The following is an 83,237-nucleotide window of genomic DNA, read 5'->3' as shown; positions in this document are numbered from 1 at the left end:
CGGTTCTTCGCCGACCGGCGACCGTACAGGCAAGCACAGAACGAGGTCAGCACCTCCACCATGTCGCGCACACGGTCGTCTTCGGCCTCGCCGTCATCAAGGACCACGAGGCGGCACCCATGTGCGGACAGGGCGGCTTCGACAAGTTCGGTGTTCATCCGGCCCAGCCGGTCCTTGTGCTCGACCACCACCGCGGTCACAACCGGATCGGCCAGCAGCCGCTTGGCTTTGGGGCGGGCACCGTTCATACCGGATGCGCTCTCCACCTCCACGCGCACCACCCGGTGGCCGGCCTGCGCCGCCCACCGGGACAACCGGGCGACCTGCCGCTCCAGATCGGCCTTCTGGTCATGGCAGGAGACCCGGGCATACAGGCCCAGCCCGCCGATCGCCCCGGGCACGGCGTTGACCCCAACGTTCACGAGGATCGTGCGCGGACCGACCCGCTGAGCCGGTACCGGCAGCGTCCCCTCACGGAACCAGCGATACGCGGTCTGCGGATGCACACCCTGCGTCTTCGCCCATTCCGTGAGATTCATACTCCGACAACGACACTCACTCACACATAGTTACCCTCACTCACTCGACTTTGAAGAGCAACAATTAAAGACCCCGGCCTGTCATCGGCTCTGGCAGTGGGGCCTTAACCCTGAATCCTGGACACGGGTTATTGATGCTCCGCATCACCCGCGCGATCCGCTTGTGATTGACGCGCTCGCCTGTCTCGCGGAGCTCGGCGGTGATCCTGGGGACACCGTAGGTGCCGTCCGATTCACGGTGCACGGCCCGTATCCGGGCGGTAAGCCGGGCGTCGGCCGCCTGCCGATCGGCTCGGTCCGCGGCCGTTTGGCGCCAGTAGTAGAAGCTGGAGCGGGCGATGCCGAGGACGTTGCACAGCCGCTTCACGCCGAACCGGCGCTGGTGGTCGGCGACGAACTGGAAGCGGTTCACCAGCGCGTCTCCCCGGCGAAATACTTCGCGGCCTTCCGCAGGATCTCGCGTTCCTCCTCCAACTCGAGGACCTTCTTACGCAGAGCGGCGTTCTCCGCCTCCAGCGGCGTGGGCGGCTCCGTCGGCACCTCCGCCCGACGTCCCCGGGGCCGACTCGCTCCGGCCGCCCGAACCCAGTTGCGCAGCGTCTCCGGGTTCACTCCCAGATCAGCGGCGACCGACCTGATCGTCGCTCCCGGCCGCGACTCATACAATGCGACCGCGTTCGCCTTGAACTCCGGCGGGTAGTGCTTCATGACCACAAGATGTCCGTTCTCAGATCCTCAAGATCCACGTCTCAAGTGTCCAAGATCCGGGGTCAAGGCCCGTGCGCGGCCGCCGCGATCCAACGGCAATCGGGCCCGGATCGCCCGTACTGCCTCCGTGGTCGGCAACAGAGGAAATGAGCCCAAAGCCGTCGGCGGCTACCGGACGTCAGGGGCCGGTGTGATGTCCTCCGCGCTGCTGGAAGCACCGTCCGTGCTGTGGTGGGCGCGGCGGCGGCGTAGATGCCAGACCGCCAGGGCGGCGATGACGACGGCGGCCACAACGATCGCCAGGGCCCGGCCAACAGCATGCTCAACCTGCGCGTAGGCGGTTCCGGCGAAGTACCCGAGCAAGGTGAACCCGACGCCCCACAGAAGGCCGCCCAGCGCGTTGAACAGCAAAAACGTTCGGTAGTGCATACGCGATACGCCGGCCAGCGCGGGCATCATGGCCCGGAAGAAAGCGATGAACCGGCCGAGGAACACAGCCACCGGTCCGCGGCGGCGGATCAGATCCTGGGCGCGGGAGATGCTGTCCTGGTGCCGTCGCAGCGGACGGACGCGAAGAATCGCGGGCCCGAAGTGGCGGCCGACCTCGTAGCCGACGGAGTCTCCGACGATCGCGGCTGCCACGGCAGCGAGGGCCAGCCAGTACACCGAAACCTGACCTTGACTGGCCAGCACCCCGCCCAGAACAACAGCCGTCTCCCCCGGCAGGACAAAGCCGATGAACAGCGCATCCTCACAGAAGACCAGGGCCGCGACGACGGCATAGATGACGGGTCCGGACAGCCCGACGAGCCAATCGGTAATCGCCTGCATGCCCCGTTCCTCTCTCTACCGCGTCCGCGCGGTAACGGTCTGCATCCCGGCGGGAACTGAACCGCATCGGGACTCTACGACGTGTAGTACATGGGTCTGGGGGCGCTGAGTGTTCACTGGTGCACCATCAGCCCGCACTTGCGTCAGTTGATGTCACACCTGGCGCGGCGGCCGCTTCGGGCTCCCGCTGCCCCCACGTAAGAATGCACCGTGCCCCAGGTGCGCCGCCGGCTCCGCAACTTCATCGCCGTCTTCGCTGTGGCGGTCACTCTTAGGGCTGGTCGCGGCACACACGGCCCTGATCCAGCCTTACGATCTACATCCGGATCGTACCGTGCCGCCCGATTTGCACACCGGCTGGCTCAAGCCGGTGATGCTGTGGATCGGCTGCATCGCCTTCCTTCTGCACCGTGTGCGCCTGTGTAGATCACCGTTTGTTCACTCGAAGCCAGCCATCGCCGGCTCTGCGGAACTCCTACGTCGTGGAGAACTTCTACACGCACGTGGAAGTTCCCGACGTCTGCGAGGGTGCCATTCCCGGCTGCCCGGCTACGGGACGGGGTCCGCGTCGCGCGACGACAGCGCACACAGCACCCTTGACTCCTCTGATTCCGGAGCCATCGTGCCCTTGTTCTCGCCGCCGGGACTCCGTCCCGCGCAGGAGCGGGTGCGGTGCGAGCGGCGCGGATCACATTCTGCAGAACGAGGCTGGCGACCTGAGGCGACGCCCGCGGCGGCTTCCCATCGTGCCGGCGATCCACCAGCGGGCGGGCCAGGCGAAGTCAGCGCTGTAGGTGGTCTGATCCGCCGCCGGGGTTCGGCGGCCGGGCTGGGGCACGGTGAGCTGGCGTCCGTGGCGGGACAGGGCCCGGTCGGCGATGTAGTCGTCCAGGCCGGGCAGGAAGGCGCGGCCACACAGAGTCTGCGCGAGGTGCCGGCGCGCTTCGGCCAGGACGTGGCGGCGGGCGAAGACATGCCGCACGGCGTAACCGACCGCAGCGACGTCGGCGGCGAGCACGGTGTCCACCGGAGGGCTCACCCGGGCCCGGATCGCTGCCCCGGCCGCCCGGCAGCACTCCAGGAGCCCGTCGACCGACTACTGCCCCGAAGCGCCAGATCACGGACGCGCGCCACCACACACGCAGTTGCTCCAGAGGGCGCAGGGTCTCCTTCTCCGGGCGGGTGTCCGGGAACGGAGTCCTTCAGCGGGACTCAACCGTGCGGTCGAGGAACCGCCGCAGCCCGGTTCGCACGCCGTCGGTGGGCACGGTGGCGGCGAAGCAGCTCGCCTCGACCGCGAGTCCTTCATCGACGGGCAGGTTGATGCCGCGGGTGACCGCGCGCAGGCAGGCCGCTACGGCCGTCGGTGCGTGCCGGATGATCCGGTGGGCCAGGTGATGTGCGGCGTCCAGGAGTTCGTCGGCCGGTACGACGGTGTTGACGAGGCCGATCTCTGCGGCCCGCGCGGCCGGAACCGGGTCGCCGGTCAGGATCATCTCAAGGCCGCGCTTGCGGCCGACGTGCCGCGGCAGCCGCTGGGAGCCGCCGAAGGGCGGCGGGAAACCGAGGGAGATCTCGGGCTTGGCGAACGTGGCGTGCTCGGCGGCGATCGCCAGCGGAGCGGCCTCCGTGATCTCGCAACCACCGCCGTACGCAAGCCCGTTGACGGCGACGATCACAGGCTTGGGAAATTCCTCGATCCGCCGGGTCAGCGTGTGTCCCCGTCGGACGACCTCGCGGAGGGCACGTTCGGGCCCACCGGCGATGCTCTGCGCCAGGGACGGAATGTCCGCGCCCGCACTGAACGCCCTGCGCCCCGCGCCGGTCAGGATGATCGCCCGGACGGAGTCGTCGGAGTCGATGCGATCGAGGCTCGCGAGCAACGCATCGATCGTCGGGTAGTCGAGGGCGTTGAGCTTCCGTTCCCTGTCGATGGTGACCGTGACGACGTGCTCATCCCGGTCGATGTGTACGGTCATGCTGTCTGCTCCGTTTCGCCTGGGCTTGGACGCACCGAGGCTAGGAGCCGTAACCTGTGACGATCCATTTATTGTCCTAGATACAGACGGATACAGGTGCCACATGCGGCCACCGTCCTACAAGGCCGTCGTCGAGGAGTTCGCCGCGTCGATCAGGGCTGGCACACTCCCGGCGGGCACCCGGCTCCCGACGCACCGCGATCTCGCCCGCGAACGGCGGATCGCACTGGCCACTGCCACCCGGGTCTACGCCGAACTCGCCGCCATGGGCCTGGTGGTGGGGGAACGGGGGCGCGGGATGTTCGTGCGGGTACAGTCCGGCTACGACGGCCTCGAGCCGTCGCGCGCCCTGCCGGTGCCGCGGGTCGCAGACCTGTCGTTCAATCAACCGCTGGGCGAGGGCCAGGCCGACCGGCTGCGGCAGGCACTGCATGCGCTCTCCGTCTCGGGTGAGATCGAGGCGCTGCTCCGTCAGGACCCGCCGGGCGGGCGCCTGCACGAGCGGGCGGCCGTGGCCACCTACCTGCTGGAACGAGGCATCGACACAGCGCCGGCGAACGTCCTGCTCACGAGCGGCGCCCAGCAGGCGCTCGACTCCGTGCTGCGCTCCCTCACCAGGCCCGGTGACGTCCTCGCGGTCGACGCACTCAGCTACCCCGGCATCAAGCTGCTCGCCTCGGCCCACGGGCTCGACCTGGCCCCGATCCCGGTCATGGCGACGGGGCCCGACCTCGCCGCGCTCGACCGCCTGTGCTGCACACGCCCCGTCCGCGCCATCTATGCGATCCCCACCCTGCACAACCCGCTCGGCTGGGTCCTCGATCAGGAACGGCGCGACCGCCTTGTCAGCATCGCCCGTTCACACGACTGCCTGATCGTCGAGGACGGCACCTACGCGTTCCTCGAGTCGTCACCGCCTCCTCCCCTGCGGACCCTCGCCCCCGAACGCACCTGCTACATCGCCGGACTGTCCAAGAACGTGGCTCCCGGCCTGCGGTTCGGCTTCGCCGTACTGCCCGGCCACCATGTGGAGACCGTCACCCGGAGCCTCCGCATGGCGGCCTGGGGTGCTCCGGGACTCATCACCGCGCTCGCCACCGGCTGGCTGGCCGATGGCACGGTCGCCCGCTGGGAGGAGGACCGCCGAGGCGACGCGGCCGCCCGGCAGGACATCGCCCGCGCTGCACTCGCCGGGATGCACCTCACGGCGCATCCGATCTCGTACATGGTCTGGCTCAGCCTGGAACCGCACCAACGCCCTGACCACGTCGCGGCTCTACTCGCCGAGGCAGGCATCCTCGTGTCCACCGCAGACGCCTTCGCCACCGGCACTCACCGCCCCCGAGCACTCCGACTGGCGCTCGCCACGCCACCCCGGGACGAACTCGGGACTGTGCTGCAGCGCCTGAGAGACGTGATCGATGCGATCCCGCCGTGATGGCCTGCCGGCTACCTACCTGTAGGGCATCCGCTCAGACGCGAGTTGTCCTCTCGCATCCGACCTGGGCGCCTACGCTGCCCACAACCGAGCCGGGATCGTGGAGGACCTCGCGCACCTGGATGGCATACCAGCTGGAAAGCACCAGGGGCGTGCTCATCGCTGCGGCGCATCGGCCGGCCGCACCACCCGGCCGTGGTGGAGCGCGAGGTCGACGCCCTCGCCTGGTTCGCGCCGGCTCAGCGCGCCTGGCGGTAGGTCGCGATGATCACCCCACTGCTGGTCGGCTGGGCACTCACCAGCTGCAGCTTCTTCAGCGCGGCGTCATCGGCGAACAGCTTCTTGCGACCCTCGCCGGCCACCACCGGGTGGATCAGCAGCACCAGCTCGTCCAGCAGGTCCAGCTCCAGCAGCGAGCGCACCAGCGTCGGGCTGCCCGCGATGGTGATGTCCTTGCCCTCGTCCGCCTTGAGCTCGTTGACCGCAGCCACCAGATCGCCCTTGATCAGCGTGCTGTTCTCCCAGTCCTCAACGCTGTCCAGCGTCGAGGAGACGACGTACTTGGGCGATTTATTGATCCACTTCGCGAAACCGGCGTCCTCACCGCTGGTCACCGTCGGCCAGTATCCGGCCCACTCGGTGAACGTCACCCCACCCAGCAGGATCGTGTCGGCCGTCTCCAGCGCGTGGGTCAGCGCCGCACCCATCTCCTCGTCGAACTCGAACTGCCACTCGTTGGGCGACTGGGCGACACCGTCGAGCGAGACGAACAGACTCGAAACAACCTTGCGCATGATTCCTCCATGATGAGTGCGGAGTCTTGCCCTCGCCCCGGCCCGGACGGTACTCCGGCCCGGACAAGCCGACCCCGGCGGCTACGTCATGAACACTAGACAGGCGCAAAGGGTCAGGTCTTGTACAGAAGCGACAGCGGCTCCGCCGCGTCCGGCGCGCTCAGCTGAGTGGCGGTCCGCCCCACGTACCGCCTCAAGGACCGCGCCAGGTGCGGCTGGTCGAAGTACCCCAGCCGGTGCACGACCTCCTGGGCCGGCACCCCCTCCTGGACCAACACCGCCGCCTGGCGGGCGCGCTGGATCTGCCGGATGGCGCCTTGGGTCAGGCCGGTCGCCGCGACAAAGCGCCGCTGCAGAGTGCGATCGGAGGCATCCGGGCAGGCGCCGTCGAGCACAGCGGGTACGACCGGGTCCAAGTCCACGATGCCCTCGCGCACCATCCGTAGCACGAACGCCTCGGCGTTGTCGTAGTCGGGAACGTGCCAGGCCGACCCCTTCAGCCACAGCGAACGCCGCGTCACGTCGGGGATCGCCGCATTGCCGCCCACCAGCCGGCTGACCGGGATATGCGGCATCGACGTACCCAGCGCGAAACTGATCCCGAAGAAGTCAGCGTCCCCGGGGACCGGGGCGCGGGACGCCTTCGCCTCCGGACCCAGCACAGCCGCCTGCACCTGACCGCGGTGTTCCCAGAACACCAGCTCCCAGCGCGACGTCGCGACCGACATCATCCGGCTGACGTCGTAGCTACGGCTGCGCCACACCCGCTCGATGTACGGCAGCTCCGACGGTCGGCTCTCGATCACCAAGCCCAACCCGGTTCTCCTTCCCTGGCCACACACCCTGCCCCGGACCGCCAGTCTGACACCCCACCGGACGACAGACCTGCCCGGGCCCAGGCACCCTCAGCACAGAACTGCGAAGCCCTGAACCCACCGGCGGGCCCCGCCGCGTGGTCGCCCCACGGCGAGCCCTTCCCGTCGAAGGCGGCGGCCTTCTCGGCGGAGAGACACCACCAGGAAGGCCGCAAGCCCGCTCGTCGGAGGAGCCGCGCGGACGCCTTGTTGCGGGCGTCGCAGGTGGCCGTGATCCGTTTCACGCCCGTGGTGAAGAGGCGGTCCGCCACAGCGGTCAGTCGCGGGGCCAGCCGTGCTTCGCCCCGAGCGATCGGCGGATGGCTCCGCGTGGCCGGAGGCTTCACCGGGGGAAACCGGCGTCACGCGCGAGTAGGGCGGCCTGGACGCGGTTGCTGGCCTCGAGGGCGGTGAGGATGCGGCTGACATGGGCCTTGACGGTACTTTCGCGCATACCGAGGGCGGTGGCGATCTCGGCGTTGGTGTCGCCCTCCGCGAGGCGGGCCAGGACCTGGGTCTCGCGTGGGGTGAGCCGTGCCAGTCGTTTGCGGGCGGCACGGGCATCGGGGCGCGCCGTGCGGTGGTAGCGGTCGATCAAGCGGCGGGCGGCCGAGGGGTGCAGCATGCCGTGTCCGACCGCGACGACATGCACGGCGCGCAGGATGTCCCTGGGCTCGGTGTCCTTCAGCAGGAAGCCGTCGGCGCCGGCGGCGAGAGCGTCGTAGACGTACTCGTCGAGGTCGAACGTCGTCAGCATGACGATTCGCGGGGGACTGGGCTGGGCACGCAGCAGGCGAACCGCGGCGATGCCGTCGACCCGGGGCATCCGCACGTCGACCAGGGCCACGTCGACCTGGTGACGAGTGGCCTGCTCGACCGCTTCCAGACCGTCGGCCGCCTCGGCGACGAGCAGCAGGCCCGGGTCGGTGCCGATCAGATCGGCGAGGCCCCACCGGACCAGGGCGTCGTCGTCCACGACCAGCACATTGATCACGATGCCTCCGTCGCGGCGCCCGGCCGCTGTCGCGGGGTGCACACCTGATCCGCCGGCAGGGGAAGACGGGCCGTGAGCCGCCAGCCGCCGTCAGGTGACGGCCCGTGGTCGAGCCGGCCGCTCAGACCGCCGACCCGTTCGGACAGACCGACCAGTCCATAGCCACCGGTCGTGGACGACACGGCGGACGAACGGCCGGGTCCGTTGACGAGGTCGACGGATGTGGCCTGGTCGCCGTAGTGCACACGCAGCCGCACCGGCGCGCCGACGGCGTGCTTGCGAGCGTTGGTGAGCCCTTCCTGCACCAGCCGGTGCACAGCGAGCCGGTGGCTGGCCGGGGCGGATCCGGCTTCGCCGACTATCTCTGCCTCGATCCGCTGCCCGGCGGCACCCGCCTCGGCCAGCAGCACGGAGAGTTCCGGCACCGCCGGGGCACGGTTGTCGCGGGAATCGTCGGGAAAGTCCATGCGCAGTGCCCCCAGCAGATCGCGCAGGTCTGCCAGCGCCTGCGTGGCGGTGGCGCGCAGCAGCGCGATCCGCTCGGCGGCGGGCGGAGGCAGAGCGTCGGCGTGCATCGCCACGACGCCGGAGTGCAGGGCGAGCAGACTCAGCCGGTGGGCCAGCACGTCGTGCATCTCGGCGGAGATACGGGCCCGCTCCGCCAACCGGGCCCGCTCGGCGTACAGTTCGGCCTGGGCTGCCCGGCTGTCGGCGAGTCGGCGTCGGCTGGCCGTCCACAGTCCGGCCACGATGGCGAGCGCGAAGACCAGCCCGGGAGAATACCTGGGCTCGACGGGGCCGTGCAGCGGCGGGCGCCATATCCAGGGCGCCAGCGCGGCCAGCGTCCAGCAGACCGCGGCTGTCCGGGTAAGGCCCCGCGCGGCCAGATGGAACAGCAGCACCGCCATCGGCACCAACGCACCCTGCACCGTCATCGCCGCCAGCGCAGACACGCCCACCCAGAGCGGGTACCGCTGACGGACCGCCAGCGCCAGTGCCGCCCCGACGGCCACCGATGCCCTGAGCGGCAGCGCGGCACCACCCCGGGTCGCGTACACCTGCTGCACCACGAGGGCGAGGCTTACGGACACCAGCAGCCACTCGGCCCACAACCGCCCATGGCGGTGCGGGAAGCCGCGATCCGATCCGGCGTCTGCGTCCACCGACCGATCGTAGGCGTCGGCCGACCGCACCCACCAGGGCCCGACGGTTGTACTCGACCCCGACTTTCGTAGGGGTTGCGGCTCGTACAACAGCCGATCCCCGCGCTCCACCGGGTTGCGAGCCTGACCGCATGAAGCGTCCGAACTCTTCTCCGTCGTCAAGGACTTGGCCGCGTCGCGCGGCCGACGCCGCACTGTTCCTTACCGAGACGGCGCGCACGTTCCACACCACCGGAGCCGTCGCCCCGAGCAGCGGCCGTCTCTCCCTCGCCCTGGCGGCTCCGCTCCTGACCCGGCGCTCCGACGGGCGACCTGTGGCGGTGCTGGAGGTGGGAGCCGGGACCGGCGCGGTCTCGCGGGTGCTCGCCGACCGGCTCCGCCCGGGAGACACCCTGGACCTGGTCGAGTCGAACCCCCGCTTCGCCGACAGGCTCCGCACCGACCGGCGGCTGGCCGTCGACGGGAAACGGATCCGGCTGATCGAGCGGCCGGTCGCCGAGTTGGAGAACGGCAGGACCGGCGTCGGCCGCTACGACGTGATCGTGTCCGGTCTGCCCTTCGCCAACTTCCTGCCCGGTGAAGTCGCCGATGTGCTCGCGTTCTACCGCGCGGCGCTCAATCCCGGCGGGCACCTCACCTACTTCGCCTACCGGGGCACCAGCCGCGCCCGTACCCTGCTGCACACCCGGCGAGCGACCGCCCGGCACCGCGCGGTCCTCGACATGCTCGACCACTGGCGGCAGTCCCACGACAGCGCCGACTGCCGAACGGTCTGGGCCAATCTGCCACCCGCCCGTGTCTGGCATCTGCGCACCGCGGGTGCGGACGAGCGGTCCGCTGGAACGAGGGCGACCGCAGCTTCCCGGGCTGGTACTACGCGGTCACGACCGGTGGGGGTTATGAGTCGTGGCTGGAGCAAGACCGACTGACTCTGCTGGACTTCGGCCCCGAGGTGGTGGCTTCGGCACCGTGTTTTTGCAGCTCTCCGAAACTTTCACCACTCCGAAGACCACCGGGTAGTGGGTGATCTGTTGGTTCGGGCCCGGCTGAGAGTTGCAGATCTTCCACTCGGCCGGGTCGTCTACCGGACGGCCCTGTCCGCTCGCGTCCTTGAAGACCATCTCGAGTTCGGAGCCCATCTGCTCGTCCGCACGCCTGGCGTTGCCACCTATAGCGTCGGGCATGACGGCGGTGACCGGCTGGGGGTTCGCCGAGCGGCGCGTCTCAGCCGGTCCCGAGCCGGTCGAGGTGCCCGCCGGGACGTCCGCCACGGACGAGGCGCCGCAGGCGGTGACCGAGGCCAGGAGCGTGGCGGCGAGGGCGGGTATCAGTAGCTTGGTGACGGTCATGTTGCCTCATCGTGAGGGAAGTTCGGAACATTGAGTATTCACGGTGAGGCAAGAGAAAGCAGCGCTTTCATGATCACGGTCCGGTGCGGGGACCGCCGCCGCGTCATACCAAGCCCCTTGTTTTCGCGTTCCTCCGTCCAGGGCCTGGTTGTGTGGGTTTCGGTGCGCCTGCCGGGCGACCGCGACCCGAAACCCGTCTGGCGGCGGGCCTCGGCCGCCGGTGCCGCGCCGGCAGACATGGACCGCTGGTGGCATCAGGCTTACAGGCCGAACAGGTTCGCCGCGTTGTCGTGGCACACAGCCTTCAGCCACTCCTGTCCGAGCCCCATCCGTTCCAGGGCGTGGAGTTGGTGCACGTAGGGGTAGGGGATGTTGGGAAAGTCGGAGCCGAGCAGGATACGGTCGCCGAGTGCGGCGAGCCGGGGCAGAGCCCGGCGGGGGAACGGCATGAATTCCTCGATGAAGTCGGTAAACGCCATCGTCGTGTCCAGCCGCACCTGGTCGTATCGCTCGGCGAGGTCGAAGAACTCCTCGTACTCGGGCATGCCCATGTGCGCGACGATCAGCCGCAGCTTCGGGTGCCGCGCGAGCACCCGTGCGATGGGCTCGGGGCCGGTGTGCTTGCCGGGCGCGGGCCCGGAGCCGCAGTGCATCACCACGGGGATCCGGGCCTCGGCCAGCATCCCCCATGTCTGCTGGAGAAGTTCGTCGGCCGGATCGTACGCTCCTACCTGTACATGGGCCTTGAACACGCGCGCCCCTGCTTCGACGGCCTCGCGGACGTATGTCTCGACGTCCGGCTCGGGGTAGAAGGTGGCGGTGTGCAGGCAGTCGGGGGTGCGGCGGGCGAAGTCGGCCGCCCATCCGTTCAGCCACTGAGCCATGCCGGGTTTATGTGGGTAGAGCATCGCGGTGAAGGCCTGGACGCCGAACTCCCGGAGAAGCTCCGCCCGCTCCGCCTCCATCTTCCGGTAGGTGATCGGCCACTCGAGCCCACCGATCAGCGGCCCGTGGGCATCGAAGTAGTCCCAGACCTTGTGCAGGACGCGCTCGGGCATGAAGTGGGTGTGGACGTCGACCAACCCGGGAAGACCGAGCCGGCCCCAGAAACGGCGGACCTCACGAGCCTCCTCCCCCAAAGCCACGTCACTCGTGGACTCTGTGGCTGCGCTCGACCTCAGCGACCCGACTTCGTCCGATGGGCCGTGAGCGGGGGTGGCGAGGCTGGCAGAGTTGACCGGTGCCATGCGGTGATCGTTCATGCCGCCCACGATCGGCCTTGGTGAGAGGGTGGATCTACCTTTTCCGTAAGGGGCGCGGTGAGGGATCCATCACACAGGCCGCACTGAACGCTGGCGGTGCCGCGTTCGAGCAGGGAGAACCTGATCGTCGCCGCCGGACGGGCGGAGACGCTGAACGCTTCGCCGAGCGCAGGACGGGGCTTGCGCGCAAGATCTTGGTCACAACCATCCGTTGCGCTGGGCCTGCAGGGCCAGCTGGAAGCGGTTCGTGGCGCCCAGCCGGGCCATCATGACCTGCAGGCGGCGGAAGAGCGTGCGGCGGCTGATTCCCAGTTCGCGGGCGATGACGTCGTCGCTCGTGCCGCCGGCCAGGAGCCACAGGAGGCGGCGGTCGGCGGGGGGCAGACCGCCTGGGCGGGTCGTGCCGCCGTGGAAGGGCAGAGCGTGCTGCCACGACTGCTCGAACAGCGCGATGAGGGCGGAGAGCAGACCGCACGGCTGTACGACCAGCATGGTGTTGTGCACGTCGGCCTCTTTGATCGACAGTGACACCAGGGCGTATGCCTCGTCGATGATCAGGAGTTTGACAGGGACGGACGGCAGCACTCTGGCCTGTTCACCGGCGTTGATGCACGGTTCGATGAATTGTTCGAGGTGGTCCGGGCGTTCCAGCGACTCGCGGGAGTACACGACGCGTTGCGTGACCCCGCGGGCCAGCGTGGCCAGTGCGTCGTCGGTGGCACTGGCCACAGGGAAGTAGGGGGGCGACTCGAGCTGCCGGATCTGGTGGCGGGCGCTGGCCCAGGCTTGGCGCATCCTGGGGCCGATGGCGTCGCCGGTGACGATCTCGACGAGGTGGTCGTTGTGGGCCGCGAGCCGCTGGCGCCGGAACGAATCGAAGGCGCCCGCGACCGCGATGCGGGATTTCTCGACCCCGGTCACACGACGCCGGGCGAGGACCTCGAGACCGGCCGCTGGCGCCACCGGCGCCACCACGTCCTCGTCCCTCTCGGCGGCAGCGGCCAGGCCGGCGTCGACGAGCTCGCCGTACGCCGTGACCAGGCCGGGGCCGTCCAGACCGGCCGCGGCGGCGATCTCGCTCAGCGGCGCAGGAGCCAGCTCCAGCAGGGTGAGATAGACCCGGGCCGCCGCCTGACCGATGCCCAGGAGCCGCAGTGCCTCGTCGAGATTCACGTTCGTCATGAGCCGCATTATCGACGGCCGTGGCCGGCCAGGCGTGGCCGATCTGTGCCAGTGGCACCACTGGGCACCATGCGTGGGCGTCGCGGGATAACGTCGCCGAGCCGTCGGTACGTGGCGGCGCTCGACTCCAAGGAAGGCGGACACAGTGGCGGAAGGCCGCAAGAACGGTTTGTACTCAGGTATCTCCGAGGAACTGTCCGCGCTGATGCGGACGGGGTGGGCGGACACCGAGAGGCGTGAGCTGACGCTCGAGGAGCAGGCCCCGTACGCGGCCGCGCGCCGGGCCGCGCTCTCCGCGCGCTTCCCGGGTGAACGGCTCGTGATCCCTTCGGGGAACCTCAAGGTCCGTTCGAACGACGACACCTACCCGTTCCGGCCGTACTCGGGCTATGTGCACATGACCGGCGACCAGGCCCGGGACGGTGCCCTTGTCCTCGAACCCCGTGCGGACGGTGGCCACGACGCCTACTGCTACCAGCTCCCGCGGGACAGCAGGGAGAACAACGAGTTCTGGACCGGTGCCACAGCAGAGCTGTGGATGGGCCGGCGCCGCTCCCTCGCCGAGGCGGAGCGCGTGCTCGGCCTGCCGTGCCGGGACGTCCGCACGGCGGCCGGCGAGCTGGCAGCCGCCTCCGGCACACCGACCCGCATCGTCCGCGGTATCGACCCGTCCCTGGAGGCCGCCGTCGTAACCGAGGCGGAGCGCGACGCGGGGCTGGAAGAGGCCCTCAGCGATCTGCGCAGCGTGAAGGACGAGTGGGAGATCAAGGAGATCCGCTCGGCGGTGGACTCCACGGTGCGCGGATTCACGGACGTCGTCGGTGAGCTGTCGCGGGCGATCGCGTCGTCCGAGCGGTGGATCGAGGGCACCTTCTTCCGTCGCGCCCGCCTTGAGGGCAACGCCGTGGGCTATGGCACGATCTGCGCCGCGGGCGAGCACGCCACGATCATGCACTGGACCGATAACGACGGACCGGTGCGCCCCGGGGAACTGCTCCTGCTCGACGCGGGCGTGGAGTCGCGCACCCTGTACACCGCCGACGTCACGCGCACTCTGCCGATCAGCGGCACCTTCACCCCCGTCCAGCGCAGGGTCTACGACGCGGTGTACGAGGCCCAGGAGGCGGGCATGGCGGCCGTCAAGCCGGGCGCCGCGTATCGGGACTTTCATGAGGCGGCCCAGCGTTCCCTGGCGGCGCGGCTGGTCGAGTGGGGTTTCATCGAAGGGCCTGCCGACCGCGCGTACGAGCTGGGCCTCCAGCGCCGTTTCACGATGGCCGGTACCGGTCACATGCTCGGCCTGGACGTCCACGACTGCGCGCAGGCCCGGGCTGAGGAGTACGTCGACGGCGTACTGAAGCCGGGCATGGTGCTCACCGTCGAGCCCGGCCTGTACTTCCAGCCGGACGATCTGACCGTGCCGCAGGAGTGGCGCGGCATCGGCGTACGCATCGAGGACGACTTGCTCGTCACCGCCGGTGGTCACGAGAATCTGTCGGCGGGCCTGCCACGGTCTGCGGATGAGGTCGAGGCGTGGATGGCCCGGTTCGCGGGCTGAGCACATCGAGAACCGGGCCAACGGCAGGGCCGCCGTCCGGCGAGCCTGCCCTCGCGTGAACCGCGAGCTCGCAACCTCACGCAAGAGCCGGCGACGAGCCGGCCGGTGGGAAGCGCAGCTGCACCCCGGAGGGGGCGGCGCCGGCCGGCGCCGCCCCGTGAGCATCCTGGCCGGCTCCGCTGTTCCTGTGGGACCGAGGACAGCCGGCCGCGTGGTGGTTCCGACGGCACACGGGCAACCCGTGAGCAGCGCTGGCGAAGGAGGCGGTGATGGACCGGCAGGCGGACGAGGCGAATGATCGGTCCACGCGACGCCCGAGCCACGGTCATTCGCCGACTCGGGCAGGTCGACGGCGCGTCCTCAGTACTCCTTCAGCGCGATAGCGTTGGCGGCCTTGTGGATCGGCTCGATCGCCTTGGCCATCATGCGTTCCTTGCCCGGCATCCGGTTGAGCAGCGCCAGCATCATCATCGAGATCCGGACCTGGCCCTTGGTGCGCATCACCATCCGCTTGATGTTGGCCGGGCCGAGGTCCTGGTTGGCATTGACGAACGGCCGCATCTCGCGCTCGTAGGCGGCGAAGCCGGCGGCGTGGTCGCCGGCCGCGGAGGCCAGTTCGCCGGCCAGTACGTACGCGCCGACCAGGGCCAGGCTGGTGCCCTGCCCGGAGGCGGGCGAAGCGCAGTACGCGGCGTCGCCGATGAGCACCGTCCGGCCGGTCGACCAGCGCTCCATGTGCACCTTCGACAGCGAGTCGAAGTACAGGTCCGGGGCGGCCTGGGCACCTTCGATCAGGCGCGGCACCTCCCAGCCCTCACCGGTGTACGCATCCGCGAGCAGCCGCTGCTGGGCGGCGCGGTCATGGCGGTCGTAGGACAGCGGCTCCGAGGAGAAAAGGAACATCGCCTTGGCGGTGGTTTCGCCGGCCGTGCTGTACGTCAGGGCGGTGCGGCCCGGCCCGACGTACGTCAACTCCTCGCGGTCCAGCCCCAGGTGGTTGGGCACGGTGGAGATCGATACGTAGTACCCGAGGTCGCGCACGTACTGCTGCGCCGGGCCGAAGGCCAGCGCGCGGGTGTTGGAGTGCAGTCCGTCCGCGCCGACGATCAGGTCGTAGGTGCCGGTGCGCCCGGAGGCGAACACCACGTCCACGCCGTCGGCGTGCTCGGACAGCTTGGCCATCGAGTCGTCGAAGAGGTACGTCACACCGTCGCGGGTCGCCTCGTACAGCAGCCCGGTCAGATCGCCTCGCAGCAGCTCGGCGTCGTCGTGCCGACGCCCGCCGAAGGTGTCGCCGTCCATGCTGGCCACGCGCTTGCCGCTCGCGTCGACGACCGAACCGCTGCGCACGTCGGTCCGCGCCGCGCGGACCGCGTCGAGGAGGGCCATGCGCTCGATGACCTTCAGCGCTGCACCCCGGATGTCGACCTTGTAGCCGCCGGGGCGGACCGCCGGGGCGCGCTCGACGACGGTCACGCTGTAGCCGTGGCGGCGCAGCCAGTGGGCGAGCGTGATGCCGGCGACGCTGGCTCCGGAGATCAGGACGTTCATCGTGCACTCCTTCGATCGGTTCGACACGGAGAACATACACACGTCTTATACGCTTGTACAAGACGTGTGTTTAATCAGTTTTCAGCGCCAGCTCGACCCGGACCGTATTGTCTGGCACGGCCGGACGTTGGGCCGCAGACCACCTGGTAGCCGACCGGGCAGGCACGCCCTGGGAGCGGTTCTACGCGCGATCAGCGGCGGCAGATGGGGCCGACAGCCCACCGGTTGGACCGTGATCCGGCTGGATGCGCCCTGGCAGGACACTCCGTCCTCTGAACGGCCCGCCTGGAGGGAGCGGGCAGCGAACCTCGCCAGGCGGGATCGCGGTTGCCCCGGCTGCCCTCGAACGTCGAAGTCGGCCGGCTGGGCGGCCCCGCGGAGATCAGCACCGCGAACGGCGACATCCGGATCACCGAGCTGCCGGGAGGGCGTCCGGTTCCGTGGAGGCGCCGTCGTGCGCCCAGGCTGACCGGAGGGCTGCGCCCGTGGCGCAAGGGCGTGCCTTGCACCACGGGCGCGGTCAGGGAGGGAAGGGTCTGCCGTAGGAGTCAGCGCACGGCGTAGGCCTTGATCAGGGTCTGCTCGATCTTGCTGCCGTTGGTGTCCTGTGCCTTGACGCGCAGGGACACGTACCCCTTTGCCGGATTGCGGACGGACACCTTGTGGTGGCCGTCGCTCTTGCTCTTCACCTTCGCGGGGCTCCAGGTGGCACCGTCGTCGGTGGACATCTCCACCTCGACCCCGTCGATGTCCGGGGTGGTGCCGGTCTGGAGTGCGAACGACAGGTCGAAGTCGTAGGTGTTTCCACCCTTGGCGGTGTTCTCCGCGTCCAGGTCGAAGCCGTACTTCGGCCAGAGCAGCGCCAGGTTCTCCTCCCCGCTCGCCGGCCGGGCGGACTTGAACGTCCACGCGGTGCTGGTCTCGGTGGACAGCGGGAACCACGCCGGGTGCGATGTGTCCATGGTGATCCGGTAGGTCGCCGGGTCGGGGCTGACCGACAGCATCATCAGCGCGCGCGTCGTCTCGGCGAGGAGCTTCCCGTCCTGGTACACCCGCACCTTCGCCTTGTCGGCGTCCGCGCCGAACCAACCGAAGTGCCCCGGTTCGCTGTCGCCCATCTCCGGGACGATGAGGGTCATGTCGTCGCCCTCGCGGACCGCGAGGGTGTTCGCCGGTCCGGCCGGGCCGTTCGCCGCGCCCAGCCAGGTCTCCTCATGCCGCTCGCCCGGGCTGTAGGTGCGGAGTACGCCATCCAGGCGACGGAGGATGTTGGGGGCGTTCGGGAAGACCGCGCGGGACCAGCGCATGTCCTTCAGAGTCGGCCACTTGCTGCCGGTGGAGGACCACTCCTCGCGGTCCAGCGGCCCGTCGACGAACTCCACGATCTGGACGATGAGGCGCTCCCCCGGGCGGACCACCGAGTCGGCCTCGCCGAGTCTGGCGCCCTTGGTGCCGCGGTAGTGGGACTTCACCACGGCCGAGTTCTCCGCGGTGACCGCGTCGACGGGGTCGGCCGGAATTCCACCGGGAACCATCAGTGCGATGTTGTACACATACGGGCTGCTGGCGATGCCGTGCAGGTTGACCTGCGTGGGACCGCCGGCCATCCGGTCGAAGAGGACCGCGCCTTCGTCCTGGTTGAGGGTCCAGGCCGGGATGGCCGTGCGGGCGGCGAACGGCACATTGGCGTTGAAGGTACCCGGCTGGTCGCCGACAATGATCGCTGCCTTCGCGCCGGCCTCGGCCACGGCGGCGATCTGGTCGGCAGCCGTCCGCGTGGCATCGCGGGTGACGACCGCGAGCGTGCCACTGACGTCCGTGCCGGCCAGGTCCTCGGGCCGTCCCTTGCCGGCGTCGACCGCCCGGAGCGTGCTGGGGCCGTCCAGCCGGACCGCATTGAACACCGGCTCGAGCGGGAGCGCGCCGCCCTGCCCGGCAATGGACGCCCGGATCGCCGGGGCGTACCTGCGCTGCTGGAAGTCGAACTCGAACGTGCCGAGCTTCACCGGCTCGGTGGGCACCACGTAGGCGTGGTCCCAGATCGGGCTGACCATGAACTTCATGAAGTCGAACCCGTAATTGCCGGGGAGCTTCTGACGGTACCCGAGCTTGTAGCCGTTCGGCTCCGACTCCTTGGGCGTCGCGACCTTGACCTCCTTGCCCAGCCGGGCATCCAGCGTGATCGTCTTGTCCGCCTTCAGCTCCACCATGGGATCACCGGCGAGGGTACCGTTCAGGATCTCGACTCCGGCCTTGTCCCGCGTGTAGACGACACCCATGACCGAGTAGCGTCCCAGCGGCACTGCGACAGTCGTCGTTCCGTCCCGCAGGTAGGGCTGGATGACCTCGTCCTCGTCCAGGTCGAACACGGCCACGTCGGTACCCTCCGCCGGGTTTCCGTTCCGGTCGATCGCGTTGACGGTGAGGTCGACGGTCGGCACCCCCTTCGTCGCGCCGACGGTGGTGTGGATCGCGGTGCCGCCGGGCGCGGTGGCGGTGACGACACCCGTGTAGTCACCCAGGGCGCAGAGTTCGGGGTGGTAGGTCACCGTCACGCTCGCGGTGGAGTTCGCCGGGACTGTCACACTGTTGGCGCTGAGCGTGAACGTGCCGTCCGGTGCGGGCCCGGTCTCCCCGGAGCCGGCCAGGCGGAGCGACAGCGTGGTGTCCGCTGCGGAGGTGTTGACGTAACTGATCGTCCTGGTGACCGGCGCGCTCTCGGCTGTCGACTTGCCCATGCTCACGACGGCGGGGCTGGAGTAGACCGTGGCGTCGATCGCCTTGGGTACGTCGACCCGGCCGCCGCCCTGCTGGTAGGCGGTGTACGAAGCGGGCTTGGCGGTGCTGACCAGCGTCTGCTTGAGCCGGTCCGCGGTCCAGTCCGGGTGGCGTTGGGCGAGGATCGCCGCGGCGCCGGCCATGTGCGGGGTGGCCATGGAGGTGCCGCTGGCCGAGGTGTAGTTGGCGTCGACCGGGCTACCCATCGAGGTGCCGGCGGCGCGTGCGGCGACGATTCCCACCCCCGGTGCGGTGATCTCCGGCTTGACCGCGAAGTCGCCCTTGCGCGGGCCGCGGCTGGAGAAGCCCGCGAGCACCTCCGACTTGGACACCGCGCCCACCGTCAGCGCGGCGTCGGCGGCACCCGGTGAACCCACGGTCGACTTGGCCGAGCCCTCGTTTCCGGCCGCGATGACAAACAGCGTGCCGGAGGACGCGGTGAGCTGGTTGACGGCCTGGCTCAACGGGTCGGCGCCGTCGCTGGGCACGTCCGAACCCAGGCTCATGTTGACAACGTCCGCACCCTCGGCGACCGCCCATTCCATGCTGGCGATGACCCCCGACTCGAGGCCGACACCGGCCTTGTTGAGGACCTTGCCGATGTACAGGTCGGCGCCCGGCGCCACACCCTTGTACTTGCCGCCCGACGCGGCACCCGAGCCGGCGATGGTCGAGGCGACATGCGTGCCGTGACCGTGATGGTCGACCGCGTCGGGATCGTCGGTGAAGTTCCGCGCCTTCTTCACTCGACCCGCCACATCGGGGTGGTTGGGGTCGATACCGGTGTCGAGAACGGCCACCTTGGTGCCCGTGCCGTCGTAGCCGGCCGCCCACGCGGTCGGCGCGCCGATCTGCGGCACACTTCGGTCCAGCGTCACGTTCACCGGCCGGTCGAGCCAGAGCTTCTTGATGCCACCGGCAAGCTTCGGACTGGTCGTCGCGGCGGCAGTGTCGTCGTCGACGGCCTCCCAGAACGTCGCCGCCTTCTTCTTGCTGGCATGCAACGCCACCGCGTTGGCGCTGGGCAGCACGTGCTCCTTCACCGAACCGGCCGGCGCGTCCTGCTTGAGCGCCTTGCCCGCCTTGCCCGGCGCGCCGGCGTAGGTCGCGATCAGCGGCACGGCGGGGCGGTGCGCGTCGTCGTAGCCGTACTCAACCAGTTTGGTGACGTTGAACAGCTCGCGGTCGAGCTTGTTCGCGGCGAGGTACGGCTGTGCCTCATCCGGGATGACATAGACCTCATCGCGCACCCGCAAGGTGGAGAACGCCGCTGGGGTACCGGCAGACGTGGGCGCGACCGTTGCTGCCTGGAAGCCGCCTGCGTGGCGCTCCAGCGTCACCACCTCGCCTGTGACGAGGGTGACCTTGTGCGTGGCGACAACCGGGCCGTCCTGCCGTGGCTGGGCGGCCTGGGCGACTGACGCGGCCGGTGTTGCTGCGGCGGCGGCTGGCAGGGTGACGAGTGTGCCGGCCACACAGGCCGCGGTCAGCACCCCCAGGGCCGTCCGCACTGGACGGCGTGTCAGCCGGTAGGCTATGGGGGTGGTCGGGCTGGCTGAGGATCTGGTCGACTCAGCCGGTCGTGACTGTCTCATTAAGGCAATGACCTTCTCTACGGGGCACAAGGGCGCGCGAAAGCCACGCGGTCGCAATCATTCGGCGCCGCGGCGGAACAACGCGTCGGTTGTGGTGTGTGGTTGTGCTGCTTTGAAGTGCGAGCGATGCAGCAGCACAAGGTCGGCGGACCGCGTGCCGTGTTGATGCGGCGGCCGGGCGCCGCCGATATGTCAGGCACGTGAATCTCGCTGCGCTGCGGGATCCGGAAAGTCGGGCCGGTCGGGCGGGTTGGACGGGTCCGCCGGATTCGGTCGTGCGGTCGGCGACGTGGGGCCTGGCTGCGGCTCGGGGATCAGGCCACGGGCCAGTGCCGCCGTCACGGCGCCGGTGCGGCTGTCCACCCCGAGCTTGCCGAAGACGTGGACCAGGTGGGTCTTCACCGTTGCCTCGCTGATGAACAGGGCTCGTGACACCTGCCGGTTCGACAGTCCCCTTGCGAGGTGGGTGAGGATCTCTATCTCGCGTGGTGTCAGCCTGTGCTGCGGTGCTCGCGTGCGGCCGAGCAGCCGGGTGGCAACGGGCGGAGCCAGCACGGTCTCGCCGATCGCGGTGGCCCGTATCGCGGAGATCAACTCCTTTACCGGTGCGTCCTTGAGGAGGTAACCGGTCGCACCCGCCTCGACGGCGGCGAAGATCTCGGCATCGGTCCTGTAGGTGGTGAGGATCAGCACCCGGGGCGGTTTGGGCAGGGCCCTGATCCGGCGGGTGGCCTCGACACCGTCCATGCGCTCGCCGCCGTCTCCCCCGCTGCCGGCCGCATCGGTGGCGGCGCCTGACATCCCGTCGATACCGCCGCCCATGCGCAGGTCCATGAGGACCACATCGACCGCCACAGACCCGGCGACCATGCGCAGCGCCTCGGCGCCGTCCCCCGCCTCACCCGCCACCACGACCTCGGGCACGTCCTCGAGCAGCGCGCGCAGGCCACGGCGCACCACCGGGTGGTCGTCGACGATCAGCACGCGCACCCGCGCCGCGGGGGGCGGTCCGGCCGAGTTCTGCCGCTCGGGGTCGGTGTGCGGCCCGGTCACGACGTCCCCCCTTGCGGCATCGGCAGACTGGCGGCGACCGCCGTCCCCTCACCCATCGCGGACTCGACGGTGAGCGCGCCGCCCAGCTCCTCTATCCGCTGGCGCATCCCGTGCAGTCCGAAGCCGCCGCGGGCATCCTGCCTGGGCAGTTGAGGATCGAACCCCTTGCCGTCGTCGAAGACGTCGAGGGTGACCCGGTCGTCCAGGTAGGACAGGCTCACCACACAATGGGCAGCGTGCGCGTGCCCGCGCACATTGGCCAGCGCCTCCTGGGTCAGCCGCAGCAGCGCCACATCGCACTCGGCACCCAGCGGGTACAGATCCCCGTGCAGATGGAACGCGGTGCTGAGACGGTCGTCGGCACTTCGGTCGACCAGCCGGCGCAACGCCTCGGGCAGGGGCGTCTCGACCAGGGGCGGCGGGCTCAGCTCGCACACGAAGTGCCGGCACTCGGCGAGGTTCGCCGTGGCGACCTCGGTGGCCGCCGCGGTCCGCTCCCGCGCCACGGATGCGTCCGGCGGCAGCGCGGCGGCGGCGGCACGCAACAACATGATCACACTCGACAGGCCCTGCGCGACCGTGTCGTGGATCTCCCGGGCCAGCCGCTGGCGTTCGGCAAGTCGGCCGGCCTCCCGCTGCGACTCCGCCAGCGCGTACCGGGCGACAACCAGCTCACCGATGAGCGCATGGCGGGCCTGGCGCTCCCGGTGCACCGACCGATACCCGAACACCATCAAGGTGGAGGCCAGCGCGCCCATCACCGGCCCGGCCACATGCGGGATATCCAGCGTGCCGGTCTGAACTCCCTTGGCGGCAACCACGATGGCGGTAGCCACGGTGACGGCCGGTATTGCCAGCCGCAGTGGCAGCAGTTGGACATACAGCACAATCAACGGGAACGCCAGCCAGCTGAACCCCGCATGGAATGCCATGAGGCAGACCCACACCACAGTCATCGCGCCGAGCCAGCGCACCGCACGGCCGAGATTCTGCCCGCCCATGTCGACGGACTCGGCGCGATCCTCACGACGGCGAGCGCCGGCAGGCCTGGCAGGACCGGCGAAACCGGCCGCGTACGTGGCGGCGAAGAGCACGCACAAGGCGACGACGATGGACGCGTCCTGCCTCGCCACAGTCGTCCCCGGACCGACCACGACCGCAAGGGCCAGAACGAGCGAGGACACGAGCAAGCCGTTCAACGCTAGCCGCAGCGCCGGCGGCATGGCGTACGCCACCCCTCCGAGTTGCCCAATCCTCATCCGCGCCTCACTCCCGGTTCACCTCAGGCGGTCAGCGCAGAGACTAAGCCGTGCACCAACTGGGGGGCATGTCCATCCTTTGGTTGATCCAAAACGGCGCTTTATCCTCAACTTTCCTGAACTGCGGGATATTCGAGATCCGGAGAGACAGCGTCAAAGCTGACCTCCGGCGTCAGAGGCCGGCGAGTTCGATGCGCCGGTTGAGGGCGCCGCGGCCGAGGATGAGCGCGGCCCGGATGCGGATGCCGATGGGGTGCTGCTGGTCACAGGTGGCGGCCGTACCCCCACTCGACCGTCCGAGCGCGCAGAAGCCAGGCGCCCGGGCCGCTGAGCGGCACACGGCGGGCGCCGCCGGCGGTGCTACCCGGTGCCAAGGGGATACCCGTCGCCACACCGCGTGGTCTGCCGCCGGAAGGCATCAAGGTTGCCGGCGAGGAAAATGCCAGGCGGTGTGGCGCGCATGCCGACCGCCGGAGTTCCCGCCCAGCGTGTTCAGTCAGCCGGCGCTGATAGAGCAGAACCTGACGGTCGTTCAGGTAGCGGACAGCCGTACGAGAACAGGACCGAATGGCGCTCTGCGGCCGGAGCGAGCGGAGTCAGCGTCCGTTCATGCGCAGCACAGTGACGGCGCCGACCGTCATGTAGCCATGCCATTCGAGAGATGCGACGGCTGAGTAGCTGGTGGAGTCGACTGACCAACCCCCGACCACCGTTCCCCGCGATGTCCGGGCTTTCGTGTGGCCCGTGAGCCGTCCTCAACCCCTTGCGGCAGGTGTGGAATGCCAGATGCAGGTACTTTGGGTCTTCTTACTCAGCAGAAGCGGACGTAGCTTCGTGGGATCATGCCGCCATGAGCAGCGAAGTGACCGTTGACGTAAGTGCCCTGGCCATCAACGTCTCGATCCCGGAGGCTCTCCGTTGGACGGACACCCGGCGCGGTGAGGAGTTCACTCTCACCACGATCAACGTCCGACTTCTCGCGGACGGGCATCTTGCGGCGAAGGCATATGGCAGGCCGACTGCCGGCGGTCGCGGCGCGTACGTCTCTTTCCCTGTGCCCGACAGGCCCGAGCTGGCGGCCCTCATAGCCGAAGCTGCCAGCCGAGCTGGCTTGCTGTGGAGCGCCCACCTCGGTCTCAGGTCAACTACCCGGGAATGAATTCCCGGGCTTGCTGCTCGGGTTCACCGATGGCTTCGGTGAACCCGGCCGCGTCCAGCTCTCACATCTCGAGGTGTCGCCGTCAGGCGATGAGGGTGAGGGCAGGGGCCTGTGACTCGGCCCCGCGGACCCACGCGTACCAGCCGCGGTGGCTGATGTTGTGGGACGAGTTGCGGTCGGCGTGCTCAGCAAAGCCGCACGACCGGCACACGAACACGGCCTGAGAGGGCCGATTGGCTTTCTCGATGTGGTGACAGCAGGAGCATTCCCGGCTGGTGTACGCCGGATTGACATACACTACGGGGACCCCGGCGCGTTTCGCCTTGTAGGCGATGAACGCGCCGAGCTGGTGAAACGACCAGGAGTGCAGCGTGACGCGCTGGGGCTTTCTCAGCCGTGCCCGCTCACGAATACCGACCAGATCCTCCAGGGCGATCCCGCGACCGATGCGTTGAGCCTCCGTCACGATGCGCTTGCTGATCTTGTGGTTGATGTCGCGGGCCCGCCGTTTCTCCTTGCCCGCATGCTTCTTCGCCCGCCGCTTGGCGGACTTGGTGTTCTTCTTCTGCAGCTTGGTGCGCAGCTTCCGGTCCGCTTCACGGCGCCGGTTCAGGCGGCGCCCGCAGTGCCGCTTGCCGGTGGAGGTGGTGGCGATGTTGACGATGCCCAGGTCCACCCCGACGAACCCCACCGGGCGTGCGTTCCCATCGGCCTCGGCGATGTCGCAGGTCACCAGCAGATACCACTGCCCGCCCCGGCACAGCAGATCGGACTCACCTTTGCGGTGCGCGGCCACCACCGCAAGCTGCCCCGGCTCGCCGGTGAACGCGACGTTCTTCATCCGCCCGACCGTGGTCCAGATCGACACCGTACGCTGCTCGTGCTGCCAGGACAGCATCCGGTCGTCATAGGGCTGCGCAGCGTCCGCTCGGAAGGTGACCGGCTTGCCGGCCGCCTTCTCGTACCGCTGGGAGCCGGGCTTGCCGTAGTTTCCGTTACGGAGGTTGGCGCGCAGCGTGATGTAGGCGTCGCAGGTCTTCTTGATCGCATGCTGGGCGGCCTGCGCACCCAGATTCCACCGGGTCTTGATCTGCTGGTAGGTGTGCTTGCGCAGAGCCAGGGGCTTGGCCGTCTTCTCATCGAAGGCGACATGGGCGGCCCAGGTGGCGGCCTCGTTGCAGGCATACAGGGTCGCCTCAAGTGCCGCCGCCTGCACGGGCGTCGGCAGGAGTTTGATGCGCACCACCAACTTCATGACCATGAACGTACACACCCGTACGGACAGCCACCACGCGTTGCCCTCCCCTCACCCGAACGAGCGACCAGCCCCCGTCCCACGGCCACAGCGCCAGCGCGGCCCGGCTCCGCCGGGCCGTCACCTGGCCGCTTCGCGGCCCTGTCTCGCCTCCGGCCCGAATCCGCGGTGCTCCGCACCGCCACCACCAGATGCGATTCCTCCCGGGCGTGAACGCCCGGGGTTGCTCGCAAGAACAGGCTGAATCCTTGACCGCTGTACGAGCCCTGCCGGTAGACGCGGTCGACAAGGCGGAGGAGTCTCGAGCGGCTGCGGAGCGGTCGACGCGGCAGGCCCCGGCGGACGGTCCGCGCAGTTCACCGGAGTCCCGCAGGCCCGGCACGTCGACAGCGAAAAGCCCTTCGCGGGGTTGGACGATCAAGGCCATGATGACGAGCGGTCGGCCTCCCCATCGGATGCCTGCCTTGCCCGCTACGGGCCTTGGCGCGTTCGTATCGCCAGCCGGCAGTAGGGTGAAACGGTGACCCCCTTACCGGAAGACTCGCCGCCACTGATCGGCGAAGACGACCGCGATACGGCCGTGCAGCGCCTGCAGGAGGCGTACGCCGAACGGCTCATCTCGCACGAGGAGTTGGACGAACGTCTCCACCAGGTGCTCACTGCCAAGGCACATGGCGAGCTCGTGTCGGCTCTGGCCTCACTCCCAGAGGAGCGCCCGGACACCACGTCGACCATTGCCGCCGCCAGCGGACGGATCCAGCGGCGCGGCGTATGGCGGGTACCTCGAGTCCTCAAGGCCGAGTCCGCCTTTGGAAGGGTGCGCCTGGATCTGTCCCGGGCGATCATCGAGCATCCGGTCATCGACATAGAGCTGCAACTCGGAACCGGCGGGGCCGGAATCACGGTGCCCCGCGACGCGGTCGTTGACGTCGAGGGTTTGCGCACTGGGTGGAAGGACCTGCACTACAAGACCCCGCGGCATTCCCGCGCCGGCGGGCCGAAGATCCGAATCTCTGGGACCATGGGATTCGGACGATTGAAGATCCGCCATGCCCGGCGTTGAGGGGCACGCCGCTCTCGGCGGGCAACTGGCAGGTCCTCGCGGTGACCTGAGCCCGCTGCAGCGGCGTGATGGCGCTCGGGCGTCCCGAGCGGCGGCGATCTGCCAACCCGGCCGGCCGGTGCTCGGCGAACCGGCCTCGCCCCATCCGCACGGTGTCCAGGTGCACCCCGACCTGCCGGGCGGTGCGCGCGTTGGCCCAGCCGCGTGCGGCCAGCCGCACGATCTGCGCGCGCACCCGCGCCCGGTACTCACTTCGGTGGCCCCAGGCCGCCTTCTTCGACTTGCGTTGGGCAGCGGTCACAGAGATCGAGCGGGCGGCGGCAACGGGCATGGCAGACAGGCCGATCGCAAGAAGTGGATCAGGACAGCGGCAGGCTTCCGTATCCACGACGGCCACCGCGAACAGCCCATCCACCGGACACGTCATCCAGATCGGGCAGGATGCCTGCCATGCCCACACCTGCCGAGTCCACCTAGACCTCACTGCCCCAGAGGCTGACCGGCCGTGCCCGCACCGCCTGGCCGCAGCCGGGCCCGACCGGAGAGTCTCAGCCGGTGGCGGCCTTCGCGACCAGCTCGCTGATCTGATCGACCGCGGCGGAAGGACCAGGGAAGAAACGGTTCTTGGTCAGCGCGAAGGAAATGCCGGTCGCAGTGTCGGCATACGCCGCGCTGCCTCCCATGCCGGGCATGCCGAAAACGCTCAGCGTCTCCTGCGGGTTGGCTCCGGGCCGGCCGAGGTTGTAGCCCAGCGCGCGCGGCATCGGGAAGCCGACCATTTGGTCGACATCGGCCGTGGCCAGGGCTGTGACCTCACGCAACCGCTCGTCCGAGACCAGCCGGACACCATCCACCTCACCAAGCAGCGCGGCGTACATCCTGGCCACCGCGCGGGCGGACATCGTGCCGCCCGAGGGAATGTCCGAAGTCAGCACCACGGGGTTGTTGCCGTATTTGGCGCTGGGGGTCACGGCGGGCGGCGTGGCCTTGAGCATCGGCATGTCGGCGGGCACCGCTGCCATCATCGCGGCGGTACCGGGCGCCTCCTCGAGTCGGGCGAGCCGGCCGAGCTCGGACTCCGGGACGCCGAAGAACAGCTCGTCGACGATGCCCAGCGGAGCCGCCACCTCCTGCCTGAGTACTTGCGAGATCGGCTTGTCGGTGGCCCGGCGGACGATTTCGCCCATCACGAAGCCCCAGGTCATCGCGTGGTAGCCGGTCTTGGTCCCGGGCTCCCACCAGGGCTCGGAGCCGGCGATCAGGGCACACATCCTGTCCCAATCAGCCAGGTCCTGCACCGTGAGGTCGGACGGCACTGCCGGGACGCCGATGGAGTGGGTCAGCGCGTGGCGGATGGTCGCCTTGTTCTTGCCGTGGGCGCCGAACTCGGGCCAGAGCTCCACGATCGGCGTGTCATAGTCAAGGGCGCCGCGGTCTGCGAGGGCGTGCACCACCGTCGCAGTCACACCCTTGCCGGTGGAGGCGCTGTAGAACGGGATGTCCGGGGTGACCGGACGGCCGCTGTCCGGATCGGCGACGCCCGCCACCGCGTCCACCACCAGCTCACCGTGCTGGTACACCGCGACCTGGACACCCAGCTCGGCGCCCGACTCCACCAGCTGGTCAATGGCCTGTTGTACAAGCTTCTGCATGATGTTCATGCCCTCTCGATCTTTGGCTGCGGCGCTTGTGGGCACCGTTCACCCGAGAGTCGGAACCAACGGTGAGATCTCGACATCTCCACAGCACCACTCGGCACTGCCCGACCACCACGCACTAGGCGACGAGGCCTGAAAGTACAACGGTCCTACCTCTTGAGTATCCGTCGTACCTCCCGCAGGGTGGCAACCGTTTGCAGCGAACCCATCCAGCGACGGAGGTCCGATGCACGACGAGAACGCGACACCGGTCCCTGATGACTCCGCCGACGGCTACTCCCGGCGCGCGATGCTGCGTGGTGTCGGCGTCGCCGGAGCGGGCCTCGGCCTCGGCGCGTTGACCGGTGGTACGGCACACGCCGACGCCGCCGACCGCGCCGGGGGTGCGGCCTCTCCCGCCGCCGGCCAGGCCACCGACGCGGCACCCGCTCGCAAGGGCGAGACGATGATCGGGGTGCCGTTCGAACGACGCGGAACCGTGCGGGTCGGCATGATCGGGCTCGGCAACCGCGGCGACGGCATGGTCGACCTGTTTCTGGCGATGCCCGGCGTCCAGGTCGTCGCTCTGTGCGATCCGGTCAAGGAGAAGACCGCGAGAGCCGCGAAGAAGGTGTCGGACGCGGGCCAGCCTGCGCCCGCGACGTACACGAAGGGCGAAGACGACTTCGAGAATCTGTGCAAGCGCGGCGACATCGACTTCGTGTACGTGGCGACGCCGTGGGACTGGCACTTCGAGATGGCGAAGACGGCGATGCTGAACGGAAAGCACGTCGGTGTGGAGTGCCCAATCGCCCTCCGGCTCGATCAGCTGTGGGAGCTGGTCGACCTGTCCGAGCGCACGCGACGGCACTGCATGCAGTTGGAGAACTGCTGCTACGGCCGCAATGAGATGCGGGTGCTGCGCATGGCGCACGCCGGGAAGTTCGGGCGGCTGCTGCACGGCGCCGGCGCGTACATCCACGATCTGCGCGGTCTGATGTTCGATCCGCACTACTACGAGGGTCCGTGGCGGCGGCTGTGGCACACACGGCTGCGCGGCGACCTCTACCCGAATCACGGGTTCGGCCCGGTCGCCAACTACATGGACATCAACCGTGGTGACCGCGTCACGCACATCTCCAGCTTCGGGACGCCCTCGTTGGGGCTCGCCGAGTACCGCGAGGCCAAGATGCCGCACGGCGACCCGAGCTGGAAGGAGACGTACATCGAGAGCGACCGCACGATCAGCCTCGTCCAGACGGCGAAGGGGCGCGTGATCCGGCTGGAGCACGATGTCTCCACACCACACCCCTACTCGCGGATCAACAGCCTCGGCGGCACGAAGGGTGTCTTCGAGGACTACCCCGAGCGCATCTATATAGAGCCAGACCACACCAACGACAACTGGGGCGACTTCTCGAAGTACGCTGACTGGGATCACTGGCTGTGGAAGGAGCACTCCAACCCGCCCGGCGGGCACGGTGGTATGGACTACATCATGGTGTTCCGCCTGATGCAGTGCATGCGGCTCGGCCTGGTGCCCGACTTCGATGTGTACGACGCGGCGACCTGGACATCGCCGGTGCCGCTCAGCCATGCATCGATCAAGGCGAACGGCACGCCCCAGCCGATCCCCGATTTCACCCGGGGCCTGTGGGAGAAGGCACGCTCGGGCGTGGACTCGCAGAAGCCGGAGGGGTGACGGTCTCAACGAGGTGAGACCGAGCCGCAGGTCCGGTGCGAAGTGGCGCACCGGGCCTGCGGCAACCACCTCAGGTCCTCTGAGCTCGGCCACACGAAGTCGAGGCACGCCGAACTCACCCCCGACAAACTCGCCGCGCGCGTTCTCTTGAACCCGCCACCCCCCGAGCATCGGAACAGGCAATACACCCTCTCGCCATTCCACATCGGACATCCAGTGCCCGAATGGCCATCGGGCCCTTGACTCCGCAATGGTCCGGCCGCCCCTGCGGATTCCTGCGTGGCGGCGCCCCGGTCAATGTCCGGTCTGGGGCGTCAGCCGGAGGGTCAGGATCTGGAACGGGCGCAGCGTCAGGCGCACGTGCCGGGCTCCCGACTGCACCGCATCCGTGTTCTCGTGCCCTTCCGACGCGCGTTCCAGCAGGTCGGTGACCACCACCGACTCCACCGGGAAACCGGTGGTCAGCAGTGCCTGTGCGCGTCCACCGTGGGCTTCGTAGAGGCGTACGACGACATCTCCCGACCGGTTGTCGGCGAGCTTGACCGCCTCGATGACGACCGCCTCGCTGTCCGTGGCGACCAGTGGTGCGACCTCCGCCGAACCGGGGACAGCTCGTTCCGGCAGGTTGAAATGGTAGCCCTCGCGCACGGCGTCGGCGATGTCGGCTCCGACCACGAAGCCGTACCGCAGCCGGTGGTGGCCCTGATCGGCCTCCGGGTCGGGGAAGCGGGGGGCTCGGAGCAGGGAGAGCCGGACGGTGGTGGTGGTGCCGCCGTCTGCGCGTACGTCGCGGGTGACCTCGTGTCCGTACGTCGAGTCATTGACCACCGCCGCGCCCCATCCCCGTTCACCGAGGTGCAGGAAGCGGTGTGCGCAGATCTCGAACTTGGCGGCGTCCCAGCTGGTGTTGGTGTGGGTGGGCCGCTGAACGTGTCCGAAGGGGATCTCGGCGCTGGAGTGATCGGCCCGTACGTCCAGGGGGAAGGCGGCTTTGAGGAGTTTCTCCTTCTCGTGCCAGTCGATCTCGGCGTCGATGTCCAGGCGCCGGGAGCCTTCGCGCAGCGAAATCAGCTGCTCGATCCTTGAGTTGCCGAAGGTCCGTACGATCCTCACGCCGGTGGCCGTGGCGTTCACGGACTCGGCGTCGAGGAGGTTGTGGACCGTGTTGCGGTAGAAGGCGTCGATGTCCCAGGCGTCGTACTCGTTGGGGAAGTCCTGGTGGAGCTGGAGCAGGTTGGCGCAGGCGTCGGGGGCGAGGGCTTCGCGGCCGGCCCCGATGTCGTACGCGGAGGTGATGAGGCCGCGGCTGTCGATCTCGACCCGGACCAGGCCGTTGTCCAGGACGAAGCCGCCCTCCGAGGACACCGGGGCGACCGGCCCGGCCACGCGGACGAAGAGTGGACGATCATCGTGGTGACCGACCACGGCCACCGCGACGAAGGGGGCCACGGCGGCCGGAGCGAACTGGAACGTACCGCCTGGGTGGCCGCCAGCGGGCCCGGCATCACCTCCGACTCGGCGCCGACGGCAGTCCGCCACGCCGACATTGCCGCCCACGCCTACGCCGCGCTGGGGATCACCCCCGATCCGCACTGGACCCTGGACGGCAAGGCGTTCACCGCGTGAGCGGCGCACGTCCCGAACGGCCCGACGAGCCTCCTGAGAACGGCGCCTGATCCGGCGAGCCACCCGCACACCGCCGCCCCCGGGGGCCGGCTCGCCCTCGCGGCTCGTCACCGTCCACCCGCGGGCCCAGTTCCGGTACGCGGTGACGACGTCGCCGTCGCGTACCGGAACCGATCCCGCTTCGCACCGCACGAGGTGCGGCATCCGGGCTGCCGCCTCCTGGACCCGCGCCCCCGCGAGGTGCGCGAACACGTGGTGGACACCGCCGCGCCCTGGTCGAGGAGTACGACCTGGACGGGCTCAAGGTCGGCTTCCTGGACGAGGCCATGGCCTACGCCGTCGCCCCAAGAGGCACGCGCAAGGGCGGGGTGCGCCTGTACACAGCCTCTGCCCCCGTCCCCGGACCGGGCTCAGCGGGCCGCGCTCAGCTTTCTCTTGGGTGTGCGCCCGGCCGGCTCCGGCTCCTGCTCGCCCATGGCCCATAGCGAACGCACGTGCCCAAGGTGGCGGGCGACGCACTTCTCGGCGCCCTTCGCGTCACCTGCGACCATCAGGTCAAGGAGCTCGATGTGCTCTTCGGCGGACGGGATCAGCTGGTCGCGCTCGTCCAGAGCGGTCAGTCCGTACAGGCGTGAGCGTTTACGCAGGTCGCCGACGGTTTCGACGAGCCGGTCGTTTCCGGCGAGCGCGAGCAGGGAGAGATGGAACTGACGGTCGGCCTCCAAATAGCCGATGAGGTCGTGCTCGCGCGCGGCGCGCACGATGTCCTCGGCCACCGGACGCAGCGCCTCCAGGTCCTCGCGGGCGGCGCTGCGGGTGATCCGGCCGATCATGGGGACCTCGATCAGGGTGCGGATCTCGGTGTACTGGTCGAGGTCGCGTTCGTTGACCTCGGTGACGCGGAAGCCCTTGTTGCGTACCGGCTCGACGAGGCCCTCGCGTGCCAGGTCGAGCATCGCCTCGCGTACCGGCGTCGCGGAGATGCCGAAGTCCTCGGCCAGGCCGGGCGCCGAGTAGACCTCGCCGGGGCGCAGTTCGCCGGAGATCAGCGCGGCGCGCAGGGCGTGGGCGACCTGGTCGCGCAGCCGCTCCCTGGTGGTGATGAGGTTGCGCTGCTTGAGGTGGCCCATGACGGTGGTGTTCCCTTCGTGCCCCGTGCCCTCGCGGCCGAGCGAATCACCAGAGTACAATGTCATGTTGTTCTCGCGGGGGCCTACGGATGTGCGGGTGCCAGTGTGTAGGTGCGGCCACTGGTGTAGAACGCCAGGGCGTCATGTCCTTGTTCGCGTGGGCCGTGGCTGGAGGCCTTGGCCCCACCGAAGGGCAGATGGAAGTCGACGCCCGTGGATGGGGCGTTGACGCGGATCATGCCAGTGTCGAGGTGGTCGAGCCCGTGCAGCGCCGCATCGAGCGAGGCGGTGTGCACAGAGGTGACCAGGCCGTACGGGACGGAGTTCGTGATCCGTACCGCGTGACCCAGATCGTCGGCGGGCAGCAGTGCTGCCAGTGGCCCGAAGACCTCCTCGCTCAGCAGTCGGTGGCCCGGTGGTACCTTCTCGACCAGGGCCGGGGCCGCGTACCAGCCGTTCGTCTCCTCGAGGACGGCGGCGCCCGCGAGTTCGGGCAGGCCTTGTCTCGCCTGGATCACGCGATCGCGGGCCTGCTGGCTGATGACCGGTCCGCACACCGTTGCGGGATGAGCGGGGTCGCCCGCTGGACGCGCTCGCAGCGCCTCGGTGAGAGCCTCGCGCAGCGGGTCGAAGGCGGCGCCGACGGCGATGACGCGGCTGGTGGCGGTGCACTTCTGCCCCGCGTATCCGGCGATCGCGTCGGCGATGTGCGCGGCGGCCCGGGCGATATCCGCGTCGGGTAGGACGATCGCCGCGTTCAGCCCGCCCATCTCGGCCTGGACCGGGATGCCTCGCGCGGTGGCGGTGCGGACGACCTTCCGGCCAACCGCCGTGGAGCCGGTGAAGGAGACCACGTCGGCAGCGGAAACGACGGCGTTCCCCTCGATGGGGCCACCGGGCAGCACGGTGAACACCCGGGAAGGTACGGCGTGGTGGACGATCTCGGCCAGGCGCTGGGCGCACGCGGTCGCTTCCGGCGCGGGCTTCAGGACGATGGTGTTGCCGGTCGCGAGCGCCGGGGCCGCCTTCCAACTGGGGATGGCGAAGGGGAAGTTCCACGGGGTGATCAGACCCGCGACTCCATGCGGGCGACGGCGGGTGAGCAGCAACCCCCCACCGGCGGCCGGTTCGTGGACCGCACCGTTGGGCTCGAAGGAAGCCTGGGCGTAGTACCGCCAGATCGCGGCGGTGCGGGCCACTTCGGCGCGTGCTTCGGTGAGCGGCTTGCCCACCTCGCGTACGGCGAGGGCTGCCAGTTCGTCCGCGGCGGCCTCCACGGCAGCGGCGACCGCGCCCAGCGCCGCCGAGCGGGCAGCCGCGCCGGCCGCGAACCAGCCGGGCTGGGCGACACGAGCCCGTTCCACGGCGTGGACCGCGGTGAAGGCCCCCGGAGCGGGGGCGCGGACCAGGACGTCGGAAGGATCGGCCGGGTTGCGCGAGACAATCGGGGCCAGGGCGGTGGTCACAGGAGGAAGCCTCCGGGGAAGGGGTCGTCCGGGTCGAGGAAGTACTGGGCGGTGCCCGTGATCCAGGCGCGCCCGGTGATGCGGGGAACGACGGCGGGCATCCCGCCGACCTCGGTCTCCGCTACGAGACGGCCGGTGAACTCGGTACCGATGAAGGACTCATTGACGAAGTCGCGGTGCAGCGGCAGCGCGCCGCGGGCGTGCAGCTGCGCCATCCGTGCCGAGGTGCCGGTGCCGCACGGCGAGCGGTCGAACCAGCCCGGGTTGATGGCCATGGCGTGGCGTGAACGGTGTGCGTCGGAGCCGGGGGCGGCGAGGTAGACATGCTTGACCCCGGCGATCTCGGGCTGCTCCGGGTGGACGGGGCGGTCCGGCGATGCGTTGATCGCGTCCATGATGGCCAGCCCGGCCGTGAGCAGGTCGTCCTTGCGGGACCGGTCGAACGGCAGCCCCAACGCGTCCAGTTCGACGAAGGCGTAGAAGTTACCGCCGAAGGCGAGGTCGTAGGTCACCGTCCCGTACCCCGGCACGTCCGCCTTGCGGTCCAGGCCGACACAGTAGGCGGGGACGTTGGTGAGCGTGGCCGACTTCGCCGCGCCGTCCTCGACGTGTACGTCGACGGTGACGAGTCCGGCCGGGGTGTCGAGGCGGACGGTCGTGGTTTCGGCGACGGGAACCATGCCGGTCTCGACGAGGACGGTGGCCACGCCGATGGTGCCGTGTCCGCACATCGGCAGCACGCCGGAGACCTCGATGTACAGCACTCCGTAATCGGCGTCGGGGCGCGTGGGTGGCTGGAGGATCGCGCCGCTCATGGAGGCGTGACCGCGTGGCTCGTACATCAGGAGCGTGCGCAGGTGGTCCATGTGCTCGATGAAGTGGAGCCTGCGCTCCGCCATCGTGGCGCCGGGGATCACCCCGACACCTCCGGTGATCACGCGGGTGGGCATGCCTTCGGTGTGCGAGTCGACGGCGTGAAAGACGTGACGGGTACGCAATGAACGTCCCTTCCTTTAAGGCCGATCGGGGTCAGCGGAGGCCGTGGGCAACGGCCTTCTCGGTCGCCGTGCGGACCAAGGTCTCCGTCGCGGCGGGCAGCGGCATGCGCGGCGGGCGAGTGGGGCCACCGCGGCGGCCGACCAGGTCCATGGACAGCTTGATGGCCTGCACGAACTCGGTCCTGGAGTCCCAGCGCAGCAGCGAGTGCAGGGACTTGTACAGCGGGAGCGCGGTGTCGAGGCAGCCGGCGGCGGCGGCGTGGTACAGCTCGGCGCAGGTGGCGGGGAAGGCGTTCGGGTAGCCGGCGATCCAGCCGACCGCGCCCGCCAGGGCAAGTTCGAGCAGGACGTCGTCCGCGCCGATCAACAAGTCGAGTTCTGGGACGAGTTCGGCGATCTCGTAGGCCCTGCGGACATCGCCGCTGAACTCCTTCACGGCCACGATGCTGCCATCGCCGTGGAGTTGGGTGAGGAGTGCGGGGGTGAGATCGACCTTGGTGTCGATGGGATTGTTGTAGCCCACGACGGGCAGCCCGGCCCGCGCGACGTCCGCGTAGTGGGCGCGTACCGCCTCCTCGTCGGCGCGGTAGGCGTTCGGCGGGAGCAGCAGGACGCTCCCGCAGCCCTGCTCAGCGGCCTGCTCGGCCCAGCGGCGGGACTCCGCGCTGCCGTAGGCGGAGACGCCCGGCATCACGCGCGCGCCGTCCCCCGCGGCCTCGACGGCGGTGCGGACCACACGGGCACGCTCGTCGTCGGTGAGTGTCTGGTACTCGCCGAGGGAGCCGTTGGGCACCACCCCGTCGCAGCCGTTGTCGATGAGCCAGCGGACGTGCTCGGCGTAGGCGTCGTAGTCGACGGCAAGGTTGTCGCGCAGGGGTAGTGCGGTGGCGACCATGATGCCGCGCCACGGGCGGTCGGCGTTCCAGATGGCGTCGGAGGCGGTGGACGTGGTGGTGTCGGTCATGAAAGAGCCTCTTCTGTGACATTTCACTGAGTTGTGAGCGGCACCCGCAGGTGGTGCCCGGTCCATCAGTCGGCGGGCTTGCAGGGTCCGGCAGTCGATGGCCGAGTTCGTCCGTCGACGGGCCGGCCGGGCTCGTCCGGACCGGCCGCGTCGGGCTGCCCGGACGGGCCGGTGGGCGTGGCGGTCGGTTCGCTCGGCTCGAGTGAGCCGAGCACTCCCAGTGGTACGGGCACCGCGAGGGGCCGACGCTCGGGAGACGCCGGTGCGGATTCGGCGCCCGCTCCCGCCGCGAGGCAGGCCACGGCCGCCCCGCACATCCTGCCCTGGCACCAGCCCATGCCCGCGCGGGTGAGGAGTTTGACGGTGCGCGCGTCACGGGCGCCGTAGTCGGCGAGGGCCTCGCGGATGGCGCCGGCGCTCACCTCCTCACAGCGGCATACGTCCGTCGCGTCGTCGAGCCAGTGCACCCAGCCCGAGCCCGGCGCGTGCACGGCGGCCATCGCGTCGGCGAAGTCCCGCATGCCGTCGCGGCGGCGTTGAAGCTCTCGCACGCGCCCACCGCGGGCGAGCTCGGGACGGCCGCGCGTTCGGGCGGCCACTGCGATGCCCGCGAGCTCGCCCTCGGTGCGGGCGAGGTCCGCACCGCCGATGCCGCCGGTCTCGCCCGCCGCCCACAGGCCTCGCACGGAGGTCTCCTGCAGCGCGTCCAATGCGAGGGCGTACGTGCCATCCTCGGTCCGCCGCGTCGCGCACCCGAGGCTCGTGGCGAGTTCCACTTGCGGGACGAGACCGTGCCCCACCGCGAGCGCGTCGCAGGCAATCCGGCGGCCCGTCCCAGGCAGGGGCCGCCAGTCGCGGTCGATGCGGGAGACGGTGACCGCCTCCACCCGGTCGGTGCCGTGGACTTGGGTCACCGCGCTGCGGGTGCGCAGGCGCACGCCGCGCCGTACAAGCCCCGTAGCATGGATCACGGCCTCCATCAGCTTGTGCGGGTTCGCGGCGAGCACGCCGGGGCGGCGGGCGTACCCCGTATAGCCGGACGCCTCGACCACCGCGGGAACGCGCGCCCCGGCGGCGGAGAGTGACGCAGCGACGGCGAGCAGCAGCGGGCCGCTGCCCGCCACGACGACGCGCCTGCCGGGCAGCACGAGCCCGGACTTCAGCATCGCCTGCGCTCCGCCGGCAGCCACGACGCCCGGCAGCGTCCAGCCGGGGAAGGGGAGGTGGCGTTCGTACGCCCCGGTTGCGAGGAGGACCGTGCGGGCCCGCACGCGGGCGGGGCGTTCGCCTGTGCCGTCCGCAGCCGTGACCGCGTGCACCGCCCACTCCCCTTCGCCCTCTCGCACCACGGTCCAGACATGGTGCCCGGCGAGGTGGACGATGTCGCTCGCCTCGAGGCGGCGGCGCAAGCCGGCGAAGAGGGACCAGTCATGGTGCAGGGCCTGAGGGCGCACCGCACCGAGGGGCGGGGCGGGGTGGCGGTAGAACTGGCCGCCGATCTGTCCGGCCGCGTCCAACAGGGCTACGGACAGCCCCCGTTCGGATGCCGCGACGGCACCCGCGAGGCCCGCGCAGCCCGCGCCGATCACCGCGAGGTCGTACAGCGCGCTGTATCTGTCATCGGTCGCCTCGTCAGACGGAGAGTTCGGCATGGCCGTGCCCTTCCTGGGTGGTGATCACGTCGCCGGGGCGAGCGGGGACCAGACAGGCCCGTCTATTGGGCAGATCATTGATCGTGGCGAGACAGTCGTAGCACTGACCGATGCCGCAGAAGACTCCGCTCGGACGGCCGTCGCGGCGTGTGGTGCGCCAGGCGAGGACGCCTGCCGACCAGAGAGCGGCGGCGATGGTCTGTCCAGGCAGCGCGGTGAGCGTGCGCCTGTCGAAGGTGATCTCGAAGGGGGCTTCGGGTGCCGCACCGACAAGCCCGGCGGGGGTTCGGTCTCGCGCCATGGAGCGGCTCCTTTTCAGGTAAGGGCATGCAGGACAGGTGTCCGGTCGACGCACCGTCGGAGACAGACCCGACCGGTGTCCTGGGCGTCATCCCGCTGCATCGAACCGGTGCGGTCTGAACGGCTCGATGTCCAGCGGGAGTTGGCCACCGGACAGAACTCGGGCGACGATCAGCCCGGTTGCGGGGGCGAGTCCGATCCCCGCACCCTCGTGGCCGCAGGCGTGCAGCAGTCCGGGAACGCGGGGGTCCGGGCCGATCGCGGGCAGATGGTCGGGCAGGTACGGGCGGAATCCGGCGTACGTCCGCATCGCGCGCACCCCGGCGAGCACCGGGAACAGCCGTGTGGCCTGGGCCGCGAGGCGGCGCAGCGCCTCCACCGACAGCGTGCGGTCGAAGCCGACCCGTTCCCTGCTCGCACCGATCAGGACCGGTCCCGACGGGGTGCCCTCGACGACGGCGGAAGTCTGCAGCGCCGCCGATCCGCTGGCGACATCGGCGACATAGTCGGCCGCGTACACCTTGCGCCGCACTACGCGCGGCAGCGGCTCGGTGACCAGGACGAAGCCGCGCCGGGGCAGCACGGGCAGGCCCACGCCGGCAAGCCGGGCGAGTTCACCGCCCCAGCTCCCGGCGGCGTTCACGATGTACGGAGCGCGCACGTCACCGCTCGCCGTGCGTACGCCCCGTACCTCCCCGTTCGCACCCGTCAGGACGCCAATCACCTCCTCACCGAGCCGCAGGCGCACCCCGCCGGAGCCCTGCCCGCCCGCGGCGCGCAGCAGATGCGCTGCGGCGAGTGCGGGCTGCACCTGGGCGTCCTGCGGGTAGTGGAAGCCGCCCGCCAGGTCCGGGGCGAGGTGTGGTTCCAGGTCACGGAGCTGGTCGACCGTGGCCTGCTCCGCCTTCACGCCCGCGCGTTCCTGCCGGGCGGCGAAGCCCCGCAGGGCTGCCATGGACGCCTCGTCGGAAGCGACAACCAGCCCGCCCTTGGCCTCGTACTCGATCCGGGGTGGCAGAAGGTCGGACAGCTCACGCCACAACCGTACGGACAGCAGGGCCAGTTCGAGCTCGGGGCCGGGTTCCTTGTCGGAGACCAGCAGATTGCCCTCACCGGCTCCCGTGGTCCCACCCGCGACGGCACCACGGTCAATCACGGTGACGGAGATGCCGGAGCGGGCCGCGTAGTAGGCGCAGGCCGCGCCGACCACACCCGCCCCGATGACGATGAGATCCGCAGAGCTTCTCGTGGGCACGCGAAGTAATATTTCACATTGCACTACCCTTGCCAAGAGGCTCAGCGACTCTCGATCAGCTCCCCCAACCACGCCTCGATCACGTCCGGAGTGCGCGCCAGGGCACCTGACGTCAACCGAGCTCCTTCGGGGGTGTTGACCAGGTCGTCCTCGATGCGCACGCCGATGCCCAGCAGTTGGTCGGGCAGCGTGTCGTCGTCGGGCTGGAGGTAGAGGCCGGGCTCGACCGTCAGCACCCGCCCCTCCTCCGACACCCCGTCCAGACAGATCTCCGCCTCGCCGCGCGGGTGGGCGAGGACGCGCGGCAGATCACGCACCACGTCTTCGAAACCGGCGACGGTGTGATCCGCGGCGAACTGCAGTTGACCCACTTCCCAGGCACCCTCGATCAGCCTCAACTCGTTCAGGACCACGGAGAGTTCCGCATCGACCGTGGCGTCGCGGCCCGGCGGCAGCATTCCCTGGTCACCGAGGCCGGGCGCAGCGGATGCCGGTCATGCGCTCGGTCTCGTCGAGGCCGGGGCGCCGGCCGACCCAGAACTCGCCGTAGCGCCGGTCCCGGTAGACGCCGCCGTCGGTGCGCGGCAAGTGGTGCCGCACGTACAGGACCGCCTCGTGCCGATGGGGTCCGTCCGGTTCCAGGACCAGGACGTGCCCGGCCTGCTCTTCGCCGGTCAGACCGAGATTTCTTCTGGTCGTTCGACGAGCACTGTTGTCCAACCTCGCCAGCGGGCATCGGCCTCCGCTGACACGTCGACGCCGCTCAACCGGATTGCGCTTCTACGGGTTGCCGCAGGATCGTCCTGAGCTTGGCGGGGTCAGTCCTGCGTGGGTCGCTGAGGTAGATCTCGTGGTGCAGCCCCGCCTCCCGCAGGTTGTTGGCGGGGAGGTACTCGTGGTGGAGCCTGGTCAGGATCGGTGTCTCGTCGTCGTAAGGGCCGATGTGGAGGACCTGGGCGCTGGTGCCCTCGTGTAGCGTCTCTGACCGAACGTCCGCAATGACCGGAAGGTTCTTCTTGATTAGGGCGGTGTGCCTGGCGTCTTCGATCATGTCGCCAGTGATCCAGTCAGGGACGTTGATGAGCAGTCTCCAACGCCAGTTGTCCTTGAGCCTGGCCAGGAAGTCGTCCATGTCGTCCGCCCACCACAGTCCCTCAAGTGGGCCCACGACAAAGTCCTTGTCGAGCTCGCCTTTACTCGCGAACTTAACGGTATAGGCAACCGCGTAGAGCGCCTCGACCGCGCGGCCGTACGCGGCGCTGGTGTTCGGGTCGCCGTGCCCGTCGATGGCGAGGAAATGGAGCTCGGGGATGTCGACAAGCTCCCAGTCAGTGTTCTTGGGTGAGTAGCACTTCTTGAGCTCGCGCTTGACGTCGTATTTGGTGGTCATGCCGAGGTGCCTTCCTGGTGAGTGATTGTCGTTACCGATCAGCGCGGTTGTTCGGACTGCGGTGACCGCGGGGCGTTCGACGAGGTGACCGTTCTTGAAGCGGGTGCCGTTGCGGGACGAGGGCGACGCGATGGGGGCCGTGATCGCGCGCCAGCGGGCCTGGCTGGACTCGGCCGGCTTGAACACCTTACCCAGGGCCGCAGCCGCGCTGTCGGCCCCGCGAGTGACCTTCGTTCTGAGTTTCACGGTGCTGGGCGACTGCCAGGTCGGCCCCCTGCCCGGTCCGGTGGCACTCCACGCCCACCAGCGATCGCGTTGTCCGGGAGGACTCCCGCATGATGCGTTGGATCGCCGGTGGGGCACACTTCACCACTACCCGGCACCGTGGCCGGGGCGTTTCCTCCCCCGGCTGAAGCCGGGGTTTCCACGCAAGGAGTTGCCGATGAAACTCTTCGGGTCGCGCGGCCGAAACGACGCCGGGCGAAAGACGAGATCGCCGTTGACGCAGGCCACAGCCTTGTACCAAGCCGGGGATTATGCCGAGGCGGAGGCCGAGGCCCGCGCCGTGGCCGCGGCCCGGTCCCGGCCGCGCGACGACCCGTACGCACCGTTGGCGCTGAGCATCGCCGCGCTCGCGACGGACGCCCAGGGCCGCCATGCTGAGGCCGCTTCCACATATGACGCACTGCTGCCGGTCTTCGGCAGGATCTTCGGCGTCGAACACCCGCAGACCCTGCAACTGCGCTCGAACCGCGCCCAGACACTGAGCGCGCTCGCCCGGCACGTCGAATGCGAGGAAGAGTGCGCCGCTGTCGCCCGTGCCGCGGCCCGCGGCACGGGGCCGGAGATGCCATTCATAGCGGCGGCCGCCCGCAACGGACTGGTGTACGCGCTCAACGCGCAGGGCCGCCACCCGGAGGCCGAGGCGCTCGCCCGTGAAGCCATCGCCACCCATCGCGTACCGGACCGGTTCACCCTGGTTCTGCAGCTCGGCCTGGCCCGCAGTCTCAACGCCCAAGCCCGCCACGGTGAGGCTCTTGTCGAGGCGGAACGCGCCGACGAGCTGCACCGGAGCCTGCCCAAGGAGCAGCACCGCCCGGATTCCGGTGCGGTCGAACTGGCAATGGCCACCGCCCTCCTGGGGCTGGGCCACGGTACCGAGGCCCGCACCCGGGCCGCGGCTGCCCACGACACCTGTCTTGCCGCCTTCGGCCCGGACCACCGCCGCACCGCCGAGGCCCGGGCGCTGCTCGACCGCATCGACGGCGCTTGATCGGGCGGGCAACGCCACCGTCTACGGGCACGTCCTGGACGGCTCATCCCGCTAAAAGCCGTGTCGCGAAAGTGCGTGCGGCGACGGACGGACCGTAGTACCCCTGGACAGTGTTGGATCCGTGTGTGTTCTCTTCAGGAGTCGTCAATGGCCGTTCGCCGTGTCATGCCCATCATTCAGTCAGAGGCTGCGAAGGAGAGCCGGGAGTTCTATGGCCTGCTGGGCTTTGAAGAAGTCATGAATCTCGGCTGGATTATGACGCTTGCCTCGCCATCCAACCCGGCGGCCCAGGTCAGCGTTGTGACCGGCGACAAAACCGCCCCGGTCACCCCTGATGTGAGCGTCGAAGTCGACGACGTCGAGGCGGCTTACACCATCATGCGGGACAGCGGCGCGGAGATCATTCACCCCCTGCAGGACGAGGAGTGGGGCGTACGGCGGTTCTTCGTCCGCGACCCCAACGGCCGCGTGGTCAACGTTCTGAGCCACCGCTGAACTTCCCGCGCCACGAGGACGGTGCCGGCTCACAGCCACTCGTTGAGGACCGCGACCAGCACGCTCGCCTCATAACGGACCGCAAGCTGTCGTACCTCGTAGCTACGGCCCGGTCGCTTGTGGCGGTTGATCCCGCATTCGACGGCGTGGCGCTCGCGGCAGTCGGTTTTGTCGAACTTCGGTGGCCGGGCTCCTGGCCTCGCCCGCCCGGTGCTGTGAATGAGTACCTACTTGACCGGTCTGGCCAAGTAGGTACTCGGAGGTGGGTGGTGGCGGCAGCGGTGTGACGCGGTGGAATCGGGCACCGGCGTGGCGCCGGAGACCGGGCGTTCTCAGCGCTGCCCGGCTTCTGTCATAGCGCCTTTCACGAGCGTGCGGAACCCGATTGTCAGACCCCTACGCAAGGATCACCGCATGACGACTGCCGCACCTGCCCTTTCGCTGACCGACCGCGCCTCCTACGACCACGCGGTCGAGCAGGCCCTCGCCGCGAGCGCGGCGTACTACGGGGACGGGGACACCACCCTCGACGACGCCTCCTATGACGTCCTCGCCCGCGGCATCGCCGCCTACGAACTGGCGCACCCCGACCACGTCCGGGCGGACTCCCCCACCGGGAAGGTCAGCGGCGGCGTGGGCGATGTGGCGCACACCGTGGCCATGCTCTCCCTCGACAACGTCTTCGACGCCGAGGGCCTGGTGAAATGGGACGCGTCCCTGGCCCGCCGGATCGACCACCCGGTGGAGGGTGGCTACGCGGTGGAGCCGAAGCTGGACGGGGCTGCGATGGCGGCGCGCTACCGCGACGGGCGCCTGGTGCAGCTCGTCGGACGGGGGAACGGCACGCATGGTGAGGACCTCAGCCACGCGATCGGCTCGATCATCGGCCTTCCCGCCCAGGTGCCCGGCGGCGCCACCGTGGAGATCCGCGGTGAGGTCCTGCTGACCCGGGACCAGTTCGAGAAGGCGAACGAGATCCGCGCCGCGCACCACGCGAAGGTCTTCTCCAACCCGCGCAACGGCACGGCCGGAACTCTGCGAGCCAAGGACCGGCCGTACACCATCAAGACCACCTTCTTCGCCTACGGGGCGTTGGAGCTGGACGGCGCCGGCTTCCTCACCGGCACCAGCCACGAGGCCGTCATGAGTCAGGTCGCCGCCCTGGGTGTGCAGACCACCTCCGCCACCGACATCGGGCTGCGCGTGTACGCCACGCTGGCCCAGGCGCAGGCCCGCGTCGAGGAGATACAGCAGCTGCGCCCCGAGTTGCCGTTCGGGATCGACGGAGTGGTGATCAAGGCCAACGACTACGCCGAGCAGCAGGCTGCCGGTTTCGGCACGCGTCACCCGCACTGGGCCATCGCCTACAAGCTGCCGCCCGTGGAGGCGCAGACCAAGCTCCTCGCGGTCGAGTGGAACATAGGCCGCACCGGACACATCGCCCCGCGCGCCGTGCTGGAGCCGGTGGAGGTCGACGGCAGCACCGTCACCTACGCGACACTGCACAACCCCGCCTTCATCCGCAACAGCGACCTGAAGGTGGGCGACACCGTCCTGCTCTACAAAGCGGGCGACATCATCCCGCGCGTCGAAGCGCCCGTGGTGACTCTGCGTACGGGCGAGGAGACCGACATCGTCCTGCCCGAGGCGTGCCCGGGATGCGGCGGGGACATCGACAAGTCCGGTGAACGGTGGGAATGCGCGGGCGGGGCGAGCGGCGGGTGCGGAAAGATCCCGTCCTTGAGGTACGCCGTGGGCCGCGACCAGCTCGATATCGACGGTCTGGGCGTGACCTATCTGGAGGCTCTCGTCGAGGCCGGTCTGGTCGACGACGTCGCCGATCTGTTCTTCCTCACCCGGGAGCAGCTCGCCGAGGCGACCGGAAGCGACAAGCGCGCCGACTCGCTGCTGGTCCAGCTCGCCAAGGCCAAGAAGCAGCCGCTGAGCAGGGTGTTCTGCGCGCTGGGTGTGGTGCGGACCGGCCGAACGCTCTCGCGGGAGATCGCCCGTCACTTCGGCACGATGGACGCCATCCGGGCTGCCACGGCGGATGAGCTGGCCGAGGTCAACAAGCTTCCGGGGGCCAACGCCCCGAAGATCGCGGCTCACGTCGCCACACTGGGACCGGTCATCGACAAGCTGGCCAAGGCCGGAGTGAACATGGTCGAGCCCGCCGCCGACGATGCGGACACGGTAAGCAAGCCGCTGGCGGGCGAGACGGTCGTCGTCACGGGTGGCATGCACGGGCCTCTGGCCGGACGCAACCGCAACGAAATGAACGAACTCATCGAGCGCGCGGCCGGGACGGCCTCCAGCAGCGTGTCGAAGAAGACGACCATCCTTGTCGCCGGCGAGGGTGCCGGGTCCAAGCTGGCCAAGGCCGAGCAACTCGGCACGAGGGTACTCACCGAGGACGAGTTCGCCGCGCTGGTCGCCGATTACCTCGCCTGACCCCCCTTCACCGCAGGCGGGGCGGCAAGCGAGCCGCCCCGCCTGCGATCGTGCGCGACACCCACGAGAGCCGCAGGACCGGTCGGCATCAGGCCCTGGGGTCGCGCCGACCGGAATCCCTACGTGCGCGAGCAGGGGGGACCCCCAGAGCACGCTCCCCCACTCTCGGCTTCTCCCCCACTCTCGGCTCCGCTCGAGCGGGGGGACCCCCAGAGCGGGAGGTGCCCCCACGACGCCGCTCCTCAACGGGCAAACGCTGCCTGCCACGGCACTTGCGGACAGGTACGACAAGACCGCCACCTCATACGAAGCAGCGGTCTGCCTGGCGTCGTTCCTGCCCTGGGCAAGATCACTTTGAAGACGGACCCTAGACGAGTGCGTTTTGTAAAACAGGTTCGAGCGGCGGTCGCCGACGTTGCCTGAGGCGAAGCCGAGGAACAGCCGGACCTCGCCGGCCGCCGTCTGATAGATGCCTAGGCCTTCCGGCTCACGGAAGACGAGGGTCGAGCCCGCCTTGGTGAGGACCGGGCCCTGCGCGATCTTGGCTGTGTTCATGTCGACACAGGTGACCTCGGAGTTCACCACACCGCCGCTGGCGTCGTAGGACGTCCCGGTGAGCAGGTACAGATACTGGCCGTAGGCTGCGTAGCCCTGGAGCGTCATCGACAGCGCCGGCAGGCTCGGCTGCTTGAAGTCGGCGAGCGGCGAGGAGAAGTCGCCGTTCGTCGCGGCGGCGAGGTCGTAGACCGCGACGTGCTTGCCGTCGCTGAGGTGGTAGCGGACGATCAGCCGGTTGTTGACCGGGTCGATCGAGCAGGTGTGCTCGGTCGCGGCGGCCACCGGCGTGTACTTCGCAGTCCGTCGGGCTGACCCCGCGTGCCCGCTTGAACGCCACGCTGAACGCGAATGCGTCCTCGTATCCCACCTCGCGCGCCACCGCGGCGACGGTGTCCTCCGTGTCGCGCAGCAGGTCCGCGGCCAGGGCCATCCGCCAGCCAGTGAGATATGTGAGCGGCGGCTCGCCGACCGCGCTGGTGAAGCGGGCGGCGATGACGGCAGCGCGTCACCGACAGCCGGAGTGTTCAGCGCCACGTACCAGGACGGGAGTTCGGCCTGCGGCAGTGGGGGACATCAACTGTGGGGAGCCACCGGATCGGCAGATTTGACGGTGTGACAAGACGTTTCTTTCAGCGTGCACACACCTTGACCGGACGGATTTTCGCTCACTAGTTTTTGATCATTGAGCGTTCGGCAGCCACCCCCCGGTCATGCTCAGCCCCCTGGGAGTCACTCATGTGCAACGCTTGCTGCCCGATCCCGCCCGGCCCCCGTATCGACCGGGCCCAGTTCCTCAAGCTGCTCGGCGCCGGTGCCGCAGCGGCTGCCGCGCCGGCGGCGCTTGCGGGAACTGCAGCCGCCGCGACCCGCAGCGCGGCCACGGAGGGCGGTGCCCTGGTCGTGGACAACATACGCGGATACACGATCGCCAACGGCCGCCTGCGCCGGTTCTCCAGCATGCTGGTCACCCCCAGCGGCCAGGTCGCCGCCCTCGACCCGGGCGCGGCGCGCGGCGCCCGCCGTCTCGACGGCCGGGGACGCGTACTCCTGCCCGGTCTGCATGACGCCCACGGGCACCTCTGGGGTCTCGGAGAGCTCGCCGTCCAACTCGACCTCACGGGGACGAAGTCCCTCCAGGAGGCCATGGACCGGCTCGCCGCCTACGCCACGGCCCACCCGGAGATGACCTGGATCCAGGGCCGGGGCTGGAACGAGGTGATCTGGGGTCTGGGGCGGTTGCCCACCGCCCAGGACCTGGATGCCGTGGTCTCCGACCGCCCCGTATGGCTGGTGCGGATCGACGGCCACGCGGGCGTGGCCAACACCAAGGCGCTGCAGATTGCGGGCGTCACCGCCGACACCCCCGATCCGTCGGGCGGCCACGTCGAGCGCGACGCATCCGGCAACCCGACGGGCGTACTGGTCGACGCGGCACAGGAGTTCATCACCTCCAAGCTGCCCGTGCCCACCTTGGACGACGTCCGGATGCGCGCCCTGGCCGCACAGACACGGCTGGGCGCCGTCGGTCTCACCTCCGTCTCGGACGCCGGCACAAGCGCGGACGGCATCGTGGTTCTGCGGCAGCTCGCCGACGAAGGGATGCTCACCCTCCGGGTGAACGCTTTCCTCGACTTCGACGCCTTCACCGAGGTCGGTGCGGACGCACGCACCGACTCGTACGCACGCGACATGTTGCGCGTGCGCACGGTCAAGCTGTACATCGACGGCGCTCTGGGCAGCCACGGTGCGGCCCTGATCACCCCGTACAGCGACATGCCGTCGACCAAGGGGCTGCTCCAGATGGAGCCCGCCGAACTGAACCGGCGGGTGGAGCGGGTCCTGCGCGGCGGCTACCAGGTCGCGGTGCACGCCATCGGAGACCTGGGCAACCGCGTCGTGCTGGATGCCTATGAGAACGGGTTCCGTACCGTGGGAGACAAGAAGCTGCGGCACCGCATCGAACACGCCCAGGTCGTCGCGCTGGACGACATTCCTCGTTTCAAGCGGCTGGGGATCATCGCCTCCATGCAGCCGGTGCACGCCACAGACGACATGAACATGGCCGAGACCCGTGTCGGCTCCGAGCGCATCAAGGGCGCATACGCCTGGCGCACGATGCTCGACCAGGGGACGGTCGTCGCGTCGGGCTCGGACTTCCCGGTCTCGTCCTCGAACCCGTTCGACGGCCTGCATGCCGCGGTCACCCGCACCGACCGCGACGGCAGTCCGGCGGGCGGGTGGTACCCGCAGCAGGCGATGACCCCGGTCGAGGCGCTGCGGTCCTTCACGCTCGACGCGGCGTACGCGGCCCACCAGGAGAAGGTCCTCGGCAGCCTCGAGCCCGGCAAGTGGGCGGACTTCATCCTTGTCGACACGGACCCGTTCGACCTGCCGCGCGGACGTGCGCTGTGGCAGACGAACGTCCTCCAGACGTGGGTCGCGGGCCGCCGGGTCGGGGAGTACGGCGCGCTGTGACGGACGGATGAGATCCTGCCCCTGTCCTCTGTCCGGTCTGCTGCTCCATTGACCGTTGCCGACAGGGACAGCCCCGAGGCCGACCGCACGCTGAGTGCGGTCGGCTTTGGATGCTTCTGGCGGCACCCGTGAGTCCCTGCCGGACAGTTCGGCAGGGGTTTATGGCAGCGCTGAGGCTATGAGGTGAAGTCGTACTCGAGGATGTATCGCGACGCGTTCGTGGTCATCTCGCTGATCTCGACCACGCGGCCAGTGGCGTCAACGGCGGTGCGCACCATCAGGATTACAGACGTGGTGGCCCCGAGCAGTGGTTCGGCGTGTGCGCGGTTGGCGCGCTCACACGACCCCTCCGGCGTCATGTTCACCGTGCTCGCGGCCATGTCCGGAATGGAGCGCGAGTACATCGGCGACCTCACCGCCAGGACTCCGGGGCCTGGACGAGCAAGTGGCTGGGCAGATGCTCCCCACCGTGCTGTCGGCCCACTGCATGGGCCCCCGGCGTGAAGGTGCACGAACGCCGTGCGCAGGTGCCGTCAGTGTCAATGCACGGGCCCCACCCCGCCTGGGGTGGGATGGGGCTCGGATCAGAGCGCCGGGCAGGTCTTGCACCTGCATCTCCCCGCAGGAAGCGGGGCGCCTTTCCTTGGACCACCGACGCAGCACCAGCCGACCCGAGTTGCGGGTGACCAGCTCAAGATCAAGTTTAGCGTACGCCGCCAGCGATCCCATCAGCAGGCCGACGGCCTGCCGATACCGGGCGGAATCAGGGAACCGGCAGGCCCGCGAACGTTCGGCACGGTCCCATGCGCGTCTCAGCGGTGTCGGGACCGTGCCTGCTGTGCGGCACGGTCTGATTCCACGACTCGCTTGCGTGCGTCGGCGAGATCGTTTCGGACTCGGCGGCGCAGTTCCACCGTGGCGTGAAGTTGCCGGGCCAGTTCGGTTACTCGTTCTTCGAGTTCCCTCAACGCCGCTGTGGCCCGCTCGACGGCCGCTTGAGCCTGATCGTGTTCCTCCTTCAACCGAGGGGCCCGCTGCCCGGTTCCGGCCGACCTCGGCGGTGTCGTACGTCCGCTCGCCTTGTGCGGTGCAGCGGCTGGGCCGGCGGGTGCATCGGCTGCAGCAGCGGTGAACCCGACGGGAGGGACGAGGGCTTTGACGAGCCGACCGGAGGCCCATACGCGTGCCGCTTCCGGATCCGCGAGAGCCGCGTGCAAGGTCTCTTCGGCCTTTCGCTGCGCGGCCTCACCGATGGGATGTCCGGCCGCTGCAGCCAGATCGCGAGCCTGCCGTGACAGCGCGTCGACCAGGGCGTGCTGCTGCCGATTCAGTCTCTTCAGCTTCGCGCGGTCAAGGGTGTGGCGGGCCTGGCGCAGGCCTTCACCCAGGCGGAGCAGCCGGGTGACCTGATCGGGCTTCCACTGGACCAGCAGGTTGCTGGCCCACCCCGACAACGTGGGGCGGCGCAGCGCGCCGATCTGGGCAGCCAGCACGGCCCTCCCGGCTGTGAGTGCCTCGTTCGTGCGCACCGTTCGCGCCTTGACGAACTGGGTCGGATGCAGCGCGTACAGCTCGCCGGCGATGCTCTCCAGGTCCATGCCCACCGCCGCCCTCCCCCCCTTCCGTCGCATACAAATATGCCCCCTTTGTCCGCATAAGCGGCATGCGCTTCTCTCGCCCCGTCATGGCACGACGCCACGAAGGCCAGGTAATGCGAGCCACGGCGCAGGTGTGGACGTGGACATGGAGCCTCTCCCCTACCACCCCCGCCCACCCGGGGCGGGAGCTCGTTCACTGCCTGCGCCAGCTCTCGGCGAGAGGACCGGGGCACGCGCCGGGGAGCGCTGCTTGACGGGAAGCCGCGGCTACACCAACGAGAGTGGTTTGGGCGTTTCTGGCGAGTGACGTCTTCCCTGCACCCTTGGCCCGCTGCAGGAAGCCTTGGTGCACTCACACCGAACTCGTCCGTCTGCCCAGCACGCCAGGCAGCCGGACGAGTTCAGCCACCTCGGCGACCACCACAACTGGAGGACTGAATGAAGACACGGAGAGGCTGGACGGCGGCAGGCCGATGGGCAGCAGCCACCGCAGCAGCGGTGGCGCTGGCCGGAACGGCATGGGCGACCGCGACAGCTGCTCAGGCGCAGGAGAACGAGCCCACGTACCGGTGCGTGCTGCTGCACGCCGAAGGGCCCCGGGCTCTGGGACGAGACTGCAGGGCCTTCCACGGAGCACCCGAAGAAGGCCCCCTCTTCGGTACGTTCCGCATCGAGGGCCTCATCGAGCACCGAGCCGTGCGCTGTGAGGCCCCCTTCCCGGAGATCCCCGCTGGCTTCGCAGACCTCCCGCATCTGGTCGAGGGACGGTTCTGCCGCCCCGTAGAGTAACCGGCCGCTTCCGAGCAGCGAGCGGAGCGCCACGACAGCGGCACGCGCGTCGTCCGCTCGCCGCTCCTTCTGCGGACCACGGCTGCGCCGGGTGTTCAGCAACTGGATTACTCAGGCGGCGAAACCGATGTTGGTGACGTACTCGTACTGGCCCCACTGCGAGCCCAGGTCGACCACGGCGTCGCTGACCCAGGCATCGTCGAGAGCCTGGTCGTCGTCGGCAGCCCAGGCCTCGACGATCCGGTCCCAGTGCCGGACGTTCAGAGAGCGGTAATCCACAACACGCTGGCGGGGCCGGTCGACCTGGGACTGGTTGAGCGGGTGGAACTCCACCCTCGTACCGCGGCCTTCGCGGTTGAGACGCGCGAGCAGGTAGCGGGCGACGTTGTGCCGACGCACCGTACGGTAGACCGTCTCGACCTGCTGCAAACTCTTCCTCGACGGATTGCGCTTACCCTCCAACCACGCCTTCAATGTCCGATCGGTGACCGCCAGACCGACCTCGCGGGCCGCCTGGCGAGCGTGGTCGGTACGGGTGAGGTAGTGCAGGCGAGCAAGCAGCCCGCGCCGTGTCGTGACCGGGGTAGCGATGAAGCCGGCGAGCGCGTCGAGTTGGCGTGCCACGGCCTCGTGGCCCCTGACGCCCCGGGCACCGTACTTCCCGAACTCGATGTTGTGTTCCGGCACCTCACGCTCCTTCCTCGCACACCCAATCTACCGGGCCGCATACGGCGACCGCCTCCACCATCGAGCCCAGCACCGCATGCGGGAACCGCTCCCTGGGCGGAGTCCGGCTGGAGTATCAACAGACTTTCTGATAAGGGATATCCACCAGGTGCATGCGCCACTCGGTCGGTGAGAGGGCGCCGCCACGAGGTTGACACACTGTGCCGGACACGTGTGCCGGTTCCAGATCGAGGTGTTGCACGCGCACATGTGTGCCCGCTGCGTACAGGCTGCCCCCGTCGCGGTTGAAGGCGAGAGACATGATCTGGTCGTCGGCGGTGGGCAGGTTGGTGCCCAGTTGCTGGCGGGAGGCGACATCCCACAGCCGCAGCGTGCCGTATTCTCCCGACGCGGCCAGCGTGGTGCCGTCGGGGGAAAAAGCCGCCGGACAGTACGCCCAGCGAGGTACCGGGACTGGCGTCCCACAAGGTGATGCCTCCCTCGATGTCCGCGAAGGCGGCGCGGCTGCCGTCCGGGCTCAAGGCGCTGATGCACGAGCAGTTCCCCATCGGCCGTTGCCGGCTGTGCCCGGTGGTGGGTATCAAGGTTCCCTCGCCAGTCAGCAGAGCGCGGCCATCGTTGGATACGGCATTGATGTTGTCGCCCCCGCCTTCCGAGTCGTGCTGGGCAATGGTCCTTAGCTTGTTGCCGTTGTCCGCATTCCAGACCGTCACGGAACTGTCCGTGTCCCTGCTGCCTGCCTGATGCGAACGCCACCAGGACCGGGGCCCTGGCCCCGGTCCTGGTGGCGTTCGCGCTGGTTCGTACCCGCCGACGGCCGCGTCGGCCTTCGGTAAGCGCGGCCAGCCGGTTCAGGCAGCCAACTCACTCGGCCACCCGAAGGACGCCCGCACCCCGGACCACTGACTCCCACCAGCCGAAGCCGGGTCAGCCGGTGACGAGCTGGTCGAGAGGCGTGTCCGGGTCGGCGAGCGCGCCGCGGTCGACCTGGCCGCCTGAGCGGACCAACTGCTGGATGACATCGTTGACATCCCAGACGTTGACGTTCATCCCAGCCAGCACGCGGCCCTCGGCCAGCCAGAACGCGATGAACTCGCGGCGCCCCAAGTCACCTCGTACGACCACGTGGTCGTACCCGCCGGGCTGGATGTAGCCCGCGTACTCCATGCCGAGGTCGTACTGGTCGGTGAAGAAGTACGGCACCCGGTCGTAGAACGCGCGCTCGCCCAGCATCGACCGCGCGGCCACCGTGGGCTGGTGGAGGGCGTTAGCCCAGTGCTCCACGCGGATGTGTTTACCCAGCATCGGGTGGAAGGCATTGGCCACATCCCCGGCCGCGCAGATGTCCGGGTCCGAGGTGCGCAGTGCCGCGTCGACGACGACGCCCTTGTTCACCTGGAGCCCGGCATCAGCGGCCAAGGCGGTGTTGGGGATGGCGCCGATGCCGACCACGACCGCGTCGGCGTCGATCAGGGAGCCGTCCGCGAGCCGCACCCCGGCGGCCTTTCCGCCGCCACTGTTCACAATCTCGGTGACCTGTGCGGTAAGCCGCAGGTCCACGCCGTGCTCTCGGTGCAGGTCGGCGAAGACGGGTGCGACCTGCGGGCCCAGCAACCGCAGCAACGGTAGCTCGCCCGGCTCGAGGATGGTGGCCTGGACGCCCGCCTCGCGGGCAGCGGCGGCCGCCTCAAGGCCGATCCAGCCCCCGCCGACGAACACCATGCGGGAGGAGTGCTGGAAGGTGTGCTTGATGCGTTCGCAGTCTTCGACGCGGCGCAGATAGAGCACACCGTCCAGGTCGGCGCCGGGAACGTCAAGGCGGCGTGGGGAGGCGCCGGTGGCCAGCAGCAGTTTGTCGTAGCCGGTCGTCTCACCACCGGAGGCGGTGACCGCGTGCCCTTCGCGGTCGATCGTGGTGACTGTGGTGTCCAGGCGCAGATCGATCTCGTGGTCGGTGTACCACTGCGAAGGGTGCACGAAGATCGCCTCGCGGTCCTGCTTGCCCATCAGGTACCCCTTGGACAGCGGCGGCCGCTCGTACGGCGGCTCCGGCTCGTCCCCGAAGAGCACGATACGGCCGTCGAAGCCGCGCTCGCGCAGCGCTTCGGCGGCCTTGGCGCCGGCCAGGCTCGCCCCGACGATCACGAAAGTGGGCTTTGCCATCATCTCGGTCCTACCTCTCCGTGTGGTCGCCACCCCTGTCGTGCAGGCCGGCCACGAGTTTCGCGGCCGGCTCGTCCCAGCTGCCAAGGGGACGCCCGTGGCCGTGCAAGCGGCCGATGCGGCCGAGAGAGGCGATGGCACGGGGCAACGCGATGTCCGATCTGCAACAGGGCTGCCATGCAGGCCATGGCGGGCCTCGGTGATAGCACGGTCAGAAGCCGGGGGCGGAGCGGGTGAAGAACCACAAGGCGGCTGTGTACCACATCAGTGCGATGGCGGTGACCAGGGCGCCGCCGGCGGCCGGAAGCGCCCAACCGGGCAGTCGGCGGCTGTGTACCACCAGAACCTTGGCGACGAACGCGCCGTACAGGACGCAGCCCGTGATGGAGTGCACCGCCACTCGGCTGTTCGTGAACTCAACTCCGTAGGCGGTGACGCAATGGTAGGCGATGGGCAGCGAGAGCAGAAAGGCAAGGAGGCCGATGAGCCGGTGTGTGGGGTGCACCCGGTGCGGCGCGGCCCCCGCTCCCGGTAGGCGCCGGTACATCCACAGCCCGAGCAGCAGCTGGACGACCGCGAGTGCCATCAGAGCGCTACCCAGGCGCGCCTTGAGATCGTTGACGGCGACGCGGCCGTGCCGCCCGAAAAAGCCGCTGGTGTAGTCGGGTGTGTGCGCGCGGCCGAACGCATACACCCCCACCGCGACCGCGACCGGCAGCAACGCAGCCAAAAAGCCCGCCACCTTTCGTGCGGGACGCGGCATCCGTGCTGCCGTGTGCCTGGTCATCAGTCCCCAATCAATCGCGCTCGACCTTGTTGCGGGACGCGTTTACGACGGACCACTGCGGCGCCGGACGCGCTGGTTTCCTCGCCGCTGATGTCACCGGCCGTCGTGCCACCCGCGAAGCAGTGCAGCGGGTGCCCGGTGTAGGTCACTTGAGTGATGCCGTTGGAGCGTTTCGAGGTGCTGATCAGGTTGCCCCTGGCAAACGGGGCCGCCTTGGCCGTGCCAGTGGCGGTGGCCGCGCTGCCGGGTGCGGCCGAGCCGATGTATACGGGGATGCCCGCTGACAGCGCTCCAGATGTGGGCCTGGCGCAGGCGGACGAGCTCGTCCGGCTGGGACATCCGCTTGCGGCAGCAAGCGGCACGGCCGAAACTGCCGGCACCGTCGCCACGGCCATTCCTTTCATGAGCGCTCCATGGTGTCGAACCTGCGCATCCAGGCAGCCGCGGAAAACGACCCCAGCGGACCTCTTCTCCCAGTTGGCCCCGGGTGCTCGGGTCCTGTCCACTCCAACTGGTCCGCCCGGGCAGTGCTGCTCCATTGGTGAGGTCCCCGCTTACCTGACTTTGGCTCGTCAGGGTGACGTCGAGTCGTCGAGGGCCAGGCCGGTTCCGGCGATGAAGCCGTCGAGGACCTCGGGCCGGTACTGGAGGCGTTCGAGCCTGTTGCGGACGAGCGTCTCCAGGCGGTCGAGGGCGACAACGGCGAGGTTGGCCAAACTGCGTTCGACGTGCACCCACACGCCCTCGACCAGGTTGAGGTCGGGCGAGCAGGCGGGCAGCAGGACCACCGTCAGCCACTACCGATCGGCCATCAACTGCCGCATCATGCAGAAGACATGGGTGCTCAACCGGTCTCACACCAGCACGATCGGCGCCCTGACGAGCTGGTGGACGCCGTCGACCAGAGCGATGAAGTCGCGCTCGCCTATGCTGCGGCGCTTGCCCTTGCCCGCGGGGTGGGTGCGCAGCCGGTGGCACAGTCGGGTGCGGGACCCGGGCCGCATGGCGATCAGCCCGGCGACCGATAGCCGACCCGAGCGCCGCCCGCTCACCGTCACGACCAGGGTGTGCCCACGCCGGCCACGGCGCTGACGTCCCGCAGCGGTCAGCCCGCTCCCATCCGCACACCTCACACACCGGGAAATACAACCAACGTCCAAGCCATCAGTGACTTGGAGGAGGATCACCCTGCCGAGCCCAAGTCAGTAACGGTGACCTGGCCCTGCTCATCCGGAAACGGCATGGCCCCGCACGCTACCGCCCCGATGATGCCGCCTGCGAACGGCTTCCATGCTCGACCGGCAGCCTTGCCGGTCCCAGCACAAGCCAATCCCCGGGGCCGCTTCAAGGCGTCTCATCAACACGAAATCTGCGCGAGGCGTGGCCGTTCGAGACCAACATGCTGGGGCCGCTCAACAATGTCGCGCCCCCTGGTGCCCACGATGCCGGAGTTGCGGCGTGCATCGGCTCCTTGCAGGCTGTACCTGGCAAGCGACCTTGATGACGTGAAGAGGTGATCGGGTTGCAGGAGCATGCGCGCCCGGTCAGCCCTCCGAAACGTTGGTGTGGGTGACGCGTGCCGCCTCATGAGCCGGTCTCCCGGTGAGTCCAGTCGTGATTCGTCAACGACCGTCCCCACCACTGGTATCCGACGGACGGGAACCGGCTCGGCAATCCCCGTCCTATTCCGGAGTAAATGTCCGGAGTGCTTCTTTGTGGCACGCGCTGCGGACTTTCCGCTCGACCCGTGATGTCCGCTGACCGTGTGGTCAGCCGTGGCCCAGATGGGCGACGTGTACGACCACGGCTGCCACAGCCCACCATCAGCGACAAGGAGCCCCAGAACATGGGTGGAATACAGAAGACACTCGCCATACTGACCGGAACCGCGCTGGCAGCCGGACTCACCAGCCCCGCCTTCGGATCCAGCGCCGCTCACTCGCCGGCCCTGCCCACCGCGACCACGGGGTCGGGGACGTCGGTCGTGGAATGGAACCGCGAGCTCATCACCATCCTCAGCGATCCGAAGGCACAGCCGGCCACCGTCCACCCCACGCGCAGCTTCGCGCTCCTCCAGGCTGCCGAGTACGACGCGGTGGTATCGATCACCCGGTCCGGCCCCGCCTACTTGTTCTCGGTGTCGGCGCCGCGAGGCGCTCGTGCGGATGCCGCAGCGGACCAGGCAGCCCACGATGTGCTGGTCGCCCTGTACCCGGCCAAGCGCGCCGGCGTGGACCAGCGGCTGAGCAGCCAGTTGTCCGCAATTCCCAACGGCCCGGGCAAGCAGGCGGGCATGGCTGTGGGAGCCGAGGTCGCCCGTCGGCTGATCAGCCTGCGGTCCCACGACGGGTCCTCGGCGAAGCCGCCGCCGTTCCGCCCCGGCGACAAGCCCGGTGAATACCGGCCCACCCCTCCCGACTTCCCCGCACCCGTGTTCACCAACTGGGGCTCGGTCAAGCCCTTCGTGCTGGCCCGCGGACGCCAGTTCCGCCCGGCGGTGCCGCCGGCCGTGAGCACCGCCGCTTACGCCACCGCCTTGAACGAAGTCAAGCGCCTGGGGAGCAAGACCAGCACCGCCCGCACCCCCGATCAGACCGCGGCCGCGAAGTTCTGGGCGGCGCCCCTCTGGATCGTCTGGAACGAGGTCGCACAGGGCCTTGTCACCTCCCAGAAAGCGAGCCTGGACAAGGCGGTGAAGGTTTTCGCCCGGCTCGACCTGTCCCTCGCCGACACCGCGATCGCGATGTACGACGCCAAGTACACCTTCCTCGTATGGCGGCCCGTGACCGCCATCCGGCTCGGCGGTACGCACTACAACCCGCGCATCGTCGGCGATCCCAACTGGACCCCCCTGCTGCCGACCGCCCCGGATCCGTCCGATCCCGGAGGTCACGCCGCCCTCGGCCAGGCGGCCGCAACGGCGCTCGCCGGGGTCTACGGGGCTCGGCATCACCTCGCGGTGACGTCGAAGGGCGTCACCCGAACCTTCTCCGGCTTCCAGGACGTCGCCACCGAAGCGTGGCTCAGCCGAATCTGGTCCGGCCAGCACACCTCGATCGACAACCGCGCGGGCGAGCAACTCGGCACACAGGTGGCCGACTTCGTGGCAGGGCGCCTCTGACCGTCCGCACCGGGCGACCTTCAAAAGCAACATGTCGGTGGCCAGAAGCCAGTGGTACCGAGCGCATCGGTACCACTGGCACGGGCCGCGCTGCGGAACTACTGACTTCGGCTGGTTAGGGTCACGCTGGGGTGTCGAGGGTCAGGCCGGTGCCCGCCATGAACCCGGCAAGGGTGTCGGGCCGGTACTGAAGTCGATTGAGCCGGTTGCGTACGAGGGCTCGAGCCGGTCGAGGGCGACCACGGCGAGGTTGGCCAGGCTGCGCCTGACGTGCACCCATACCCACTCGACGGGGTTGAGATCGGGCGAGTGGGCGGGCAGCAGAAACACCGTCAGCCACTCACGCTCGGCGATCAACTCACGCATGGCCTGGGAGACATGGTGGGTGCCGTCGGCCTGCCTCGTCCTCGAAGCAGATGTAACCTCCGCAGGCCGCCCGGACGATCCGCCTCCCCCTGCCGGGTGAGTGATCTCCTGAGAGGCCAACGTGCCGATCACGAAGAGTGATGCCTCAACTGGCCGTCCTCGCAGAATCCGAGCTGGCCGCTGGCACACTCCCTCACACACGTAGATCACAAAGTCGCACTGGAATACTAGCCCGCCTTCTCCTCCAGCCCTCGAGCCGTCGGCCGCTCGCGTCCCCAGGCGGCCAGGGGCTGGAGTGCGTCGTTGAGGCGCACGCCGTCCTCGGTCAGCGCGTATTCGACGCGGGGCGGCACCTCGTCGTAGGAGACACGGTGTACGACGCCGTCCGCTTCCATCTCACGTAGGTGCGAGGCCAGCACCTTCTCGGTGATCCCCGGAAGCAGTCGTCGTAGCTCGCCGAAGCGGCGGCAGGGGTGCTCGTGGAGCGCCCAGAGGATCAGCACCTTCCACTTGCCGCCGATCACCTCCATCGCAGTGTCGATCCCGCAGGCGTGTCCGTCTGGTGCACCCGGCCGGTTCAAAGTCGTCATGCCCCACCTTTCTGACGTGCTCGCTTACCCCGGGGTAAGCACCCACTCCGAAGTGCGTACTTGATCACCTCCGGGCCTGTGAGCAGCCTAATCGGCATGACACAGAACAATGTTGAGAAGACCTCCGTCACGATGCTGGGTCTCGGCGAGATGGGCACCGCGCTGGCCCGTACCTGGCTTGCCGCCGGCCACCCGCTCACCGTCTGGAACCGCACCCCGGCCCGCGCCGTGGCGCTCGCCGCCGAGGGTGCAAGGGTCGCGGACAGCGCCACTGAGGCGGTCGCAGCGAACACCCTGGTAATCGTTTGCCTGTTGGACGACACCGCGGTCGACGAGGTGCTGGACGGTACCGACCTGGCCGGCAGGGACCTGGTCAACCTGACCACCAGCACCCCTGCCCAGGCCCGCGCCCGCGCCGAGTGGGCCCGCGAGCGCGGCGCCCGCTATCTGGACGGCGGGATCATGGCTGTCCCTCCGATGATCGGCATCCCGGAAGCGGGCGGCTACGTCTTCTACAGCGGCTCGCGGGACCTGTTCGAGCGGCACCAGGAGACCCTGGGCGTCCCGGTCGGCACTACCTACGTCGGCGAGGACGCAGGCTTCGCGGCCCTGCACGACGTGGCCCTGCTCAGCGCCATGTACGGGATGTTCGCCGGGGCCGCGCACGCCTTTGCCCTGATCCGCAAGGAGGACATCGACCCCGCGGCGCTCGCCCCGCTGCTCGCCGACTGGCTCGTCGCGATGGCACCGGCAGTTCACCAGACCGCCGACCAGTTGCGGAGCGGCGACTACACCAAGGGTGTCGTCTCCAATCTCGCCATGCAGGTGGCCGGCACACCGACCTTCCTGAGCACCGCCGAGCAGCAGGGTGTCAGCCCGGAACTGCTCAGCCCGTACTTCGAGTTGATGCGCCGACGCCTGGCCGAGGGCAGCGGCGAGGAGAGCCTGACGGGCGTGATCGACCTGCTGGTGCACTGACCGGCCACTTGCCGCCCCAGCGGCGACCGTGCTGGTCACAGTCCTCAACGAGTGTCTGTGACCGCCACTTTCACAACACGCCGTAGTTGGGGTGGGTGAGGGATGCCCCGGCTGATGCCCGGCGAGGCCGAGAGCGGCAGCCGTGGCGGCCGCCGCCTGGCGGACGCGCCGGGACGGTTGCCCCTGGCAGCATGCGCGAGATCCGCAGCGAGCCCGGTGAGGGCGAGGTCAAGGGCGGGCCAGCCCGGTGGCCGGGCGGCAGACATCGCGCGTCGCGGAGCGATCCGCGAATCCGTGGCCGGCCCGGCCGGCACGCGGACCGGTATCCGGCAGCTGACCCGCAGCGAGAACACTGCCACCACACCGTAGGGCCGAGCGCCGGACGCTGCTGCTCTCCGCTGCCAGCCCGGGCTGAGCGGCAGCACACAACAGCAGGCGCGAACACGCGATGCAGTTCACGCTGAGGGGAGGCAGAAAGGGTGTCCGGCCGGGCCGGCGTGGACCCGGCCGCCCTTCTGCCAGGCGGGGTCGACGTCGTCAGTGGGTGCCCATCCGACAACGGCAGCCTGCCGGGGTCATCGGACGGGTGGCCGGCGCACTGGTTCGCTGCGGCCGCCCGCCCGGGTCCCCGGGGTCAGTCGCGTTCCACGTCGACGGTGGTCAGCTGGGCATACCGCTGCGGATCCGTGCGCCGGATGTAGCGAGCCACGATGAGCCCGATGCAGAACACCACGGGCAGCGGGACGAGCAGTCCGATGTTGACCGCACTGGATGCCCCGGTGAGCAGGTCGAACCGCAGGGCCGCGAGGACGGTGAGCACGCACAGGCCGAGGAAGGAGAGCAAAGGCGCCCACTGCGCCCGGAAGCTGGAAACCCCCCGGCGGTCGCGGCGGAAGAACCCGTACACGGCCAGGGCGGCGAGCGCCTGCATGGCCATGATGCCCAGGACTCCGGTGCCGTTCGGCCATAGGAAGACCACCGCGTACGGGTCGGCATCACTGAGGGCCCCGGCGGCGATGAAGGCCGCCGCGAGGAGGCTCTGGACCACCACGGCGGTGCCCGGGGAGCCGCTGCGGGGCGAGACTCGGGCCAGCGGGCGGGGCAGCAGCCCCTCACGGCCGAGGGCGTACATATATCGGGCGGCAGCGTTGTGAAAGGCGAGGGTGGCAGCGAAGGCACTGGTGATGATCAGCAGATGCATGCTGTCGGAGAGCCATGGGCCGACGAAGCGGTCAGCCGCACTGAACACCATGTCGGGGCCGTTGCCGCCGCGCGCGACTCGCACGGCGTCTGCGGCGCCGAAGGCACCCATCACCACCCACACGGCAAAGGCGTAGAAGACGGCGAGGAAGCCGACGGCGATGAACGTGGCCCGCGGCACCGTGCGCTTCGGCTCCCGCGCCTCCTCGGCGTAGATCGCGGTCGCCTCGAACCCGGTGAAGGCGCCGATGGCCAGGACGAACATGCCCGCCACTCCCGCGCCGCCCAGCGATGCCGGGTTCAGGACCGCGGGGTCGAGGGCGGCGGTGCCGCGATGGTTCAGCACCCCGCCCTCCAGGATCAGCAGGACCACGACCTCCAGCACCAGCGCGAGTCCCAACACCTTGGCGCTGAGGGTGACCCGGAGCCAGCCGAGGACGCCGACGGCGGCGATACAGACCGCCGACCAGAGCCACCAGGGCGCACCGAACCCGGTGAGGTCCTTCACCCCGCTCGAGGCGAAGAAGCCGAAGCAGGCGACGAGCCCGATCTCCACCAGGTTGTAGGAGACGACGGCGACGTAGGCCGTCCCTATGCCGGTGGCCTTGCCCAAGCCGTGTGCCACGTAGGCGTAGAAGGCGCCGGCGTTGCGGACGTGCAGGCTCATGGCGGTGAAGCCGGCAGCGAACAGCGCCAGCAGTCCGCCGGACAGGACGTATCCCAGGGGGGTGGCGAGTCCGCCCATGGCCATCGCGGCAGGGGCGACCCCGGCCACGGCTGTCAGAGGTGCAGCAGCGGCGACCACGAAGAAAACCAGGTCGAAAACGCCGATGGCGGCGCTGCTGAGGACGGTGCCGCCCGGGGCAGGCGGCTCACCGGGCTGCGGGACGGGGGTGTTCGGATGCGCGGCGGGGGCACCGCCGGAGCCGCTGATGACGGACACGGGACTCCTAGGTGGATGCGCTGGGTGGCTGCGGGAGGCAGAAGATGAAGACCGCTTCGGCAGGAGGGCAGGTCCGCGGCGTTCCGGCGCTGGGGGCGGCCCTGCACAAAAGCTGTGAACTACGCGGGCGAGTGCGGGTGAAGCACCCGGCCGGCGGCGCTACCAGGCACGCTGGACACCTGGCTGGGGAGCCGGCAGATCCGGCACCGGGCAGTTGTCGGTCGCCACCACCCGGCCGGCGTGGGTCACGAGCAGGCGCCGGGGGTGCGCGGCGACCGCCTCGGCGACGCTGCCTGCGGCGACAGCGACGAGGTCCGCGCGGCTCCCCGGCCGCAGCCCGTAGCGGTCCAGGCCCAGGGCAGCGGCGGCCTCTGTGGTGACGAGCGAGGCCGCGGTGTGCAATTCGTCGTCGGTCATGAGGTCGGAGCGCAGGCCGATGATGGTCGCCCGTTCCAGCATGTCGCCGGTGCCGTAGGGCCACCAGGCGTCGCGGATGTTGTCGGAGCCGGCGAAGATGCGGACGCCTGCCTCGCGCAGCCGCAGTACCGGCGGTATGGGTCCGGCCGGCCCATTGGTGAGGATGGACACCTCCGCCCCCGCGAGCTCCTTCGCCGTACGGGCGAAAGTGGCGTCCTCGACGTCGCCCAGGCAGTAGGCATGACTGACGGTGACGCGGCCGCCCATGCCGAGCGCCCTGGTCCGGGCGGCGATCGCGCGCAGCTGCGCGGCTCCCACCTCGCCGGGGTCGTGCAGATGGATGTCGACGCCGACGCCGTGTCGCTCGGCGAGCCCGAAGACGACGTCGAGTTGCCCCTCGACATCACCATCGAAGCCATGGGGGTCGAGGCCGCCGACGAGGTCGGCGCCTTCGCGCAGCGCCGCGTCCAGCAGGTCGGGGACGCCGGGCGCGGCGACCACCCCACTCTGCGGAAAGGCCACGATCTGCAGGGTGATGAGATCACGGACGTTTTCCCTGACCTCCAGCAATGCGTGCAGGTTCGCCAGGCGGGACTGCGGGTCGATGTCGACGTGCGAGCGGGCATGCCCGGTGCCGTGCTCCACCATGCGGTGGACCAGCTCCAGGGCGCGCTCGGTGACGGGAGTGGTGAGCCGCCGACGGGTGTCGAGCTCGGCGGTGACCCGGTCGCGGATCGTGCTGCCCACCATGTGGGGCTGCCAGGGGACTCCGAGGAACGTCTTGTCCAGGTGGCAGTGGCCGTCCACGAAAGCGGGCAGCAACAGTGCGCCGGCCAGTTCGATCCGGTCGTCGCCGACGCTGCCGGTCGTTTCGGTGGGTGCGTCACCGGGTGTGACGCGCTCGTGGACGGCTGCGATGTGACCGTCGCGCAGGGACACGTCCGCGCGCCGGCCGTCCGGCAGCGTGACGTTGGTCAGTACGACGGGGGACGAAGGGCTGCTGTGCATGCGGCTTTCCGAAGGTGTGAGGGGCGACTAGGGCTGTCCCGGCTTGTGTCGACGCGACTGCGCCGTGGACTGAAGCGGCACGCTACTTGGTATACCGAATACCATGCAAGGGGTCCGTTCGCCGGGCGGGCACTAGGATGACGCGGGAACAGCGGCGGCCGGCGGAAGGCGCGAAATGACGGAGAGCACGCGACGCACCAGCATCGGTGCGGGGGACAAGTCCCTGCGTGACCAGGTGTACGAGGCGCTGCGCGAACGCATCATCGAAGGGGAACTCGAGCCCGGCCGGCGGGTCGTCGAGCGCGATCTGGCCGCCGAGTTCGAGGTCTCCCGCATTCCGGTGCGTGAGGCCATGCAGCGGCTGGAGGCGGAGGGCTTCCTCACCACCCAGCCCCGCCGCGGTGCAGTCGTCTCCCGGGTAGGGGTGGAGGACGCCGCCCACTTCTTCGACGTCCGCGAATCTCTCGAAGCGCTCGCCGCGGACCTTGCCGCACGGCACACCGACGCGGCCGGTCTGCGGCGGCTGGAGCAGCTGCTCGTTCGCGCCCGCCGGGCCACCGAGCGCGGGCGAGCCCGGGACGTCGCAGCGCTTAATGCCGACTTCCACCGCCAGATCGTGGTCCTGTCCGGCAACCCGCTGCTCCAGGACCTCATGCAGCCGCTGGACGGGCGGCTGCGCCGGCTCTTCCGGCTGACGGCCGAGCCCGGTGACGGCCCACTGATGTGCGGTGAGCACGAAGAACTGTTCCATGCTCTGCAGGCGGGCGACCCGCAGACCGCTGCCCGCCTCGCCAGACGACATGTCGCCAACACCCGCGCGGCAGCCCTGAAGATGCTCGCCGACCGCGCCGCGGGTCAGGAAGAGCAGCCCCAGGCCGCCGTCGGCTCTCGGTGAGCGGACGTCTCACGCCGACCGCCTGCGCCACGGCCTGCCGTGTGTCACCTCCTCGCGACTGGGCGAGCGCGGCCCGCGGGCGGGGGCGGGGCTTGCGGCGCGCCAGGCGTGCACGCTGGATACGGAAGCGGCTCCCCCTGCTTGTATCGGTAGTGGCAGCTGCCTTCCGCCATCTGCTTCTGCACGGTGTACGTCGCCTGCGGGCCTGCACCGCCGGGGAGCGTCGGCGTGGACGGGTCGCGAAGAGGCACGTGGCTGGGCAGATGCTCCCCACCGTGCTGTCGACCTACCCGGGCGACCTTTCACCGCTGTGACCAGCGGGGGTGCCGTAGGGCATCGAACGGTCCGGCCCCGGATCCGGCAGCGTCGGGGAGAACGTCAGGGCAGGGTCAGGACGCGGGGGCCCTGGTCGGTGATGGCGACGGTGTGCTCGATGTGGGCGACCCTGCTGCCGTCGGTGGTGCGCAGGGTCCAGCCATCGCTATCGGTGCGGTAGGTGTTCTGCCCGCCGGCCATGAGCATGGGTTCGATGGCGAGGACCAGGCCGTGGCGGAGGGGGAAGCCACGGCCGGGGCGGCCGCGGTTGGGGACGTGGGGGTCTTCGTGCATGCGGCGGCCGATGCCGTGGCCGCCGAAATCGGCGGGCATGCCGCAGCCCGCCTTGCGGGCGACGGTGTCGATGGCGTGGGAGATGTCGCCGATGCGACTGCCCACCTGGGCGGCGGCGATGCCGGCGTCGAGGGCTTGCTGGGTGGCGTCGATCAGATCGAGGTCGCCGGGGCGTGGCGTTCCGACGGTGAAGGTGATGGCCGCGTCGCCTGTCCAGCCGTCGAGTTGGGCGCCGCAGTCGATGCTCACCAGGTCGCCGTCGCGCAGCCGGTAGCCGGTGGGGATGCCGTGCGACACGGCGTCGTTGACGGACGTGCAGATCACGGCCGGGAAAGCGACCGGGGCGAAGGACGGCCGGTATCCGAGGAACGGGGAGCCGGCTCCGGCCTCGGCCAGAACTGACCGGGCCGCTTCGTCCAGTTCTTGCAGGGGCACCCCCACGCCGGCTGCTTCTCGGGCTGCGGCCAGGGCGTGGGCTACCACACGTCCGGCTTCCCTCATCGCGTCCAATGCGGCATCGGTATGGCCTTGAACCGCTGCCTCAGCCTGAGGGCGTCAAGGAGGCGCTGCTCGTGCGTGGCGAGGTTCGGGCCGTCGTCCTGAAGTGCGAGTCCGAGGATGACTACGATCTGGCCCGCGAAGCATGAGCAGCGAGAAGTGAACGCCCCGAGTCGTCTGTACTTGGGCAGCTTGGAGGACGCCCCGCCTGGATTCAGGGAGACGAAACCCCGTCCTGTCCCTCATGCGCCCACACGATGCCGTTCATCGTCCAGCTCGAGGAAGGCCCGGATCACACCACCGCCATGAATTTCGGCGGCCTCGGCAGTGCCTACGCGTTCGCCTGCGAGCCGTGTTGTCGAGCGTTGTTCCTGTGGCAGTGCTGAGGCGGACTCGGCGATCTCGAACTTTCACGCGAGAGCCGGCCGGTTGAGCTGCGGCGACGGGGTGAGATGGTGACTGTTACATATTCCGGACAATCTTCTCCCTATATCCCAGAACTCTCTCCTGAGGCAGTGCGTCTCACTTTCCGTAAGTCGTACTCGACACAGGGAGTGCCGGACGAAGGTCCGGCACTGGAGAAGAGGGAACCATGACCGCCAAGCTCAACCGCGCCGCTCGCTGCACCGCCGCCGTACTGGCCGTCATCGCCGTCGGCGCCGGGGCCACCGCATGCGACGCGCCCTCCTCCCGCGCCGACGCACGCTCAGGTGCGGCGAAGGACTCGTCGTCCGGCCAACAGGGCGGCTCGCAGGACACGGCCCAGCACTCCTCCGCGGCCGACGTGAAGAAGACTGCCCGGCAAGGTTCGCGGACCGACGCCGTGAACGTCTCCTCCGCCACCACCAGCAAGCGATGCCACACCGGCGAACTGCGCTACAGCTGGGGCTCCGCGCACGGTGGCGCCCCGGACATGAACGACACCACCGACCAGCAGATCGCGGCGATCCGGCTGAAGAACAGCGGTGGACGCACCTGCACCCTGCGCGGCTTCCCGGGAGTCCGCCTGATCAGCAAGTCCGGCGACGCCTGGGACCTGCGCCGCTCCGCGGACAAGCCGAGCACCATCACCCTGCGGCCCGGCGACGACACAGCCCTGATCACCATGAGCATCCTGCCGGTCGCCAAGAACGACCCGGACACCAAGCCGTTCGTGCCGAGCAAGGTCCTGATCACCCCACCCAACGAGACGTCGCACGTCACCCTCGACTGGCCCTACGGCGGCGCCATCCTGGACCAGTCCGGCGCCACCCACCCCGGCACCTTCGTCAACTCGATCAGCGTGGGCTGAACCCACCACGCCCCACCAGCCACCGGCATTCATCAGCACCTCTACGCCGAGACTCTGTTCATCACCGGCAGCGCGAAGGTGTTCCGGGAGACCGCCCGGCACTTCCTCGACGTTGCGCGAAACGGTCCCGGCTACGTCCCCGTCCACCCGAGCCACCCGCACTTCTGCACTTCTGCACACAGCTTCACACCAACGACGGCGTTCTCGGCAACGTACGCGAGATGCACATCGAGCTCTGGTTCACCTTCGCCGGCTACAGCAGGCCCGGGGAGCAAGACCTTGGCTCCTACGGCGTTGTCCGGATGCTCGACGAGATCCGCTGGGAACCGAAGAAGGTATTCCACACGATGGCGGCCAGATACCAACGTAGCTGACCCAGTGAAACCGTGACGACGATTGACGCCGCCCCGTCGACTGGCTCGCGAGGCGTCGGGCGAGCGGTCGGCGGGCACTGCGCCGGGGCCGGCAGGACGTGGTCGTCTTCGGCCGCGCGTTCGTGGCGCGGAAGGGAGCGGGCCGCCGCCGGAGCGCTTCTGCGGCGGCCCGCCGAATACGTGTGGCTGAGCGTTTGAGTTGGCCACCTGAGCACCCCGGTCGACCGTCCCCAAGCCCGTGGGGCTGAGGAAGTCATAGGCCTCTGGCAGTAGGTCCCGGGCCTCATGTGCGCATCGAGCATGCTGGCTAGGGTCGACACTCATGCAGAACACGGAGATCGTTCGCCGCCAGGCGACGGAACGCAGGCGCGACACTCTTGAACGGCTTGTCACCGAGAGGGATGTATGGGTATCGACGGCTCATCCCGATTACGGGCCGCATCAGGTGCCTCTGTGGTTCTTGTGGGATGGGCGAGCGGTGTGGATGTGCACGAGCGCCACCTCTGTGACTGCGCGGAACGTCCGTAGAGAGCCGCGCGTGCGCCTGGGACTGCCGGACACCTTCGATGTGGTGCTTCTCCAGGGTGAGGCGGAGTGCTTCCCGGACCAAGGGGTGCCCAACGATGCAGCGGAGGCATTCGCCGACAAGTTCGGCTGGGACCCGCGTACGGAGGAGGGATCCTTCCTGTATATGCGCGTGGTGCCGAAGACTGTGCGCGCTTGGCGCGGTACGCCGGAACTACGCGGCAGAGTCATCATGCGCGACGGAACATGGCTGGACTAGCCGTCCTCCCCACCAGGAGCCCTCTGGAAGTTGGATCCCAAGCCCGCCCCCTCAATTCGAACAAGCAGGGAGGCTACACAGGCACCCACGGCTCTCGACTTGACCGCTTGGCACCGTGAGGTGTCTACCGCCCTGCGACCACCCGAGCCCGCGCGGAACAGCAAACTGCCGGCTGCCCTCGCACCATCGGACGGTAGGGCCGTGATCCGCCTGGGGCAGGATGAGCTCCATGGCACAGCAGATCTTGCCCCCGTCGGAGTCCTGGCGCCGGCTGGAAGAAGTCCTACTGGCACGACTTCGACTACGTCATCGCCATCGACTACAACCGCGTCAGGGCACCGCGCCGAACAACCCGGCCCGTCCGCAAGGGCAGTCGGGGGGCGGCAGCATCTGGCTGCACATGGATCACGGCAGCGGCACGTCGGCGTGTGTCGGCCAGTCCAAGGCGGACATGGAGTACCTGCTGCGCACCCTCGATCCCAGGCTCCACCCCGTCGTGGTGATGGGCGACAGCACGGAGCCGAAGGGCTTGCCCGGCCGGGCAAGCTGAGCGCGCTCCGGTCCGGCGTCGGCGCGCGGTCGCGGAGCGATGGCAGGCGCCGACGCCGAGGGCCGTCTCCTACACTCGCGGGATGAACGACTACACGTGCACCCACTGCGGCACCGTCGGTCTGATGGAGGGTTTCATCGAGGACGCCGGCGACCACTCGCGCGGGTACGCGCGCTGGATCGAGGGCGCGTTGGAGCGGGGGATCTTAGGGGGCGCCAAGCGGATGGGCCGGCCCCGGCGGCAGATAGAGGCGTACCGCTGCCCTGAGTGCGGGCACCTGGAACTGTTCGCCACCGGCGAGGTGTAGTCGGTCCTCGTCCGCTCCGAACGCCCGTACTGGTAGGACCCCCCGCCTTCGCGTCGCGGCTCTCGGACGCGCGTGAACGTTAGGGCGGGCGGGTCGCCAGGTGGCGCCGGCCGGTTCCTTGATCGTGGTGTTGATGCGGTTGAAGAAGTCGGTCAGGCTGATCATGAGGTGATCGCGGAGAGTTGTTCCTCGTTGAAGGGGAGCCAGCTGCCGCGCAGCCGGCTCCTGGTGGTGTCAGAATCCGATGGCTTCGCGAAGCAGCAGAACGGTGCCGCGCCCCGGGTGGGGTTCTGCGTTGAGGATGAGCATGCGGTTGAGGGAACTGGGCACCCCGTAGGCCTTCATGCAGCGCTCGTTTTCCAGCGGGACGCAGTGGTCTTCGATGCGTTGCAGCGCGGTGCTCAGGTCGGGCACCACCTTCTGCGCTCCGACGACCCAGATCACGCGGGGCGCGGCGCCCGCGTAGCCGGCCAGCTGGCTTCCGCTGGCCGAGGCGGCCACAAGGGAGCCGGTCTCGGTGACCGCGGCGACGCTGCCCACCATGACGTCGGGGCAAGCGAGCATCCGCCAGATCTCGGTCAATTGGGTGGCGCGGTCCATGGACGAGCTGCGTGCCTTGACGGAGTCGTATCGCCCGCTGCTGTTGATGTCCGCATCGATACCGGACAGGCGGAGGGTCTCGCTGGCCCCGGTGAACACAGTGGTTCCCTCGGGAATCAGGTCCTTGATGCGGGCCCGCGCGGCGGCGGCGTCATCGAGGATCTCGACGGCGAAATTTTTTTCCCGCAGCGCGCCGGCCACTCGCTCCAGGCGCTCGGCGGGCGCCGGTTCGATGAACAGTGTTGCCGGAACCGGGATAGTCATGGTGCCTCCAGGCTGATCATGCATGTCAGGTCATAGCGAGCAGACGCTGCCGTCCGGCGCGATCACCGGGCACGAAGAAGCGGGTCATGGTGCTGCCCGCGCCTCCTGCTCGCTGAGCGATGTGTTCGTCTCGTCAGTACGACAAGACACCCCGTCGGAATGTGAGGCGAGACGCCTCTACGCCGCCTCGGGCGTGACTGTGAAGGCGGGTAATTCGGGACCCGAACTCCCTGACCGGGCACCGCATCTCCGGCCTCCGGGGTTGGCGCCGTCCCTCGTGACGCGCGGCGGGCGGCGGGCGGCCACGGTCGACCGTGCAGCGCGTGTTGCACACGGCTGGCGAAGGCGCCCTGGCCCACCCGGCGGGTCAGCCCGAAGTCGGCGGGAGGCGGATCGCTCCCTGGGCGGCGATCGTCCCCGCAGCCGTCGGCGGCCTTGGCGCGACCGCGTTCTGGGCGCCCGTGCTGCTGAGCTGGTTCGGTGTGGGTGGCTCGGCCGGGTTCAGCGGTGGTGGCTGGGAAGTACTGGCCCGTGTGTGCAACGCCCCCGGGATGCTGTGGGGCCCGCTCGTCCTGGTCCTGACCTACGTCTGCTACGTGCGCCGCTGCTGACCCGTCAAGTACCACGGCTACAGCACCGGTTCGGTGGCCTCCTGACAGCGTGGCCCATGGTGCGGTGTGCAGCGGTCGGCGACTTGGTCATGCAGATGGTGGCAGACCGGCGGCCACCGCAGCGGTCATCACGACCGTGCTCAACGATCAGCAGCTAGCCGCGTACGGGTGGCGGATCGCGTTCGGACTGTGTGGGCTGCTGGGCATCGCAGGGCTGTGGATGCGCAGCCGGATCGATGAGACCGAGCAGTTCGCGGCGGTGGCCCGGGAGGGACCTGGCGAAGGGAGGCTTTCGTCGTAGGGTGGAAGGCGGCCGAAGGCGGCCAACGGCCAAGGGAGCCATGTATGACGCGGTACCTGATCTCGTTTGATGACGGCGCGATGACTTTCCCCGAGGAGGAGTTGCCCGAGGTGGCCGAGGCCTCACTCAAGGTGGTGCGTGAGGCTCAGGACGCCGCTGTGTGGGTCTTCGGTGGTGGACTGGAAAGGCAGCAGGCGAGCGTCGTGGCCATCGACGGGACCGTCACCAACGGCCCGTACCCGGAGACCAAGGCGGTGCTCGGCGGGTTTGCGGTCATCGATGTGCCCTCACGCGAGGACGCGCTGGAGTGGGCTGCCAAGCTCGCTGCCGCGTGCCGCTGTGCGCAAGAGGTCCGCGAGATCCTGCCCGACCCGACCGTCTGATCGAAGACGGCCCGCCGCGGCTGGGCCCGGTTCGGAAGCGGGCCACTGCAGTTGGCCGGCGGAAGCGCCCCCGGGGCAGGGTCGGTATGCCCTTGCCCCGGGGGCTCCAGGGTTCCGTCAGCAGCAGCGGCTCTGGGGGTTGGCTTCGCGGTGGCGGGAGCGGTGGCGTTCGTAGTCCCGCCGGGTCGGCACCGGTTCGCCGGGATGTTGCTCCTCGTGCCGTCGGCAGTGGCGTTCGTAGTCCGCCGTGCCCGAGATCTCCCAAAAGTACCAGCGGACGCCCCGTAGCAGCCGGGTCAGGGGGCCGAGGAGCGTGGCCGCTCTGCTTTGCGCCCTCATTCCCGCTCGGCCTGGCTCGTGGACGCGCCGACCAGCGCCTTGGAGCGGGCCGCCGGGACGATGATCGTGGACTCCACGTACGGGGTCTCCGCCGTCGGCAGCGGCTGCACGGACCGTACGGCCCGGACACAGATCACGGCTGCGTGGCCGATCACGAACGTGACCAGCACGAGGAAGACGGCCATGATGACGCCGTCCACTGTGGAGTTGAGCACCACCGTCTTCATGTCGTCGAGCGACTTCGCCGGGGCGAGGATCTTCCCGTCGTCGAGTGCGTCCGCGTACAGCTGACGCTGAGCGAAGAAGCCGATCTTCGGGTTGCTGTCGAAGATCTTCTGCCAGCCGGCGGTGAACGTGACGGACACGTCCCACACCAGCGGGATGCCCGTGACCCACGCCCAGCGCAGTTTTCCGGCCTTGATGAGCAGGGTCGTACCCACGGTCAGCGCGATGGCCGCGAGCAGTTGGTTGGCGATGCCGAACAGCGGGAAGAGCTGGTTGATCCCGCCGAGCGGGTCCGTGGCACCGACGTAGAGGAAGTAGCCCCACAGGCCGACGATGACGGCGCTGGTGATCCAGATGCCCGGCTTCCAGGTGACCCGGCCGATCGGCTTCCAGACGTTGCCGAGCATGTCCTGGAGCATGAAGCGGCCGACCCGGGTGCCGGCGTCCACCGTGGTGAGGATGAACAGCGCCTCGAACATGATCGCGAAGTGGTACCAGAACGCCTTCATGGCGTGCCCACCGAACACTCCGGAGAAGATCTCCGCCATGCCGAACGCGAGGGTGGGCGCACCGCCGGTGCGGGCGATCAGGCTCTGCTCCTCGACCGAGTGGGCGGCCGCCGCCAGGTCGCCCGGGCTGATGGTGAAGCCGAGGTGCGCGACCGCCTGGGAGGCGCTTTCCACCGTGGTGCCGAGCAATCCTGCCGGGGCGTTCATCGCGTAGTACAGGCCGGGGTCGAGCACGGAGGCCGCGACGAGTGCCATCACGGCGACGAACGACTCCATGAGCATTGCGCCGTAGCCGATGAGCCGGACCTGCGATTCCTTCTGGATGAGCTTGGGGGTGGTGCCGGAGGACACGAGCGCATGGAAGCCGGACAGGGCACCGCAGGCGATCGTGATGAACAGGAACGGGAACAGCGCCCCGGCGAAGACCGGCCCGGTACCCGAGGAGGCGAACGGGCTCACGGCGTCGTTCTTCAGCATGGGCGCGGTGACCACGACGCCGACCGCGAGCAGCACGATCGTGCCGATCTTCATAAAGGTCGACAGATAGTCACGCGGCGCCAGCAGCATCCACACCGGCAGCACCGAGGCGACGAAGCCGTAGCCGACGAGGCAGAAGACCAGGGTGGTCGGCGCCCAGGTGAACGTCTCCGCCCAGGAGGAGTTCTCGACCCATCCGCCGCCGGCGATCGCGAACAGCAGGAGGGCGACACCGATGAGGCTGGACTCGATGACCCGGCCGGGCCTCAGGTAGCGCAGGTAGAAGCCCATGAACAGGGCGATGGGGATGGTCATCGTCACCGAGAAGGTGCCCCAGGGCGATGCCGCCAACGCGTTGACGACCACAAGGGCCAACACGGCCAATATGATGATCATGATGGCTAGGACGGCTATCAGCGCCGCGGTGCCGCCCACCCGGCCGATCTCGTCGCGGGCCATCTGACCGAGGCTCTTCCCGTCCCGCCGCATGGAGATGAAGAGCACCACCATGTCCTGGACGGCTCCGGCGAATATCACGCCGACCACGATCCAGATGGTGCCCGGAAGGTAACCCATCTGCGCCGCCATGACGGGCCCGACGAGCGGCCCGGCGCCCGCGATGGCGGCGAAGTGATGGCCGAACAGCACGCGTCGGTCGGTGGGCTGGTAGTCGATTCCGTCCTCGAGGCGCTCGGCGGGTGTGGCCCGGCGGTCGTCGAGTTCCAGGACCCGGCGGGCGATGAAGCGCGAGTAGAAACGGTAGGCGATCGCGTACGAGCCGAGCGCTGCCACGACCAGCCAGATGGCGGAGATCTTCTCGCCCCTGGCCAGAGCGACCATGCCCCAGGCGATGGCGCCGACCAAGGCGACGCCCGTCCATATCAGGATCGTTTTCGGTGTGGGGAGCGCGCTGCGGGCGCCGTTGACAGACACGGTTGCTCCAGATGTTCGGGGACGACTTTTGGGCGTCTCAGGAGGTGGGGGTCGAGGAGGAGTTGCCGTGGCCCGACTACTGGTTGACAGGAAATGTTCAATCTCTCTCAGTCCCGCGCTTCCGTAGGGCGCGCCCGTCTCCTCCCGAGCCGCCGGAGGGCGAAGGCACCGAGCAACACTGCGGCTCCCAGCAGCACACATGCGAACTGGTACCAGTAAAAGAGGGGCCGGCCGAGCAGCCGCGGTTCCGTCCTCATGTACAGGGGCGCGGGCAATGGCCCGAAGAACACAGCCGCCAGGCAGAGCCGGCCGGCCACTCGTGCTGCAGCTCTACCGCCTGAGTCACCGTCACATGCCCGGTTTTCGAAGGGCTTTTTCCAGACACACGCCGATGCCTCCCCTCTTCCCGTCACGAACGTTGTCTGGGCAGGTGGTAGGCCCACATCGGACGTGAACACCTCGACGCCACCGCTCTGTTCTTTGGCTGGAATGAACGGTCAGGGGCGAGTTCCTCTCCGCGCTGATGACTGTCCGGCCTGATGACGGCCTCCCGGCATGGGGTCTGCGTCCGGTAGTTGCGTATGGGCCCGCGAGGGTTTACCGCGACAGGGCCGGTTTCCACCCGACGGCGTTCCTCGCTGCGATTCCGGGTTGGGGATCACCGCTCCGCCGACCGGACATCAGGTCATTTCGAGCGTGGAGGAGTCATGAACAACCTCGCCCCTGTGATCACCTGTGCGGCTGTCCTTCTCGTCGCCTCGGCGATCGCGCTGTGGGGTGGCCGCTTCGCCTCGACCGGCTCCGGAGTCAGCACGGACCTCGAGGACTGGGCCCTGGCCGACCGCCGGCATGGCGGCGGTCTCATCTGGTGCTTGCTCGGCGGCGCCATATACACCGCGTACACGTTCACGGCCGTGCCGGCAGCGGTCTTCACATCCGGCGGCATCGGCTTCTACGCTCTTCCCTACACGGTGATCATCTGCGCTATCGCCTTCGTTCTCCTGCCTCGTCTGGCAGCGACGGCGCGAGCCCACGGGCACGTCACCATCGCGGACTTTGTGCGGGTGCGATACGGGTCGCCGTTGCTCGCGCTCGCCGTCTCCCTCACCGGAATCTTCGCGACGATGCCGTACATCGCCCTGCAACTGCTTGGCCTGCGAGCCGTGCTCAGTGTGCTGGGCATCCGGCCGGACGGGCTGGTGGGCGACGCGGCGCTCACTGCCGTGTTCGCGGTGCTCGGCATCTCCACCTATCGGTACGGGCTGCGCGCGCCGACACTCGTATCGGTCGTCAAGGCGGTGCTGGTCATCGGCTCGACGCTCACCATCGGTTCCCTCGTCCTCGCCCGCCTCGGGTCACCAGCGACCGTGTTCGCTCGTGCCGACGCCGCGTTCGCGGCGACCGACGGTGCCGTCGCGCTCGTGCCGGATCCGTCGCTGGCACCGGCGTACATTTCCCTCGCCCTCGGCTCGGCGCTCGCCCTGTTCGCCTTCCCACACGTCCTGCTGGTGGCCTTCTCCGCCCGCACAGACGGCGTACTGCGCCGGTCGTCCGTCACCCTGCACGGCTGGACGGCGATGCTCGGACTGTTCGCACTGTTCGGTATCGCGGCGCTTGCGTCGGGCGCTGGTGAACCAAGGAGGGTTCTCCTCCCTGGTACGGCTCTCGTTCGGCCCGGTGGAAGTCCAGGTTTACGCGGGTGTGGTCGGCCTCGCCGTCAATCTCGCGATCGTGGCGCTGACGAGCCCGCTGCTGAATCGACTGGGCGTGCCACGCGGACTGCCTGGAGTACTGAGGCCGGCCGACGTCGTGCGCAAGGATGGGGTGCGGTCGTGAGATGAACCGACAAGCCCTGGCACCGAGCAGGCGGCCCTGCGACGGCGGTCGAGAGCACTTCCGGAGGCGCCGGCAGCGCCCTGGCCGAGGGCGCTGCCGGCTTCTCGCCCGGGCCGGAAACCGCCGGTGTGCCGCAGCCCCTTGCGGCCGGTACCGAGCCCGGCGTTGACCTGCGCGACGTGGAACGCGAGACGGCGATGATCCGCCTGTTCGATGGCCATCACGCCCAACTGGTCCGCTTGGCCGTGCTATTGGGTGCCGAGCAGGACGCCGAGGACGTCGTCGCCGAGGCTTTCTGTGTGCTGCACAGCCGCTGGTACCGACTTCGTGCACCGGAGGCGGCACCCGCGTACCTTCGTTCCGTGGTGTGCAATCTCGTGCGGATACGCATACGGCGCCTTCAGGTCTCGCGGCGCCATGCGGATGTGGAGCTGTTCCACATCGCCTCCGCCGAGTCGACCGCGCTGCTGCACGAGGACCAGCGGCAGGTGGTCGACGCGCTGAAGAACCTGCCTACCCGGCAGCGGGAGGCGCTGGTACTGCGGTACTGGATGGACCTGAAGGAGAGGGAGATAGCCGAGGCGATGGGTATCAGTACGGGTGCGGTCAAATCGCATATCTTCCGCGGCATGCATGCGCTGTCGCGTGCCATGGAGAGCCATCGATGAGTGTGGACGACCCTGAGGCCCGGCTACGCGACACCCTCGACTCGCTGGCCTCGACAGTAGTGCCGTCCCCGGACGCCTATGCCAGGGCCCGTACGGAGTGGCAGCGCCGGGACCGGCGCCGGCGGCTGGTCATGCTCGCGCTGGCGGTGCTGATCGTGGCCGTCGCCGACGTGGTGGGGCTCTGGGCGCTGCACTCCCTTGCCGAACCGGACCGGACGCCACGCCATGAACGGATCGACGTGATCGTCCAGCCCTGAGGCGCAGACGCCACGGGGCCGCGGAACGAACTCCGCGGTCCCGTGGCGTCCGGCGGAAGCCTCAGCTCAGCTCATCTCGCCCGACAGCCGCCACAACGCGTCGACGACCCGCTCCACGTCCTCCTTCTGGTGGAAAAGGTGCGTGGACACCCGGACCGCCTGGTGGGACCTGGCCGAGCCGATCACCGGGAAGTCACTGGTGCGGATCACGATCCCGTACTCGTCCTTGAGCCGCGCGACGAGCGCTGACGCCTTCTCTGCGTCGTGGACGTCACGCGGGTCGCGGAATGGCGCGAAGGAGGTGAGCGCGCACACCAGCCGAGGGTCGTCCTTCGGCGAGTACAGGGAGTTCACGCCCCAGCGCTCGACGATCAGCTCCTTCAGGTAGCCGGAGAGCCCGAGGACATGGTCCTGGATCCTGGTACGGCCAATACCGTCCCAGACCTCGCAGGCGCTGCGTACACCGGCCATGATCGCGATGCTGCTGTTGCCGATGGACTGCATCTTCGAGGCTATGTCGTAGCTCGCTGTCCCGCCGCTCGAGCGCGGCGGCAGACCCCCCTCGGGGTAGCCGCTGGACACCACGGGCCAGAACTCGGGCAGCGGGTTGGGGTTGTAGCGCGGCAGTACCTTGTTGCGGATGTAGAGGACGTCGGTGCCACCCGGCCCGCACTGCCACTTCGCTGCCGATCCGGCGAGGAAGTCGACCCCCAACTCGCGGAAGTTGTAGGCCATCATGCCGGGTATGTGCGCGCCGTCGACGATGCTGATCAGCCCGTGGTCCTGCGCGAGCTTCGCCAGCATCGGGATGGGCAGCATGGTGCCGGTCTTGTAGGTGGGGGCGGAGAACAGCAGAACCTTGGTACGCGAGGTGATGGCCCGGCGGAACAACTCGACGTAGTCCTCCGCGCGTTGGTCGTTGCCGACCGGCATGGCCACCCGCTTGATCACGACCCCGTACCGGTCCCGCGCCTGCGCCATGGGCGCATTTCCGCCGGAGTGCTCATGGTTGGTGGTGAGGATCTCGTCGCCCTCCTTCAGGGCGAGACCGGCCAGTATCTTCGACATGCCGTCGCTGGTGTTGTGCGAGATGACGAGTTCGTCGGGGTCGCACCCGTAACCACGGGCCACCACCGCCCGTACATCGGCGAAGTCGCTGTAGGCGGAGAGGGCACCGGCAGCCACCTCCCGGTGCATCCGGTCGAGGGTGTCGAGCACCTCACGGGGCGGCGACCCGACGGTGCCGACGTTCATGAACAGCACCTTTTTGTCCAGCACGAACAGGCGCTTCACAGCGCTCCAGTACTGCGGCGAGGAGGGCGGCGGCAGCGCGGCGGACGTCGCGCCCTCGGCAGGGGCGGCCACGGCCGGGGCGGCACCGACCGCCCCAATACCGACGGACGCGGCACCGGCGCCCAGCAGTCCGACGAATCCGCGTCGGGAAACCCCGGTGTTCTTACGGGTGTTCAGTCTTGGCACGGCCATTCCCATGTCCCTTCGGTGAGGTCTCAACGGACGGCGATCGCGGAAATCTCGACTTTCGCGTCACGCGGCACTCGCGCGACCTCGACGGTGGCCCGGGCGGGCGGGGCGGAGGTGCCGAAGAACTCGGCGTAGGCGGCGTTGAAACGAGCGAAATCGTCGAGATCGGCGAGATAGACAGTGGTGCTGACCACATGACTGAGCGACATGTGGTCGGCCTTCAGCACAGCCTCGACATTGCGCAGCGCCTGCCGCGTCTGCTCCTCGACGGAGGCCTCGGCGGGGATGGTTCCCGTCTTCGGGTCGAGGGGCAGCTGCCGGAGACGAAGGTGAGGCTTCCGGCGGAAATCCCCTGCGAGTAGGGCCCGATGGCAGCGGGAGCGTCGGACGTGGCGAGTACTCGGTGCCGCCCGCTCTGATCAGCCGTGGCAGAGGCCCCGCCGACTCCGCCGACCAGCACAGCGGCCCCGCCCAGGGCGACCAGCGCCTGCCGGAGCCGGCGGCGTCGGCCGCCTGCATGGGGCGGGGCGTGGGAATCGGAATGGTGCGATGTCGTCACGACTACCCTCCAGCTTGTCAACACGTACGCCTGCACGGCGTGTTGCTCCTTTGTTGCGGGAGGAAGCGGGAAGGTTTACAGGGGTACGCGGAAGCGGATCGGGCCGGATCCGAGCGGCCGCTGTGGATGCTGTGGCAGGCGAGCAGGAGAACAGGTGGTGTGGGCGCAGGCGTCGTGACGAAGAACGCGGCTGCGTAACGCCGATTCCCAGCCTTGCCGACCCGCCCGGGGCGGCGGGGCCCACGTCCCGGACGACCTTGCCAAGAAGCGCTGCACCTCCTGGCAGACGCAGCGCCACTCGCGAGTCGATCAGCAGGCGGTTCACGAGATCGCGTCCGGTCACTTCGATCGGACGGGGTCCCGGCGTGTGTGTGCCGATGCGGCGCTGCCAGGGCGCCTTCGACAGGGGCGTCCGGATCACCTCGGCGGTGGAGCTGCAGGCGGCATGTACCACACGACCCACCGGATCACCGCAGCAGGTCTCGGTGAGCCGGTCATCCTGTGGATCGCTCCCGCGCCGGAGCGTCAGTCCGTCTCCGCGCGGGAGCTCCTGCGCAACGAGTACACCACCGTTCCTTACCTCTCCAGCATCTCGGACCTGGTACCGCACGTCCTCGCGGCCGACTGATCGCAGGAGATCACCGGCCGGGATGAGGCAATGCCACCTCGCCCGTGTACCAGCTCCCGAGCGGCTCGGCGCTCACGAGCGAGATGACGCAACGCGCGAAGACGTCCAGGATTCCGGTACCCCACGACACGGCCGCCGGCGTGCCCCGGTGACAAGTCACGCAGGATCCGGCCGTAAGCCCGACTCGGCACGCCATCCACCGGGTGAACCCGCGTCGTTGCTGGTCAGCGCGAAGCGCCCAGGGCCAGGTCGCGATCCACGATCACCGCCACCTTGCCCACTACGCCATGGCCCGCCTGCAGCGACTGCAGTCCCGCATTGATCGCCTCGACGGTGCTGTCGATGGTCTGGTCGATGTGCGGGACCACAAGTCCCTGCGCCGCCCACTCCATCGCCAGAGCCATCCCGCGCTGGAGAAAAGCGCGCGCCTCGCTGTCGAGCCTGGCGGGTTCGGAGAAGTAGCGCAGCAGATTGACGTTGACGTGCTCGGCGCCGCGCTCGGCCAGGATGGCATCCACCGGGCTTTGCGTTTCGGCCAGGCGCGTCGTCTTGCCGGGGCCGACGCCGAGCACGATCCAGTTGCCGCCCCGCCGGACGGTCTTCGCGGTCTCGACAAAGCCCCGCTCGCTGTAGGTGGCGTCGAAGACTAGGTCAACACCCTCGCCGCCGGTCAGCTTGGCGATTTCGGCGGCAATGTCGTCGCGCTTGTAATCGAAAACGTGGTGGGCGCCGGACTGCCGGGCCAGTGCGATTGATTGTGGCGTGCTGCCGCTGCTGATGACCAGTCCGGCCCCCAGGGGACGCGCCGCCATCTGCACGGCGAGGTGCCCGACGCCGCCCCCACCGCCCGGGATATAGACCGTGTCACCGGCCTGGACCGTCCGGTAAAGGCCCGCGAAAGCGGACAGGAAGGCCATCGGAAGCACCGCTGCATCGGGGAAGCTCAGGGACGTCGGCTTGTGGACGGTGAGGAATTGGTGTGCGAGGGCATAACCACCTTCGCTCCCGCCGGTTGCGACCCAGCCGCCATCACCGTTCAAATCGGCCATGGCGGCTACCGCGTCGCCGACGCCTACGCCACTCACACCATCGCCCACGTCGACCACCACTCCCGCGAGGTCAAGACCGAGAACGACGGGGGGCGTCCGTCCCATGAAATTGAGGTCGGCCAGCTTGTACTCCAGTGGATTCAGCGACGAGGCGGCGATGCGGATCAGGACCTGGTCAGCCGCCGGGCGCGGGACGGGAACACGCACCGCCTCGAGCGGCAGCCCTGCTCGGTCCCTTGTGTAACCGACGCCGAGAAACGTCTCCGGAATCTTCTTGGTCTGCTTCATGACGCTGCCACCTCGCAACCACTCGTGGAAAGAAACACTCGCCGCCAGAAGCTGTCCCCGAACCACTGTTTCCGAATGCCGCGGGCCTGCACGGTGTCGCCAATGGGACGGCAGCCAGGCAACCGGCTGCGCGAGGACGCACGGGGCCTGGCTTCGACGAAGAGCGGTACAAGCAAAGGAATACCATCAAGCGGGCGATCAACCAGCTCAAGCGGTCCCAGGCCGTGTCTACCCGCTACGACTGTGGGTGAGGTTCGGCGCTTCATGGCTGTCGAGCTCCGGCATCTCGACTTCCTGCCGCATATCCATGACATGCAGATACTCGGCCGGCTTCGCCAAGGCCGCTCCGGCTGGGCCGATCTGGGCAAGCAAAGCCGAGGCGACAACAGCGACCTGTCGAAGGATCCACTCAATGTCCAGGCCAGCAGCTGTGGCTCCCGCCCCCGCGATAGGAGAGTCTGCGGTCCGGCTGCGCGACCGCCTCGGCTCGCCCACCGGAACGCCGTCGGCACCCGGCGTCGGCGACCGATGAGTTCCGGGGCCCGGTGAGGTCTACCTCCGCGTAAGCGAAAACTGCGCACGAGCTCTGTGAGGGGACCATGACCACCCACGCACTACCACCCGTCGTCGACACCGCAACTTGGGAGCGCCGGCTCGAGGCACTGCGTGCCCGGGAGAAGGCCGCGACACGGGAGCTTGACGCCATCGCCGCCGAGCGCCGTCGCCTGCCGATGGTCGAGATGCCCGATTACACCCTCGAGGGAGAGGAGGGCCTCGTTCGGCTGGCGGACGTCTTCGAAGGCAAGAGGCAACTGATCGTCTACAACCACATGTGGTTCCCGGGCAAGGAATGGCAGTGCCCGGGCTGCACGGGGTTCACCTCGCAGTACACCCGCCTGGAGTTCCTGGACAACTACGATGCGCGATTCGTCATCGTCACCCAGGGCCCGATCGATGAGGCGCTCGCCTACAAGCAACGGGTCGGCAACCAGATGGCGTGGTACTCGACTGCCAACAGCTCATTCGGGGCCGACGTCGGCGCACCGCCCGACGGGGGATTCGCGGTCAACGTGTTCCTGCGCGACGGCGATACCGTCTATCGCACCTGGCACACCAGCGGTCGGGGGGTCGAGCAGCTCAGTCACACCTTCGCGCTGATCGATGTCCTACCGTACGGGCGGCAGGAAGAATGGCAGGACTCGCCCGAGGGCTGGCCTCAGTCGCCCACCTACAGCCGGTGGGCGACGTCCAAAGACATCGCTGCGCTCTACGGCTCGGGCTCCGGCGGCTGAGGCGACGGCTCGGCGGACTTCGGCATCCTCGAGGACACTCGCACGGCGGGGAACGGGCCGAGTTGTACGGAGCGTTGCGGGCGTACGGCGATCCCGAGTGCGCAGAATCAGACGGCGTTCAACGGGTTCCCGGCTCCCTCCTGGCGGATGCCGGACGGTGACGGGCCCTTCGTCACGCCTCCGGGGTTCGAGCACTGCACGTCGACCGCGACTACCTGCACGTGGCGCGAGGTCGGCTGACACAGCCTGGGCGCCGGCAGGTGAAGCAGGAAGGGGGCCGGCCCACAGGGCCGGCCCCCCGAGAGAAACGGCCAGGCGGTGGGCTCACCCCTGTTCGCGGCGCTGCTGACGATCCCCGCCGCGTTCGCGCTCGGCGCGCTCACCTTCGTCCAGCTCCTCCTGGTCTCGGTCGTCGTCGCGGCGGCCGACATCACCTTCCGCGCCGCCTCCGGCGCGTACCTGAAGACGCTGCTGCCGGCCGAGGACCTGCTCGTCGCCAACGCCCGGTTCGAGTCCACGGCCTGGACGACCACGATCATCGGACCGCCGCTGGGCGGTGCCGCGATCGGGCTCCTCGGTCCGGTGGTGACGGTGGTGGCCGACGCGGTCAGCTACCTGTTCTCGGCCCTGGGCATCCGCGCGACGGGCGGCCAGGAGCCGCGGCCCGAGCGCCGGGAGGCCGCGCGCATGCGGGCCGGGGACCTGCTCGACGGTTGGCGGTACATCCTCGCCGACGCGACGCTGCGTCCGCTGTTCTTCAACACCGCCTTGCTCCGGCCTGGTGATGGCCACCCAGCCGCTGATGGCCGTCCTGATGCTCGGCCGAATCGGGTTCGCACCGTGGCAGTACAGCCTCGCCTTCGCCGCGCCCTCGATCGGCGGGCTGCTCGGTTCGCGGCTGGCCCGACCGCTCGTCACCCGGTTCGGGCAGCACCAGGTCCTGATCGCGGTCGGGGCGCTGCGCGCGATCTGGTCCGTCGGCCTGGCCTTCCTGGGGCTGGGCATCGGAGGGCTGCTGCTGGTGATGGGCGTCGAGCTCGGGCTCATCTTCTGCTGCGGGGTCTTCAATCCCGTCTACGCCACCTACCGCCTCGAACGCACCGCGACCGACCGTGTCACCCGCACGCTGACCGCCTGGTCGGTGACGACCAAGGCCTCGACCGCCCTCCTGACGGCCGCATGGGGCGTGCTGGGCGGCCTGCTCGGCCCGCGCACGGCCATCGGCCTGGCCGGCGCACTCCTGCTGGCGACCCCGCTGCTGCTCCCCCGACGCGCCGCGGCGCCCCTCGCCGAGCCGGAGTCGGCACCGAACCGCGCCTGAGGGCCACCACGGATCCTGCGCATCGCCGACCCGCAGGGCGCCTACCTCACCGGGCAGATCCGCACGACCGACGGAGGGCTCGAACTGTCCTGAATCCGGCCCGAGTACCACGGCCGTCTGAACCACCGGCACCGGACCAGCAACGGCTGCGGCCGTGGACCGGCGTCCGGTGGGTGGCTGTCGCGAACTCGCCAGAACCCACGCACGCGGTGGGTGCGGACCAAGGCTTCGAGCAGGCGGTGCAGTCTCTGCTGCGGCATCGCGCGTACCTCGAGGCGTTGACCGACGAGGACCCCGAGACGTACGTACGCCGTTTCCTGACCACGAGCACCCATGCACACAGCGCGCGGTTCGGCGGAGAACCGGCCGTCGTGTTCGAACTGTTCAGCCGCTGACTGCTCGGCCGGGGCCCAGATGCGGACGAAGATCGACGAGCCTGCGAGCTTGTACGCGTAGGCCGAGGAGAAGGCGCAGTAGTCGGTGGCGCAGGGCACCCGCGCACGACCGCCGGTCTGGGTGGGGGCCGGGGTGCCGTAGTTGTTCGGCCACCGCGTCGTGTTGATCGTTGCGCTGCTGAAGTTGTCGACGAGAAGTTCGATGGAGCCGGGCTCCGGGCCAGGCCGGCGCTGTGGTCAGCCGCGGGCCGCCAGCCTGTCAGCCACGCGTGCGAGGTAGCGGGCGACGGTTTCCCCTCCCGACGTGGGCACGTCCATCAGGCCCCAGCGGCCGACCTTCCCCGTCTCGCTGTCGAGGAAGAGCCCGGCGGACGCGTCCTCCGGATTGTCCGCCGTGAAAGGTATCCAGGTACGGGGCCACTCACCGGACAAGGTCATCGTGGCGTGCACGGCGAGGGCCTGGTCGATCTGGAGCAGCCCTTCGCTGTCGAGGAAGGTGTTCATGTCCTCCCACTCCTCCTCGTCCCCGACCAGCAGCGCCGGCAGCGGCCGACCACCTCGTTCCCACAACCACTGGATCTGTTGTGGCAGCGAGGATCCGAGCATCTCCGTGTAATCCGGCTCCTGGCCGAAGTCTGCTGGGGCTGGCGGCTCCGGGTACAGCTCGCTCTCCGCCCCCCTGTCCCACAGCCATCGCAGCCTGGTAGGCAGAGAGGACGCCAGCATCTCCTGGTACCCGACCATAGCCTGAAACGTCGTCAGGTGCCCGGGCATCTCGTAGGTACCGTTGTGCAGCAGCCACAGCGCTTTCAGCTCGTCCGGCAGGGGGCAACCGACGACCTGCTCGGCGCTGTCCAACTGTTCCCAGGCCGCGGGCGGTCGGAGCGTCGCGCGCGACATGGGGGCGTGCGCCTGCAACCACGTCTCTATGCGGTCCCACGCCGCTGTCACGGCAGTCCCACCAGCCAGGTCATCGTGGTCGTGCATCATGCAGGCGACACTACTGCCGCGGCAGGCGACGTTCGCCCCGTCGCGACGCCCGGCACGCTCCCCCAAGCTCTTCGAGCAGGGGGAGCACCACTCGCCGCACCGGCCGAAAGCCCAAGTACGTCCAGTACGAGGGCTTCCG

At 69.2% G+C, this 83,237-nt stretch carries 73 protein-coding genes, 1 tRNA gene and 13 pseudogenes; 31 read left to right on the top strand and 56 right to left on the bottom strand.

Annotation, left to right across the window (positions count from 1 at the left end; all coding sequences use genetic code 11):
• The 6 genes from BIV24_RS28210 to BIV24_RS28185 form a co-directional block, all read right to left on the bottom strand.
• Positions 1 to 539 (bottom strand): IS607 family transposase (locus BIV24_RS28210; RefSeq protein WP_071369285.1); only part of this gene is annotated, 539 nt, incomplete at its 3' end.
• A gap of 64 nt (positions 540 to 603) precedes the next feature.
• On the bottom strand, positions 604 to 951 hold the full coding sequence (locus BIV24_RS28205) for an IS3 family transposase (RefSeq protein ID WP_177198846.1): 348 nt from the start codon (positions 949 to 951) through the stop codon (positions 604 to 606).
• Positions 948 to 1,247, bottom strand: coding sequence for a transposase (locus BIV24_RS28200; protein WP_079168591.1), 300 nt, complete (start codon positions 1,245 to 1,247; stop codon positions 948 to 950). Before BIV24_RS28200 ends, BIV24_RS28205 begins: the two co-directional genes overlap by 4 nt.
• Before the next feature lie 168 nt (positions 1,248 to 1,415).
• Positions 1,416 to 2,078, bottom strand: a complete 663-nt coding sequence (locus BIV24_RS28195; RefSeq protein ID WP_071369283.1) for a DedA family protein — start codon at positions 2,076 to 2,078, stop codon at positions 1,416 to 1,418.
• Between the two features lie 688 nt (positions 2,079 to 2,766).
• Positions 2,767 to 3,117: a hypothetical protein gene (locus BIV24_RS28190; RefSeq protein WP_143064680.1), complete on the bottom strand. Its 351-nt coding sequence runs from the start codon at positions 3,115 to 3,117 to the stop codon at positions 2,767 to 2,769.
• 163 nt (positions 3,118 to 3,280) lie between these two features.
• The gene (locus BIV24_RS28185) at positions 3,281 to 4,057 is read right to left on the bottom strand and encodes a crotonase/enoyl-CoA hydratase family protein (protein WP_071369281.1); all 777 of its coding nucleotides are present in this window, start codon (positions 4,055 to 4,057) and stop codon (positions 3,281 to 3,283) included.
• A 103-nt stretch (positions 4,058 to 4,160) separates the two neighbouring features.
• On the opposite strand from BIV24_RS28185, the gene BIV24_RS28180 reads away from it, so the two are divergent.
• Positions 4,161 to 5,495, top strand: a complete 1,335-nt coding sequence (locus BIV24_RS28180) for an aminotransferase-like domain-containing protein (RefSeq protein WP_071369280.1) — start codon at positions 4,161 to 4,163, stop codon at positions 5,493 to 5,495.
• A 239-nt stretch (positions 5,496 to 5,734) separates the two neighbouring features.
• Here BIV24_RS28180 and BIV24_RS28175 read toward each other — a convergent pair whose 3' ends face one another.
• The 4 genes from BIV24_RS28175 to BIV24_RS28160 form a co-directional block, all read right to left on the bottom strand.
• Positions 5,735 to 6,289, bottom strand: a complete 555-nt coding sequence (locus BIV24_RS28175; protein WP_071369279.1) for a dihydrofolate reductase family protein — start codon at positions 6,287 to 6,289, stop codon at positions 5,735 to 5,737.
• Positions 6,290 to 6,402: 113 nt separating this feature from the next.
• Positions 6,403 to 7,095, bottom strand: a complete 693-nt coding sequence (locus BIV24_RS28170; RefSeq protein WP_245766975.1) for a helix-turn-helix domain-containing protein — start codon at positions 7,093 to 7,095, stop codon at positions 6,403 to 6,405.
• Positions 7,096 to 7,486: 391 nt separating this feature from the next.
• Complete coding sequence (locus BIV24_RS28165) at positions 7,487 to 8,137, bottom strand: response regulator (RefSeq protein WP_071369299.1); 651 nt, start codon at positions 8,135 to 8,137, stop codon at positions 7,487 to 7,489.
• Positions 8,134 to 9,300, bottom strand: coding sequence for a sensor histidine kinase (locus BIV24_RS28160; protein ID WP_245766973.1), 1,167 nt, complete (start codon positions 9,298 to 9,300; stop codon positions 8,134 to 8,136). The genes BIV24_RS28165 and BIV24_RS28160 overlap by 4 nt, the downstream gene beginning before the upstream one ends.
• A 131-nt stretch (positions 9,301 to 9,431) precedes the next feature.
• Between BIV24_RS28160 and BIV24_RS36310 the strand changes: the two genes are divergently transcribed.
• Complete coding sequence (locus BIV24_RS36310; RefSeq protein WP_071369277.1) at positions 9,432 to 10,229, top strand: class I SAM-dependent methyltransferase; 798 nt, start codon at positions 9,432 to 9,434, stop codon at positions 10,227 to 10,229.
• Here BIV24_RS36310 and BIV24_RS34020 read toward each other — a convergent pair.
• The 3 genes from BIV24_RS34020 to BIV24_RS28140 all read right to left on the bottom strand — a co-directional run bounded on the left by BIV24_RS34020 (position 10,182) and on the right by BIV24_RS28140 (position 13,093).
• Positions 10,182 to 10,649 (bottom strand): hypothetical protein, encoded by a 468-nt coding sequence (locus BIV24_RS34020; RefSeq protein ID WP_143064679.1) that lies wholly within the window; start codon positions 10,647 to 10,649, stop codon positions 10,182 to 10,184. The two genes, BIV24_RS36310 and BIV24_RS34020, sit on opposite strands and share 48 nt — an antisense overlap.
• A 260-nt stretch (positions 10,650 to 10,909) precedes the next feature.
• Positions 10,910 to 11,911 (bottom strand): amidohydrolase family protein, encoded by a 1,002-nt coding sequence (locus BIV24_RS28145; protein ID WP_079168589.1) that lies wholly within the window; start codon positions 11,909 to 11,911, stop codon positions 10,910 to 10,912.
• Between the two features lie 198 nt (positions 11,912 to 12,109).
• A complete protein-coding gene (locus BIV24_RS28140; RefSeq protein ID WP_177198845.1) occupies positions 12,110 to 13,093 on the bottom strand; it encodes a helix-turn-helix transcriptional regulator in 984 nt (327 codons plus the stop codon).
• A 145-nt stretch (positions 13,094 to 13,238) separates the two neighbouring features.
• Between BIV24_RS28140 and BIV24_RS28135 the strand changes: the two genes are divergently transcribed.
• Complete coding sequence (locus BIV24_RS28135) at positions 13,239 to 14,651, top strand: aminopeptidase P family protein (RefSeq protein ID WP_071369274.1); 1,413 nt, start codon at positions 13,239 to 13,241, stop codon at positions 14,649 to 14,651.
• A 360-nt stretch (positions 14,652 to 15,011) separates the two neighbouring features.
• On the opposite strand, the gene BIV24_RS28130 is transcribed toward BIV24_RS28135, so the two are convergent.
• The 5 genes and pseudogenes from BIV24_RS28130 to BIV24_RS34635 form a co-directional block, all read right to left on the bottom strand.
• Entirely contained in the window at positions 15,012 to 16,202 is a 1,191-nt protein-coding gene (locus BIV24_RS28130; RefSeq protein WP_071369273.1) for an FAD-dependent monooxygenase, read from the bottom strand.
• Between the two features lie 548 nt (positions 16,203 to 16,750).
• Positions 16,751 to 20,491: a S8 family serine peptidase gene (locus tag BIV24_RS28125; RefSeq protein WP_177198844.1), complete on the bottom strand. Its 3,741-nt coding sequence runs from the start codon at positions 20,489 to 20,491 to the stop codon at positions 16,751 to 16,753.
• Positions 20,492 to 20,887: 396 nt separating this feature from the next.
• Positions 20,888 to 21,565: pseudogene (locus BIV24_RS28120) on the bottom strand (response regulator); the annotation flags it as partial.
• Between the two features lie 59 nt (positions 21,566 to 21,624).
• The gene (locus BIV24_RS28115) at positions 21,625 to 22,887 is read right to left on the bottom strand and encodes a sensor histidine kinase (RefSeq protein ID WP_107459766.1); all 1,263 of its coding nucleotides are present in this window, start codon (positions 22,885 to 22,887) and stop codon (positions 21,625 to 21,627) included.
• Positions 22,888 to 23,059: 172 nt separating this feature from the next.
• Positions 23,060 to 23,227 carry a hypothetical protein gene (locus BIV24_RS34635; protein WP_177198843.1) on the bottom strand — a complete coding sequence of 56 codons (168 nt, stop codon included), beginning with the start codon at positions 23,225 to 23,227 and terminating at the stop codon, positions 23,060 to 23,062.
• A 510-nt stretch (positions 23,228 to 23,737) separates the two neighbouring features.
• On the opposite strand from BIV24_RS34635, the gene BIV24_RS28110 reads away from it, so the two are divergent.
• Complete coding sequence (locus BIV24_RS28110; RefSeq protein ID WP_071369271.1) at positions 23,738 to 24,046, top strand: hypothetical protein; 309 nt, start codon at positions 23,738 to 23,740, stop codon at positions 24,044 to 24,046.
• Positions 24,047 to 24,128: 82 nt separating this feature from the next.
• Here BIV24_RS28110 and BIV24_RS28105 read toward each other — a convergent pair whose 3' ends face one another.
• On the bottom strand, positions 24,129 to 25,301 hold the full coding sequence (locus BIV24_RS28105) for an RNA-guided endonuclease InsQ/TnpB family protein (protein WP_071369294.1): 1,173 nt from the start codon (positions 25,299 to 25,301) through the stop codon (positions 24,129 to 24,131).
• 520 nt (positions 25,302 to 25,821) lie between these two features.
• Between BIV24_RS28105 and BIV24_RS28100 the strand changes: the two genes are divergently transcribed.
• Positions 25,822 to 26,364: a DUF1707 SHOCT-like domain-containing protein gene (locus BIV24_RS28100; RefSeq protein ID WP_071369270.1), complete on the top strand. Its 543-nt coding sequence runs from the start codon at positions 25,822 to 25,824 to the stop codon at positions 26,362 to 26,364.
• A gap of 61 nt (positions 26,365 to 26,425) precedes the next feature.
• Here the strand turns inward: BIV24_RS28100 and BIV24_RS35780 are convergent.
• A pseudogene (locus BIV24_RS35780) lies at positions 26,426 to 26,695 on the bottom strand (helix-turn-helix domain-containing protein); the annotation flags it as partial.
• Between the two features lie 217 nt (positions 26,696 to 26,912).
• Positions 26,913 to 28,016 carry a serine hydrolase domain-containing protein gene (locus BIV24_RS28095; protein ID WP_245766971.1) on the bottom strand — a complete coding sequence of 368 codons (1,104 nt, stop codon included), beginning with the start codon at positions 28,014 to 28,016 and terminating at the stop codon, positions 26,913 to 26,915.
• A gap of 232 nt (positions 28,017 to 28,248) precedes the next feature.
• On the opposite strand from BIV24_RS28095, the gene BIV24_RS28090 reads away from it, so the two are divergent.
• The gene (locus BIV24_RS28090) at positions 28,249 to 29,703 is read left to right on the top strand and encodes a Gfo/Idh/MocA family protein (protein WP_071369268.1); all 1,455 of its coding nucleotides are present in this window, start codon (positions 28,249 to 28,251) and stop codon (positions 29,701 to 29,703) included.
• A 294-nt stretch (positions 29,704 to 29,997) separates the two neighbouring features.
• On the opposite strand, the pseudogene BIV24_RS28085 reads toward BIV24_RS28090, so the two are convergent.
• A pseudogene (locus BIV24_RS28085) lies at positions 29,998 to 31,059 on the bottom strand (glycoside hydrolase family 38 C-terminal domain-containing protein); the annotation flags it as partial.
• 57 nt (positions 31,060 to 31,116) lie between these two features.
• Between BIV24_RS28085 and BIV24_RS35775 the strand changes: the two are divergent.
• Positions 31,117 to 31,329 carry a hypothetical protein gene (locus BIV24_RS35775; protein WP_071369267.1) on the top strand — a complete coding sequence of 71 codons (213 nt, stop codon included), beginning with the start codon at positions 31,117 to 31,119 and terminating at the stop codon, positions 31,327 to 31,329.
• Positions 31,330 to 31,739: 410 nt separating this feature from the next.
• Here the strand turns inward: BIV24_RS35775 and BIV24_RS28075 are convergent, their stop codons facing one another.
• The 10 genes and pseudogenes from BIV24_RS28075 to BIV24_RS36585 all read right to left on the bottom strand — a co-directional run.
• Positions 31,740 to 32,459, bottom strand: coding sequence for a GntR family transcriptional regulator (locus tag BIV24_RS28075; RefSeq protein WP_071369266.1), 720 nt, complete (start codon positions 32,457 to 32,459; stop codon positions 31,740 to 31,742).
• A gap of 83 nt (positions 32,460 to 32,542) precedes the next feature.
• On the bottom strand, positions 32,543 to 33,925 hold the full coding sequence (locus tag BIV24_RS28070; RefSeq protein ID WP_071369265.1) for an aldehyde dehydrogenase family protein: 1,383 nt from the start codon (positions 33,923 to 33,925) through the stop codon (positions 32,543 to 32,545).
• On the bottom strand, positions 33,922 to 34,923 hold the full coding sequence (locus tag BIV24_RS28065) for a proline racemase family protein (protein WP_071369264.1): 1,002 nt from the start codon (positions 34,921 to 34,923) through the stop codon (positions 33,922 to 33,924). Before BIV24_RS28065 ends, BIV24_RS28070 begins: the two co-directional genes overlap by 4 nt.
• A gap of 31 nt (positions 34,924 to 34,954) precedes the next feature.
• Complete coding sequence (locus tag BIV24_RS28060; protein WP_071369263.1) at positions 34,955 to 35,887, bottom strand: dihydrodipicolinate synthase family protein; 933 nt, start codon at positions 35,885 to 35,887, stop codon at positions 34,955 to 34,957.
• Between the two features lie 65 nt (positions 35,888 to 35,952).
• Complete coding sequence (locus tag BIV24_RS28055) at positions 35,953 to 37,539, bottom strand: NAD(P)/FAD-dependent oxidoreductase (protein WP_079168583.1); 1,587 nt, start codon at positions 37,537 to 37,539, stop codon at positions 35,953 to 35,955.
• Positions 37,520 to 37,840 carry a (2Fe-2S)-binding protein gene (locus BIV24_RS28050; RefSeq protein ID WP_177198842.1) on the bottom strand — a complete coding sequence of 107 codons (321 nt, stop codon included), beginning with the start codon at positions 37,838 to 37,840 and terminating at the stop codon, positions 37,520 to 37,522. Before BIV24_RS28050 ends, BIV24_RS28055 begins: the two co-directional genes overlap by 20 nt.
• A gap of 87 nt (positions 37,841 to 37,927) precedes the next feature.
• Positions 37,928 to 39,094, bottom strand: a complete 1,167-nt coding sequence (locus BIV24_RS28045; RefSeq protein ID WP_071369262.1) for an NAD(P)/FAD-dependent oxidoreductase — start codon at positions 39,092 to 39,094, stop codon at positions 37,928 to 37,930.
• A gap of 41 nt (positions 39,095 to 39,135) precedes the next feature.
• Positions 39,136 to 39,775 (bottom strand): annotated as a pseudogene (locus tag BIV24_RS32650) (hypothetical protein); the annotation flags it as partial.
• Between the two features lie 82 nt (positions 39,776 to 39,857).
• Entirely contained in the window at positions 39,858 to 40,484 is a 627-nt protein-coding gene (locus BIV24_RS28030) for a GyrI-like domain-containing protein (RefSeq protein ID WP_071369292.1), read from the bottom strand.
• A 57-nt stretch (positions 40,485 to 40,541) separates the two neighbouring features.
• Positions 40,542 to 40,736 (bottom strand): annotated as a pseudogene (locus tag BIV24_RS36585) (IS256 family transposase); the annotation flags it as partial.
• 247 nt (positions 40,737 to 40,983) lie between these two features.
• Here BIV24_RS36585 and BIV24_RS28025 point away from each other — a divergent pair.
• Positions 40,984 to 41,757 (top strand): tetratricopeptide repeat protein, encoded by a 774-nt coding sequence (locus tag BIV24_RS28025; protein WP_342745289.1) that lies wholly within the window; start codon positions 40,984 to 40,986, stop codon positions 41,755 to 41,757.
• A 147-nt stretch (positions 41,758 to 41,904) separates the two neighbouring features.
• The gene (locus BIV24_RS28020) at positions 41,905 to 42,252 is read left to right on the top strand and encodes a VOC family protein (RefSeq protein WP_071369258.1); all 348 of its coding nucleotides are present in this window, start codon (positions 41,905 to 41,907) and stop codon (positions 42,250 to 42,252) included.
• 29 nt (positions 42,253 to 42,281) lie between these two features.
• Here the strand turns inward: BIV24_RS28020 and BIV24_RS36580 are convergent.
• A pseudogene (locus BIV24_RS36580) lies at positions 42,282 to 42,446 on the bottom strand (IS5 family transposase); the annotation flags it as partial.
• 220 nt (positions 42,447 to 42,666) lie between these two features.
• On the opposite strand from BIV24_RS36580, the gene ligA reads away from it, so the two are divergent.
• Positions 42,667 to 44,703, top strand: coding sequence for an NAD-dependent DNA ligase LigA (ligA, locus tag BIV24_RS28015; RefSeq protein ID WP_071369257.1), 2,037 nt, complete (start codon positions 42,667 to 42,669; stop codon positions 44,701 to 44,703).
• Between the two features lie 447 nt (positions 44,704 to 45,150).
• Here ligA and BIV24_RS36305 read toward each other — a convergent pair.
• A pseudogene (locus BIV24_RS36305) lies at positions 45,151 to 45,543 on the bottom strand (phage baseplate protein); the annotation flags it as partial.
• A gap of 1 nt (position 45,544) precedes the next feature.
• Positions 45,545 to 45,822: pseudogene (locus BIV24_RS32640) on the bottom strand (helix-turn-helix transcriptional regulator); the annotation flags it as partial.
• Between the two features lie 174 nt (positions 45,823 to 45,996).
• Here BIV24_RS32640 and BIV24_RS28010 point away from each other — a divergent pair.
• Positions 45,997 to 47,736, top strand: coding sequence for an amidohydrolase (locus tag BIV24_RS28010; protein WP_079168582.1), 1,740 nt, complete (start codon positions 45,997 to 45,999; stop codon positions 47,734 to 47,736).
• A gap of 176 nt (positions 47,737 to 47,912) precedes the next feature.
• Here the strand turns inward: BIV24_RS28010 and BIV24_RS33660 are convergent, their stop codons facing one another.
• The 3 genes from BIV24_RS33660 to BIV24_RS28000 form a co-directional block, all read right to left on the bottom strand.
• Positions 47,913 to 48,116: a GntR family transcriptional regulator gene (locus tag BIV24_RS33660; RefSeq protein ID WP_245766969.1), complete on the bottom strand. Its 204-nt coding sequence runs from the start codon at positions 48,114 to 48,116 to the stop codon at positions 47,913 to 47,915.
• A 208-nt stretch (positions 48,117 to 48,324) separates the two neighbouring features.
• Positions 48,325 to 48,394 (bottom strand) — tRNA-Gly (locus BIV24_RS34630).
• A 154-nt stretch (positions 48,395 to 48,548) separates the two neighbouring features.
• Entirely contained in the window at positions 48,549 to 49,367 is an 819-nt protein-coding gene (locus tag BIV24_RS28000; protein WP_177198841.1) for a nucleotide exchange factor GrpE, read from the bottom strand.
• A 405-nt stretch (positions 49,368 to 49,772) separates the two neighbouring features.
• Between BIV24_RS28000 and BIV24_RS34010 the strand changes: the two genes are divergently transcribed.
• Entirely contained in the window at positions 49,773 to 50,123 is a 351-nt protein-coding gene (locus BIV24_RS34010) for a hypothetical protein (protein WP_143064677.1), read from the top strand.
• 111 nt (positions 50,124 to 50,234) lie between these two features.
• Here BIV24_RS34010 and BIV24_RS27990 read toward each other — a convergent pair whose 3' ends face one another.
• Positions 50,235 to 50,810: a transcriptional regulator gene (locus BIV24_RS27990; RefSeq protein WP_071369253.1), complete on the bottom strand. Its 576-nt coding sequence runs from the start codon at positions 50,808 to 50,810 to the stop codon at positions 50,235 to 50,237.
• 115 nt (positions 50,811 to 50,925) lie between these two features.
• Positions 50,926 to 51,225 (bottom strand): annotated as a pseudogene (locus tag BIV24_RS36575) (WD40 repeat domain-containing protein); the annotation flags it as partial.
• A 68-nt stretch (positions 51,226 to 51,293) separates the two neighbouring features.
• Between BIV24_RS36575 and BIV24_RS27985 the strand changes: the two are divergent.
• Positions 51,294 to 51,554: a hypothetical protein gene (locus BIV24_RS27985; protein WP_071369252.1), complete on the top strand. Its 261-nt coding sequence runs from the start codon at positions 51,294 to 51,296 to the stop codon at positions 51,552 to 51,554.
• 183 nt (positions 51,555 to 51,737) lie between these two features.
• Here the strand turns inward: BIV24_RS27985 and BIV24_RS27980 are convergent, their stop codons facing one another.
• The 3 genes and pseudogenes from BIV24_RS27980 to BIV24_RS27970 form a co-directional block, all read right to left on the bottom strand.
• Positions 51,738 to 52,976 (bottom strand): NAD(P)/FAD-dependent oxidoreductase, encoded by a 1,239-nt coding sequence (locus tag BIV24_RS27980; RefSeq protein ID WP_071369251.1) that lies wholly within the window; start codon positions 52,974 to 52,976, stop codon positions 51,738 to 51,740.
• 208 nt (positions 52,977 to 53,184) lie between these two features.
• Positions 53,185 to 53,760: a DUF6529 family protein gene (locus tag BIV24_RS27975; RefSeq protein WP_079168580.1), complete on the bottom strand. Its 576-nt coding sequence runs from the start codon at positions 53,758 to 53,760 to the stop codon at positions 53,185 to 53,187.
• A 572-nt stretch (positions 53,761 to 54,332) separates the two neighbouring features.
• Positions 54,333 to 54,845 (bottom strand): annotated as a pseudogene (locus BIV24_RS27970) (transposase); the annotation flags it as partial.
• A 761-nt stretch (positions 54,846 to 55,606) separates the two neighbouring features.
• On the opposite strand from BIV24_RS27970, the gene BIV24_RS27965 reads away from it, so the two are divergent.
• Entirely contained in the window at positions 55,607 to 56,881 is a 1,275-nt protein-coding gene (locus BIV24_RS27965) for a vanadium-dependent haloperoxidase (RefSeq protein ID WP_071369249.1), read from the top strand.
• A 121-nt stretch (positions 56,882 to 57,002) separates the two neighbouring features.
• On the opposite strand, the pseudogene BIV24_RS27960 reads toward BIV24_RS27965, so the two are convergent.
• Positions 57,003 to 57,262, bottom strand: a pseudogene (locus BIV24_RS27960) (transposase); the annotation flags it as partial.
• 212 nt (positions 57,263 to 57,474) lie between these two features.
• A complete protein-coding gene (locus BIV24_RS27955) occupies positions 57,475 to 57,837 on the bottom strand; it encodes a winged helix-turn-helix transcriptional regulator (protein ID WP_071369248.1) in 363 nt (120 codons plus the stop codon).
• 96 nt (positions 57,838 to 57,933) lie between these two features.
• Here BIV24_RS27955 and BIV24_RS27950 point away from each other — a divergent pair, with 96 nt between their 5' ends.
• Positions 57,934 to 58,815 (top strand): NAD(P)-dependent oxidoreductase, encoded by an 882-nt coding sequence (locus BIV24_RS27950; RefSeq protein ID WP_071369247.1) that lies wholly within the window; start codon positions 57,934 to 57,936, stop codon positions 58,813 to 58,815.
• A gap of 634 nt (positions 58,816 to 59,449) precedes the next feature.
• Here the strand turns inward: BIV24_RS27950 and BIV24_RS27945 are convergent.
• Complete coding sequence (locus tag BIV24_RS27945; RefSeq protein WP_245766966.1) at positions 59,450 to 60,958, bottom strand: APC family permease; 1,509 nt, start codon at positions 60,956 to 60,958, stop codon at positions 59,450 to 59,452.
• Between the two features lie 159 nt (positions 60,959 to 61,117).
• On the bottom strand, positions 61,118 to 62,383 hold the full coding sequence (locus BIV24_RS27940) for an amidohydrolase family protein (protein ID WP_071369246.1): 1,266 nt from the start codon (positions 62,381 to 62,383) through the stop codon (positions 61,118 to 61,120).
• 175 nt (positions 62,384 to 62,558) lie between these two features.
• Between BIV24_RS27940 and BIV24_RS27935 the strand changes: the two genes are divergently transcribed.
• Complete coding sequence (locus BIV24_RS27935) at positions 62,559 to 63,278, top strand: GntR family transcriptional regulator (RefSeq protein ID WP_071369245.1); 720 nt, start codon at positions 62,559 to 62,561, stop codon at positions 63,276 to 63,278.
• Positions 63,279 to 63,656: 378 nt separating this feature from the next.
• Here the strand turns inward: BIV24_RS27935 and map are convergent, their stop codons facing one another.
• Entirely contained in the window at positions 63,657 to 64,397 is a 741-nt protein-coding gene (map, locus tag BIV24_RS27930; RefSeq protein WP_281247776.1) for a type I methionyl aminopeptidase, read from the bottom strand.
• Between the two features lie 580 nt (positions 64,398 to 64,977).
• Here map and BIV24_RS27925 point away from each other — a divergent pair.
• From BIV24_RS27925 to BIV24_RS27910, 5 genes and pseudogenes are all read left to right on the top strand, one after another.
• The gene (locus BIV24_RS27925; protein ID WP_071369244.1) at positions 64,978 to 65,676 is read left to right on the top strand and encodes a DUF4232 domain-containing protein; all 699 of its coding nucleotides are present in this window, start codon (positions 64,978 to 64,980) and stop codon (positions 65,674 to 65,676) included.
• A gap of 221 nt (positions 65,677 to 65,897) precedes the next feature.
• A complete protein-coding gene (locus tag BIV24_RS34625) occupies positions 65,898 to 66,050 on the top strand; it encodes a hypothetical protein (RefSeq protein ID WP_177198839.1) in 153 nt (50 codons plus the stop codon).
• A 322-nt stretch (positions 66,051 to 66,372) separates the two neighbouring features.
• Positions 66,373 to 66,834 (top strand): pyridoxamine 5'-phosphate oxidase family protein, encoded by a 462-nt coding sequence (locus tag BIV24_RS27920; RefSeq protein WP_071369243.1) that lies wholly within the window; start codon positions 66,373 to 66,375, stop codon positions 66,832 to 66,834.
• Between the two features lie 272 nt (positions 66,835 to 67,106).
• A pseudogene (locus BIV24_RS27915) lies at positions 67,107 to 67,384 on the top strand (hypothetical protein); the annotation flags it as partial.
• A gap of 82 nt (positions 67,385 to 67,466) precedes the next feature.
• Positions 67,467 to 67,691: a hypothetical protein gene (locus BIV24_RS27910; protein ID WP_071369242.1), complete on the top strand. Its 225-nt coding sequence runs from the start codon at positions 67,467 to 67,469 to the stop codon at positions 67,689 to 67,691.
• A gap of 234 nt (positions 67,692 to 67,925) precedes the next feature.
• Here the strand turns inward: BIV24_RS27910 and BIV24_RS27905 are convergent, their stop codons facing one another.
• Positions 67,926 to 68,555: an LUD domain-containing protein gene (locus BIV24_RS27905; RefSeq protein WP_071369241.1), complete on the bottom strand. Its 630-nt coding sequence runs from the start codon at positions 68,553 to 68,555 to the stop codon at positions 67,926 to 67,928.
• Between the two features lie 323 nt (positions 68,556 to 68,878).
• Here BIV24_RS27905 and BIV24_RS27900 point away from each other — a divergent pair, with 323 nt between their 5' ends.
• From BIV24_RS27900 to BIV24_RS27895, 3 genes are all read left to right on the top strand, one after another.
• Positions 68,879 to 69,166, top strand: a complete 288-nt coding sequence (locus BIV24_RS27900; protein WP_143064676.1) for a hypothetical protein — start codon at positions 68,879 to 68,881, stop codon at positions 69,164 to 69,166.
• Positions 69,167 to 69,302: 136 nt separating this feature from the next.
• Positions 69,303 to 69,467, top strand: a complete 165-nt coding sequence (locus BIV24_RS34005; protein ID WP_143064675.1) for an MFS transporter — start codon at positions 69,303 to 69,305, stop codon at positions 69,465 to 69,467.
• Positions 69,468 to 69,511: 44 nt separating this feature from the next.
• Positions 69,512 to 69,850: a YciI family protein gene (locus tag BIV24_RS27895; RefSeq protein WP_071369239.1), complete on the top strand. Its 339-nt coding sequence runs from the start codon at positions 69,512 to 69,514 to the stop codon at positions 69,848 to 69,850.
• A 117-nt stretch (positions 69,851 to 69,967) separates the two neighbouring features.
• On the opposite strand, the gene BIV24_RS32615 is transcribed toward BIV24_RS27895, so the two are convergent.
• From BIV24_RS32615 to BIV24_RS27885, 3 genes are all read right to left on the bottom strand, one after another.
• Positions 69,968 to 70,189 carry a YbdD/YjiX family protein gene (locus tag BIV24_RS32615; protein ID WP_079168578.1) on the bottom strand — a complete coding sequence of 74 codons (222 nt, stop codon included), beginning with the start codon at positions 70,187 to 70,189 and terminating at the stop codon, positions 69,968 to 69,970.
• Positions 70,186 to 72,240 carry a carbon starvation CstA family protein gene (locus BIV24_RS27890; protein ID WP_245766974.1) on the bottom strand — a complete coding sequence of 685 codons (2,055 nt, stop codon included), beginning with the start codon at positions 72,238 to 72,240 and terminating at the stop codon, positions 70,186 to 70,188. The genes BIV24_RS32615 and BIV24_RS27890 overlap by 4 nt, the downstream gene beginning before the upstream one ends.
• A gap of 200 nt (positions 72,241 to 72,440) precedes the next feature.
• Complete coding sequence (locus tag BIV24_RS27885; RefSeq protein WP_281247775.1) at positions 72,441 to 72,623, bottom strand: DUF3311 domain-containing protein; 183 nt, start codon at positions 72,621 to 72,623, stop codon at positions 72,441 to 72,443.
• Between the two features lie 417 nt (positions 72,624 to 73,040).
• Here BIV24_RS27885 and BIV24_RS27880 point away from each other — a divergent pair, with 417 nt between their 5' ends.
• From BIV24_RS27880 to BIV24_RS27870, 3 genes are all read left to right on the top strand, one after another.
• Positions 73,041 to 74,174: a sodium:solute symporter family transporter gene (locus BIV24_RS27880; RefSeq protein ID WP_071369236.1), complete on the top strand. Its 1,134-nt coding sequence runs from the start codon at positions 73,041 to 73,043 to the stop codon at positions 74,172 to 74,174.
• A 123-nt stretch (positions 74,175 to 74,297) separates the two neighbouring features.
• Positions 74,298 to 74,837: an RNA polymerase sigma factor gene (locus BIV24_RS27875; RefSeq protein ID WP_245766963.1), complete on the top strand. Its 540-nt coding sequence runs from the start codon at positions 74,298 to 74,300 to the stop codon at positions 74,835 to 74,837.
• Positions 74,834 to 75,094 carry a hypothetical protein gene (locus BIV24_RS27870; protein ID WP_245766962.1) on the top strand — a complete coding sequence of 87 codons (261 nt, stop codon included), beginning with the start codon at positions 74,834 to 74,836 and terminating at the stop codon, positions 75,092 to 75,094. Before BIV24_RS27875 ends, BIV24_RS27870 begins: the two co-directional genes overlap by 4 nt.
• Before the next feature lie 66 nt (positions 75,095 to 75,160).
• Here BIV24_RS27870 and BIV24_RS27865 read toward each other — a convergent pair whose 3' ends face one another.
• Positions 75,161 to 76,579, bottom strand: a complete 1,419-nt coding sequence (locus BIV24_RS27865) for an aminotransferase class V-fold PLP-dependent enzyme (RefSeq protein WP_177198840.1) — start codon at positions 76,577 to 76,579, stop codon at positions 75,161 to 75,163.
• A gap of 23 nt (positions 76,580 to 76,602) precedes the next feature.
• On the bottom strand, positions 76,603 to 76,863 hold the full coding sequence (locus BIV24_RS36300; RefSeq protein WP_342745290.1) for a Rid family hydrolase: 261 nt from the start codon (positions 76,861 to 76,863) through the stop codon (positions 76,603 to 76,605).
• A 717-nt stretch (positions 76,864 to 77,580) separates the two neighbouring features.
• Between BIV24_RS36300 and BIV24_RS27855 the strand changes: the two genes are divergently transcribed.
• A complete protein-coding gene (locus tag BIV24_RS27855; protein WP_071369235.1) occupies positions 77,581 to 77,763 on the top strand; it encodes a hypothetical protein in 183 nt (60 codons plus the stop codon).
• Positions 77,764 to 77,987: 224 nt separating this feature from the next.
• Here BIV24_RS27855 and BIV24_RS27850 read toward each other — a convergent pair whose 3' ends face one another.
• A complete protein-coding gene (locus tag BIV24_RS27850; RefSeq protein ID WP_071369234.1) occupies positions 77,988 to 79,100 on the bottom strand; it encodes a quinone oxidoreductase family protein in 1,113 nt (370 codons plus the stop codon).
• A 599-nt stretch (positions 79,101 to 79,699) separates the two neighbouring features.
• Between BIV24_RS27850 and BIV24_RS27845 the strand changes: the two genes are divergently transcribed.
• From BIV24_RS27845 to BIV24_RS27835, 3 genes and pseudogenes are all read left to right on the top strand, one after another.
• The gene (locus BIV24_RS27845; RefSeq protein ID WP_071369233.1) at positions 79,700 to 80,392 is read left to right on the top strand and encodes a DUF899 domain-containing protein; all 693 of its coding nucleotides are present in this window, start codon (positions 79,700 to 79,702) and stop codon (positions 80,390 to 80,392) included.
• 336 nt (positions 80,393 to 80,728) lie between these two features.
• Positions 80,729 to 81,713: pseudogene (locus BIV24_RS27840) on the top strand (MFS transporter); the annotation flags it as partial.
• A 173-nt stretch (positions 81,714 to 81,886) separates the two neighbouring features.
• A complete protein-coding gene (locus tag BIV24_RS27835; protein WP_079168576.1) occupies positions 81,887 to 82,108 on the top strand; it encodes a hypothetical protein in 222 nt (73 codons plus the stop codon).
• Between the two features lie 237 nt (positions 82,109 to 82,345).
• Here the strand turns inward: BIV24_RS27835 and BIV24_RS27830 are convergent, their stop codons facing one another.
• Entirely contained in the window at positions 82,346 to 83,098 is a 753-nt protein-coding gene (locus BIV24_RS27830) for an SMI1/KNR4 family protein (protein WP_071369232.1), read from the bottom strand.
• Positions 83,099 to 83,237 lie beyond the last annotated feature (139 nt).

This window comes from Streptomyces colonosanans (genome assembly GCF_001866645.1).
Lineage (GTDB): Bacteria > Actinomycetota > Actinomycetes > Streptomycetales > Streptomycetaceae > Streptomyces > Streptomyces colonosanans.
The sequence above is the reverse complement of the archived record's forward strand: the minus strand, read 5'-3'. Positions and strand labels throughout refer to the sequence as shown.

Coding starts and splice junctions, on each gene's coding strand:
- BIV24_RS27920 (WP_071369243.1), top strand. CDS start 66,373: ATGCAGAACACGGAGATCGTTCGCCGCCAGGCGACGGAACGCAGGCGC.
- BIV24_RS36310 (WP_071369277.1), top strand. CDS start 9,432: ATGAAGCGTCCGAACTCTTCTCCGTCGTCAAGGACTTGGCCGCGTCGC.
- BIV24_RS28095 (WP_245766971.1), bottom strand. CDS start 28,016: ATGCAGAAGCTTGTACAACAGGCCATTGACCAGCTGGTGGAGTCGGGC.
- BIV24_RS27830 (WP_071369232.1), bottom strand. CDS start 83,098: ATGATGCACGACCACGATGACCTGGCTGGTGGGACTGCCGTGACAGCG.
- BIV24_RS28105 (WP_071369294.1), bottom strand. CDS start 25,301: ATGAAGTTGGTGGTGCGCATCAAACTCCTGCCGACGCCCGTGCAGGCG.
- BIV24_RS27985 (WP_071369252.1), top strand. CDS start 51,294: ATGTCCGCGAAGGCGGCGCGGCTGCCGTCCGGGCTCAAGGCGCTGATG.
- ligA (WP_071369257.1), top strand. CDS start 42,667: ATGACGACTGCCGCACCTGCCCTTTCGCTGACCGACCGCGCCTCCTAC.
- BIV24_RS28145 (WP_079168589.1), bottom strand. CDS start 11,911: ATGAACGATCACCGCATGGCACCGGTCAACTCTGCCAGCCTCGCCACC.
- BIV24_RS27910 (WP_071369242.1), top strand. CDS start 67,467: ATGAACGACTACACGTGCACCCACTGCGGCACCGTCGGTCTGATGGAG.
- BIV24_RS27935 (WP_071369245.1), top strand. CDS start 62,559: ATGACGGAGAGCACGCGACGCACCAGCATCGGTGCGGGGGACAAGTCC.
- BIV24_RS28030 (WP_071369292.1), bottom strand. CDS start 40,484: ATGACCACCAAATACGACGTCAAGCGCGAGCTCAAGAAGTGCTACTCA.
- BIV24_RS27950 (WP_071369247.1), top strand. CDS start 57,934: ATGACACAGAACAATGTTGAGAAGACCTCCGTCACGATGCTGGGTCTC.
- BIV24_RS27850 (WP_071369234.1), bottom strand. CDS start 79,100: ATGAAGCAGACCAAGAAGATTCCGGAGACGTTTCTCGGCGTCGGTTAC.
- BIV24_RS28010 (WP_079168582.1), top strand. CDS start 45,997: ATGTGCAACGCTTGCTGCCCGATCCCGCCCGGCCCCCGTATCGACCGG.
- BIV24_RS28185 (WP_071369281.1), bottom strand. CDS start 4,057: ATGACCGTACACATCGACCGGGATGAGCACGTCGTCACGGTCACCATC.
- BIV24_RS28200 (WP_079168591.1), bottom strand. CDS start 1,247: ATGAAGCACTACCCGCCGGAGTTCAAGGCGAACGCGGTCGCATTGTAT.
- BIV24_RS27940 (WP_071369246.1), bottom strand. CDS start 62,383: ATGCACAGCAGCCCTTCGTCCCCCGTCGTACTGACCAACGTCACGCTG.
- BIV24_RS28060 (WP_071369263.1), bottom strand. CDS start 35,887: ATGACCGACACCACCACGTCCACCGCCTCCGACGCCATCTGGAACGCC.
- BIV24_RS28000 (WP_177198841.1), bottom strand. CDS start 49,367: ATGCGACGGAAGGGGGGGAGGGCGGCGGTGGGCATGGACCTGGAGAGC.
- BIV24_RS28115 (WP_107459766.1), bottom strand. CDS start 22,887: ATGAGGATTGGGCAACTCGGAGGGGTGGCGTACGCCATGCCGCCGGCG.
- BIV24_RS27955 (WP_071369248.1), bottom strand. CDS start 57,837: ATGACGACTTTGAACCGGCCGGGTGCACCAGACGGACACGCCTGCGGG.
- BIV24_RS27855 (WP_071369235.1), top strand. CDS start 77,581: ATGTACCACACGACCCACCGGATCACCGCAGCAGGTCTCGGTGAGCCG.
- BIV24_RS27925 (WP_071369244.1), top strand. CDS start 64,978: ATGACCGCCAAGCTCAACCGCGCCGCTCGCTGCACCGCCGCCGTACTG.
- BIV24_RS27865 (WP_177198840.1), bottom strand. CDS start 76,579: ATGGCCGTGCCAAGACTGAACACCCGTAAGAACACCGGGGTTTCCCGA.
- BIV24_RS34625 (WP_177198839.1), top strand. CDS start 65,898: ATGCACATCGAGCTCTGGTTCACCTTCGCCGGCTACAGCAGGCCCGGG.
- BIV24_RS27965 (WP_071369249.1), top strand. CDS start 55,607: ATGGGTGGAATACAGAAGACACTCGCCATACTGACCGGAACCGCGCTG.
- BIV24_RS32615 (WP_079168578.1), bottom strand. CDS start 70,189: ATGAGGGCGCAAAGCAGAGCGGCCACGCTCCTCGGCCCCCTGACCCGG.
- BIV24_RS33660 (WP_245766969.1), bottom strand. CDS start 48,116: ATGGCCGCGAGCACGGTGAACATGACGCCGGAGGGGTCGTGTGAGCGC.
- BIV24_RS27870 (WP_245766962.1), top strand. CDS start 74,834: ATGAGTGTGGACGACCCTGAGGCCCGGCTACGCGACACCCTCGACTCG.
- BIV24_RS28175 (WP_071369279.1), bottom strand. CDS start 6,289: ATGCGCAAGGTTGTTTCGAGTCTGTTCGTCTCGCTCGACGGTGTCGCC.
- BIV24_RS28020 (WP_071369258.1), top strand. CDS start 41,905: ATGGCCGTTCGCCGTGTCATGCCCATCATTCAGTCAGAGGCTGCGAAG.
- BIV24_RS28090 (WP_071369268.1), top strand. CDS start 28,249: ATGCACGACGAGAACGCGACACCGGTCCCTGATGACTCCGCCGACGGC.
- BIV24_RS27845 (WP_071369233.1), top strand. CDS start 79,700: ATGACCACCCACGCACTACCACCCGTCGTCGACACCGCAACTTGGGAG.
- BIV24_RS34020 (WP_143064679.1), bottom strand. CDS start 10,649: ATGACCGTCACCAAGCTACTGATACCCGCCCTCGCCGCCACGCTCCTG.
- BIV24_RS27980 (WP_071369251.1), bottom strand. CDS start 52,976: ATGATGGCAAAGCCCACTTTCGTGATCGTCGGGGCGAGCCTGGCCGGC.
- BIV24_RS27895 (WP_071369239.1), top strand. CDS start 69,512: ATGACGCGGTACCTGATCTCGTTTGATGACGGCGCGATGACTTTCCCC.
- BIV24_RS28110 (WP_071369271.1), top strand. CDS start 23,738: ATGAGCAGCGAAGTGACCGTTGACGTAAGTGCCCTGGCCATCAACGTC.
- BIV24_RS28075 (WP_071369266.1), bottom strand. CDS start 32,459: ATGGGCCACCTCAAGCAGCGCAACCTCATCACCACCAGGGAGCGGCTG.
- BIV24_RS34010 (WP_143064677.1), top strand. CDS start 49,773: ATGAAGACACGGAGAGGCTGGACGGCGGCAGGCCGATGGGCAGCAGCC.
- BIV24_RS27880 (WP_071369236.1), top strand. CDS start 73,041: ATGAACAACCTCGCCCCTGTGATCACCTGTGCGGCTGTCCTTCTCGTC.
- BIV24_RS27975 (WP_079168580.1), bottom strand. CDS start 53,760: ATGACCAGGCACACGGCAGCACGGATGCCGCGTCCCGCACGAAAGGTG.
- BIV24_RS28050 (WP_177198842.1), bottom strand. CDS start 37,840: ATGGCGCGAGACCGAACCCCCGCCGGGCTTGTCGGTGCGGCACCCGAA.
- BIV24_RS28140 (WP_177198845.1), bottom strand. CDS start 13,093: ATGACGAACGTGAATCTCGACGAGGCACTGCGGCTCCTGGGCATCGGT.
- BIV24_RS28055 (WP_079168583.1), bottom strand. CDS start 37,539: ATGCCGAACTCTCCGTCTGACGAGGCGACCGATGACAGATACAGCGCG.
- BIV24_RS28180 (WP_071369280.1), top strand. CDS start 4,161: ATGCGGCCACCGTCCTACAAGGCCGTCGTCGAGGAGTTCGCCGCGTCG.
- BIV24_RS28130 (WP_071369273.1), bottom strand. CDS start 16,202: ATGAACGTCCTGATCTCCGGAGCCAGCGTCGCCGGCATCACGCTCGCC.
- BIV24_RS27890 (WP_245766974.1), bottom strand. CDS start 72,240: ATGGTCGCTCTGGCCAGGGGCGAGAAGATCTCCGCCATCTGGCTGGTC.
- BIV24_RS27905 (WP_071369241.1), bottom strand. CDS start 68,555: ATGACTATCCCGGTTCCGGCAACACTGTTCATCGAACCGGCGCCCGCC.
- BIV24_RS28195 (WP_071369283.1), bottom strand. CDS start 2,078: ATGCAGGCGATTACCGATTGGCTCGTCGGGCTGTCCGGACCCGTCATC.